Annotated in this window: 100 protein-coding genes and 2 tRNA genes; 59 read left to right on the top strand and 43 right to left on the bottom strand. The window is 73.0% G+C overall.

Going from position 1 to position 115,343, the window contains the following annotated elements:
• The first annotated feature begins 30 nt into the window (after positions 1–30).
• Positions 31–2,046: an FAD-dependent oxidoreductase gene (locus ACFVNO_RS11190; protein ID WP_378891601.1), complete on the top strand. Its 2,016-nt coding sequence runs from the start codon at positions 31–33 to the stop codon at positions 2,044–2,046.
• Between the two features lie 56 nt (positions 2,047–2,102).
• The gene (locus ACFVNO_RS11185) at positions 2,103–2,678 is read left to right on the top strand and encodes a PadR family transcriptional regulator (RefSeq protein ID WP_355260621.1); all 576 of its coding nucleotides are present in this window, start codon (positions 2,103–2,105) and stop codon (positions 2,676–2,678) included.
• Here ACFVNO_RS11185 and ACFVNO_RS11180 read toward each other — a convergent pair.
• The gene (locus ACFVNO_RS11180) at positions 2,655–3,851 is read right to left on the bottom strand and encodes an ROK family transcriptional regulator (protein ID WP_355260618.1); all 1,197 of its coding nucleotides are present in this window, start codon (positions 3,849–3,851) and stop codon (positions 2,655–2,657) included. The two genes, ACFVNO_RS11185 and ACFVNO_RS11180, sit on opposite strands and share 24 nt — an antisense overlap.
• Before the next feature lie 120 nt (positions 3,852–3,971).
• Between ACFVNO_RS11180 and ACFVNO_RS11175 the strand changes: the two genes are divergently transcribed.
• Entirely contained in the window at positions 3,972–6,437 is a 2,466-nt protein-coding gene (locus ACFVNO_RS11175; RefSeq protein ID WP_378891597.1) for a glycoside hydrolase family 2 protein, read from the top strand.
• Positions 6,434–7,285 (top strand): LacI family DNA-binding transcriptional regulator, encoded by an 852-nt coding sequence (locus ACFVNO_RS11170; protein ID WP_378891594.1) that lies wholly within the window; start codon positions 6,434–6,436, stop codon positions 7,283–7,285. Before ACFVNO_RS11175 ends, ACFVNO_RS11170 begins: the two co-directional genes overlap by 4 nt.
• Positions 7,286–7,479: 194 nt before the next feature.
• Here the strand turns inward: ACFVNO_RS11170 and ACFVNO_RS11165 are convergent.
• The 4 genes from ACFVNO_RS11165 to ACFVNO_RS11150 form a co-directional block, all read right to left on the bottom strand.
• Positions 7,480–7,567: transfer RNA gene (locus ACFVNO_RS11165), tRNA-Ser, on the bottom strand.
• Positions 7,568–7,608: 41 nt separating this feature from the next.
• Positions 7,609–8,082: a nucleoside deaminase gene (locus tag ACFVNO_RS11160; protein ID WP_355260609.1), complete on the bottom strand. Its 474-nt coding sequence runs from the start codon at positions 8,080–8,082 to the stop codon at positions 7,609–7,611.
• A complete protein-coding gene (locus ACFVNO_RS11155) occupies positions 8,079–8,555 on the bottom strand; it encodes a tRNA adenosine deaminase-associated protein (protein ID WP_355260606.1) in 477 nt (158 codons plus the stop codon). The genes ACFVNO_RS11160 and ACFVNO_RS11155 overlap by 4 nt, the downstream gene beginning before the upstream one ends.
• 43 nt (positions 8,556–8,598) lie before the next feature.
• A complete protein-coding gene (locus ACFVNO_RS11150) occupies positions 8,599–9,096 on the bottom strand; it encodes a tRNA adenosine deaminase-associated protein (RefSeq protein ID WP_220563965.1) in 498 nt (165 codons plus the stop codon).
• Between the two features lie 280 nt (positions 9,097–9,376).
• On the opposite strand from ACFVNO_RS11150, the gene upp reads away from it, so the two are divergent.
• The 8 genes from upp to ACFVNO_RS11110 all read left to right on the top strand — a co-directional run bounded on the left by upp (position 9,377) and on the right by ACFVNO_RS11110 (position 16,880).
• The gene (gene upp / locus ACFVNO_RS11145; protein WP_355260603.1) at positions 9,377–10,030 is read left to right on the top strand and encodes a uracil phosphoribosyltransferase; all 654 of its coding nucleotides are present in this window, start codon (positions 9,377–9,379) and stop codon (positions 10,028–10,030) included.
• 402 nt (positions 10,031–10,432) lie between these two features.
• A complete protein-coding gene (locus ACFVNO_RS11140) occupies positions 10,433–10,666 on the top strand; it encodes a hypothetical protein (protein WP_220563967.1) in 234 nt (77 codons plus the stop codon).
• 330 nt (positions 10,667–10,996) lie between these two features.
• Positions 10,997–11,161: a hypothetical protein gene (locus ACFVNO_RS11135; protein ID WP_211715575.1), complete on the top strand. Its 165-nt coding sequence runs from the start codon at positions 10,997–10,999 to the stop codon at positions 11,159–11,161.
• Positions 11,162–11,179: 18 nt separating this feature from the next.
• Positions 11,180–11,689, top strand: coding sequence for a PH domain-containing protein (locus ACFVNO_RS11130; protein WP_220563968.1), 510 nt, complete (start codon positions 11,180–11,182; stop codon positions 11,687–11,689).
• A gap of 324 nt (positions 11,690–12,013) precedes the next feature.
• Complete coding sequence (locus ACFVNO_RS11125; protein ID WP_220563969.1) at positions 12,014–12,244, top strand: hypothetical protein; 231 nt, start codon at positions 12,014–12,016, stop codon at positions 12,242–12,244.
• Between the two features lie 733 nt (positions 12,245–12,977).
• On the top strand, positions 12,978–14,627 hold the full coding sequence (gene abc-f, locus ACFVNO_RS11120; protein WP_378891586.1) for a ribosomal protection-like ABC-F family protein: 1,650 nt from the start codon (positions 12,978–12,980) through the stop codon (positions 14,625–14,627).
• A gap of 142 nt (positions 14,628–14,769) precedes the next feature.
• On the top strand, positions 14,770–15,828 hold the full coding sequence (locus tag ACFVNO_RS11115; protein WP_378891583.1) for an AraC family transcriptional regulator ligand-binding domain-containing protein: 1,059 nt from the start codon (positions 14,770–14,772) through the stop codon (positions 15,826–15,828).
• 50 nt (positions 15,829–15,878) lie between these two features.
• On the top strand, positions 15,879–16,880 hold the full coding sequence (locus ACFVNO_RS11110) for an NADP-dependent oxidoreductase (protein ID WP_355260593.1): 1,002 nt from the start codon (positions 15,879–15,881) through the stop codon (positions 16,878–16,880).
• 28 nt (positions 16,881–16,908) lie between these two features.
• On the opposite strand, the gene dnaB is transcribed toward ACFVNO_RS11110, so the two are convergent.
• A complete protein-coding gene (gene dnaB / locus ACFVNO_RS11105) occupies positions 16,909–19,494 on the bottom strand; it encodes a replicative DNA helicase (protein ID WP_378891580.1) in 2,586 nt (861 codons plus the stop codon).
• Positions 19,495–19,841: 347 nt separating this feature from the next.
• Between dnaB and ACFVNO_RS11100 the strand changes: the two genes are divergently transcribed.
• The gene (locus ACFVNO_RS11100; protein WP_378891577.1) at positions 19,842–21,191 is read left to right on the top strand and encodes an MATE family efflux transporter; all 1,350 of its coding nucleotides are present in this window, start codon (positions 19,842–19,844) and stop codon (positions 21,189–21,191) included.
• Between the two features lie 51 nt (positions 21,192–21,242).
• Here ACFVNO_RS11100 and ACFVNO_RS11095 read toward each other — a convergent pair whose 3' ends face one another.
• From ACFVNO_RS11095 to ACFVNO_RS11070, 6 genes are all read right to left on the bottom strand, one after another.
• Positions 21,243–22,058: a peptidoglycan recognition family protein gene (locus ACFVNO_RS11095; RefSeq protein WP_220563975.1), complete on the bottom strand. Its 816-nt coding sequence runs from the start codon at positions 22,056–22,058 to the stop codon at positions 21,243–21,245.
• Between the two features lie 180 nt (positions 22,059–22,238).
• On the bottom strand, positions 22,239–22,685 hold the full coding sequence (rplI, locus tag ACFVNO_RS11090; protein WP_355260577.1) for a 50S ribosomal protein L9: 447 nt from the start codon (positions 22,683–22,685) through the stop codon (positions 22,239–22,241).
• Positions 22,686–22,713: 28 nt separating this feature from the next.
• On the bottom strand, positions 22,714–22,950 hold the full coding sequence (gene rpsR / locus ACFVNO_RS11085; RefSeq protein ID WP_073381321.1) for a 30S ribosomal protein S18: 237 nt from the start codon (positions 22,948–22,950) through the stop codon (positions 22,714–22,716).
• A gap of 134 nt (positions 22,951–23,084) precedes the next feature.
• Positions 23,085–23,678, bottom strand: a complete 594-nt coding sequence (locus ACFVNO_RS11080; protein WP_220563977.1) for a single-stranded DNA-binding protein — start codon at positions 23,676–23,678, stop codon at positions 23,085–23,087.
• A 126-nt stretch (positions 23,679–23,804) separates the two neighbouring features.
• The gene (gene rpsF / locus ACFVNO_RS11075; protein ID WP_220563978.1) at positions 23,805–24,095 is read right to left on the bottom strand and encodes a 30S ribosomal protein S6; all 291 of its coding nucleotides are present in this window, start codon (positions 24,093–24,095) and stop codon (positions 23,805–23,807) included.
• Between the two features lie 241 nt (positions 24,096–24,336).
• Positions 24,337–26,577 (bottom strand): transglycosylase domain-containing protein, encoded by a 2,241-nt coding sequence (locus ACFVNO_RS11070; RefSeq protein WP_378892006.1) that lies wholly within the window; start codon positions 26,575–26,577, stop codon positions 24,337–24,339.
• Positions 26,578–28,100: 1,523 nt separating this feature from the next.
• On the opposite strand from ACFVNO_RS11070, the gene ACFVNO_RS11065 reads away from it, so the two are divergent.
• Both ACFVNO_RS11065 and ACFVNO_RS11060 read left to right on the top strand, forming a co-directional pair.
• Entirely contained in the window at positions 28,101–29,171 is a 1,071-nt protein-coding gene (locus tag ACFVNO_RS11065) for an inositol-3-phosphate synthase (RefSeq protein WP_355260570.1), read from the top strand.
• A gap of 58 nt (positions 29,172–29,229) precedes the next feature.
• Positions 29,230–30,516, top strand: coding sequence for an MFS transporter (locus ACFVNO_RS11060; protein WP_355260567.1), 1,287 nt, complete (start codon positions 29,230–29,232; stop codon positions 30,514–30,516).
• Here the strand turns inward: ACFVNO_RS11060 and ACFVNO_RS11055 are convergent.
• The gene (locus tag ACFVNO_RS11055; RefSeq protein ID WP_355260564.1) at positions 30,513–31,067 is read right to left on the bottom strand and encodes a GNAT family N-acetyltransferase; all 555 of its coding nucleotides are present in this window, start codon (positions 31,065–31,067) and stop codon (positions 30,513–30,515) included. The genes ACFVNO_RS11060 and ACFVNO_RS11055 overlap by 4 nt on opposite strands.
• A gap of 10 nt (positions 31,068–31,077) precedes the next feature.
• Positions 31,078–31,569: an Lrp/AsnC family transcriptional regulator gene (locus tag ACFVNO_RS11050; protein ID WP_355260561.1), complete on the bottom strand. Its 492-nt coding sequence runs from the start codon at positions 31,567–31,569 to the stop codon at positions 31,078–31,080.
• A gap of 93 nt (positions 31,570–31,662) precedes the next feature.
• Between ACFVNO_RS11050 and ACFVNO_RS11045 the strand changes: the two genes are divergently transcribed.
• The gene (locus tag ACFVNO_RS11045; RefSeq protein ID WP_378891568.1) at positions 31,663–32,112 is read left to right on the top strand and encodes a rhodanese-like domain-containing protein; all 450 of its coding nucleotides are present in this window, start codon (positions 31,663–31,665) and stop codon (positions 32,110–32,112) included.
• Between the two features lie 151 nt (positions 32,113–32,263).
• Positions 32,264–32,989, top strand: a complete 726-nt coding sequence (locus ACFVNO_RS11040; RefSeq protein ID WP_355260555.1) for a class I SAM-dependent methyltransferase — start codon at positions 32,264–32,266, stop codon at positions 32,987–32,989.
• A gap of 18 nt (positions 32,990–33,007) precedes the next feature.
• On the opposite strand, the gene ACFVNO_RS11035 is transcribed toward ACFVNO_RS11040, so the two are convergent.
• Positions 33,008–34,492, bottom strand: coding sequence for a CCA tRNA nucleotidyltransferase (locus tag ACFVNO_RS11035; protein WP_378891564.1), 1,485 nt, complete (start codon positions 34,490–34,492; stop codon positions 33,008–33,010).
• A gap of 367 nt (positions 34,493–34,859) precedes the next feature.
• Between ACFVNO_RS11035 and ACFVNO_RS11030 the strand changes: the two genes are divergently transcribed.
• The 8 genes from ACFVNO_RS11030 (at position 34,860) to trxA (ending at position 46,234) form a co-directional block, all read left to right on the top strand.
• Positions 34,860–37,382 (top strand): DUF6049 family protein, encoded by a 2,523-nt coding sequence (locus ACFVNO_RS11030; protein WP_378892003.1) that lies wholly within the window; start codon positions 34,860–34,862, stop codon positions 37,380–37,382.
• Positions 37,383–37,550: 168 nt separating this feature from the next.
• On the top strand, positions 37,551–39,389 hold the full coding sequence (gene murJ / locus ACFVNO_RS11025) for a murein biosynthesis integral membrane protein MurJ (protein WP_355260549.1): 1,839 nt from the start codon (positions 37,551–37,553) through the stop codon (positions 39,387–39,389).
• Between the two features lie 156 nt (positions 39,390–39,545).
• The gene (gene murJ / locus ACFVNO_RS11020) at positions 39,546–41,336 is read left to right on the top strand and encodes a murein biosynthesis integral membrane protein MurJ (protein WP_355261028.1); all 1,791 of its coding nucleotides are present in this window, start codon (positions 39,546–39,548) and stop codon (positions 41,334–41,336) included.
• A 275-nt stretch (positions 41,337–41,611) separates the two neighbouring features.
• Positions 41,612–43,216: a protein kinase family protein gene (locus ACFVNO_RS11015; protein ID WP_355260546.1), complete on the top strand. Its 1,605-nt coding sequence runs from the start codon at positions 41,612–41,614 to the stop codon at positions 43,214–43,216.
• 25 nt (positions 43,217–43,241) lie between these two features.
• Positions 43,242–43,868: an RNA polymerase sigma factor SigM gene (gene sigM, locus ACFVNO_RS11010; protein ID WP_220563988.1), complete on the top strand. Its 627-nt coding sequence runs from the start codon at positions 43,242–43,244 to the stop codon at positions 43,866–43,868.
• Positions 43,865–44,716 (top strand): anti-sigma factor family protein, encoded by an 852-nt coding sequence (locus ACFVNO_RS11005; RefSeq protein ID WP_378891559.1) that lies wholly within the window; start codon positions 43,865–43,867, stop codon positions 44,714–44,716. Before sigM ends, ACFVNO_RS11005 begins: the two co-directional genes overlap by 4 nt.
• Before the next feature lie 187 nt (positions 44,717–44,903).
• Positions 44,904–45,836, top strand: coding sequence for a thioredoxin-disulfide reductase (gene trxB / locus ACFVNO_RS11000; protein WP_355260539.1), 933 nt, complete (start codon positions 44,904–44,906; stop codon positions 45,834–45,836).
• A gap of 74 nt (positions 45,837–45,910) precedes the next feature.
• Positions 45,911–46,234 (top strand): thioredoxin, encoded by a 324-nt coding sequence (gene trxA / locus ACFVNO_RS10995; protein WP_220563990.1) that lies wholly within the window; start codon positions 45,911–45,913, stop codon positions 46,232–46,234.
• A 281-nt stretch (positions 46,235–46,515) separates the two neighbouring features.
• Here the strand turns inward: trxA and ACFVNO_RS10990 are convergent, their stop codons facing one another.
• The 8 genes from ACFVNO_RS10990 to rpmH all read right to left on the bottom strand — a co-directional run bounded on the left by ACFVNO_RS10990 (position 46,516) and on the right by rpmH (position 52,546).
• The gene (locus ACFVNO_RS10990) at positions 46,516–47,481 is read right to left on the bottom strand and encodes a ParB/RepB/Spo0J family partition protein (protein ID WP_378891554.1); all 966 of its coding nucleotides are present in this window, start codon (positions 47,479–47,481) and stop codon (positions 46,516–46,518) included.
• Positions 47,482–47,541: 60 nt separating this feature from the next.
• Positions 47,542–48,357 (bottom strand): AAA family ATPase, encoded by an 816-nt coding sequence (locus ACFVNO_RS10985; RefSeq protein ID WP_355260532.1) that lies wholly within the window; start codon positions 48,355–48,357, stop codon positions 47,542–47,544.
• Between the two features lie 128 nt (positions 48,358–48,485).
• Positions 48,486–49,202 carry a 16S rRNA (guanine(527)-N(7))-methyltransferase RsmG gene (gene rsmG, locus ACFVNO_RS10980; RefSeq protein WP_355260530.1) on the bottom strand — a complete coding sequence of 239 codons (717 nt, stop codon included), beginning with the start codon at positions 49,200–49,202 and terminating at the stop codon, positions 48,486–48,488.
• A 790-nt stretch (positions 49,203–49,992) separates the two neighbouring features.
• Positions 49,993–50,472 carry a R3H domain-containing nucleic acid-binding protein gene (locus ACFVNO_RS10975; RefSeq protein ID WP_220563994.1) on the bottom strand — a complete coding sequence of 160 codons (480 nt, stop codon included), beginning with the start codon at positions 50,470–50,472 and terminating at the stop codon, positions 49,993–49,995.
• Between the two features lie 77 nt (positions 50,473–50,549).
• Complete coding sequence (yidC, locus tag ACFVNO_RS10970) at positions 50,550–51,491, bottom strand: membrane protein insertase YidC (RefSeq protein WP_355260527.1); 942 nt, start codon at positions 51,489–51,491, stop codon at positions 50,550–50,552.
• Positions 51,492–51,519: 28 nt separating this feature from the next.
• Positions 51,520–51,831 carry a membrane protein insertion efficiency factor YidD gene (gene yidD, locus ACFVNO_RS10965; protein WP_220563996.1) on the bottom strand — a complete coding sequence of 104 codons (312 nt, stop codon included), beginning with the start codon at positions 51,829–51,831 and terminating at the stop codon, positions 51,520–51,522.
• Positions 51,828–52,328, bottom strand: a complete 501-nt coding sequence (gene rnpA, locus ACFVNO_RS10960) for a ribonuclease P protein component (protein ID WP_355260524.1) — start codon at positions 52,326–52,328, stop codon at positions 51,828–51,830. The genes yidD and rnpA overlap by 4 nt, the downstream gene beginning before the upstream one ends.
• A 74-nt stretch (positions 52,329–52,402) precedes the next feature.
• Positions 52,403–52,546 (bottom strand): 50S ribosomal protein L34, encoded by a 144-nt coding sequence (gene rpmH / locus ACFVNO_RS10955; RefSeq protein WP_014909187.1) that lies wholly within the window; start codon positions 52,544–52,546, stop codon positions 52,403–52,405.
• A 464-nt stretch (positions 52,547–53,010) separates the two neighbouring features.
• Here rpmH and dnaA point away from each other — a divergent pair, with 464 nt between their 5' ends.
• The 9 genes from dnaA (at position 53,011) to ACFVNO_RS10910 (ending at position 66,708) form a co-directional block, all read left to right on the top strand.
• Positions 53,011–55,323, top strand: coding sequence for a chromosomal replication initiator protein DnaA (dnaA, locus tag ACFVNO_RS10950; protein WP_378891547.1), 2,313 nt, complete (start codon positions 53,011–53,013; stop codon positions 55,321–55,323).
• 1,385 nt (positions 55,324–56,708) lie between these two features.
• Positions 56,709–57,848 carry a DNA polymerase III subunit beta gene (gene dnaN / locus ACFVNO_RS10945; RefSeq protein ID WP_220563999.1) on the top strand — a complete coding sequence of 380 codons (1,140 nt, stop codon included), beginning with the start codon at positions 56,709–56,711 and terminating at the stop codon, positions 57,846–57,848.
• A gap of 118 nt (positions 57,849–57,966) precedes the next feature.
• Positions 57,967–58,866 (top strand): phosphogluconate dehydrogenase (NAD(+)-dependent, decarboxylating), encoded by a 900-nt coding sequence (gene gnd / locus ACFVNO_RS10940; protein ID WP_355260518.1) that lies wholly within the window; start codon positions 57,967–57,969, stop codon positions 58,864–58,866.
• 123 nt (positions 58,867–58,989) lie between these two features.
• Positions 58,990–60,138, top strand: coding sequence for a DNA replication/repair protein RecF (gene recF, locus ACFVNO_RS10935; RefSeq protein ID WP_378891542.1), 1,149 nt, complete (start codon positions 58,990–58,992; stop codon positions 60,136–60,138).
• A 79-nt stretch (positions 60,139–60,217) separates the two neighbouring features.
• Entirely contained in the window at positions 60,218–60,709 is a 492-nt protein-coding gene (locus ACFVNO_RS10930) for a DUF721 domain-containing protein (RefSeq protein ID WP_378891999.1), read from the top strand.
• Positions 60,710–61,186: 477 nt separating this feature from the next.
• Complete coding sequence (gene gyrB / locus ACFVNO_RS10925) at positions 61,187–63,124, top strand: DNA topoisomerase (ATP-hydrolyzing) subunit B (RefSeq protein WP_378891539.1); 1,938 nt, start codon at positions 61,187–61,189, stop codon at positions 63,122–63,124.
• Positions 63,125–63,195: 71 nt separating this feature from the next.
• The gene (gene gyrA / locus ACFVNO_RS10920; protein WP_378891536.1) at positions 63,196–65,790 is read left to right on the top strand and encodes a DNA gyrase subunit A; all 2,595 of its coding nucleotides are present in this window, start codon (positions 63,196–63,198) and stop codon (positions 65,788–65,790) included.
• Positions 65,791–65,895: 105 nt separating this feature from the next.
• Positions 65,896–66,441 (top strand): DUF3566 domain-containing protein, encoded by a 546-nt coding sequence (locus ACFVNO_RS10915; RefSeq protein ID WP_220564004.1) that lies wholly within the window; start codon positions 65,896–65,898, stop codon positions 66,439–66,441.
• A 193-nt stretch (positions 66,442–66,634) separates the two neighbouring features.
• Positions 66,635–66,708 (top strand) — tRNA-Ile (locus ACFVNO_RS10910).
• A gap of 207 nt (positions 66,709–66,915) precedes the next feature.
• Here ACFVNO_RS10910 and ACFVNO_RS10905 read toward each other — a convergent pair.
• From ACFVNO_RS10905 to ACFVNO_RS10890, 4 genes are all read right to left on the bottom strand, one after another.
• Complete coding sequence (locus ACFVNO_RS10905; protein WP_355260453.1) at positions 66,916–67,248, bottom strand: hypothetical protein; 333 nt, start codon at positions 67,246–67,248, stop codon at positions 66,916–66,918.
• A gap of 126 nt (positions 67,249–67,374) precedes the next feature.
• Positions 67,375–67,842: a S26 family signal peptidase gene (locus ACFVNO_RS10900; RefSeq protein WP_378891531.1), complete on the bottom strand. Its 468-nt coding sequence runs from the start codon at positions 67,840–67,842 to the stop codon at positions 67,375–67,377.
• 72 nt (positions 67,843–67,914) lie between these two features.
• Positions 67,915–68,091 (bottom strand): hypothetical protein, encoded by a 177-nt coding sequence (locus ACFVNO_RS10895; protein ID WP_220564007.1) that lies wholly within the window; start codon positions 68,089–68,091, stop codon positions 67,915–67,917.
• Between the two features lie 31 nt (positions 68,092–68,122).
• Positions 68,123–68,305 carry a hypothetical protein gene (locus ACFVNO_RS10890; RefSeq protein WP_220564008.1) on the bottom strand — a complete coding sequence of 61 codons (183 nt, stop codon included), beginning with the start codon at positions 68,303–68,305 and terminating at the stop codon, positions 68,123–68,125.
• 172 nt (positions 68,306–68,477) lie between these two features.
• Here ACFVNO_RS10890 and ACFVNO_RS10885 point away from each other — a divergent pair, with 172 nt between their 5' ends.
• Together ACFVNO_RS10885 and ACFVNO_RS10880 are read left to right on the top strand one after the other, a co-directional pair.
• A complete protein-coding gene (locus ACFVNO_RS10885; RefSeq protein WP_378891526.1) occupies positions 68,478–70,205 on the top strand; it encodes a tetratricopeptide repeat protein in 1,728 nt (575 codons plus the stop codon).
• Positions 70,206–70,464: 259 nt separating this feature from the next.
• A complete protein-coding gene (locus ACFVNO_RS10880; protein WP_355260442.1) occupies positions 70,465–71,043 on the top strand; it encodes a hypothetical protein in 579 nt (192 codons plus the stop codon).
• Positions 71,044–71,145: 102 nt separating this feature from the next.
• On the opposite strand, the gene ACFVNO_RS10875 is transcribed toward ACFVNO_RS10880, so the two are convergent.
• Positions 71,146–71,802 carry an HD domain-containing protein gene (locus ACFVNO_RS10875; protein WP_378891523.1) on the bottom strand — a complete coding sequence of 219 codons (657 nt, stop codon included), beginning with the start codon at positions 71,800–71,802 and terminating at the stop codon, positions 71,146–71,148.
• Positions 71,803–71,966: 164 nt separating this feature from the next.
• Between ACFVNO_RS10875 and ACFVNO_RS10870 the strand changes: the two genes are divergently transcribed.
• The gene (locus ACFVNO_RS10870) at positions 71,967–73,940 is read left to right on the top strand and encodes a M3 family metallopeptidase (protein WP_355260437.1); all 1,974 of its coding nucleotides are present in this window, start codon (positions 71,967–71,969) and stop codon (positions 73,938–73,940) included.
• A gap of 158 nt (positions 73,941–74,098) precedes the next feature.
• Here the strand turns inward: ACFVNO_RS10870 and ACFVNO_RS10865 are convergent, their stop codons facing one another.
• Together ACFVNO_RS10865 and ACFVNO_RS10860 are read right to left on the bottom strand one after the other, a co-directional pair.
• Positions 74,099–76,192 carry an ATP-binding protein gene (locus ACFVNO_RS10865; RefSeq protein WP_378891996.1) on the bottom strand — a complete coding sequence of 698 codons (2,094 nt, stop codon included), beginning with the start codon at positions 76,190–76,192 and terminating at the stop codon, positions 74,099–74,101.
• 82 nt (positions 76,193–76,274) lie between these two features.
• The gene (locus ACFVNO_RS10860) at positions 76,275–76,973 is read right to left on the bottom strand and encodes a response regulator transcription factor (RefSeq protein ID WP_220564013.1); all 699 of its coding nucleotides are present in this window, start codon (positions 76,971–76,973) and stop codon (positions 76,275–76,277) included.
• Positions 76,974–77,179: 206 nt separating this feature from the next.
• Between ACFVNO_RS10860 and ACFVNO_RS10855 the strand changes: the two genes are divergently transcribed.
• The 6 genes from ACFVNO_RS10855 (at position 77,180) to ACFVNO_RS10830 (ending at position 85,024) form a co-directional block, all read left to right on the top strand.
• Positions 77,180–77,944 carry a L,D-transpeptidase family protein gene (locus tag ACFVNO_RS10855; protein WP_378891518.1) on the top strand — a complete coding sequence of 255 codons (765 nt, stop codon included), beginning with the start codon at positions 77,180–77,182 and terminating at the stop codon, positions 77,942–77,944.
• A gap of 56 nt (positions 77,945–78,000) precedes the next feature.
• On the top strand, positions 78,001–78,312 hold the full coding sequence (locus tag ACFVNO_RS10850; RefSeq protein ID WP_355260428.1) for a hypothetical protein: 312 nt from the start codon (positions 78,001–78,003) through the stop codon (positions 78,310–78,312).
• Positions 78,313–78,381: 69 nt separating this feature from the next.
• Complete coding sequence (locus ACFVNO_RS10845) at positions 78,382–80,715, top strand: ATP-binding cassette domain-containing protein (protein ID WP_378891515.1); 2,334 nt, start codon at positions 78,382–78,384, stop codon at positions 80,713–80,715.
• 253 nt (positions 80,716–80,968) lie between these two features.
• Positions 80,969–82,966 carry a serine hydrolase domain-containing protein gene (locus ACFVNO_RS10840; protein ID WP_378891512.1) on the top strand — a complete coding sequence of 666 codons (1,998 nt, stop codon included), beginning with the start codon at positions 80,969–80,971 and terminating at the stop codon, positions 82,964–82,966.
• A 52-nt stretch (positions 82,967–83,018) separates the two neighbouring features.
• Complete coding sequence (locus ACFVNO_RS10835) at positions 83,019–84,359, top strand: sensor histidine kinase (protein ID WP_378891509.1); 1,341 nt, start codon at positions 83,019–83,021, stop codon at positions 84,357–84,359.
• Entirely contained in the window at positions 84,356–85,024 is a 669-nt protein-coding gene (locus tag ACFVNO_RS10830; protein WP_355260416.1) for a response regulator transcription factor, read from the top strand. Before ACFVNO_RS10835 ends, ACFVNO_RS10830 begins: the two co-directional genes overlap by 4 nt.
• 41 nt (positions 85,025–85,065) lie before the next feature.
• Here the strand turns inward: ACFVNO_RS10830 and ACFVNO_RS10825 are convergent, their stop codons facing one another.
• Entirely contained in the window at positions 85,066–85,668 is a 603-nt protein-coding gene (locus tag ACFVNO_RS10825) for an NADPH-dependent FMN reductase (RefSeq protein ID WP_220564018.1), read from the bottom strand.
• 113 nt (positions 85,669–85,781) lie between these two features.
• Between ACFVNO_RS10825 and ACFVNO_RS10820 the strand changes: the two genes are divergently transcribed.
• On the top strand, positions 85,782–86,633 hold the full coding sequence (locus ACFVNO_RS10820) for a helix-turn-helix transcriptional regulator (protein WP_378891504.1): 852 nt from the start codon (positions 85,782–85,784) through the stop codon (positions 86,631–86,633).
• A 16-nt stretch (positions 86,634–86,649) separates the two neighbouring features.
• On the opposite strand, the gene ACFVNO_RS10815 is transcribed toward ACFVNO_RS10820, so the two are convergent.
• Together ACFVNO_RS10815 and ACFVNO_RS10810 are read right to left on the bottom strand one after the other, a co-directional pair.
• Positions 86,650–87,465: a hypothetical protein gene (locus tag ACFVNO_RS10815; RefSeq protein WP_378891501.1), complete on the bottom strand. Its 816-nt coding sequence runs from the start codon at positions 87,463–87,465 to the stop codon at positions 86,650–86,652.
• Positions 87,462–88,400 (bottom strand): ABC transporter ATP-binding protein, encoded by a 939-nt coding sequence (locus ACFVNO_RS10810; RefSeq protein WP_378891498.1) that lies wholly within the window; start codon positions 88,398–88,400, stop codon positions 87,462–87,464. Before ACFVNO_RS10810 ends, ACFVNO_RS10815 begins: the two co-directional genes overlap by 4 nt.
• 154 nt (positions 88,401–88,554) lie before the next feature.
• On the opposite strand from ACFVNO_RS10810, the gene ACFVNO_RS10805 reads away from it, so the two are divergent.
• Entirely contained in the window at positions 88,555–89,793 is a 1,239-nt protein-coding gene (locus tag ACFVNO_RS10805) for a histidine kinase (RefSeq protein WP_355260403.1), read from the top strand.
• On the top strand, positions 89,790–90,443 hold the full coding sequence (locus ACFVNO_RS10800; protein ID WP_355260400.1) for a response regulator transcription factor: 654 nt from the start codon (positions 89,790–89,792) through the stop codon (positions 90,441–90,443). The genes ACFVNO_RS10805 and ACFVNO_RS10800 overlap by 4 nt, the downstream gene beginning before the upstream one ends.
• A 4-nt stretch (positions 90,444–90,447) precedes the next feature.
• On the opposite strand, the gene ACFVNO_RS10795 is transcribed toward ACFVNO_RS10800, so the two are convergent.
• Both ACFVNO_RS10795 and ACFVNO_RS10790 read right to left on the bottom strand, forming a co-directional pair.
• Complete coding sequence (locus ACFVNO_RS10795; protein WP_355260397.1) at positions 90,448–91,299, bottom strand: MerR family transcriptional regulator; 852 nt, start codon at positions 91,297–91,299, stop codon at positions 90,448–90,450.
• A gap of 69 nt (positions 91,300–91,368) precedes the next feature.
• Positions 91,369–92,127, bottom strand: coding sequence for a helix-turn-helix domain-containing protein (locus ACFVNO_RS10790; RefSeq protein ID WP_378891493.1), 759 nt, complete (start codon positions 92,125–92,127; stop codon positions 91,369–91,371).
• A gap of 223 nt (positions 92,128–92,350) precedes the next feature.
• On the opposite strand from ACFVNO_RS10790, the gene ACFVNO_RS10785 reads away from it, so the two are divergent.
• Together ACFVNO_RS10785 and ACFVNO_RS10780 are read left to right on the top strand one after the other, a co-directional pair.
• A complete protein-coding gene (locus tag ACFVNO_RS10785) occupies positions 92,351–93,016 on the top strand; it encodes a DUF4097 family beta strand repeat-containing protein (RefSeq protein ID WP_355260391.1) in 666 nt (221 codons plus the stop codon).
• A 92-nt stretch (positions 93,017–93,108) separates the two neighbouring features.
• A complete protein-coding gene (locus tag ACFVNO_RS10780; protein WP_355260388.1) occupies positions 93,109–93,927 on the top strand; it encodes an alpha/beta fold hydrolase in 819 nt (272 codons plus the stop codon).
• 122 nt (positions 93,928–94,049) lie between these two features.
• Here ACFVNO_RS10780 and ACFVNO_RS10775 read toward each other — a convergent pair whose 3' ends face one another.
• The 3 genes from ACFVNO_RS10775 to ACFVNO_RS10765 are packed head-to-tail and all read right to left on the bottom strand — an operon-like array spanning position 94,050 to position 98,612.
• A complete protein-coding gene (locus ACFVNO_RS10775) occupies positions 94,050–95,870 on the bottom strand; it encodes an alkyl/aryl-sulfatase (protein WP_378891489.1) in 1,821 nt (606 codons plus the stop codon).
• A complete protein-coding gene (locus ACFVNO_RS10770; RefSeq protein ID WP_220564029.1) occupies positions 95,867–97,057 on the bottom strand; it encodes an acyl-CoA dehydrogenase family protein in 1,191 nt (396 codons plus the stop codon). The genes ACFVNO_RS10775 and ACFVNO_RS10770 overlap by 4 nt, the downstream gene beginning before the upstream one ends.
• Before the next feature lie 7 nt (positions 97,058–97,064).
• Positions 97,065–98,612 (bottom strand): AMP-binding protein, encoded by a 1,548-nt coding sequence (locus ACFVNO_RS10765; protein WP_378891485.1) that lies wholly within the window; start codon positions 98,610–98,612, stop codon positions 97,065–97,067.
• 91 nt (positions 98,613–98,703) lie between these two features.
• Between ACFVNO_RS10765 and ACFVNO_RS10760 the strand changes: the two genes are divergently transcribed.
• Positions 98,704–99,303 (top strand): TetR/AcrR family transcriptional regulator, encoded by a 600-nt coding sequence (locus ACFVNO_RS10760; RefSeq protein ID WP_220564031.1) that lies wholly within the window; start codon positions 98,704–98,706, stop codon positions 99,301–99,303.
• Between the two features lie 103 nt (positions 99,304–99,406).
• Entirely contained in the window at positions 99,407–100,741 is a 1,335-nt protein-coding gene (locus tag ACFVNO_RS10755; protein WP_378891481.1) for an MFS transporter, read from the top strand.
• Between the two features lie 100 nt (positions 100,742–100,841).
• On the opposite strand, the gene ACFVNO_RS10750 is transcribed toward ACFVNO_RS10755, so the two are convergent.
• From ACFVNO_RS10750 to ACFVNO_RS10740, 3 genes are all read right to left on the bottom strand, one after another.
• Positions 100,842–101,336: an FBP domain-containing protein gene (locus ACFVNO_RS10750; RefSeq protein ID WP_220564033.1), complete on the bottom strand. Its 495-nt coding sequence runs from the start codon at positions 101,334–101,336 to the stop codon at positions 100,842–100,844.
• A 240-nt stretch (positions 101,337–101,576) separates the two neighbouring features.
• Positions 101,577–102,044, bottom strand: coding sequence for a hypothetical protein (locus ACFVNO_RS10745; RefSeq protein ID WP_355260372.1), 468 nt, complete (start codon positions 102,042–102,044; stop codon positions 101,577–101,579).
• A gap of 81 nt (positions 102,045–102,125) precedes the next feature.
• Positions 102,126–102,572, bottom strand: coding sequence for a MarR family winged helix-turn-helix transcriptional regulator (locus ACFVNO_RS10740; RefSeq protein ID WP_378891476.1), 447 nt, complete (start codon positions 102,570–102,572; stop codon positions 102,126–102,128).
• 194 nt (positions 102,573–102,766) lie between these two features.
• On the opposite strand from ACFVNO_RS10740, the gene ACFVNO_RS10735 reads away from it, so the two are divergent.
• From ACFVNO_RS10735 to ACFVNO_RS10715, 5 genes are all read left to right on the top strand, one after another.
• Positions 102,767–102,907: a hypothetical protein gene (locus tag ACFVNO_RS10735; RefSeq protein ID WP_378891473.1), complete on the top strand. Its 141-nt coding sequence runs from the start codon at positions 102,767–102,769 to the stop codon at positions 102,905–102,907.
• 259 nt (positions 102,908–103,166) lie between these two features.
• The gene (locus ACFVNO_RS10730) at positions 103,167–104,525 is read left to right on the top strand and encodes an MFS transporter (RefSeq protein WP_355260363.1); all 1,359 of its coding nucleotides are present in this window, start codon (positions 103,167–103,169) and stop codon (positions 104,523–104,525) included.
• 143 nt (positions 104,526–104,668) lie between these two features.
• Positions 104,669–105,247 (top strand): DUF1349 domain-containing protein, encoded by a 579-nt coding sequence (locus tag ACFVNO_RS10725; RefSeq protein WP_220564038.1) that lies wholly within the window; start codon positions 104,669–104,671, stop codon positions 105,245–105,247.
• Between the two features lie 214 nt (positions 105,248–105,461).
• Positions 105,462–107,171, top strand: a complete 1,710-nt coding sequence (locus tag ACFVNO_RS10720) for a hypothetical protein (protein ID WP_378891468.1) — start codon at positions 105,462–105,464, stop codon at positions 107,169–107,171.
• A gap of 52 nt (positions 107,172–107,223) precedes the next feature.
• Positions 107,224–108,987 (top strand): hypothetical protein, encoded by a 1,764-nt coding sequence (locus ACFVNO_RS10715; protein WP_378891465.1) that lies wholly within the window; start codon positions 107,224–107,226, stop codon positions 108,985–108,987.
• Between the two features lie 273 nt (positions 108,988–109,260).
• Here the strand turns inward: ACFVNO_RS10715 and ACFVNO_RS10710 are convergent, their stop codons facing one another.
• Positions 109,261–109,758: a phosphoribosyltransferase gene (locus tag ACFVNO_RS10710; RefSeq protein ID WP_220564040.1), complete on the bottom strand. Its 498-nt coding sequence runs from the start codon at positions 109,756–109,758 to the stop codon at positions 109,261–109,263.
• Positions 109,759–110,068: 310 nt separating this feature from the next.
• Between ACFVNO_RS10710 and pdhA the strand changes: the two genes are divergently transcribed.
• From pdhA to ACFVNO_RS10695, 3 genes are read left to right on the top strand one after another with little or no spacing between them, the layout of a single operon-like run.
• On the top strand, positions 110,069–111,154 hold the full coding sequence (gene pdhA / locus ACFVNO_RS10705) for a pyruvate dehydrogenase (acetyl-transferring) E1 component subunit alpha (RefSeq protein ID WP_355260353.1): 1,086 nt from the start codon (positions 110,069–110,071) through the stop codon (positions 111,152–111,154).
• A gap of 3 nt (positions 111,155–111,157) precedes the next feature.
• A complete protein-coding gene (locus tag ACFVNO_RS10700; protein ID WP_220564042.1) occupies positions 111,158–112,156 on the top strand; it encodes an alpha-ketoacid dehydrogenase subunit beta in 999 nt (332 codons plus the stop codon).
• On the top strand, positions 112,153–113,553 hold the full coding sequence (locus ACFVNO_RS10695) for a dihydrolipoamide acetyltransferase family protein (RefSeq protein ID WP_355260351.1): 1,401 nt from the start codon (positions 112,153–112,155) through the stop codon (positions 113,551–113,553). The genes ACFVNO_RS10700 and ACFVNO_RS10695 overlap by 4 nt, the downstream gene beginning before the upstream one ends.
• Before the next feature lie 55 nt (positions 113,554–113,608).
• On the opposite strand, the gene ACFVNO_RS10690 is transcribed toward ACFVNO_RS10695, so the two are convergent.
• Positions 113,609–113,986, bottom strand: coding sequence for a MerR family transcriptional regulator (locus ACFVNO_RS10690; RefSeq protein WP_355260348.1), 378 nt, complete (start codon positions 113,984–113,986; stop codon positions 113,609–113,611).
• A 65-nt stretch (positions 113,987–114,051) separates the two neighbouring features.
• Here ACFVNO_RS10690 and ACFVNO_RS10685 point away from each other — a divergent pair, with 65 nt between their 5' ends.
• Positions 114,052–115,242: an MFS transporter gene (locus ACFVNO_RS10685; RefSeq protein WP_355260345.1), complete on the top strand. Its 1,191-nt coding sequence runs from the start codon at positions 114,052–114,054 to the stop codon at positions 115,240–115,242.
• Positions 115,243–115,343: the final 101 nt, after the last annotated feature.

The following is a 115,343-nucleotide window of genomic DNA, read 5'->3' as shown; positions in this document are numbered from 1 at the left end:
CCGCGAGGCACCCCGCGCGGAGGAGACACGATGACCGAGTACCCCCACCTGCTGGCCCCCCTGGACCTGGGCTTCACCACCCTGCCCAACCGGGTCATCATGGGCTCGATGCACCTGGGGCTGGAGGAGCACCCCGGCGGCTTCGAGCGGATGGCCGCCTTCTACGCCGAGCGCGCCCGCGGCGGGGTCGGCCTCATCATCACCGGCGGCATCGGTCCCAACGACCGCGGAGCCACCTTCAAGGGCGCCGCCAAGCTCACCGATGGCGACGAGGTCGAGCAGCACCGGATCATCACCGGGGCCGTGCACCGCGAGGGCGGCCGCATCGCCATGCAGATCCTGCACACCGGGCGCTACTCGTTCAACGCGGACCTCGTCGCCCCCAGCGCGATCCAGGCCCCCATCAACCCCTTCACCCCGCACGAGCTCACCGCAGACGAGGTCGAGCAGACCATCGAGGACTTCGCGAACGCCGCCGCCCTGGCCCGCGAGGCCGGGTACGACGGCGTCGAGATCATGGGCTCCGAGGGCTACCTCATCAACCAGTTCATCGTCGCGGCCACCAACAGGCGCGACGACGAGTGGGGCGGCTCCTACGAGAACCGCATGCGCTTCCCCGTCGAGATCGTGCGCCGGGTCCGCGAGCGCGTCGGCACCGACTTCATCATCGTCTACCGCCTGTCCATGCTGGACCTGGTGCCCGACGGCTCCACGTTCGACGAGGTCGTCCGGCTCGCCAAGGCCGTCGAGGCGGCCGGGGCCACCATCATCAACACCGGCATCGGCTGGCACGAGGCGCGCATCCCCACCATCGCCACCTCCGTGCCGCGCGGCGCCTACGGCTGGGTCACCGAGAAGCTCATGGGCGAGGTGTCCGTCCCCCTGGTGGCGGTCAACCGCATCAACACCCCCGAGGTGGCCGAGGAGATCATCGCGAGCGGCCGGGCCGACATGGTCGCCATGGCCCGCCCCTTCCTCGCCGACCCCGAGTTCGTGGCCAAGGCCGCCGCCGGGCGCTCCGAGGAGATCAACACCTGCATCGGCTGCAACCAGGCCTGCCTGGACCACACCTTCAGCCTCAAGATCACCTCCTGCCTGGTCAACCCGCGCGCCTGCAACGAGACCGAGCTGGTGCTCTCCCCCACCCGCCTGCGCAAGCGGGTCGCCGTCGTCGGCGCGGGCCCCGCCGGGCTGGCGTTCTCGGTGTCGGCCGCCGAACGCGGCCACGAGGTCACCCTGTTCGACGCCGCCGACGAGATCGGCGGGCAGCTGAACATGGCCCGCCGGGTGCCCGGCAAGGAGGAGTTCGACGAGACCCTGCGCTACTTCCGGGTCCAGCTCGACAAGCACGGTGTGGACGTGCGCCTCAAGACCGAGGTGGGCGCCGACGACCTGGCCGGGTACGACGAGGTCGTGCTGGCGACCGGCGTCAGCCCGCGCACCCCGGAGATCCCCGGGATCGACCACCCCAAGGTGGTCGGCTACGTCGACGTGCTGCGCGAGAACGCCCCGGTGGGCGAGCGCGTCGCCGTCATCGGCGCGGGCGGCATCGGGTTCGACGTCGCCGAGTTCCTCACGGACGGCGGCGGGCGTGCCTCCCTGGACCCGGACGAGTTCTTCCGCCAGTGGGGCGTGGACACCGGCCACACCACCCCCGGCGGCCTGCGCGCCCCCGAGCGCCCCGCCCCGCCGCGCCGCGTCCACCTGCTCCAGCGAAAGACCAGCAAGGTCGGCGCGGGGCTCGGCAAGACCACCGGGTGGATCCACCGCCTGGAGATGCGCCACCGTGGCGTGGAGATGCTCGCCGGGGTCGAGTACACCCGGATCGACGACGAGGGCCTGCACATCGTGGTCGGCGGCGAGCCCCGGCTGCTGGAGGTGGACACCGTCGTGGTGTGCGCCGGCCAGGACCCGCGCCGCGACCTGGCCGACGCGCTGGCCGGGCGCGGGGTGACCCCGCACCTCATCGGCGGCGCCGACGTGGCCGCCGAACTCGACGCCAAGCGCGCCATCGACCAGGGCACACGCCTGGCCGCGGCGCTCTGACCGCCCCGTACGGCGGGCGCGGAAGCGCGCCCGCCGGCCGAACCTAGAATGCGCACATGTCCCTGCCCCACGCCATCCTGACCGCCCTGCTGGAGAAGCCCTCCTCCGGGTCCGAGCTGACCCGGCGGTTCGACAGGTCGATCGGGTACTTCTGGTCGGCGACCCACCAGCAGATCTACCGGGAGCTGGGCAAACTCGAACAGGCCGGGCTGATCCGCGCGCTGCCCTCGCCGGTCCCCACGCGGGGGCAGAAGAAGGAGTACGAGGTCCTGCCCGAGGGCCGCGAGGAACTGCGCGCCTGGGTGGACCGCCGGGAGGACCCCAAGGTGTCCCGGGACCCGCTGCCGCTGCGCCTGCGCGCCGCCGGGGTGGTGGGCGTGGGCGACCTGCTCCCCGAGCTGGTCCGCCACCGCGACCTGCACCGCGCCCGGCTGGAGGAGTACCGGCGGTTCGAGCGCCGGGACTACCCGAACGGCCCGCGCACCGAACAGGAGCGCATCCAGCTGCTGGTGCTGCGCGGCGGTATCGACATGGAGACCGGCTGGGTCTCCTGGCTCAGCCGCGCCGTGGAGGAGCTCTCCGCGACCGCACCCGCGGCCGCCGCGGCCTCAGCCGACCGGAACGGGGCCTGACTCCGACAGGTCCTCGGGCAGCCGCAGCCCGGGTGTGCGCAGCGGGGTCAGCGCCGAGCCGAGCACCATCGCCGCCGCGCCGATCGCCGGGGCGGTGTCGGCGAACTCCGACAGCCGCACCCGCACCGGGTCCCCCGGCCGGCCCGCGAACGCGCCCTCCAGCTCCCGCCGCACCGCCGGGAGGTAGGTCGCGCCCGCGACCGCCTGCCCCGTTCCGGTGAGCACCACCAGGTCCGGGTCCAGCACGCCGACGAGGGTGCGCACCGCCACCGCCGTGTACCGGGCGGACCGCTCCAGCAGGGCCCGCGCCGCCGCGTCCCCGCCCCGGGAGGCCCGGACCACCGCCGCGAACCCCGCGGTCACCGAGGCCGCGGCGCCGTCCGCTCCGGGTACCCCGGCGACCCCCGCGTCACGGGCGGCCGCGACCACGGCGGCGGGGCCCGCCACCGCCTCCAGGCAGCCCCGGGCCCCGCAGGCGCAGGGCGGCCCCCCGATGTCCACGCACACGTGCCCCAGCCCGCCCGCGCGGCCGTGCGCGCCGCGGTAGGGGACGCCGTCGACCAGCACCCCCGCCCCCAGGGACGCACCGGTGTGCACCGCCACCAGGACCGAGGAGCGCCCGGCCGAGCCCGACCAGTACTCGCCCAGGGCGGCCGCGGTCGCGTCGTCGCCGGTGACCACCGGCAGGCCGGAGGCCCGCTCCAGCTCCCGGCCCCCGTCCGCGCCGCCGGAGGCGGACACCAGGCCGATGCCCAGCAGCCGCGCGCGGTCCACTCCGGCCCCCTCGACCAGGGCGTCCACCCGGCGGGCCGTGCTCTCGGGCTCTCCCCCGGGGTCGGCGTCCCGGGGCCCGGGGTGGGACATCCGGGAGACGACGGCGCCGGTCAGGTCGGTGAGCGCGTAGGTGGTGCCGCCCGCGTCCAGGTGCACGCCGACGGCGAACCGGGAGGCGGGGGCCAGGCGCAGCAGCACCCGGGGCTTGCCGCCGGTGGACTCGGCCCGGCCGACCTCGGTCACCAGGCCGTCGGCGAGCAGCCCGCGCACAACGGTGGAGACCGTGGCCGGGGTCAGCCCGGTGGCGCCCGCCAGCCCGGACCGGCTGATGGTCCCGGCCGCCCGGATGACGTCGAGGACCGTGGCCCGGCTCGACGTGTGGGGAATGGCCCGTCCCAAGGGAACCTCCGGCTGTACCGCGTGTTCGGTGCGCCCCAGGGTAGCCGCCACCCCTCCCTTGACTTACTTAGTTCATTGAAGAAAGAATCCTCGCACCACAGCCCGCATCCGAGGAGCACGATGCCCAGCCACACCCTCCACGACGGATGGCGCCTGACCGCCACCGCCGGCCCCGTCCCCGAGAACATCGCCGGCCGGGAGATCCCCGCGGCGGTGCCCGGGAGCACCCACCTCGACCTGCTGGCCGCCGGCCTCATCCCCGACCCCTACCTGGACGCGGCCGAGGCGGAGCTCGCCTGGGCGCACCGCACCGACTGGCGCTACACCCTCACCTTCGACGCCGACGCCCCCGCCGACGGTGAGCGCGTCGACCTCGTCTTCGACGGCCTGGACACCATCGCCACCGTCACCCTCAACGGGCACGTGCTCGGCACCTCCGCCAACATGCACCGCTCCCACCGCTTCGACGCCCGCGCCGCCCTGCGCGCCGGGTCCAACGAGCTGACCGTCGACCTGCGCTCCGCGCTGGCCTACGCCGAGGAGCAGCGCGAACGCCTGGGCGCCCGCCCCCACGTCAACGCGCACCCCTACAACATGGTCCGCAAGATGGCCTGCTCCTTCGGCTGGGACTGGGGGCCCGACCTCCAGACCGCGGGCATCTGGAAGCCGGTCCGCCTGGAGCGCTGGACCACCGCCCGCCTGGCCGGCGTCCGCCCCCTGGTGACCGTCGACCCCGACGGCACCGGCCGGGTCGAGGTCCACGCCGACATCGAACGCGCCGGGGAGGACACCCCCCTCGTCCTCACCGCCACGGTCGCGGGGCGCACCGCCACCGCCGCCCTGGCCGCCGACGCGGCGTCGGGGACCGTCACCGTCGAGGTGCCGGACGCCGACCTGTGGTGGCCCGTCGGCTACGGCGACCAGCCGCTGTACGACCTCGACGTCACGCTGGGCCGGGACGGGGCGGAGCCGGACACCGCGCACCGCCGCATCGGCTTCCGCACCGTCACCGTGGACACCGAGCCCGACGCCCACGGCACCCCCTTCACCGTGACCGTCAACGGCCGCCCGATCTTCGCCAAGGGCGCCAACTGGATCCCCGACGACCACTTCCTCACCCGGATCACCCGCGAGCGGCTCGAACAGCGCGTCGGCCAGGCCGTCGACGCGCACATGAACATGCTGCGCGTCTGGGGCGGCGGCATCTACGAGACCGAGGACTTCTACGACGTCTGCGACGAGCGCGGCGTCCTCGTCTGGCAGGACTTCCTGCTGGCCTGCGCGGCCTACCCCGAAGAGGAACCGCTGTGGGGCGAGTTCGAGGCCGAGGCCCGGGAGAACGTCGCCCGCCTGGCCTCCCACCCCTCCCTCGCCCTGTGGAACGGCGGCAACGAGAACCTGTGGGGCCACGAGGACTGGGGCTGGAAGGAGCAGTTGGGCGACCTCACCTGGGGCCACCGGTACTACACCGAGCTGTTCCCCCGCATCGTCGCCGAACTCGACCCCACCCGGTTCTACTCCGACGGCAGCCCCTACTCCCCCGGCCTCACCCCCGAGGAGTCCCACCCCAACGCCGAGGCGCACGGCACCCGCCACGAGTGGGACGTGTGGAACCGCACCGACCACCGCGCCTACCGGGACATCGTGCCCCGGTTCTGCTCCGAGTTCGGGTTCCAGGGGCCGCCCACCTGGTCCACCCTCACCGAGTGGATCCACGACGAGCCGCTCACGCCCGAGTCCCCCGTCTTCCTCCTCCACCAGAAGGCCGAGGACGGCAACGGCAAGCTCGCCCGCGGCCTGACCCTGCACCTGCCCACGCCCACCACCTTCGCCGACTGGCACTGGGCCACCCAGCTCAACCAGGCCCGCGCCGTGGCGCTCGGGGTGGAGCACTACCGGTCCTGGTGGCCGCGGACCGCCGGGTCCCTGGTCTGGCAGCTCAACGACTGCTGGCCGGTCACCTCGTGGGCGGCCGTGGACGGGCAGGGGAGGCGCAAGCCCCTCTGGTACGCGCTGCGCGCCGCCCACGCCCCGCGCCTGCTCACCCTCCAGCCCCGCGACGGGCGGCTCGTCCTCATCGCCGTCAACGACACCGACGAGCCGTGGGAGGCGCTGCTGCGGGTGGAGCGCCGGCACTTCGGGGGCGGGATACTGGACGGCACCGAGACCGCGCTGGCCGTGCCGCCGCGGTCCACGGCCGAGTACGAACCGCCCCGGTCGCTGCTGGCGACCGCCGACGACACCCGGGAGGTGCTGGTGGCCACCGCCGGCGACACCCGCCTGGTGCACCCCTTCCGCGAGGACGTCCACCTGGCCTACGACCCCGACGCCCTCACCGCCGAGGCCGAGCCCGCCCCCGGCGGGTACCGGGTCCGGGTGAGCGCCGCGTCGCTGGCCCGCGGCGTGTCCGTGCTCGCCGACCGGGTCGCCCCCGACGCCGAGGTGGACGACATGCTCGTCGACCTGCTGCCGGGCGAGTCGCATACCTTCCTGGTGCGCACCGCGGCCGAGGTCGACCCGGCGGAGTTCACCCGGGAGCCGGTGCTGCGCAGCGCGGCCTCCCTGCACCCCCGCGGGAAGCGATGAGCGCGCCGGAGCGCGCAGGCGCGGTCGGGCTGGTCCTGGCCCGGCCGCGCCGTCTGCTGAGCGCCGAGCCGTTCTTCATGGAGTTCATCGGCGGCATCGAGGAGCGGCTGGCCGCCCACGACATGTGGGTGATGCTGCACCTGGTGTCCACCGCCGAGGAGGAGGCCGCCGCCCACCGCCGCTGGGCCGAGCGGGGGGTGGTGGACGCCGTCGCGGTGGTCAACCCCACGGTCGACGACCCGCGCCCGGAACTGCTGCGCGGGCTGGGGCTGCCGTTCGTGGTGGCCGGCGCGCCCGAGGGCGCGGGCCTGCCCGGGGTCCTCTCCGACCACGCCTCCCCCGTACGGGAGGCGGTGGAGCGGCTGCACGGGCTCGGGCACCGCCGCATCGCCCGGGTCGGCGGCCCGGCACGGCTGCTGCACACCCGCGCCCGCACGGACGCCCTCACCGCGGTCTGCGCCGAAGCGGGCCTGCCCGCGCCGGTGACCGCCGAGGGCGACTACTCGCACGAGGCGGGCGCGCGGCTCACCGCGGAGCTGCTGTCGGCCGAGCGGCCGCCCACCGCGATCCTGTACGACAACGACGTGATGGCGGTCGGCGGCCTGGAAGCGGCCCGCTCTCTGGGCGTGGACGTCCCCTCCCGGCTGAGCCTGGTCGCCTGGGACGACTCCACCCGCTGCCGCCTGGTCTCCCCCGAGCTGAGCGCGATGACCGTCGACGTGCACCGGTACGGAACCCTGGTCGCCGAGGCCGCCCTGGAGGCGGCCCGGGGCCTGCCCGTCCCCGAACGCTGGTCGCCCGCCGCCCGCTTCACCGCCCGCGGCAGCACGGGCCCCGCCCCGGAGTAGGGGTGTCGACGTGTCGACGAGCGGTCCTGTCGACGGATCCCCCTGCGGACCCGTCGACACGTCGACATCCCGACATGCCCCTTCACCGCCATACCGCCCTGTCGACCCCCGGCCGCGCCCCCGGCCCGGCTCCCGCACCGGGCACGCGGTCCGGGCACAAAAGAACCGCCCCCGGCGGTGCCGGGGGCGGCTGGTGGCGGTGGAGGAGGGATTTGAACCCTCGAAGGGTTGCCCCTTACCCGCTTTCGAGGCGGGCGCCATCGGCCACTAGGCGACTCCACCGCAGGTAACTCTACCGGATCGGAGAGGGTGCGGAAAACCGGTTACCCCCGGCGCCGCGCGAAGAACCGGGTGAGCAGGTCGGAGCAGGCGGCGGCGACGTCCTCGCCCACCAGGTCGGACGGGATCACCTCGGGCCGGTGGTTCAGGCGCGGGTCGCGGACCAGGTCCCACAGCGATCCCGCGGCGCCCGCCTTGGGGTCGCGGGCGCCGTACACCAGCCGGTCCACCCGGGACAGCACCGTGGCGCCCGCGCACATGACGCAGGGTTCCAGGGTGACCGCCAGCGTGCAGCCGGACAGCCGCCACTCGCCGCGGTGCCGGGCGGCGGCGCGCAGGGCCAGGATCTCGGCGTGCCCGGTCGGGTCCCCGGTGGCCTCGCGCTCGTTGTGCCCGCGGCCGATCACCTCGCCGTCGGGGTCGAGCACCACCGCGCCCACCGGGACGTCCCCCGTGGCCAGGGCCAGTTCGGCCTCGGCCAGGGCCGCGCGCAGCGCGGCGTCCAGGGCCGTGTTCACAGGCGCATGCCGTCCAGGAGTTCGCCGAACCCGGCGCGGTCGGCCACGACCGCCAGGACGTCGCTGGGCAGGACGCCGCTGCCGACGGACAGCGAGCGCAGCTCGTCGGCCGGGACCCCGAAGTCCTCCAGCAGCCCGGCGTCGCCCCCCGGGGCCGCGCCCCGGGAGGTGTCGGGGGCGCCCGCGCCCACCAGCGTGCCGGCCTCGGCCAGCACCTCGGCCAGCGGGTACTCCTCCACGGCACGGGCGTCGGACAGGTACACCCGGGGCTCCCCGTCCTCGTACGCGCGCACGATGGCGAACCACTCGTCGTCGACCTCCACGAGGAGGACGGCGGACGGGGCACCCGTGTCCGCGGCGAAGTCGAGCGTCAGTTCGGTGACGTCGTCGACGACGTCCACCTCGCCGAGTTCGAGCTCGGTTCCCCGCCATGTCCCGCCGTCGGGTGCGAAGACGGCTGCGAAGGTCGACACCGCGTGCTCTCCTAGCTCTCCGGGCTGTACTTCGTGGGGTCCCTTACCCCATCGCGTCGAGGACACGCTGGAAGGCCTGCGCGAATCCGAGGCGTTCGGAGATGCTGGCCAGCACCTCGTCCGGGTACAGGTCGAGATCGCCGGCCAGCGCGCCCAGCTCCATCTCGTCCAGACCCAGGTCCGCGACGATCGACAGGTCCCCCGCGGGCAGGACCTGATCGAGATCATCGTCGTCGGGCTGGTCGATGTCCAGGTGGTCGAGGACGTCCCGCGCCACCTGCCAGTCGACGGACGCGGTCACGTCGGACAGGAACAGGGACACCTCCCCGCCGTACACGCGCACGAGGATGAAGAAGTCGTCGCCCACCGAGACCAGACCGATGGTCCCGCTGATACTGGGTTGCTGGCGCAGGGCGTGGATCAGTCCCTTGAGGTCGTGCACCAGGGCGACCGGCAGGAGGTCGACCTCCCAGTACTCCTCCTCCCGGAACGCCACGGCCGCGAAGTCGCCCGAGTCGTCATCATGATCGAGCACTGTCATCGTCACCCCAACCCGGCCGGTGCCATCAGTCCGGACGAAGGAACCCCGGATCGCCCGTGCGAGTGACATGGTAACGATCACTCCGCGCCCGCTGTGGCCCTTGTCCGCTTCAGTCCGACAACGCTCTCACGACTTCGGGGGGCGCGGTCCCATCGGGGGCTTCCGCGGGGGCCCGGCGGGCCTGTTCGCGCACCCTTCCGGGTGGGTGCGCACGGTTAGACTCTGCCTGGCTCAGCTCCCCGGCCACCGTCCCGTCATCCCAGCTCACCCGGAGACCACCTTGGAAACCCTGGTCGTCGACCACCCCTTGGTCGCGCACAAACTGACCACCCTGCGCGATGTGCGGACCGACTCCCCGACCTTCCGGCGCCTGACCGACGAGCTGGTGACCCTGCTCGCCTACGAGGCGACCCGGGACGTCCGCGTGACGGAGGTCACCATCGAGACGCCCCTGGTGGAGACCACGGGGGCGCAGCTGAGCCGGCCCACCCCGCTGGTGGTGCCGATCCTGCGCGCCGGGCTGGGCATGCTCGACGGGATGACGCGCCTGCTGCCCACCGCCGAGGTCGGGTTCCTGGGGATGGCCCGCGACGAGGAGACCCTGCAGCCCGCGACGTACGCCGACCGGCTGCCGCAGGACCTGTCGGGCCGCCAGTGCTATGTGCTCGACCCGATGCTGGCCACCGGCGGCACCCTGGCCGCCGCGCTCAAGCTGCTGGTGGACCGGGGCGCCGACCACATCACGGCGATCTGCCTGCTGGCCGCACCCGAGGGCCTGGTCGCGGTGGAGCGGAAGCTGACCGAAACCCTGGCGGCGGACCACGGCGCGACGCTGCGCGTGGTGACGGCGGCGGTGGACGAGCGGCTCAACGAGAACGGCTTCATCCTTCCGGGGCTGGGCGACGCGGGCGACCGGCTGTACGGCTGCGCCTGACTCCCCCGCCCCGAGCGCCCGTCCGGTCCTCCGGTCGGGCGCTTTTTCGGCTGTTTTCAGATCCGGATGAATGAATGGCCGAAAACGGGGCACAGTGCTGCTACGACCCGCCATCGCCCCAGGCCGTGAGGCCGCAGGGCGGGCCGCACCCAAGGGCGACACACCGAACCGCATTATCCGAATTCATTTTGAGACGGGAACGTAACCGACAGCAGTGATCATGGTTCTTGGTCGCCCGTAACCAGGAACCCCCACGGCCCGAAACCACCCCAGGACGTAGTCCACCCGAAACCGAACGCCTCGCCCCCTCGGGCGCGGCCTTCAGGTGACCCCCGGGCGACTACGCAACGCCCCCGTGCGCGCACGCTGAGCCATCCGTCTCCCGAGCCCTCAAGGAGAGAGATGCCCGAGACCACCTCCGCCCCCACGACCACCGACCAGCGCTTCGCCTCCGTGGTGGACCTCCTCTCGTCGGAGTTCTCCGGCGTGCACCACGAGTCCACCGTGACCCGGTGCGTGGACGCGGCCCGGCACGGGGCCGAAGAGGTCACCGGCAGCGCCACTCCGGACCTCGTCGAGCGGATCGCCCGGCAGCACCTCCAGGTGCTCGCCCTGGCGTTCGCGGAACAGCGCTGACGCCCCTCCCCTCCTTCGGAGAAATCCGCGCTGCACGGAGACCGGTTTTCGGGCCGGCCGACACTCACGCGGGGTTTCGGACCTGACCATCCCGTCCGGCTTCGCCAGAAATGCCAACCCAAACCTCCTGACCTGCACCGGTAGGCGGCCGATTTTCGGCCCCCGTGTCACCTGGTGCACAACCGCACCGGAACCGGACACAGCCCGCAAGCAAGGAAGGTCCGACATACCGCCACGCCGAGGGTGCGCCCCAGGCTTTACGGGCAGGACCCCCAATGCGACAATCGCTGCTGGGTCGGTGGGTCAGGTGGATTCCAAGGGGAGTCGGTCGTGGCGAAGTTGAAGAAATGGGGCGGCTACGCTCTCATCTTTTTCGTGGCGTTTTATCTGCTCACGCAGCCCGAAAGCGCGGCGGGCGTGATCCAGAGCGCACTCGGGGGACTGATGGGCGGCGCCGAGTCGATGTCGCGCTTCGTCAACGCACTGCTGCCGTAGTGGGGATGGTCGGGTGCCATGCGCCTCGTAGCGTCGAGTAACAGCGCCCCGGCGTCGGTCAACCGCTACCTGCTCCCGCACGAGCAGGACGTGGTCACCATCCGGAGGCATCCCGCGGTCCTGATCGGACCGGTGGGCGCGGTCCTGGGTGCTCTGATCGTGGCCGGGATCCTCAGCAACACGCAGATCGCGGACACCCCGGCCGCCCTGGCCATCATCTGGTGGCTGTGGCTGCTGGTGTTGGTGTGGTTCGTGTGGCAGGTCGCGGAGTGGTCGGTCGACTACTTCGTCATCACCTCCGCGCGCCTGCTGCTGACGACGGGGCTGATCACCCGGCAGGTCAACATGATGCCGCTGGGCAAGGTCACCGACATGAGGTTCGAGCGCAGCCTGCTGGGCCGGTTCCTCGGATACGGGACCTTCGTGATGGAGTCCGCCGGTCAGGACCAGGCCCTGAGCAGGATCGACTTCATCCCGTACCCGGAGCAGCTGTACCTGGAGGTCGTGGGGCTCATCTTCAAGGAGTAGCCCGGCGCGCAGTCCGACAGGGCACCCGTCCACAGGACGGGTGCTTCTTGCTTTTCCCCCGCGTCCCCGGCCGCTCCGGCCCCGCCCCGCGGGACCCCCGCGGGGTTGCCCGGTTCCCCTCTCGTTCACCTTTCGTTCACCTTGGCGCGCAGCCCTCCCGCGCCCCCTCGGGCCCCTTCGCGAAGAACGCCCGCCACCAGGCGTTTCGATACACGATGACGGCGGGAGAATCCCCTGTGACGGAGCCCCTACGGAAAATGAATTGACCCAAAGGTGAACATAGGGTTAACTAGGGTCATCTGATACGGAAACGAGGAGGGCACCATGGCGCGCAGGACAGACCGTGCACCGCACCCGACTCGCTCCGTCGACGCCCGTCGACGCACGCGTTCCGCCGAAGAGACCCTCCGCATGTCCGGCCTCGCGCCGGACGCCGTGAGCGTTCCCCGGCCGCGCGAGGACGCCGACGCCATCAGCTCCGGGCACCCGATCATGCACTGGGTGCTGGTCGCCGACGAGACCGGCCGCACCCGTCCCGAGGCCCGCTGGCTGTAGCAGGGCATCAACGACGCCCGCCCCCTTCCGGCAGCGCCGGACAGGGGGCGACCGGTGTTCGCACCGGACGCGAGAGAGCGAGTCCGAAGGGCCGTCCCGCACAGCGGGGCGGCCCTTCGCCGTTCCCGGGGCCGGGCCGGCCCCGGCGGCCCCTCGCCTTGTCGACTTATCGGCTTGAAGCAATATCGCTGTTTCAGACATCCCCAAAGACGCCCACTGAGAGTGATTCGCGTCTCACAAGGTTCCGCCTTGACTCTCAACGAAACGAGACGTACCGTCTTGTACATGAGGCTGTAATCCTTCCTGTGATCCCGCGTCCGACGCCCGTGTCAGAGCACGACGCGCACCCGCCGCACCCCGGCGGGCCCGCGCGGCTCCACCGGCGCCACCGCCCCGCGGTCGATCCGGTACGGCCTCCTCGTCGTTCCCGCACCCCGAGCCCGCGCCCCGCGCGCGTCCGCCCTCCGGGTGCCCGCACGGCGGAACGCCCTCCGACGGCCCGCGGCCCGCTCCACCGGCCCCACCGCAGCAGAGAGGCACACCCCTGCGCACCCCACGAGTCCGACCCGCAGCCCCCGCCGCCGAGACCGCACGAGGAGGCGCGCACATGCGCACCGCACCGTCCCGCCCCGCACTCCCCGACACCGAGACCACCCGAGGAGACGCATCCTTGCGCACCGCCCCGCCACACCCCGCCCTGTCCGCCGCCGAGACCACCCGAGGAGGAACGCACATGCGCGCCGCGACACGCATCCGCTCCCAGATCACCCTCACCGGGGTCGCCAAGCACTACGGCGACCACACCGTCCTGGACGGAGTGGACCTGACCATCGCCCCCGGCGAACGGGTCGGCGTCATCGGTGACAACGGATCCGGCAAGAGCACCCTGCTCCGGCTGCTGGCCGGGGAGGAGGCGCCCGACAACGGCGAGGTCCTCGTCGCCGCCCCCGGAGGCGTCGGATACCTGCCCCAGACCCTGGAACGGGTCGGCGTCATGACCGGCACCGTCGGCGACGCGGTCGACCACGCCCTGGCCGACCTGCGGGAGATGGAGGCCCGCCTGCACCGGTCCGAGGCGTCGCTCGGCACCGCCGGGCCCGCGGAGCTGGCCGCCTACGGCGACCTGCTGTCCGAGTTCGAGGCGCGGGGCGGCTACGAGGCCGACGCCCGGGTCGACGCCGGGCTGCACGGCCTGGGCCTGCCCGGCCTGGACCGCGACCGCCCGCTGCGCACGCTCTCCGGCGGGGAGCGCTCGCGGCTGGCCCTGGCCGCGGTGCTGGCCGCCGACCCCGAACTGCTGCTGCTCGACGAGCCCACCAACGACCTCGACGACAGCGCGGCCGCCTGGCTGGAGCAGCGGCTGCGCACCCACCGGGGCACCGTCGTCGCCGTCACCCACGACCGGGCCTTCCTGGCCCGGATCACCGACACCGTCCTGGAGGTGGACCACGAGCTGCACCGGGTCTACCGGTACGGCAACGGATACGACGGGTTCCTGCGCGCCCGTGCCGCGGCCCGGGCCCGGTGGATCCGCGAGTACGAGGAGTGGAAGGAGGAGCTGGCCCGGCAGCGTCGGCTGGCCGAGAACAACGTCGCCGCGCTCCAGGCCATCCCGCGCATGGTGGACAAGGCGGCCTTCGGGCACGGGAACTTCCGGATGCGCTCGCGCGCCCACGGCGCGATGAGCCGGATCCGGCAGGCCAAGGAGCGGGCGGAGCGGCTGGTCGATAACCCTGTCGCGCCGCCGCCGGTCCCCCTGGAGATGACCGCGTCGTTCACCGCCGCCGACGGCGGCCCCGTGCCGCCGGTGGAGCTGGCGGGGGTGCGCGTGGGGCACCGGCTCGACGTTCCGGCGCTGACCGTCGCCCCGGGCGAGCGGATCATGGTCACCGGTCCCAACGGGGCGGGCAAGAGCACGCTGCTGCGGGTCATCGCCGGGGAGCTGGCGCCCGACGCCGGCGAGGTGCTGCGGCACGGGCGGGTCGGCCACCTCCGCCAGGAGGACGGGGCGGTCGTCCCGGGCCGGACCGTGCTCCAGGCCTACGCGGCCGGGCGGCCGGGGCCGGCCGAGGAGTACCGGGACGAGCTGGCCTCGCTGGGGCTGTTCCGGGCGCGGGAGATGGACCAGCCCGTGGAGTCACTTTCGGTCGGCCAGCGCCGCCGGATCGAAGTGGCCGGATTGACCTCGGGGGTCTACGACCTGCTGCTCCTGGACGAGCCGACCAACCACCTCTCCCCCGGTCTCGTGGAGGAACTGGAGGCGGCGCTGGAGCGCTACACCGGTGCCCTGGTGATCGTCACCCACGACCGCACCATGCGCGCGGGGTTCCGGGGGCGGAGACTGGAGATGCGGGAGGGGATGATCACCGCTGACACCCCGTGATCGGCGAAGTCGCTTTGTCGACAAATTGGCTTGACCATAAATGGCTAAATCCACTGACCGAAACAGGGGGGTGTGTCGGACACCGGCACACCCCCGACACGGTGTCCGAAAAGCCCGGACACCCCAAGCATAAGCTGGCCCCATGCTCGACGGGACCGTTTCCATCCCCCTGCTCCTCCTGCTCGGCGAGGCCGCGCGCACCGCGGGCGTCCCCGAGCACCTCGTCCGCGCCGAGACCGGGCCCGCCGCCACCGCCGACGAGGCCGCCCGCGCCCCCCTGCCCTCCCTGATCCGCCTGTGGGAGCACCTCGCCCACGCCCTCCCGCCCGGCCGGGCCGGAACCCACGTCGCCGACACCGCGGCCCTGGGCGCCCTCCCCGCCTGGGACTACCTGATCGTCAACGGCACCACCCTCACCGACGCCCTCACCCACAGCGCCCCCTACCACCAGGTCGTCACCGCCTCCGAGAAGGAGCTCGCCGTGCACACCCGGGGCGACGACCTCTCGGTGCGCTACCACACCGGCGAGGGGGACCCCCGCACCACCGCCGCCGTCCACGAGTACGTCCTCGCCTACTACCTGCGCCGGGCCTGCGAGGCCACCCGCACCGACCTCACCCCCCGGCGGGTGGCCTTCTCCCACCCGGCCCCCGCCGACCGCTCCGCCCTCGCCCGCGCCTTCGGCACCGCCGCCCTGGAGTTCGACGCCGGGGTGAACGAGCTCGTGTTCCGGGCCGAGGACGCCCACGCGCCCCTGCCCTCCGGCGACCCGCGCCTGGCCGAGCTCCTGCGCGGCCACGCCGGGATGCTGCTGTCCGCCGCCCACCCCCTCCCGGGCTGGCTGGACCTCTTCCGCACCGCCCTGGACGCCGAACTCGACCACGGGGCGCCCGCCCTGGGCGCCGTCGCCGGCCGACTGGCATCGAGCCCGCGCACCCTCCAGCGCCGGCTCGGCGAACACGGGACCACCTGGCGCGCGGAGGTCGACCGCGCCCGCCACGCGCGGGCCCGGCGGCTGCTGTCCTCGGGACTGACCGCCGAGGCCGTCGCCGCCCGCCTGGGCTTCTCCGACGACCGCGCCCTGCGCAAGGCGTTCCACCGCTGGTCGGGGCACACCCCGGCACAGGAGCGCCGCGCGCTGGCGCGCCAGGACCGGTACGCGGCGCGTGTGGACCTGGGGACCGGGGCCGCCCGTCCCTAGGTTCGGAGGTGTCGCCGGGACAGGCCCGGCCCACCGGAACGAGGCACCCCATGACCGTCCGCACCCGCGAGATCCACCTGGCCGCCCGCCCGACCGCCGAGCCGGGCCCCGAGCACTTCGCCCTGGTGGAGACCGACCTCCCCGAGCCCGCCCCGGGCCAGGTCCTGGTCCGCAACACCTGGATGTCCGTCGACCCCTACATGCGCGGCCGGATGAACGACGCGCCCTCCTACATCCCGCCCTTCGAGATCGGCCGCCCCCTGGAGGGGAGCGCGGTCGGCGAGGTCGTCGCCTCCCGGGCCGAGGGGGTCCCGGTGGGCTCGACCGTCTCCCACTTCCTGGGCTGGCGGGAGCACTCGCTGCTCGACGCCGCCGGGGTCACGGTCCTGGACGCCACCCGGATCCCGGCCTCCGCCTACCTCGGCCCCCTGGGGACCACCGGCCTCACCGCCCACCTCGCGCTCACCGACACCGCCCCGGTCCGCCCGGGGGACACCGTGTACGTCTCGGCGGCCGCGGGGGCCGTGGGGAGCGTGGCCGCGCGGATCGCCCGCGACCTGGGCGCGGCCCGGATCGTCGGCTCCGCGGGCGGCCCGGACAAGACCCGGCTGCTGCTGGAGGAGTTCGGCTACGACGCCGCCTTCGACCGCCGGGGCGGCGACCTGGCCGCACGCCTGGCCGAGGCCGCACCCGACGGGGTCGACGTCTACCTGGACTCGGTCGGCGGCGACCACCTGGAGGCCGCCCTGTCGGTGATGAACCAGGGGGGCCGGGTGGCGCTGATCGGCGCGGTCGGCGACTACAACGACGCCGAACCCGCCCCGGGGCCGAACCTGTACCGGGCCGCCACCCGGGAGGTCACCCTGCGCGGCATGCTGGTGAGCAACCACCTGCACCGGTTCCCCGAGTTCCACGCCAAGGCGGTGCCGTGGCTGCTCGACGGCACCCTGCGCACCCGCGAGACCGTCCTGGACGGCCTGGAGAAGGCCCCGGAGGCCCTGCGCGGGGTCCTGGAGGGCGCCAACACCGGCAAGATGCTGGTCCGCCTGTGAACGCGGCCCCGCCGCGGGCGTCCCGGGCCTATCCGGGCGCCATGTCGACGAAGCGGCTGTAGTGGCCCTGGAAGGCCACGGTGACGTCCGCGGTGGGGCCGTTGCGGTGCTTGGCGACGATGATGTCCGCCTCGCCCGCGCGCGGAGACTCCTTGTCGTGCACGTCCTCGCGGTACAGCAGGATCACCATGTCCGCGTCCTGCTCGATGCTGCCCGATTCGCGAAGGTCCGATACTTGTGGGCGTTTGTCGGTGCGCTGTTCGGGGCCTCGGTTGAGCTGGGAGAGCGCCACCACGGGCACCTCCAGCTCCTTGGCCAGCAGCTTGAGCGACCGGGACATCTCCGAGACCTCCTGCTGGCGGCTCTCCACCCGGCCGGGCGAGCTCATCAGCTGGAGGTAGTCGACGATGACCAGCTTGAGGTCGTGCTGCTGCTTGAGCCGCCGGCACTTGGCCCGGATCTCCATCATCGACATGTTGGGCGAGTCGTCGATGAACAGGGGCGCGTTGGCCACCTCGCCCATCCGCCGGGCCAGGCGCGCCCAGTCGTCGTCGGTCATCAGGCCCGACCGCATGGTGTGCAGCGGCACCCGCGCCTCCGCCGAGAGCAGGCGCATGACGATCTCGTTGCGCCCCATCTCCAGGCTGAAGAAGACCGCGGTCATGTCGTGCTTGATCGACGCCGCCCGCGCGAAATCCAGAGCCAGGGTGGAGTTGTGCGTGGGCACCATGGCCTTCGTGGCCAGGAACAGGTGGTCGGGATGGTCCACCTGGACGCAACGGACCGGAACGCTGTCGATGGGACGTACCTGCGTGACGAACCTGGAGCCGATCCGCGCGTAGCCGCGCCCGGCCCCGCGGGTGCGGTGCGCCTCCTGCTTGCGCGAGAGGCGGAAGACCTCGCGTTCGGACCCGAAGGTGACCGTGTAGCAGGTGGAGGAGGCCTCGGTGCGCCCCTTGACCCGTCGTGTCGACATACCGGTGCGGTACCCGAGCCCGTGCGCCAGCTCGCGGAAGTCGTTCGCCAGCCGTTCGTCGGTCACCGCGAACTGGATCGACCCGCTGGCGTTGACCGTGCCGTCGGAGTCCAGCAGCCCGGCCAAGAGCGCCCGCCGCTGCTCCACCGAGGCCCGCAGGTACTCCATGGGGATGTGCTTGTTCCCGAGCACCCCCAGGGTCCTCAAAAGCGCCTGGACGCTCCCGCGGTGCCGGGTGCACTCGCGGCAGCGCAGGCGCCCGCTCATGGGGCTCCCGCAGTCCGGGCAGGGGGACTCCGGGACCGGGTCGGAGACGAACCTCGCCCTTCCGCCACAGGACCGCCCGCAACTGCGCACGTGCGGAAGGGCGGGGACGAATTCCTGTCCGCACACCACGCAGGCCCGCGCCTCGGGGTCCTCCTGGGGGAGGCGGACGCTGTAGGCGAGACGGCCCGCCGGCTTGGTCACCAGCCCCTCGGCCTCGATGTTGATGAGGACCTCCGGATCGGCGGTCGTGATCCGGGCGGCGTCGGTGGCCCCGTCACCCAGCCAGACGCCGAGGAAGTAGGGCGGGAGCGGCAGTTCCCGCTCGGGCAGCTCCAGTGGTCCGGCGTTGGCGACCGAGTGGTTGAGGCGGGCGTCGGCGGTGGACAGCCGCAGGGTGCGGGCGATCTCCCGGGTGGTCCGCACCTCGGGAAGGGCCCGCGGGGCGCCCCCCGAGCGGGCGGCCTCTCGGGCGGCGCGGCGCGATGCCCGGGTGTGGGTGAGCCACTGGTGCTCGGCGTCGGCGACAACGGTGGTCCCGTCGTCGAACACCACCTCGTAGCAGGGGCGCCCGGTCATCACCTCGGTCGCCGCCACCACACGGGTGGGTGTCCCGTCCGCGGCCAGCAGTTCGTCTCCCACCCGGACCGCGCCCATGGTCGTCCACCCCTGGGGGGTGGGCAGCGGGGTGTCCAGGGCCAGGGCCTTCCCGACGGCGGGGCGGGCGGCGATGATGATCATCTGGCCGGGATGGAGGCCGTTGGTGAGGGCGTCGAAGTCGGCGAACCCGGTGGGGACGCCGGTGAGGGTGCCGTCGTGGGAGGAGATGGCCTCGATCTCGTCCAGGGCGCCGGGCATGATGTCGGCGAGGGGGACGTAGTCCTCGCCGGTGCGCTTCTCGGCGACCTTGTAGATCTCGGCCTGGGCGTGGTCGACGAGGTCGTCGACCTCGCCGTCGCCCGCGTAGCCGATCTGCGCGATGCGGGTGCCGACCTCGACCAGGCGGCGCAGCACGGCGCGGTCGGAGACGATCTTGGCGTAGTAGCCGGCGTTCGCCGCGGTGGGGATGGCGTTGGTGAGGGTGGTCAGGTAGAGCGCGCCGCCGACGCGGGCGGACTCGCCGCGCTTGGTCAGCTCGGCGTTGACGGAGACGATGTCGACCGGCTCGCCGCGGGAGAACAGGTCGACGATGGCGTCGTAGATGATCTGGTGCGCCGGCCGGTAGAAGTCCGCGGAGCGGATGATCTCCACGACCTGGGTGATGGCGTCCTTGGAGATGAGCATGCCGCCCAGGACGCCCTGCTCGGCCTGGATGTCGTGGGGTGGCGTGCGCTCGTATCCGCCTTCTTCGGGTGGCTGCTCAGCGACGCTCACGAACAATCTCCCCTGGGCCGTGCTCCACCGGCCCCGGGTCGGGACCGACCCTTCCAGGATGCCTCATGGAACGCGCCGGGGAGGCCGCGGGCGGAGCCGTCCACAGGCTCGATAGCACCCGTTCGCCCGAGTCCGCAGGGGTTTCACCGACCCGTTGTACACATAACCTGTGGATAACTTTGCGCACGACCCCTGTCACCAGTGTTGACCTGCGAAAACACGCTTCGATACGGGGTGTGCAAGATGTCTCACAGAGCCGATTTCCACAAGTTATCCACAGGCATCCCGAGACCTGTGGACAACTTCACCCTCCCAGGGGAACGCCTGTCCGATAGCGTGGACCGGTCATGCCCAGACCGCTCTCCGCCGCCCCGTTCCGGCACCGCCACGACCGCGAGATCTTCGCCCTGGCGATCCCCACGTTCTTCGCCCTCGTCAGCGAACCCCTGTTCCTGCTGACCGACTCCGCGATCGTCGGCACCCTGGGCACCTCGGCCCTGGCCGGGCTGGGCATCGCCGGCCAGGTGCTGCTCACCCTGGTGGCCGTCTGCATCTTCCTCGCCTACGGCACCACCGCGGCCGTCGCCCGCAAGTTCGGCGCGGGGGACGTGCCCGGGGGCATCCGGGACGGGATCGACGGCCTGTGGCTCGCCGTGCTGCTCGGCGCCGCGGCGATCGCGATCGGCTGGCCGCTCGGGCCCGCCATGGTGGACCTGCTGGGGGCCTCTCCCGAGGTCGCCCCCTACGCCCTGGTCTACCTGCGCGTCAGCCTGCTGAGCACGCCGTTCCTGCTCATCGTCATGGCGGGCACCGGTGTGCTGCGCGGCCTCCAGGACGCCCGCACCCCGCTGGCCGTCGCGGTCGCGTCCTTCCTGGGCAACGCGCTGCTGTGCGCGGTGTTCGTGCTGGTCCTGGACTGGGGCATCGCCGGTTCGGCGTGGGCGACGGTGATCGCCCAGGGCGGCGGGGCGTTCTGGTACGTGGCGGTGATGGTGCGCCGCGCCCGGAGCGAGGGGGTGTCGCTCGCGCCGTCGGCGGCGGGCCTGCGCGCCTCGGCCTCGGCCGGGTTCGCGCTGTTCCTGCGCAGCGTCTCGATGCGCGTGGTGGCGCTGGTGACCGTGGCGGTGGCGGCCCGGCTCGGCGACGCGTCGGTGGCCGCCCACCAGGTCTCGCACAACATCTGGGCGCTGCTGGTGTTCGCCATGGACGCGATCGCGATCGCCGGGCAGGCGATCGTCGGCCGCTACCTGGGGGCGGGCGACGTCCGCGGGACCCGGGACGCCACCCGCCGCATGGTCGAGTGGGGCGTGATGCTGGGCACGGCCTTCACCCTGCTGGTGCTGCTGGTCCTGCCGTGGGCGTGGATCCCGTTCACCTCGGACCCGCAGGTGCGCGTGCTCATCACCGCGTCCCTGGTCGTGGTGGCCCTGCTGCAGCCGCTGAGCGGGGTGACCATGGTGCTCGACGGAGTGCTGATGGGCGCCGGGGACCAGCGCTACCTGGCCTGGGCCTCCCTGTGGACGATGCTGGCCTTCCTGCCGTTCGCCCTGGTGGTGCCGCCGCTCGGGCTGTCTTCCACCGGGGGGATCGTGGCCCTGTGGGTCGCCTACGGGATCTGGATCCTGGCCCGTGCGGTCGCCCTGGGGCACCGGGCCCGGGGCACGGCCTGGCTGGTCACCGGCGCGTCCAGGCCCTGACCCGGCCCTGCCCGGGAGTTCCGGCGGGGCGGAAGTCCCGGGGCGCCGGGGTCAGAGGGAGACGTCGAGCTCGCCGACCGCCGGACCGTGGTAGAAGGTGGCCACCCGCTCCGAGGACGGGGTGTCCGGGAAGGTCGGCAGCTGTTCCAAGGAGATCTCGACCCCGGTGACCCGGCCCAGGTGGGAGAGCTGTTCCCGGAGCCGGGAGGCGACGTCCCTGCGCAGGTCCGGGAGCATGGAGTAGAGCTTGTCCCCCGGGCAGTTGGTGGAGTTGTAGTCGCGGTGGCCGACGATGGCCTCCTGCGGGTCCAGCCGGTAGACCAGGCACAGCCAGGCGCAGGTGTCCACCAGGGAGCGCATGAGCGCGGCCGGCGGGGTCGCCGTGCTGTAGGTGCCCTCGTTCTCGATGCCGATGGTGTGCGAGTTGTGGTCGGCCGTGTGCGCGCCGATCACGTGGTGGCCGTCGCCGATGGCCTGGAGGGTGCGGTCGCGGCCCTCCATGATGTGCCCGCCGCGGCTGATGGTGAGCTGCTGCCCGGTGTCGCTCCACCCGTTGTGGTCCATGTGGTATCGCTGGATGGAGCGGGACAGCGAGGCCGCGTGGGCGGTGGAGGTGTCGGAGACGTTCCCGGTGGCGGTGTGGTGCACGACGATGTGGGTCGGCCCCTTCCCCAGGACCTCGATGCGGTTCTTGGGGGCCCTGGCCTTCCAGTCCGTGCGGGTGTACACCTTGGGCCTGGCCGCGGCCAGCGCGCCCGTGGCGGGGGTGAGCCCGGCCAGCCCGCCGAGCAGCACGCCCCCGGCGGCCAGTGCGGTGCCCCTCAGGACCGTCCTGCGGTCGGGTAGGTGCTCCGGTCGTCCGTTCATCGGCCCGTCGTCCTCTCTGTCCTGGGCGTCACGCGACACCGACACAGAGAACACGATAGATTACAAAGAGTAGCCAAAGGGTGGCTTTCGGTGACCACCGGCGTGTTGCCCCCGAACGGGACCGGCCCCGCACCTCGAAGGAGGTGCGGGGCCGGTTCGCACGAGCGCGAACGCCTCGGCTCAGACGCCGACGACGTCCAGCTTGATCGTGGCGACGACCTCGGGGTGCAGGCGGACCTGGACCTTGTGGGCGCCGGCCGACTTGATCGGGGTCTTGACCTCGATGCGGCGCTTGTCCAGCTGCGGGCCGCCGGAGGCCTGGACGGCCTCGGCGATGTCCGCCGGGGTGACCGAGCCGAAGAGGCGGCCACCCTCGCCGGCGCGCTGCTTGAGGCGCACGGTGAGCGCGTTGACCTGGCCGGCGACCTGCTTGGCCTCGTCCAGGGTCCGGATGTCGCGCGCGGCGCGGGCGCGCTGGATCAGGTCGATCTGCTTCTGGCCGCCGCGCGTCCACCGGATGGCGAACCCGCGGGGAAGCAGGTAGTTGCGGCCGTAGCCGTTCTTCACCTCGACGACATCGCCGGGGGCTCCGAGACCGTTGACCTCGTGGGTCAGGATCAGCTTCACGACAAAAACCTCCCTCGGAGAATCCCCGCTAGCGAGCGGTGCTGGTGTAGGGCAGCAGGGCGACCTCGCGCGCGTTCTTGATCGCGGTGGCGACGTCGCGCTGGTGCTGGGTGCAGTTACCCGTCACGCGGCGGGCGCGGATCTTGCCGCGCTCGGAGATGAACTTGCGGAGAAGCGTGGTGTCCTTGTAGTCGATGTAGGACTGCTTCTCCTGGCAGAAAAAGCAAACCTTCTTCTTGGGCTTGCGCGCTGCCGGCTTCGCCATCGTGGTGCTCCTTCGCAAGAGCCCCGGGTTCCTCCCGGGGATGGTCTGAGGACATGTGAACAGTGACTCGGCGCCCTGGGGCGCCGGGTCGGGGTGTCGCGCCTACGGCACGGGGCCGCGGCGCGGACGCTCGGCTAGAACGGCGGGTCGTCGGAGAAACCGCCGCCGAAGCCGCCGCCTCCGCCACCGCCGCCGTTGTTGGCCCACGGGTCGTCGTTGGCGGGGCCGCCGCCGCGGTTGCCCTGCTGGCCGCCGCCGAAGCCGCCGCCCTGGTTCCCGTAGCCGCCGCCACCCTGCTGGGGCTGGCCGCCACCGAAACCACCGCCGCCGCCCCCGCCGAAGCCGCCGCCCCCGCCGCCCTGGCGCTGCGTCTTGGTCACCTTGGCGGTGGCGCTGCGCAGGGCCGGGCCGACCTCGTCGACGTCGACCTCGAAGACGGTGCGCTTCTCACCCTGCTGGGTGTCGTAGGAGCGCTGCTTGAGGCGCCCCTGGACGATCACGCGCATACCGCGCTGGAGGCTCTCCGCGACGTTCTCCGCGTACTGCCGCCACACGGTGCAGGTGAGGAACATGGACTCGCCGTCCTTCCACTCCCCCGACGCGCGGTCGAAGGTGCGCGGCGTCGAGGCCACGCGGAAGTTGGCGACAGCGGCTCCACTCGCCGTGAAGCGCATCTCAGGATCGTCGACCAGGTTGCCGACGAGCGTGATCTGGGTTTCGCCTGCCATGAGGGCTCCGGTTCGGGGTAGATCGGGTCAGGCGGTTTCGCCTGCTCCCCTGATCATCCGTCCTTCCACCGACAGAAATCAGCGGAATCGGGCGATCCGGGGAAGGGGGCCGCGGCCGGGGGGCCGCTAGTGGACCTCGGGCCGGATGACCTTGGTGCGGAGCACGGCCTCGGCGATGCCGAGCTGGCGGTCGAGCTCCTTGACCGTGGCGGGCGTGGCCGTCAGGTCGATCACGGCGTAGATGCCCTCGGGGTTCTTCTCGATGTCGTAGGCGAGCCGACGCTTGCCCCAGATGTCGACCTTCTCGACCGAGCCGCCGTCGTTGCGCACGACGGACAGGAAGTTCTCCAGCGACGGGGCGACGGTGCGCTCGTCGAGGTTGGGGTCGAGGATGACCATGATTTCGTAACGACGCATCGGCGTACGTTCCTCCTCTGGACTGTCGCGGCCATGGAATCTCCATGGCAGGAGGGCAGGAGCCCGCGGTGTCCCGCTCGTGGCGGCGGGGGCGCGGGCTCAGAGCCATACGGGAACCAAGGCTACCAGCAGCACGGGACCGGAATCGGCGGCCGCTCCCCCGGCCGCGGACCCCGCCGGACGCGCGGAGGGGCCGGTGCGCGATGCGCACCGGCCCCCCACCTCCGGGTCCCCGGAAGGGTCAGTCGTCGCGGGTGCCCAGGATGGTCACCCGGCCGTTGTTGTCCTGGCCCTGTCCGGGACGCCAGCCGCCGTTGTCCTCTTCCCCCTCCGTGTGGCAGGGGTCGGTGATCGGACGGCTCGCGCAGTCGTCCGGCGGAGTCGGTTCGCCCGTCTCGTCGTCACAGTCCCAGGGGAAGGTGCAGTCGGGAGGCGTCTCGAAGCCCTCGCAGTTGGGGTTGTTCGGATCGATGTTGTTCGGGTCGCACGGGACGTCGCTGGGCTCCTCGCTCGGCTCCTCGCTGGGCTCCTCGCTGGGCTCCTCCGAGGGCGAGGGGTCCGGGCTGGGCGTGGGCGCGAAGTTCTGGTCCGTGCCCACGTTCGCGGCCGGCGGGAAGTTCTGCGGCTCCAGCTCCATGATGTCCACGGCCTGGACCATGAACTCGCGCCACACGGTGGCCGAGGTGCTGCCACCGAAGACCTCGCTGTTGGAGATGCCCTCGAACTCCAGTCCCGTATTGGCGTCCGCCCGGCTGAGACCGACCGCCACCGACAGCTGGGGCACGTAGCCGACGAACCAGGCCGAGATGGCGCCCGAGGAGGTACCGGTCTTGCCCGCGACCGGGCGGCCGTCGGGCAGCGCGGCGTTGGTGCCACCGCCGTTGGTGACGACCTCGGTCAGGGCGAAGGTGACGTCGGCCGCGACCTCGGCGGACATGGCCCGGGTCCCGGTCTCGATCAGGTCCGCATCGTTGGGCGGGATCTCGGTACCGTCGCTGGTGGTCACCTTGGTGACCATGTGCGCCGGCCGGTGCACCCCGTCCGCGGCGAAGGTCGCGTAACCGCTGGCCTGGTCCAGGGCGCTGACCTGGTGGGTGCCCAGCGCGATCAGCGGCCCCTGGGTGGAGGTCGTGGTCTGCTCCTCGTCCACACCGGCGGCGACGGCCATCTGGTCCACGGCGGCCGGCGTCACCTCGACGGCGAGCTGCACGTACGGGGTGTTGTAGGAGTGCGCGGTGGACTCGACGAGGTCGACCGCACCGTGGTCCTGCAGGTCGGCGTTCTGGACCGGGCTGGCCAGCCCTTCGAACTCCTGCGGCGAGTCGCCGTTCATCAGCGTGCGGAGGCTGATGTTCTGGCTGAGCGCCGTGGCGAGCACGTAGGGCTTGTACGACGAACCCGCCTGGGTGCGCTCCACCAGGGACTGGTTGAGCTGGACGCCCACGTCCTCGCCGCCGCGGAAGGCGACGATCTCGCCGGTGGCGGGGTTGATCGCGGTCAGGCCCTTGCGGGTGTCCTCCGGGTGTCCGGGCAGGGTGTCGAACGCGGTGTAGGCCGCCTCCATGAGCTCGGGGTTGAGGGAGGTCTCGACCTTGTAGCCCTTGGTGGCGACCTCGTCGGCGGTGAGGTTGTAGCGCTCGACGAGCTCGGTGACGACGGCGTCGCGGACGTAGCCGGGCTTGGGGTCGAACTCCTCCTCGACCTCTTCCTCCTCGGCCTCTTCCTCCTCGCCTTCGGCGGTGGGGCCCCACTGGGTCGTCGTGGGGATCTCCAGGGCGTCGGCCTGACTCCTGGTCAGGCCGCGGTCGGGGTTCTCCTCATGGATGGCCACCAGTTGGTCCTGAATGTAGGGCCAGCGCTCCTCGTTGAGGTACGTCTCGGTCCAGGGCCCCAGCTCGGAGTTCTCGAAGTTGGACGGCATCTGGATGATGATCCCCAGGTAGGCGCCCTCGGCCGGGTCGAGCTCCGTCACACTCTTGTCGAAGTACTGGCGGGCCGCCATCTCGATCCCCATGGCCTGGCGGCCGAAGTAGATCGTGTTGACGTAGCGCTCGAGGATGTCCTCCTTGGACATCTGCTGGCCCAGCTTGATGGAGATGAAGATCTCGCGGATCTTGCGCTCGATCGTGCCGAGACCTTCGAGGTCGCTGTAGTAGTTGCGGGCCATCTGCTGGGTGATGGTGGAACCGCCGCCGGCCTCGCCCCGGTAGAACAGGGCGCGGCCGATACCCGTGATGCTGATGCCGGGGTCCTCGAAGAACGTGTGCTGCTCGGCGGCGATGATGCCGTCGATGACGTGCGGCGGGATGTCCTCGTACTGGACCTCGATGCGGCGGACCTCGCCCGTGGTGACCGCGACCTCGCCGGTCGACCAGAAGATCTGGGTGGCCGAGTAGCCGGCGTCCTCCTTGGCGTCGAGGTCGTCCTTGTCGGGGGCCTGCGCGTACAGGAACGCGAAGACCGCCACGCCGCTGATGACCATCAGGCCGAACGCGGCCAGCGCGGGCTTCCACGCCTTGGCGAAGAACCGCTTCCACCAGGGGCGGTCGTCCGGCTCGTCCTCGCCGCCGCGGCGCCGGCGTCCTCCGCCGGATCCGCCGCGTCCGCCACCGCCGGCGGCCGCACGGCGGCGGCCGCCCTCGGAGCGGGCGCCGTGCTCGCGCTCGCGCGGGTCGCGCGGGCCGTCGGGACGGCGCCGGCCGCCGGGGCGGGACGCGTCCTCGGGCGGACGGCGCCGCCGCTGGCCCTCGGCCCGGGCGCCGTGCTCGGCGTCCTCGGGACGGCGGCGGGGGCGCTCGCCGTCGGCGGGCGGGCGCCGTCGCTGCCCCTCCGGAGCGCCGCGCCGGCCGCCCTCGCGGCCGCGCGGGTCGTCCTCCGGGGGCCTGCGGCGCTGTCCGCCCTCGGGGCGCCGCGGGCGCTCGCCCTCGGCCCTCCGGCGGCCGCCGCGGCCTTCGGATCCCATGTCATCGGCCGGGGGGCGGCGCCGGGGGCGCTCCTCCTCCCCCCAGAAACCGTTGTCCGCTTCCGGGGATCGGCGCCCTCCGGCACGTTGTTCCCTGGGCGGCGGGCCGTCGGCCCTCCGCCTCCCGCCGTTGCCCCCGGCGCCGCTCGCCGGGCCCTCGGCCCGGCGACGGCCGCCGCCGGCATCCCGTCGTCGTTCGGTACTCACGTGGTCCTCGATTGCCTTTCACGGCCGGTCGGCCTGACGATTCCTTGGTGGAACGGGGGGCGGTCCCCCTGGGGGATCGGTGGTCCGCGACCTGTTCCGCGGTGACCGGCGCGGGGTCGGGCCGGTGGTCCGGCCCCGCCACTGTCGCCTGTGCTTCAAGGCTTGATAAAGGGACGCCCCGCCGGGGGCGAAGGTTTTCAACAGGTCGCGAAGACGTTGGCCGCTGCATCCTCCTGGTCGTTGGCCCGTAGGGACTCCGGTCCCTTCGGAGGCGACCGGCGTGGACGCCCGTCCCTGGCCGGGTCGGGGGCTCTACCGGCTTTCACGCGCAAATCACAGGTCACGTTAAAGCGATGGGACGGTATAGCACAACCCACGCGCGAGGGTACCCCGTGCGACAGAACACTCCGTCACCGGCGGTGGATCGCCCTCCGTCGTGACTGCTCAACGCGCGGAAACCGAACACCGGTGGCCTTTCTGCGCGCAGGGGCGGGGGGCGACGGCGCAGGCAGGGCGGATGTGTGACATTTCGCGCGCGGTGCGCGGGTGCGGCCGACGGCACGGAGGGTCACGGGCGAATCCGGAACGACCGTGTCACCTTGGGTGACATGCGGTTCTCCAGATGACCGAAGATAGAGTCATACACGAACAAAACAGTCGGAGCCACACGTTCCATCGCCCGTCCGGCGTCCGGGCGGGAACAGAAACACCGTGCGAGCCGCTGAGCACTTACGGAGAACGAACGCGGAACGCCGCCACCCCCGCCGGCCACGGAAACGGGGGTGCCGTCGTGCGCCGTGGCATCCATGTTCGCGAGCAAGAAGGAGCAAGGACCAATGGGTTCGGTACGTGTAGCCGTCGTGGGCGTCGGCAATTGCGCGGCGTCGCTCGTCCAGGGCGTGCACTACTACAAGGACGCCGACCCCGGCTCTCGGGTACCTGGCCTGATGCACGTCCAGTTCGGCCCGTACCACGTGCGCGACATCGAGTTCGTCGCCGCCTTCGACGTGGACGCCAAGAAGGTCGGCCACGACCTGGCCGACGCCATCGTCGCCAGCGAGAACAACACGGTCAAGATCTGCGACGTGCCGCCCACCGGCGTCACCGTCATGCGCGGACCCACCTACGACGGGCTGGGCAAGTACTACCGCGAGATGATCCAGGAGTCCCCCGAGGACGCCGTGGACGTCGTCGCCGCCCTCAAGCACAGCAAGGCCGACGTCCTCGTCTCCTACCTCCCCGTGGGGTCGGAGGAGGCCGACAAGTTCTACGCCCAGTGCGCGATCGACGCCGGCGTGGCCTTCGTCAACGCCCTGCCCGTGTTCATCGCCTCCGACCCCGAGTGGGCGGCCAAGTTCACCGAGGCCGGGGTGCCGATCATCGGCGACGACATCAAGTCGCAGGTGGGTGCCACCATCACCCACCGGGTGCTGTCCAAGCTGTTCGAGGACCGCGGCGTCATCGTCGACCGCACCTACCAGCTGAACTTCGGCGGCAACATGGACTTCAAGAACATGCTCGAGCGCGAGCGCCTGGAGTCCAAGAAGATCTCCAAGACCCAGTCGGTCACCTCCCAGATCCCGCACGAGCTCAACGCGGGCGCCGTGCACATCGGCCCCTCGGACCACGTGCCGTGGCTGGACGACCGCAAGTGGGCGTACGTGCGCCTGGAGGGCCGCGCCTTCGGCGACGTGCCGCTGAACCTGGAGTACAAGCTGGAGGTCTGGGACTCCCCCAACTCCGCCGGGATCATCATCGACGCGGTGCGCGCGGCCAAGATCGCCAAGGACCGCGGCATCGGCGGCCCGATCGACGCCCCCTCCTCCTACTTCATGAAGTCGCCTCCCGTGCAGTACAGCGACTCCGAGGCGCACGACGCGGTCGAGCGCTTCATCGCGGGCGAGTAGCCCCGGCCGGGGTCCGCCCGGGGCCGGCCCGGCCCCGGGCACGCCCTACCCTGGTGGCGTGTCCTTCTTCGGCGATCTGCGCACCGTGCTGCGGGGCTCCCGGTTCCGACGGCTCTTCGGCACGCGACTGGTCTCGCAGTTCTCCGACGGGGTCTACCAGGCGGGCCTGGCCGGCTTCGTCTTCTTCAACCCCGAGCAGCACACGGGGGCGGCCGCCGTGGCGGCGGCCTTCGCGGTGCTGCTCCTGCCGTTCTCGGTGGTGGCGCCGTTCGCCGGGGTGCTCATCGACCGGTGGCCCAGGCGCCAGGTCCTGCTGCTGTCCGCCCTGGCCAAGGCCGCGCTGGCGGTGGTCAGCGCGGTGGTCGTGGCCGGGGGCGAGAGCCCGGCCTTCTTCGTCGCGGCGCTGCTGGTGCTGAGCGTCAACCGCTTCTTCCTGTCCGGGCTGTCCGCGGGCCTGCCGTACGTGGTGCCGCGCGAGCAGCTCATGATGGCCAACGCCGTCACCCCCACCTGCGGGACCGTGGCCAGTTCGCTGGGCACCGGGGTCGGGCTGGGCCTGGGGGTGCTGGGCGGCACCGGCTCGGCCGGGGCCGCCGCGATCCTGGTGGCGGCCGCGGCGGGGTTCGCCGCCGCCGGGCTGGTCTCCCTCTCCCTGGGCCGCCGGGAGCTGGGACCGCATTTGGAGCGCGAGCCCGAGGAGGTGCGCGCCGCGGTGGGGAGCGTGGTGCGCGGGATGGTCGCCGGGGTGCGGCACATCTGGTCGCGGCCGCCCGCCCGGGACGCGCTGGGCACCATCGGCCTGCACCGGGTGCTGTTCGGGATCTCCTCGCTGATGACGCTGCTGCTGTACAACAACACGTTCACCGGCGGCGGGGTGGCGGGCCTGGCCGGGTTCTCGGTGTCCGCCGGGGTGCTGGCGGTCGGGTTCTTCCTGGGCGCGGTGGCCACGCCGTGGGCGACGGAGCGGATGTCGCCGGGGGCGTGGATCGGGCTCCAGCTGCTGGTGGCGGCGGTGGTGCTGGCGGTGTTCGCGCTGCCGTTCTCGTCCGCGCTGTTCCCGGTGGCGGCGTTCGTGCTGGGGTTCGTGTCCCAGGGCGTGAAGGTCACCGTCGACACGCAGGTACAGCGATATGTCGACGACGCCTTCCGCGGGCGCGTGTTCTCCGTGTACGACGTGCTTTTCAACGCGACGTTCGTGCTGGGCGCGGGGCTGGCCGCCGCACTGGTGCCGCCCTCGGGCCTGGGGACCGCGGTGGTTGTCGGCATGGTCGCCGTCTACCTGGCCGCCGGTCTGGCCTGGGTGCTCCGGGAGCGCCGAGCCGCCTCCCCCGCCCCCGCCTCCTAAGGGGTCACGGGGTGGCGTCCCTTGGTCGACGTGTCGACCTGTTCCCGTGTCGTCCTGTAGACGGACAGGCCTCGGGAGCGGTAGTTGGCGAGCGCGTGCTCGCCGTCCAGGGAGCAGGTGTGCAGCCACACCCGGCGGGTGGGCTCGCGGCCGGGCAGCCGGTCGGCCAGGTCCCAGGCGCGGCGCAGGGTGAGCGTGAGCATGTGGCCGCCCAGGCCGCGGCCGAGGAACCCGGGCAGCAGGCCGAAGTACACGACCTCGACCGCGCCGTCGGGCTGGGCCTCCAGCTCCGTGTACCCGGCGGGGGCGCCGTCGAGGTAGAGCACCCAGGTCTCCAGGCCGGGGCGGTCCACCCAGTCCCGCCACTGCCGGTCGGTCCAGGGCAGGCGGTCGGTCCACTGCCAGTCGCCGCCGACCCGCTCGTACAGGAAGCGGTTGAACGCGGGGCTGGGGATCCCGACCCGGTCGAACCGTACGTCGCCGCCGGGGTCCCGCGCGGGGCGCAGCCCGCCGGGGTCGGTCGTCTCCAGGTACCAGGTGGTCAGGCTCATCGGGCCAGTGTCAGGCCCGGTCCTCCGCCCCCGCAATGACGGGCGTCACCCCCAGGGCGTCCGTGGCCGGCCGGCCCCTGAGCGGGCTGGAGTAGACGACGTTGGTGGTGACGGACCCCATCACCGCGACGCGGGCGACGACCTCCTCCAGGTGGCGCATCGACCGGGCCACGGTCTTGAGCAGGAAGCAGTCCTCCCCGGTGATGTGGTGGGCCTCCAGGATCTCGGGGGTGGTGGCCAGCAGGTCGTGGAAGGGCCGGTAGTTGCCGTTGGGGTAGGCCAGCCGGATGAAGGCGGTCACGGCGAACCCCAGCCGCTCGGGGTCGACGACCGCGGAGTAGCCGGAGACCACCCCGGCGGCCTCCAGCCGGCGCACCCGCTCGGCGACGGCGCTGGCGGACATGGACACCGCCCGGGCCAGCTCGGCGTACCCGGCCCGGCCGTCGGCCTGGAGGGCGGCGAGCAGGCGCAGGTCGGTCTCGTCCAGTGATACGTCGGTCATGGGAGGGATATACCGTGCGATCCACGGTGAGGACAAGGAGGGGCCGTGGATCGCGCCTGTCCGGGCGGGGCGCCCGGATCTAGCCTTGTCGACATGACGACTTCACGCTTCGCCGACCCCGAGTCGGCCGTGGCCCACTTCTCCGCCCGCCTGGGCCTGTACACCGACGTGTCCGACGTGCGGGCGGCACTGGCCTCGGGCGAGCCCGGCTTCACCCTCGTCGACACCCGCGCCCGCGTCGCCTGGGACCAGGGGCACGTCCCGGGGGCGGTGCACCTGCCCCGCACGGAGATCGCCGAGCGGGCCGCGGCGCTGGTCGACCCGGACCTGCCGGTGGTCGTGTACTGCTGGGGGCCGGGCTGCGACGGCGCCGCCAAGGGCGCGCTGGAGTTCGCCCGCCTGGGCCGCCGGGTCAAGGAGATGGTGGGCGGCATCGAGTACTGGATCCGCGAGGGGTTCGAGGTCGAGACCGCGTCCGGTGTCGAGCGCTCCCCGGTCGACCCGCTCACCGCCCCGGTCCACTCCCCCGTCTGCGCCTGCTGACCCGCGACCCGCCGCCGGTACGCGGCACCGCGGGGCTCCGAGCGGGAGGCGTGTCGACATGTCCCCACAGAGACTGATCGATCAGTGACCATCTCACTACTTGCTGTAGTGTCCGGGCCAAGGATGTCTAGTCACGGAGAGATGGTGTGCCATGAACGGTGCTCTGGGGATCGGAGCCCCCTCCAGCGCCTTCGGCCGGCGCGGAGTGGCCAAGCGGATCGGGGCCGTCTCGCGGCACCTGCCCGTCCGCGGGGACCGGCTGCTCGACGTCGGCTGCGGTGACGGGACCTACACCGTCGAGCTGGCCGAGGGGTACGTCCGGGTCGACGCGATCGACCTGGAGCCGCAGCGGCTGGACATGTTCGCCGAGCGGATCGCCGGGAGCCCGCTGGAGGACCGGATCGGCGTCCACAAGATGTCGGCGGACTCGCTGGCGTTCGACCCCAACACCTTCGACCGCGTCACCGCGTTCGAGGTGGTCGAGCACGTCGAGGACCTGGAGGGGGCGCTGGCGGAGATCCACCGGGTCCTCAAGCCGGGCGGGGCGTTCTCGCTCACCACCCCCAACCGGTGGTTCCCCTTCGAGACCCACGGGGTGCTGTGGGGCGGGCACCGCCGGTCGGCGCTGACCGCGCCGTTCCTGCCCTGGGTGCGCCCGCTGCACGAGCGGATGTCCGACGCGCGCGCGTTCACCACCCAGGAGATGGGGCGGCTGCTGCGCGGCGCCGGCCTGCGGGTGCGGGCGATCGACTACCTGATGCCGCCCTTCGACCGCCGCCCGCGCCCCCTCCAGTCCGTCTCGGACGGCCTGGAGGGAACGCCGCTGCGCGTGTTCGGGATGGCCATGGCCGTCACCGCGGTCAAACCCGGCCGCTGACCCCGGCGCCGGGCGCCCTCAGGACGACAGGTGCTCGGCGGCCCAGGCGCGCAGCGCCTCGGTCGCGGCCTCCTTCTCCATCGGGCCGTTCTCCAGGCGCAGTTCCAGGAGGTAGCGGTAGGCCTTGCCGATCTCCGGCCCCGGCTTGAGGCCGAGGATCTCCTGGATCTCGTTGCCGTCCAGGTCGGGCCGGATGCGGTCCAGCTCCTCCTGTTCGGCGAGGGCGGCGATGCGCCGCTCGATGTCGTCGTAGGAGCGGGCCAGCGCCGCCGCCTTGCGCCGGTTGCGGGTGGTGCAGTCGGCCCGGGTGAGGATGTGCAGCCGCTCCAGCAGCGGCCCGGCGTCGCGGGCGTAGCGGCGCACCGCGGAGTCGGTCCACTCGCCCTTGCCGTACCCGTGGAAGCGCAGGTGCAGGGCGACCAGGGACGACACGTCGGACACGACGTCCTTGGGGAAGCGCAGCGCGGTGAGGCGCTTGCGGCTCATGGACGCCCCCACCACCTCGTGGTGGTGGAAGGTCACCCGGCCGGCCCCCTCGAAGGCCCGTGTCTTGGGCTTGCCGATGTCGTGCAGCAGCGCCGCCAGGCGCAGCACCAGGTCGGGCTCGTGCCCGCGGGCGTGCTCCAGCTCGATGGCCTGGTCCAGCACGGTGAGCGAGTGCTCGTAGACGTCCTTGTGCCGGTGGTGCTCGTCGATCTCCAGCCGCAGCTTGGGCAGCTCGGGCAGCACGTGGGGCGCGATGCCCAGGTCGACCATCAGCCCCAGGCCCCGGCGCGGGTCCGGGCTGAGCATCAGCTTGGTCAGCTCGTCGCGGACGCGCTCGGCGGAGACGATGGTCAGCCGCTCGGCCATGTCCCGGGCCGCGTCGGCGACCTCCGGGGCGAGGTCGAAGCCGAGCTGGGCGGCGAACCGCACCGCGCGCATGATGCGCAGCGGGTCGTCGCTGAAGGAGTCCTCCGGCTTGCCCGGGGTGCGCAGCACCCCGGCCCGCAGGTCGGCGAGGCCGCCGAAGGGGTCGACGAACTCCCCGGCGGGCAGGCGCACCGCCATGGCGTTGACCGTGAAGTCGCGGCGCAGCAGGTCGCCCTCGATGTCCGTGCCGTAGGCCACGTCGGGCTTGCGGGACTTGGGGGAGTACGACTCGCTGCGGTAGGTGGTGATCTCCAGCTGGAGGTTCTTCTTGCGCACGCCGACGGTGCCGAAGTCGATGCCGACGGTCCACACGGAGTCGGCCCAGCCGTCGACCAGCTCCAGCACCCGCTGGGGCACCGCGTCGGTGGTGAGGTCGATGTCGTGGGAGGGTCTGCCGAGGAGCGCGTCCCGGACCGGGCCGCCGACCAGGGCCAGCTCCCGCCCGTGCTCGGCGAACCGCCCGCCGAGTTCGTCGGAGACGGGTCGGGCCGACTCGACCAGCGCGGCTATGGCGGACAGCTGCGCAGGGGTCGGCGCACCCGCCGCGGTCGGCATGGCGTCGTTCTCACTCGAAGACTCTGTGTTCGGCACACAACGCAGGTTAGGCGGCCCCGCGGGCAAACCGCGAATCGTTTGCGGGCGTACCGGGGGAGGCCGCGCGGGGTGCGGAACGGCCGCCGAACGCGGTGTACGCGCCCGTTCGGCGGGTGTCGTCCCCGCCGCGACACGTCGCGCGGAGGTCCTCGCCAGAGCCGGGGTGTGAGGGAGACGGTATCTTCAGGTGCAGTGGTGGGACGCCCTTGCCTTCTCCGCGCCCGCCCGACCCGCGAACGCCGTGCGCGCCGTGCGGGCACCCCGACCGTTCCCGCCCCTTGTCGATCCCCGGCGGAACGGCCACCTGGACCCGAATCAGGAAACCGGTCAAGCGTTGCGTCGAATCACCTCCGTGCCGGTGGTCATGGCCCTGGCCACCGCGCTGCTTCCGTTCCCGGCCATGTCCGCGCAGGCCTCGGCCCCGGCCGAACCGGCCGATGACACCGAGCCGCTCGTCGTCGAGCGGATCACGCCGGACGCCCTCGACGAGGACGCCACCCTCCGCGTCTCGGGCGAGGTGGTCAACACCACGTCGGACAGCCTGCACGACGTCACCGTCCGCATGCGCTACTCGAGCCACCCGTTCGCGGACCGCGCGGCCATGGACGCGTTCGGCCCCGACGGCGACTGGCGGCCCGACGCGCCCGGGCCCGACGACGAGATCACCGCGGAGCTGCCGCCCGGCACCAGCCAGACCTACACGCTGAGCGTGCCGGCGGAGGACCTGAACCTGGGCTCGTACGGCGTCTACCCGCTGGTGATCGAGGCGGTCGACGGCGACGGCACCGTGATCGGCACCCAGTACACCTTCCTCCCCTACGTCGGCGACGGGGAGGACGTCCCCTCCGTCGACATCGCCTGGGTGTGGCCGCTGATGGCCCCGCCCCAGCGGGCGGACGACGACACCTTCCTCGGCGACGGGCTGGCGGCGACCGTCACCGAGAACGGCCGGCTGGGCCGGCTGCTGGCGGCCGGAGCCCAGGCCCCCCTGTCCTTCGAGCCGGGCGACGAGGACCTCGTCGAGCTGCTCGGCCTGGACCCCGACACCCCGACCCCGGAGACCCCGCCGGAGGCGACCGCCGAGGAGACCGCCGAGACCGTGCCCGAGGCCTCCGCCTCGGAGGAGGACGACGCCGGGACGGGCGAGAACGAGGAGGAGCCGGAGGAGGCCGAGGCCGAGGAGCCGGCCCCGACCCGCACCGAGGGGGTCCCCGTCACCTGGGCCGTCGACCCCGGCACCCTCGACGACATCCTGCGCCTGGCCGCCGAGGAGCACGAGGTCGTCACCGACCCGCTGGCGGTGCCCGCCGAGTCCGGGCCCGCGCGGGAGACCGCCCAGGCGAACGTGGCCGCGCAGGTGTGGCTGCGCGAGGCCCGCGCGGCGCTGGCCCTGGACACCGTGGTGGCCACCCCCTACGCCTCCCCCGACCTGGCCGCGCTGCTCCGCAACGAGATGGACGGCGACGCCGAGGCGTCGGTCGGGATCGGCCGCGAGGCGGTGGAGACGGCGCTGGGGCTGTCCGCGGACGAGCGCTTCGCCCTGCCCGCCGGAGGCCTGATGGACGGCCCCGTGCGCGAGCTGCTCGCCGAGCAGGGCGCCACCCGCTTCCTCCTGTCGGAGGACGCGATGCCCCCTCAGAGCTGGCTCCAGACGACCCCCACCGCCCAGGCTCCGCTGTCCGGGGGCGGGGACTCCGACGAGGAGCCCTTCGCCCTGGTGGCCGACGAGGGCATCACCGACGTGCTGTCCATGCCCACCGACACCCCGGGCGGCACCGCCCTGGCGCTCCAGCGGTTCGCCGCCGAGACCGCGATGATCGCGGGCGAGAACGCCGGGGGCGACCGCGTCGTGGTCGCCTCCCCCGAGCCCGGCTGGGACCCGTCCCGCGAGTTCGCCGACGGCGTGCTGGCCGCCAGCGACGACCTGCCCTGGCTGTCCCCGGAGCGCCTGGAGGACGTCGAGCTGCCCGCCTCCGGCGAGCGGGAGGACACCCGCGCCCCGCTCGACTACCCGGACTCCGCGGCCGAGGCCGAGCTCGGCTCCACCTACCTCGGCCTGGTCGAGGACGTCAGCCGGGACGTGCGGATGTTCAACAGCGTCCTGGTGGAGGACTCCGACCCGTTCCGCCCGGCCCTGATCCGCCTGGAGTCCGTGTACTGGCGCGAGGAGGAGGCCCTGGCGGGCGCCACCCGCGGGCTGGTCATGGACGAGGTCGACGACGGCCTGTCAGCGGTGCGCATCATCCCCGGCGAGGACGTCACGCTGGCCAGCCGGACCGGGATCACCGGCATCCTCGTCGCCAACGACCTGGAGGACGAGGCCGTCTACGTGCACCTCTCGGTGTACTCCGAGAACGCCGAGCGGTTGAGCATCGGCGAGTACAACACCCACTTCGAGATCGACCCCGGCGCCAAGACGACGGTGTACGTACCGCTGTCGGCCCGGATCAACGGGCGCACGGTGGTGCACGCGAGCCTGCACAACTCCGCCGGCGAGCCGATCAACAGCCAGGACGTCCAGCTGCCGGTGAACGCCACCGGCCTGGGGACCCAAGCGCTGCTGATCAGCGGTGTGGGCGCCCTGATCCTCGTCGCCGCGCTGGCCCCGCGCGCCCTGCGCAAGTGGGTGGCCCGCCGGAGCCGGGCCGCCGCGGCGGAGGAGGCCGCGGGCGGCCCCGCGGAGGCCGAGGACACGGAGGACACCGGGCGGTCCGAGGGGACCGGCGCGTCCGAAGGGCCCGAGAAGCCCGCGGGACCCGGGACGCCCGCCGGGCCGGGGGACGCCGGAACCGACGGTCCCGGAGCGCCCTCTCAGAACGACGGGGAGCCCGACGACACCACGACGGCCGCCGGGGACGCACCGTCCGCGCGCGGCGAAGGGGCGTGAGCCCCGCTCCCCCGTCGACACGGCGCCCTGCCGACAAGGCGCCGTGTCGACACATCCGCACATCGCCGTGTCGGCGCGCCCCGGGCGCACGGACACGGCCCGACCCGGCCGCGGGCTCCCACCCGCGCCGGGTCCCTCCCGGTCGGACGAAAGGAAGCCTGATCCACGGTGGTCACCGACTCCCCGAACGAAGGCGGAAAGCACCGCCGTCGTTCCTCTCAGCCCGAAGGCCCCCTCCCGGGTGAGAGCCCGCTGCGCCCTTCCGGCGGCCCCGTCCCCTCCTTCGAGGAGGGCGAACTGCCCGAGCCCGCCGTCCCCGGGACCCGCCGGGCGGCCGAGGGGGCCGAGGAGCCCGCGGCCCCCGGCGGTTCCGGCGACGCCCCGGCGGGCGGCGGCATGATGCGCTCCAGCGCCATCATGGCGGTCGGCACCATGGCCTCCCGGATCACCGGCTTCGTCCGCACCATCGTGCTGGGCGCCGCCATCGGCACCCACCTGCTCGGTGACGCCTACCACACGGCCCACACGATCCCGTTCATCCTCAACGACCTGCTCATCGGCGGCCTGATGGCCAGTGTCGTCGTGCCGTTCCTGGTCAAGCGGCGCAAGCGCGACGCCGACGGCGGCAAGGCCACCGAGGACCGGCTGTTCACCACGACGTTCGTGGCGCTGTTCCTGCTCACCGCCGTGGCGATCGCGGCCGCCGAGTTCCTGATCTGGCTGTACGGGTCCCGGTTCACCGACGCGCAGTTCGAGGCCTCGGTGCACCTGGCCCGCTACCTGCTGTCCCAGATCTTCTTCGTGGGGCTGAGCGGCCTGCTCACCGCCATGCTCAACACCCGCGGGTACTTCGGCGCCGGGGTATGGGCGCCGGTGCTCAACAACCTGGTGATCATGACCGTGGCGGGCCTGTTCCTGTGGGTCGCGGGCCCCGGTCGGACGCCGGACACCGTCACCGAGGGCCAGCTGACCCTGCTGGGCGCGGGCACCGCCGCCGGCATGGCGCTGCAGGCCCTGGTGCTGTTCGTCGCGCTGGCCCGGACCGGCTACCGCTGGCGCCCGCGCCTGGACCTGCGCGGTTCCGGGCTGGGCGAGGCCGTCAAGACGGCCGGCTGGATGATGATGTACACCCTGCTCACCCAGGCGGGCCTGTGGATCACCACCAACATCGCCAACGCCGCCAACGTCGCCGCCATCGAGGAGGGCCGCTCCGTCGGCGCGGGCATCACCGCCTACAACCTCGCCTACCAGCTGTTCCAGCTGCCGTACGCGATCATCGCGGTCTCCCTCATCACGGTGCTGCTCCCCCGGATGAGCGCGCACGCCGACGACCACGACTGGGACGCGGTCCGGTCGGACTTCTCCCGCACCCTGCGGATCTCCGCGTTCGTGCTCGTCCCCATGGCGTTCGCGATCGCCCTGTTCGCCGAGCCGCTGTCGATCCTGGCGTTCGCCCGCGGGTCGATCTCCCCGGCCGACGCGGCCAACATCGGCCAGATCCTGGCCGTGATGTCGCTCGGGCTGGTGCCGTTCACCGTGTTCCAGCTCATGCTGCGCGTGTTCTTCGCCATGGGCGACACCCGCACCCCGGCGCTGATCGCCATCGCCAACCTGGCTGTTCACAGCGCTCTGGCGCTGGTGTCCTACCTGCTCCTGCCGCCGGAGACGGTCGTCGTGGGCGTGGCCGCGGGCTTCATGTTCTCGTTCCTCAGCGGACTCGTCATCGCAGGTCTGGTGCTCAGCCGGCGGATCGGGGGGCTTGACGGAAAGCACATCATTGGCACATTGTTGCGCCTGCACCTGGCCGTCGTCCCGAGCGTCGCGGCCGGTTTCGGTGTGCTCTGGGCCTTCGAGACCTTCGTCGGCCCGGGTCTGCTCACCTACATCGGCGCACCCGTGGCCGGGTGCCTTCTCGGCGCGTTGTTCTTCCTCGCGGCCGCACGGCTGCTGCGGGTCCCCGAATTGAGCGCCGCGGTGGAACTGATCCGCGGCCGCCTGCGTCGTTGATGCCGCACCGACGCTTCCGGCCCTGGCCCCGGCCGGAGGAACGACCGCTCGACGAGTACAAGGACTGAGGACACGGTGTCCAGCGAAGACCCCCGCGAGCAGGATTCCGGAGCAGGAACGCACGGGCCCGCCACGGCAGGCCGGCAGCGCCGCGCCATGGTGATGCCCGAGGACGTCCTGGACGCCTACGAGCGCGAGGAGCCGGCGACCGAGCCCGAGACCGGGCTCACCACCCGCCGCGACCCGAGCGACATCGGCGACCTGGGCACCGCCGACCGCGCCGGCATGGAGGACGGCGACGAGATCGGCGGCTCCTCCCACACCGCCCCGGGCAACCTCGCCAAGTCCAGCGCGATCATGGCGCTGGGCACCGTGTTCTCCCGCGTCACCGGCTTCGTCCGCACGATCGTGCTGGCGGCGGCGATCGGCACCCAGATGCTGGGCGACGCCTACCAGGTGGCGGGCATGGTCCCGTACATGGTCTACGACCTGCTCATCGGCGGTCTGCTGGCCAGTGTGTTCGTGCCGTTCCTGGTCAAGCGGCGCAGGCTGGACTCCGACGGCGGCGACAGGACCGAGCAGCGGCTCGTCACGCTGATGCTGTCGGCGCTGCTGGTGATCACCGCACTCTCGATGCTGCTGTCGGAGTGGTTCATCCGCATCTACGCGGGCGAGTTCACCGGCGCGCAGTTCGAGGTGTCGGTGGTCCTGGCGCGCTACCTGACCACCCAGATCTTCTTCATCGGGGCCAGCGGCCTGGCCAGCGCGATGCTGAACGCGCGCGGGAGGTTCGGGGCGCCGATGTGGGCGCCGGTGCTGAACAACCTGGTGATCATCGGCATCGGCCTGTGGTTCCTGAACATCGCCGGGACCGGGCGCACCCCCGACACGGTGACCTCCGGCGAGCTGATGCTGCTGGGACTGGGCACCGCCGCCGGGCAGATCGTCCAGGCCCTGGTGCTGGTGTGGGCGCTGGCCGCGGCGGGCTTCCGCTGGCGGCCCCGGCTGGACCTGCGGGGCGCCGGGCTGGGCGAGGCGGCCCAGGCGGCCTCGTGGATGATGCTCTACATCGTGGTGGCCCAGCTGGGCGCCCTCGTCTCCACCAACGTCGCCTCCCGCGCCGGCACGCGCGCGGCCGAGCTGGGCTTCGAGTCGGGCTCGGGCATCGCGGCCTACAAGTTCGCGTCGATGCTCTTCCAGCTCCCGTACGCGATCATCGCGGTCTCGGTGATCACCGCGCTGCTGCCGCGCATGAGCGAGCACGTGGCGGCCGGGCGCAAGGACCAGGTGCGCAGCGACTTCTCGCGGGGCTTCCGGCTCTCGTCGGTGCTGATCGTGCCGATCTCGGTGGCGATGATCGTGTTCGCGATCCCGTTCTGCGTGATGATCTACGCGCAGGGCAGCACGAGCCCCGAGGACGCCGCCGCCATCGGCCGCATCCTCATGGTGTTCTGCGTGATGCTGATCCCGTTCACGCTGTTCCAGCTCCAGATGCGCGTGTTCTACGCGCTCGGCGACACCCGCACCCCGGCGCTGGTCGCCATCCCGTCGGAGGCCGCGCACGCCGTCACGGCGATCGCGCTGCTGTTCGTGGTGCCGCCCCAGCACGTCGTGGTGTGGCTCCCGGTCCCCTACGGGCTGTACTACGTCGTGGGTTCGGTCATCATGTGGTACATGCTGCACAAGCGGCTGAACGGCCTGGACGGGCGGCACACCGCGGCCACCCTGTTCAAGCTGCACCTGGCGACGCTGCCGGCGGCCGTGTTCGGCCTCGCGATGATCCACGTGTTCCGCGGACTGCCGGGCGAGTTCTGGCCCGGATTCGCGGCGATGGTCGTCGGAGGGGTCGTGGGTGGCGTACTGTTCGTGATCAGCGCCAAGTTCCTCAATGTGACCGAAGTCACATCCTTCCTCGAATTGCTCAGAACCCGACTGCGACGTCGCTGATCACCATGAATGGACGAGTTGGGCGGTCCCGAACCGCTACGTCCCGGAAGGTGAACGGATACCCGATGTCCTCCGAAGATGCTGTTCAGGCGTCCTAGCATGGACAGGCACCGCTTGACCGCCACCACATTGTTCATCCGAGCTGCCCGAAGGGAGGCTGGGGACAGCAGCAGAGCCCGAACCCCCTGCGCACACCCCGCGACGCACCGGTCCGCCCAGGACCGCGCCGCCGCGGCCCGTGCGGGGCGACGGCACTGGCACCCGTCACTCCCATCATGAGCACCTTCCTGATCGAGCCCGGGGCGAAGCTGGCCAACCGGTACCGCCTTGACCAGGTGGTGAGCGAGACCGGCGGGGCGACCCGCTGGAAGGCCACCGACGAGACCCTCGCACGGCCCGTCGCCGTGTGGACCTTCGCCGAGGGGTTCCCCCGCACATCCGATGTGGTCCGCGCGGCCCGCGCCACCAGCCGTATCCCCGACGCGCGCGTCACCCAGGTCTTCGACGCCGACGACACCACCCCCGTGCCCTACGTGGTCGAGGAGTGGGTGGTCGGCCACTCGCTGGCCGACCTGCTGGCCCAGGGCCCCCTGGAGCCCGAGCGCGCCGCGGGCCTGGTCGCCGAGGCGGCCGAGGCCATCGCCGCCGCGCACAACGGCGGCCTGTACCACCTGTGCCTCACCCCGAGCAAGCTCATGTGGAGCAGCGGCGGAGCGGTCAAGGTCACCGGTATCGGCGTGGACGCCGCCCTGCTGGGCGTCAACGTCGCCGACCCGGGCGCCGCCGACGCCCAGGGCCTGGGCAACCTGCTGTACGCGGCCCTCACCGGCACCTGGCCGAGCGGCCCGCAGAGCGGCCTGCCCCCGGCCCCGCAGGGCCCCGCCGGGCCCTACCCCGCCGACCAGATCCGCCAGGGCGTCGGCGAGCCCCTGGCCTCCATCACCACCCGCGCCGCCCTGCCCCACCTGGTGGGCCAGGTCGTGCCCGGCCCGGTGATCGGCTCGCCGGGCGAGTTCTGCGCCGCCATGGCCGACGTGCCGCGGCTCATCCCGCTGCCCGTCGCCCCGGCCGAGACCACCCCGCCGCCCGAGCCCGGGACCTCCCGGCGCACCGGCGAGTTCGGGTCCACCGGCCCGCGCCGCTCCTCCCGCAACACGAACGGCGGCAGCGGCGGCGGGACCGGCCCGCGCACCTCCGCCCGCGGCGAGCGGCCGCCCTCGCGGATGGACCGCCGGGCCGCCGAGCGCAGGACCTCACCGCAGCGCATCCTCGTCGGCGTGCTGGCCGTGGTGCTCTTCGCCGCGGTGGTCACCGGGGCCTGGATCTTCGGTGCGTCGATGCGCGCCGACGAGGCGGACCCCGGCACCGCCGGCGGCGGTGGGGAGCCGGACGGCGGCGCGGAGGTCGTCGAGACCGAGGTCCTGCCGATCCAGTCCGCCCAGGGGTACGACCCCCTGCCCGACGGCGACGGCGACGAGCACTCCGACCACGCCTCACGGGCCCACAACGGCGACACCGGCGGGGACCCGTGGAACACCGAGGGCTACAACGACCCCATGGGCACGACCAAGGAGGGCGTGGGGCTCCTGGTCGACCTGGGCTCCGCCCGCGAGGTCCACTCCCTGGAGCTGTACGTGCCCGAGGCCCAGTACGGCATCGAGGTGCGGATCGGCGACAGCCCGGCCTCGCACCCCAGCGAGATGTCCGCCGTGGACGCCGCCCTGCCCGTCGCCTGGCAGGGCTCCGCGAGCGGCCACCAGACCATCGAACTGGACGAGCCCACCACCGGCAGGTACGTCCTCGTCTGGTTCACCGATCTGCCCACCGACGGCGGCAAGTACCGTGGGAGCATCTACGAGGTAGAGGTACACGGTGTCTAGTTGCGGGGATATGTGATCGGCACTGATGGACGCGGTCCAAGAGCTTCCTGACCGGGAACTGCTCACCAGGCACACCCAGGGGGACGATCAGGCGTTCGCGGTGCTCGTGCGCCGCCACCGCGATCGCCTCTGGGCCGTCGCCGTGCGCATGATGGGCGACCCCGAGGAGGCCTCCGACGCCCTCCAGGACGCGTTCCTGTCCGCGTTCCGCTCCGCCGACCGCTTCCGCGGCGAGTCCCAGGTCACCACCTGGCTGCACCGCATCGTCGTCAACGCCTGCCACGACCGGCTGCGCCGGCGCAAGGTCCGCCCGGCCACCCCCACCGAGGTCGACACCCTCGACGTGCTCTCCAACGAGCGGCTGGGCCGCACCGGCGGCGCCCCCGACCACGCCTCCCAGACCGAGTCGCGGCTGGACGTCCACGCGGCCCTGGACACCCTCCCCCTGGACCAGCGCATGGCCCTCACCCTGGTCGACATGCTCGGCTACCGGGTGGAGGAGGCCGCGCAGATCCTCGACGTCGCCACCGGGACGGTCAAGAGCCGGTGTGCGCGAGGTCGCGCCAAACTTCTTCCGTCTCTCGCCCACCTGAGGAACCCTCGTCCCCCCCGAGACGTCACAACTGGGAGAGGAGGTGCCGACCCATCGTGACGTCCCACCCTGACGTGGAGGCACTCGCCTTCTTCGCCGAGGAGCTGTTGGAGCCCGACGAGGAGCGCACCGTTGCCCACCACCTAGAGACCTGCGCGACCTGCGCGGCGACCCTGGACGAGCTCACCGCCGTCGGCGGCGCGCTCGCCGACGTGCCGCCGGTCCCGCCCATGCCGCAGGACGTCGCCGCCCTCCTCGACCGGCGCATCGACGAGGCGGTGCGCGAGCGCGCCGCCCGGCCCGCGGCGCTCTCCGGCACCTCCGGCGACGCCGGCACCGGCCCCGCGGACGCGGCGGCCCCCGTGGTCCCCATCACGCGTGCGCGCGGCGGCTCCCGGCGCGGGTTCAACGGCATGAACCTGCCCCGGCTCATGATGGTGGCCGCCGCTGGCGCCGTCGTCCTGGGCGGCGGCGGGGCCGTGCTCAACACGGTGCTCTCCTCACAGCAGGACGCGAGCGGCGGTGCCGCCGCCCAGCAGCCGATGATGCAGGACGAGGGCGCCGAGTTCGAGCCTGAGGCCGTGCAGCCGTACAAGCCCGGGATCGTGGCCACCGGGACCGAGTACACCGCCGACGGGCTGGCCGGGCAGGCCGCCGAGGTGCTCTCGGGGTCCCAGGCCCCGCCGGCCACCGCCGAGGAGGGCTCCACGGTCGCCGCGGAGGAGTGCGCGACGGTGTTCTCCGAGCGGACGGGCGTCCGGATCACCCTGGTGGACGAGGCCGTGTTCGACGGCGACCCCGCCATGGTGCTGTTCGCCCCCTCCGAGGACGACACCACCGAGGTGTACGTGGTCGACCCGGCGGACTGCGGCGGGGTCCTCGCCCAGGAGACCGTCGACACCCCCTGAGGATGTCGCCGAAGCGCCGTGCCGACATGTCGGCGAAGGCCCTTTCGCGGCATACCCCACCCCGGTAACCGGGGCGGATGTCCCCTTGGGAATCAGGTGCGCCTACCATCGGTTGTGCTATACCGACTCTCCCCCGAGGTCACCATCCCGTGGCGGGGGCATCTGATCGTGTGAAGGGCCTACGAGCGTGAGTGACGTCCGCAATGTCATCATCATCGGTTCCGGACCGGCGGGGTACACCGCCGCCGTCTACGCGGCCCGCGCCGAGCTGAAGCCCCTGGTGTTCGAGGGCTCCATCACCGCCGGCGGCGCCCTCATGAACACCACCGACGTCGAGAACTTCCCCGGTTTCCCCGACGGCATCATGGGCCCGGACCTGATGGACAACCTGCGCAAGCAGGCCGAGCGGTTCGGCGCCGAGCTGGTGCCCGAGGACGTCACCTCCGTGGACCTGACCAAGCCCGTCAAGGAGGTCACCGCCGGCGGCGAGACCTTCCTTGCGCACACGGTCATCCTCGCCACCGGCTCCGGCTACCGCGAGCTCGGCGTCCCGGGCGAGAAGGAGCTGTCCGGCCGCGGCACCTCCTGGTGCGCCACCTGCGACGGCTTCTTCTTCCGCGACCAGGACATCGCGGTCATCGGCGGCGGCGACACCGCCATGGAGGAGGCCCTCTTCCTCACCCGCTTCGCCAAGTCCGTCACCGTGGTCCACCGCAGGGACGAGCTGCGCGCCAGCCGCATCATGGCCGAGCGCGCCTTCGCCAACGAGAAGATCTCGTTCGTGTGGGACACCGAGGTGGTCGAGGTCCTGGGCGAGGACCGGGTGAGCGGCCTCAAGGTCCGCAACAACAAGACCGGCGAGGAGAGCACCCTCGACGTCACCGGCGTGTTCGTCGCCATCGGCCACGACCCGCGGGTCGACCTGATCCGCGGCCAGGTCGACCTCGACGAGGAGGGCTACGTCCAGGTGGACTCCCCCTCGACCCGGACCAACCTGGAGGGCGTGTTCGCCGCGGGCGACGTCGTCGACCACAGCTACCGCCAGGCCATCACCGCAGCCGGAACCGGCTGCGCCGCCGCCCTGGACGCCGAGCGCTTCCTCGCCGAGCGCGGCAACTAACGGCGGCCAGCGGCCACCCGGGGCCGACCGCCCGAGACGGTCGGCCCGCAGTACCCGTCCGAACAAGGAGAACCATGTCCGCCGTCAAGAACGTCACCGACGACACCTTCGAGGCCGAGGTCCTCAAGAGCGAGCAGCCCGTCCTGGTGGACTTCTGGGCCGACTGGTGCGGCCCCTGCAAGCAGATGGCCCCGGTCCTGGACAAGTTCGCCGCGGAGCACGGCGAGAAGATCACGGTCGCCAAGATCAACACCGACCAGAACCCCGAGACCCCGCGGGCCTACGACGTGCTGGCCCTGCCGACCTTCAAGGTGTTCAAGGGCGGCGAGGTCGTCAAGGAGATCCGCGGCGCGCTCCCCAAGCGCAAGCTGGAGGAGCAGCTGGCCGAGTTCCTGTAACCCGGACGCACGGCCGCCGACGGCAGCGAGCACGGAAGGCCCCCAGATCACCTCTGGGGGCCTTCCGCCGTCTCAGGGGAGTCCGCTGTGGCCCCTCCCCCGCCGGGCCGCCCAGGAGCACCTGGGCGGCCCGCGATGTTCCACGTGAAACATCCGGTCCGCGGGAGCACCGGAGCACGGCGTCCCGCACGGAGCACCCCGGAGCGTGTCCGGTGGGTGCCTTCGCGCGGCCCGGCGCTCGCGCCGGGTACCGCGGCCCGGGAGGACCCGCCGGACACTCCCTAGGCGCGGGTCGCGCCCATCTGCGCGATGATGCGCTCCAGGTCCTCGACCGATGCGAACTCCACCACGATCTTGCCCTTGCGCTTGCCCACGTCCACCTTGACCGTCGTGTCCAGCCGGTCGGCCAGCGCGGTCGCCCACTCCTCGACGTGCGGCGGGGTGACCGCCTTGAGCGAGGCGCGGCGGGCCTTCGCCGCCTTCTCGACGTCGTGGCCGTTCTTCCGCAGCGCGACGATCTCCTCCAGGGAGCGGACCGAAAGGCCCTCCTGGACGACGCGCTCGGCGAAGCGCTCCATCTCCTCCGGCCCCTCCAGGCCCAGCAGCGCGCGGGCGTGCCCGGCGCTGATCACCCCGGAGGCCACCTTGGCGTGGAGCGTCGCGGGCAGCTGGAGCAGACGCAGCGTGTTGGTGACGTGCGCCCGCGACTTGCCCACCCGCTGGGCCAGCTCCTCCTGGGTGGTGTCGAAGTCCTCCAGCATCTGCCGGTAGGCCGCCGCCTCCTCCAGGGGGTTCAGCTGCTGCCGCTGGAGGTTCTCCAGCAGTGCCTCGCGCAGCAGCTCCTCGTCCTTGGTCTTGCGGACCAGGGCCGGGATGACCTTCCGCTCCGCCAGCCCGCTGGCCCGGAAGCGGCGCTCCCCCATGATCAGCTCGTAGGGGTGGGACTCCCCCGGCGGCAGCTCGCGCACCACCACCGGCTGCAGCACGCCCACCTCGACGATGGAGTCGCGCAGCTCCTCCAGCGCCTCGTCGTCGAAGTGCTTGCGCGGCTGCTTGGGGTTGGGCCGGATGTCGGTGAGCGCGATCTCCTTCAGGTACGTGCCGTCCGGAATGGCCACCGGCACCACGGGGGCGGACCCACCGTTCACCGATTCGGGAACGCTCTCGGACACCGTGGGAGCCGCCGGCGGCCCCGACGGGATGAGCGCCCCCAATCCCTTGCCCAGTCCGCGCGGTCGCTGACTCACCGGTACTTCCCTCCACACTTCTCGGTTCACGCCCGGCGGGGGCCGGGTCCAGGTTCGCGGTTAGCGCTTCGCCCGGTGGGCGATCTCCCGGGCCGCGTCCAGGTAGGCGACGGCACCGCTCGACGACGGGTCGTACGTCATCACCGACTGGCCGTAGCTCGGCGCCTCGGAGACGCGGACGCTCCGCGGGATGACGGTGTCCAGGACGGTGTCCTGGAAGTGCGAGCGCACCTCGTCGGCCACCTGCTGGGAGAGGCGGGTGCGGCCGTCGTACATCGTCAGCAGGATGGTGCTGACCGCCAGGCCGGGGTTGAGGTGCGACTTCACCAGGTCCACGTTCCGGAGCAGCTGGCCCAGGCCCTCCAGGGCGTAGTACTCGCACTGGATGGGGATCATGACCTCGTCGCAGGCCACCATCGCGTTGACCGTGAGCAGGCCGAGCGAGGGCGGGCAGTCGATGAGGATGTAGTCGAGGTCCGAGGTGTCGTACGCCGCGAACGCGCGCTTGAGGCGCGCCTCGCGGGCCACAAGGGAGACGAGCTCGATCTCCGCGCCCGCCAGGTCGATGGTGGCCGGGGCGCACAGCAGGCCGGGGATGTCCGGGACCGGCTGGGCCAGCTTGCGGATCTCCTCGTCCTCGACCAGGCAGTGGTAGATCGAGCGGGTCTGGTTGTCGCGCTCCATGCTCAGGGCGGTGGAGGCGTTGCCCTGCGGGTCGAGGTCGACGACCAGGACGCGCTGTCCGTGCATCGCCAGGGCCGCGGCGATGTTGACCGTCGTGGTGGTCTTGCCGACGCCGCCCTTCTGGTTGGCGACGCTGATCACCCGGCAGGATGCCGGGCGGGGCCAGATCTCATCCTGCCCCCGCGAGGCCATGGCGGCCTGGGCGGCACGGGCGAGGGGGGTCGTGTGGGTCTCCGACGTTTCACGTGAAACATCGAGCAGGTCGCCGTAGAGGGATGTTTCACGTGAAACATCGGGGTCATTGTGGGGCACGAATGAGTTCACCTCTTCCGTCCGCGCTTCTTCTTGCCGCCCCGCGTCTTCGACGGGGGCGAACCACCGTCGGATGTCACCGTGACGCGAACGACCGTGGTAGCGGGATCGACTTTACCCCGGCCCACCCGGATCACATCGCTAACACTGGGCCGCAGTTTTGAAACGTCTTGTTCGGCGGCGGCCAGCTCGGCCTCCGCCTGCTCGCCCTTGAGCGCCAGCAGGCTGCCGCCCTTGCGCAGCAGCGGCAGCGACCAGCCGGCCAGCCGCGGCAGCGGGGCGACCGCCCGCGCGGTGACGAAGTCGGTGAGGAGCTCGCCGTGCGCCTCCTCCGCCCTCCCCCGCCGCACCTCGACGTTGGGCAGGTCCAGGATCTCCACGGCCTCGTTCAGGAAGACCGTCCGGCGCAGCAGCGGCTCCAGCAGGGTCATGCGGATGTCCGGCCGGACCAGGGCCAGCACCAGGCCGGGCAGGCCCGCGCCGGAACCGATGTCCACGACCTCCGCCCCCTCGGGGAGGAGCTCCTCGACCACCGCGCAGTTGATGACGTGCCGCTCCCACAGGCGGGGCACCTCGCGCGGGCCGATCAGTCCGCGCCGCACACCGTCGTCGGCGAGCAGCTCGGCATAACGGCGGGCCTTCGGCAGGGCGTCGCCGAAGATCTCCGCCGCCCCGGCCGGGGGTTCCGGCAACACGGCACCGGACTCCTCAGCGCCCGCGGTCATCGGTCACCACCGCCCATCTTTCATCGTCCATCGTCATCGCCACTTCCAAGAGACCGCAAGAGACCGCAAGAGGTCGTAGCCGCACCCGACGGATGCAGACAGCGGAGGGAAAGACCCCCACCGATCCTACGCGTCCACCGCCCCGGAGTTTCACGTGAAACATGGCGGCGCCGCCGTTTCACGTGAAACCTCGCGTCCCGCCGGAGGCGTGGACGTCGGGCGCCTCGCCGAGGGATCGACCGTTTCACGTGAAACACCGAATCCCCAAGGGGACTTGTCGACACCTCGACCCATGGATGACCCCCGCCCTCGGTCTCTGCTTCTTCCTCCGGAGCACCCGCCCCGGGGGTCCGGGACGCGGGGGCCGCCCGCTTTCTCCCCTGGCGCCGGAGGACACGGCTCTCCCGTCGGCGGTGACGGGACCCCGTGCGCGCACACCCCCGCCGCCCACCGCGTTGGAGTCGAGGGGGACGCTTGGACACGCGCCCTCATGGGAGCACCCCTCCCCCGAATCGCGGACACTCTGCGGCGGGCGGCCGCGGCCGGGCAGGGACCGCGGGGAGCCCCCTGTCTCACAGCAGGCTCCCCCGCCGCGGGTGTGCGCGGCAGGAAGCACAAGCCCGCGGGTGCCGAGCGCCGGTGCCGTAGGGGCTCTCCTCCGGGCCGGGGGTCCGGGGGCGGGGACTTGTCGACATGCGGGTTAGGGGATTCGTGGTTTCACGTGAAACACGGGCATGCGAAAGGGGCGGTGTTTCACGTGAAACACCGCCCCTGCTTCGGCTCGCGCGGTCTACGGGACCGGGTGGACCACCACGTAGCGGTTGGGCTCCTCGCCCTCGGACTCGCTGCGCAGGCCCGCGGCCGCGACCGCGTCGTGGACGACCTTGCGCTCGAACGGGGTCATCGGCTCCAGCTCGTACGCGTCGCCGGTCTCCTTGACCTTCTGCGCGGCGTCGGCGCCGACCTGGAAGAGCTCCTTGCGGCGCCCCTCCCGGTACCCGCCGATGTCCAGCATCAGGCGACTGCGCTCACCGGTCGCCCGGTGCACCGCCAGCCGGGTCAGCTCCTGGAGGGCCTCCAGGACCTCGCCGTCCTCGCCGATCAGCTCGTCGAGGGTGGCCCCGACCACGGAGACCATCGCACGGTCGCCCTCGACGTCCATGTCGATGTCGCCGTCGAAGTCCGCGATGTCGAGAAGTCCCTCGATGTAGTCCGCGGCGATGTCGCCCTCGTTCTCCAGGGCCTCGATGTCGATAGGCGCCTCAGCCACCGCTACTCCACCGCTTCCTTCCTGGCTCGCTGTCACGGCGTTCCCGTCTCCTGTTCCCGCGTTCGGTACGCAGCTCGCTAGCGGGGCCCGCCACCGGTGCGCTTGGAGCGAGACTGCTTCTTGGGCTGCTTGCGTTCGATCTTAGGCTGTTCCACGGGCTGCGGCGCGGATTCGGGCTGCTTCTTCTTGCGCCCCAGCATCCCCTTGGCCGAACCGTTCGTGTTGCCGGCCTTGGCGTCCACGACCTCCCCCGGCGCGGGCTGGTTGCGGTACAGGAAGTGCTGCTGCACCATCGTCCACACGTTGGAGGTGACCCAGTAGATCAGCACGCCCACGGGCATCATGAGGCCGAAGAGCCCGAAGAGGGGCGCCATGTACATCATGATCTTCTGGGTCTGCATCATCGGGTTGTCGGGCATCTGCGCGACGCTGCGCTTCATGCTCTGGCGCATGGTGAGGAACGTCGTGGTGCCCATGACGACACAGGAGATCGCGATGACGACCTTCGCCATGATGGCGTTGGTGGCCCCCAGGGCCAGCAGCTCCTCCGAGGAGCTGTTGAAGTGGGCGGCGATGGGGGTCCCGAAGACCAGGGCCTGGCGGGCGCTCTCCACCAGCTCTTCGGTGAAGTTGTAGCGGACGTTGCCCTCGGCCACGCTGCGGAGCACGTTGAACAGGGCGAAGAAGACCGGCATCTGCAGCAGCAGGGGCAGACAGCCCATGAGCGGGTTGGTGCCGCTCTCCCGGTACAGCTCCATCGACTCCCGCTGGAGCCGCTCCTTGTCGTGCTTGTAGCGCTCCTGGAGCTTGCGCAGCTTGGGCTGGATCTCCTGCATCTTGCGCTGCGTGTTCATCTGCTTGACGAACAGCGGCACCATCAGCAGGCGCATCAGCATGGTGAGCAGCACGATGGACAGGCCCCACGCCCACCCGCTGTCGGGGTTCAGGCCGATCAGGCCCAGACCCGCGTGGATCTGGACCAGAATCCAGCCGACGATGTTGTAAAGCCAGTCCAGCACCGGCCAACTCCTATGTGCTTCGGTTCAGCTACTGGTCCCCGGGAGCGTGGCCGGTGGACCCGGCGCCGCCCGCAGACTCCTCGGACTCCTGGACCCGTCCCCGCGGTGGGGGGACCGGGTCGTAGCCACCCCTGGTGAAGGGGTGGCAGCGGGCGATGCGCCGGATGCCCAGCCACAGCCCGTACAAGGCACCGTGCGTGCGCAGGGCCTCGACGGCGTACGCGCTGCACGAAGGGTAGAAGCGGCAGACGGGCGGCAGGAGCGGACTGATGAAGCGCTGGTATCCCCGGATGGGGAGGATCAGCGCACGCGCGAACACCGTCGGTTCGTGCTGGGTCATCGGTCCGTCCACCGTTCTCCGCCCTCTGTGGCCGGGCGGCCGCCTTCCGTGTCGCTCTTCGCCGGTTCCGGCGCCGAGGGGCCACCGCGTCCTCGTCGACGGCGCGCCGACCCCTTGGGCCGGGGCCGCATCGCCGAGGCGATGGCGCCGTCCAGCTGCGCGCCCAGGTCCTCGTACCGCGCGGTGGCGGCGGAGGGTTTGGCACGCACTACCAGCAGGCTACCGTTTGGCAGTTCGGACAGCCGTGGCCGCATCAGGTGCCGCAGCCGTCGCTGGACGCGCTTGCGCACCACGGCCCCGCCGACCGCCTTGCTCACGATGAATCCCACGCGCGGGGGTTCCCCTACCGGCAACGCCTCCGGTCCGGCGGTGGTTCCCCCGGCCCTCGGCGGTGGGAGGTAGACCACGGCGAGGTCGTCGCGGGACGAACGGCGTCCGGAGCGCATGGCGGAGCCGAACTCGGTGCTGTGGCGCATCCGGTTCTCCGGCGACAACATCGGTGCCTCCCATGACAAAGGGACCGGCCGGCGCAAGGCCGGACGGTCCCGAAGAACGTGGGGCTGTGCGTGGCCTAGTGGCTCACGGTCAGCGCGGCGCGTCCCTTGCGGCGACGCGAGGCGATGATGGCGCGACCGGCGCGCGTACGCATGCGCAGCCGGAAGCCGTGGACCTTCGCGCGACGCCGGTTGTTCGGCTGAAACGTACGCTTGCTCACTACTGGCTCCAGGGGCGTGTCAGGAAAGTACTACGACAGGACCCCCAGGATATGCGGGGCCGCAGAGTGCCATGGCCGCGTGCACGCCGTCACCTGGACAGGCGTGGGCAGAATCGTCGGCATAAGCATAAAGAAGATACGACCCGGTCCGGGCGCGGTCAAATCAGGCGGGGTCGCGGGGGGTGTGTCCTCGCTCTCGCCCCCTCGCGGAGGGCCCGGGGGGCGGGGGGACAAGTCGACAGGGAGACCTGTGGACAGATCGTCGTCCACAGGCGTGTGAGACTTCCACAACCCCCCACCCCTGTGGATAACCTCAGCCTGTGGATAACTCTCCCCACGACCGGCGCCACCACCCCGGCGCCCTGGACGGCATCGCCTTGCACACGGCCTGACCTGCATATTGTGGATAACTCTGCGAGGAGCCCACAGATCTGCCATCCTGTGGATAACCCTGTGGACAACCTGTGGACAACCGGCGCGGGCTGTGGATACCGGGAGGCGGCCGACACCCCGCCGACCGGCGGGCCCCGAAGTTTTCCACAGGCCCGTGCCGACCTTCACACCGGACATTCCGCCCACCCTGCCCCGGCAGTACCACGGGGGGAGGACAATGGAGAGCCGCCCTGCGCCGCCTCCGAGCCGGCGCGGGCACCCGCGTACGCCCCCGTCCCCTCCTCCACCCGCACGAACAGACCCGTACCGAAGGGACAGCAACATGGCAGGTCGCCTTGGCTGACGCACAGGTCAACCTCGCAGCTGTCTGGTCCAGCGTGCTGGACGGGATCGACAACGACTCCCTGCCCGCGCACCAGCGCGCCTGGCTGCCCCAGACCCGGCCCCTGGGTCTGATCGAGGACACGGCGCTGATCGCGGCGCCCAACGAGTTCACCAAGAAGGTGCTGGAGAGCCGCCTCTACCCGGCCATCAGCAAGGCGCTCTCCGCCCATCTGGGACGGGACATCCGGGTCGCGGTGACGGTCGACCCCACCGCGGTGCCCACCCCGCCGCCCCCGCCCGCGGCTGCGCACCCCTATCCCCCTTCCCCGCGCGACACCGACGGGGCGCCCGAGACCCGCTCCGAGCCCCCGGCGCAGCACGGCGGCGCCCCCGCCCTGTTCGACCAGGGCTCCGTGCCCGAGCCCCCGCGGGAGCCGCGGGGCGGACACCACCGTCCCACCGCGCCCGAGCGCGCCTACGGCCGGCACGCCGCCCTGCCCCCCGAGGCCGACCTGCTCGGTTCGGGCCCCGACGCCTACTCGCACCCGGGCGCGCCCGGGCACCCCGCCGACACTGCTCCCCCGCGGAACGACTCCTTCACCCAGGAGGAGCTCCAGTACGGCGAGCCGGCCCCCTGGGCCGCCGCGGCCGCTCCGCCCCGGCGGCAGCCGCGGCAGCAGCCCCGGCAGTCCACCACTCCCCCGCTGTGGGAGCAGCCCGTCCACTCCGCCCCCTCCCCGGAGGACTCCTCCTGGGGGCGCTCGGCCTGGCCCGCCGAGGACCAGGGCTGGGAGCGCCCCAACCGCTGGGAGACGCCCGAGCCGCAGGCGCCCGCCGCCCCGGCCGCGGAGGAACCCGAGCCCGGCCCGGACCCCGACCTGCCGCCGCCCCCCGAGGACGACGGCGCCGCCGGCGCGCCCGAGCCGCAGGCCCCCCCGGCACCGGCACCGGCTCCGAAACCGGAGGCCGCGAAACCCGCCCCGGCCGCCCCGCCCGGGCGCTCCCCCGAGGTGCCGCCGGGCGAGCACGCGCGCCTCAACCCCAAGTACACCTTCGACACCTTCGTCATCGGCTCCAGCAACCGGTTCGCCCACGCGGCCTCGGTGGCCGCCGCCGAGGCGCCGGCCAAGGCGTACAACCCGCTGTTCATCCACGGCGGCTCCGGCCTGGGCAAGACCCACCTGCTGCACGCCATCGGGCACTACACGCACCGGCTCTACGAGGGCTCCCGGGTGCGGTACGTCAGCTCGGAGGAGTTCACCAACGAGTTCATCAACTCGATCCGCGACGGCAAGGCCGACGGCTTCCGGCGCCGGTACCGGGACATCGACGTGCTCCTGGTGGACGACATCCAGTTCCTGGAGAACAAGGAGCAGACGCAGGAGGAGTTCTTCCACACCTTCAACACGCTCCACAACTCCGACAAGCAGATCGTCATCTCCAGCGACCGGCCGCCCAAGCAGCTGACCACGCTGGAGGACCGGATGCGCAGCCGGTTCGAGTGGGGCCTGCTCACCGACGTCCAGCCGCCCGAGCTGGAGACCCGCATCGCGATCCTGCGCAAGAAGGCGGTGCAGGAGGGCCTGGCCGCCCCGCCGGAGGTGCTGGAGTTCATAGCCAGCAAGATCTCCACCAACATCCGGGAGCTGGAGGGCGCGCTGATCCGTGTGACCGCGTTCGCCAGCCTGAACCGGCAGTCGGTGGACCTGGACCTCACCAGCCAGGTCCTGCGCGACCTGGTGCCCGGCGCCGACGTCCCCGAGGTGACGGCGGGCGCCATCATGTCCCAGACGGCGGCGTACTTCGGGCTGACGGTGGAGGACCTGTGCGGGACCTCCCGCTCCCGGGTGCTGGTGACGGCCCGGCAGATCGCCATGTACCTGTGCCGGGAGCTGACGGACCTGTCGCTGCCCAAGATCGGCCAGCAGTTCGGCCGCGACCACACCACGGTCATGCACGCCGACCGCAAGGTCCGGGCGCTGATGGCCGAGCGCCGCTCCATCTACAACCAGGTCCACGAGCTGACGAGCCGGATCAAGGACCAGTCCTCGCTGACCTGATCCCGGCCGCGCGCCCCGGGGCGGCATGTCGACACGTCCACAGGGACACGTCGACATGTCGCCCCTCCGCCGTTCTCCCCTCGCCGTGCCCCGCCCCCGGGTCCTCCGCTCCCACAGCCGTGGAGGAAGGAGGAGGAGGAGGTGCGGTCGGGGGCCCGGGGGCCGCCGCCCCGGGTGGGCCGCCCGGTCGACGTGTCGACGTGTCGCTCCGTCCACCCGTCCCCTTCTCGACCCGCCCCCGTGGTGCCCGCCCGCCGGCCGCTCCCCGGGGGTCCGCTCCTCCCCCGCGCCCCTCGGGGGCCGGGACGCGCCCCTTCCTCCACAGACCCGCCCCGTCTGTGCACAACCCGCCCGGATCAGGGCCGAGAACGTTGTCCACAGGAAGTTATCCACAGGCCGCGGCTCTCCACAGACGGTTATCCACAGGCTTATGCCCACCCTCGCCCGGGTTCGGGAGCCTGGCGAGGTGTGCGGCCGAACGTCCCCGTCCCTGCCCGGAGCTGCGGTGTCGTCCCGGTTTCCCGGCCCGGGGAAGGGCTGTTGCCCTGCCCACACCTGCGGGGACGGCCGATCTCGCCAACGAACGATGGCCTCTTTCCTGTGGACAACCCTGTGCACAGCCTTTTTGCCGGGCTTCGCCGGGAATGCGCAGGGGGTCGAAAAAAAATTTTCGCCGAGCCGGGGCGAGTTATCCACAGGGGAGGGCTCAAATCTGTGGACAACCCTGTGGATAACCTGTGGACAACTACGCCGGGGCTGTGGGTAACCCGGGGTCGCCCTGTGGACAGGGATGGGGGTCATCGGGTCACCGGACCACCGGCTGCTGTGGACAACCTGAGGAAAACCTGTGGACGGGCCTGTGGACGGACTGTGGAAAACTTGGGGACGACCCGATTCATCCACAGGACCCCGAAGTTGTGCACAGGGTTCTCCACAAGCCCTGTGGATAAAAATTCCGGTGCTGACCTGGTAAAACGAGGGTTATCCACAGTATCCACAGGCCCTACTACTACTGCGCACCTTCATTAGCCCAAGGGTGGCTTCGAAACGGCAACGCGGAAAATCTGTGGACAACTCGCCGTGACCGCCGAGACGGCCGAGGCGTCAGCGGCAGCGGGTGAATCCGGGTAACGTGGGATCTCGCCCCTGTCCTCCGCCGCCCGGCTCCGAGCGGTGACCCCTAGCAGGAGACCGCGGCCCGGCCAGCCTCGACGGATCCGGCGACGCAGCAGGTCGGAGCGCCCACCCGGCGCCCGCCCCGCTCCCGTCGTCCACAGCCTGTCGATGAGTGTTGAGCCGGCCCGATCCCCACAGACATCCGTCAGCTGCAACGTTGAGGCCTTCGGCCGGGTTCGACCCGTCCGGGGCGGAAAGTGAGTCGGCAAGTGAAGTTCCGGGTCGAACGCGACGTACTGGCCGAAGCGGTCGCCTGGACCGCGCGCACACTCCCGACGCGCCCCTCGGTCCCCGTCCTCGTCGGCGTCCTGCTGGAGGCCGGCGAGTTCGACGGCCGTCAGCAGCTGCGCCTGTCCGGCTTCGACTACGAGGTCTCCACGCAGGCCGTCGTCGACGTCGACGTCGAGGAGCCGGGCACGGTCCTGGTCACCGGCAAGCTCCTGGCCGAGATCACCCGCAACCTTCCCGCACAGCCTGTGGAGATCTCCACCGACGGCTCGAAGGTCGTGGTGACCGGCGGCAGCGCCAAGTTCACGCTCACCACCATGCCGGTGGAGGACTACCCCACGCTCCCGGAGATGCCCGGTGTGAGCGGGACCGTCGGCAGCGACGCCTTCGCCGCCGCGGTCAGCCAGGTGGCGGTCGCCGCCGGGCGCGACGACACCCTGCCGATGCTCACCGGCGTGCGCGTCGAGATCGAGGGCGAGACCATCACCCTGGCCTCCACCGACCGCTACCGCCTCGCGGTGCGCGAGCTCACCTGGAAGCCGGAGGACCCGGGCCTGTCCGCGGTCGCCCTGGTCCCGGCCAAGACCCTGCACGACACCGCCAAGTCGCTCACCTCCGGGGCCGAGGTCTCCATCGCGCTCTCGGGCAGCGACGCCGGCGAGGGCATGATCGGTTTCGAGGGCGGCGGCCGCCGCACCACCACCCGCCTGCTCGACGGCGAGTTCCCCAAGTACCGCGCCCTGCTGCCGGACACCTTCAACTCCGTCGCCGAGGTCTCCCGCTCCGAGTTCGTCGAGGCCGTCAAGCGCGTCTCCCTGGTCGCCGAGCGCAACACGCCGCTGCGCCTGTCCTTCACCCCGGGCCGGCTGGTCCTGGAGGCCGGGACCGGCGAGGAGGCCCAGGCGGTCGAGGTCCTGGAGGCCGAGCTCGAGGGCGACGACATCCAGATCGCCTTCAACTCCGGCTACCTGCTCGACGGCCTCGGCGCCATCGGCACCGACGTGGCCCGCCTGAACTTCACGACCTCCACCCGGCCGTCGATCCTCACCGGGAAGCCGGCCGCCGAGGGGGCCGAGCCCGAGTACCGCTACCTGATCATGCCGGTACGACAGCCGAACTGATCCGGGCGTTGCGGCCCGGCCGGCGGCGTCCCCGACACGCCCGGCCGGGCCGTCCCGCGGTCACCATCCACGGTCACAAGAACCCGCCCGCAGACGGCGTACAAGGGGGAGCGAGAGCATGCAGCTCGGAATGGTCGGCCTGGGGAAGATGGGCGGCAACATGGCCGCCCGGCTCCGCGAGAAGGGGCACGAGGTGGTCGGCTTCGACGTCGCCTCCCCCGAGCGCGACGTCGACGACCTGAAGACCCTGGTGGCCCGGCTGGCCGCCCCCCGGGTCGTCTGGGTGATGGTCCCGGCCGGGGAGCCCACCGAGTCCACCGTCTCCGCGCTGGCCGACCTCCTGGAGGAGGGCGACCTCGTCATCGAGGGCGGCAACACCCACTACGTGGACGACCGCCCCCGCGCCGACCGCCTCGCCGCGAAGGGCATCGGCTACATCGACGCCGGGGTCAGCGGCGGCGTCTGGGGCCGCCGGAACGGCTACGGGATCATGGTCGGCGGCGAGGCCGCCGACGTCGAGCGGGCCCGGCCGGTCTTCGACTCCCTCACCCCCGACGAGGGCGGCGGCTTCGTGCACGCCGGCGCGGTCGGGGCGGGCCACTTCGTCAAGATGGTCCACAACGGCATCGAGTACGGCATGATGCAGGCCTTCGGCGAGGGCTTCGAGCTCATGGCCGCCTCCGGCATCGTGGACGACGTCCCGGGCACCTTCGAGAGCTGGCGCGAGGGCACCGTGGTGCGCTCCTGGCTGCTCGACCTGCTGTCGCGGGCGCTGGAGGAGGACCCGGACCTGTCGGGCCTGCGCGGCTACGCCCAGGACTCCGGCGAGGGCCGCTGGACGGTCCAGGCCGCCGTGGACCTGGCGGTCCCGGCCCCGGCCATCACCGCCTCGCTCTTCGCCCGCTTCGCCTCCCGCCAGGACGACAGCCCGGCGATGAAGGTCGTCGCCGCGCTGCGCAACCAGTTCGGCGGCCACGCGGTCACCAAGGCCGACGGCGCCACCGCGGCCCGGGACTGACCCCGGCCCGTCCGTCCCGGACCCGCCCGGGTCCGGGACGCGCCCCGCGGCGCACTGCGCTCCCCCGCCGCGCCCTCCTTTCCCCTTCCCACCGTCCGTTCCCCTGACCAGGAGGAAGGCCGGATGTACGTTTCCCATCTGCAACTGGCCGACTTCCGTTCCTACCCGGAGGCCCTCGTCGAACTGGGCCCGGGCGTGAGCGTGTTCGTCGGGTCCAACGGCCAGGGCAAGACCAACCTGGTCGAGGCGATCGGCTACGTCGCCACCCTCGGCAGCCACCGCGTCTCCTCCGACACCCCGCTGGTCCGCCAGGGGGCGGCCCGCGCCATCGTGCGCGCCCGGGTGGTGCGCGACGAACGGGACATGCTGGTCGACCTGGAGATCAACCCGGGCCGCGCCAACCGCGCCCGGATCAACCGCGCCGCCGCCGGGCGTCCGCGCGACGTGCTGGGGATCCTGCGCACGGTGCTCTTCGCCCCCGAGGACCTGGCCCTGGTCAAGGGCGATCCCGGGGAGCGCCGCCGCTTCCTCGACGACCTGCTGGTGGCCCGCTCCCCGCGGATGGCGGGGGTCCGCGCGGACTACGACCGGGTCCTCAAACAGCGCAACGCCCTGCTCAAGACGGCGTCGGGGAGGATGTTCCGGCAGCGCTCGGCCCCCGACCTGAGCACGCTGGAGGTCTGGGACGCCCACCTGGCGGAGGCCGGCGCGGAGCTGCTGGCCGCCCGGCTGGACCTGGTGGAGGCGCTGCGCCCGCTGGTCGGCGACTCCTACGCGGGGCTCACCGACTCCGGCGGTCCTGCGGTGCCCGCCTACCGCAGCTCCCTGGCCGAGGACGGCGGGGAGCCGCCGCGCGGGCGCGCGGACCTGGCCCGGGCCCTGCGCGAGGCGATGGCCGGGCAGCGCGACCGCGAGCTGCAGCGCGGGGTGAGCCTGGTGGGCCCGCACCGCGACGACCTGTTCCTGGAGCTGGGCGGGATGCCCGCCAAGGGCTACGCCAGCCAGGGGGAGTCGTGGTCGTACGCCCTCTCCCTGAAGCTGGCCGCGTTCGACCTTCTGCGGGCCGACGGCGACGACCCGGTGCTCATCCTCGACGACGTCTTCGCGGAGCTGGACACCGAGCGGCGGCGCCGGCTGGCCGAGCGGGTCCGCGACGCAGAGCAGGTGCTGGTGACGGCGGCCGTCCCCGACGACATCCCGGCGGAGCTGGACGGGGCCCGGTTCGGCGTGCGCGAGGGAGAGGTCCGCGGCGAGGAGGTCGCCGGTGGCTGAGCACTATCCACAGCCTGTGGATCCGCGCCGCGGTCCGGCCCCGGCGGACCCGGGCGCCGCGGCCCGCCGTCCACAGCCTGTGGACGGCCGCGCCGACCTCCCCGCCGGGCCCCGCTCCCCCGCCGCCCCGGAGGGGCGGCCCGCCCCTGCCGCGTCCGGGGCCGACCTCGCCCGCCAGGCGCTGGCGCGCGCCCGGGCCGAGGCCCGCGACCGCGGCGCCGTCCCCCGCGGCACCGGGACGCGCCGCCGTGGCCGGTTGCGGTCACGCAACGAGCCGCAGATGTTCGGTGACGCGGTGAGGACCTGGCTGATCGAGCACGGCTGGCAGGAACAGGTCGCCATCGGCGGCGTCTTCGGCCGCTGGTCGGAGATCGTCGGCGAGTTCAACGCCCGCAGGCTGCGGCCGGAGAGCTATTCCGAGGGCGAACTCGTCCTGGTCGCCGACTCGCCGACGATGGCGGCGCACGCGCGTTCGATGGTCCGGGACCTGATGCGCCGGCTCAACGAGGAACTGGGCGACGGCACCGTCGTCTCCATCAAGATCAAGGGCCCCGGTTCCCGTCGGCGTTGAGTCCCCCGGCGGTCCGCGCGGCGGGCCCGGCCGTCCACAGGCTGTGGATATCCGCAGGTGGAGATGGTTGTGCGGGGGCGCACGGGGTAGGTGCCCGGTGGTGTCCACCGGTGTGACGGGGCGGGCGCGGGGGAATCGGAACCGAACCCTCCCCCAAGGCATCTGAAGCGCCCACGGAACTCCGAAGAGCCCCTCCCGTGTGTGGGGAGTCGTCTCCCTCCCCGAACGTTCGTTGTGATGCGGCACAGGGCCGCCAATGCCACTTTGTCGTACCGCGCGGGGTATCATGGAGACGGTTCTTCAGACGCCTGTAGCCGGTATCACGCCCCCAAGAGAGGGTGGGCGGACGGACCGTGCGGCGAACGGTGATCCCCCAGGTGTCGCGGTATCCCCGACCCTGCGGTCCCCGTGCCGTCGGCCCGTCGTCATCCGCTCGGCCGCGGTCGGCAGGCGTCCCCAGCAGGAGGGTGTACCCACTTGGCCTACGACGCTCGATCAATCACGGTTCTGGAGGGGCTTGAAGCGGTTCGCAAGCGCCCCGGGATGTACATCGGTTCCACCGGGGAGCGCGGCCTTCACCACCTCGTCTACGAGGTGGTCGACAACTCCGTCGACGAGGCGATGGCGGGCCACGCCGACGCGATCGAGGTGACCCTGCTGGCCGACGGCGGCGTGCGGGTGGCCGACAACGGCCGCGGCATCCCCGTCGACCTCCACCCGGTGGAGAAGCGCCCGGCGGTCGAGGTCGTCCTCACCACGCTGCACGCGGGCGGCAAGTTCGACGGCAAGTCCTACGCGGTCTCCGGCGGCCTGCACGGCGTCGGCGTGTCCGTTGTCAACGCGCTGTCCACCGCCCTGGACGTCGAGATCCGCCGCGAGGGCCACGTCTGGCGCCAGCACTACGAGATGACCGCCCCGACGGGCGAGCTCGTCAAGGGCGAGGCCACCGACGAGACCGGCACCCAGATCACCTTCTGGCCCGACGGCTCGATCTTCGAGACCACCACGTTCTCGTACGAGACCCTGTCCCGTCGCCTGCAGGAGACGGCGTTCCTCAACAAGGGGCTCGCCATCACCATCCGCGACGAGCGGCCCGACCACACCGACGGCGGGCCCACGGTCAACACGTTCCACTACGAGAACGGCCTCTCCGACTTCGTCAGCTACATCAACGCCAAGAAGGAGCCGGCGCACGCGTCGATCATCTCCTTCGAGGAAGAGGGCGAGGGGATGTCGGCGGAGATCGCCATGCAGTGGAACCACTCCTACACCTCGTCGGTGCACACCTTCGCGAACGTGATCAACACGACCGAGGGCGGCACCCACGAGGAGGGCTTCCGCTCGGCGCTCACCACCATCGTCAACCGGTACGCCCGCGACCAGAAGCTGCTGCGGGAGAAGGACGACAACCTCACCGGCGACGACATCCGCGAGGGCCTCACCGCCATCATCTCGGTCAAGCTCGCCGAACCGCAGTTCGAGGGCCAGACCAAGACCAAGCTCGGCAACACCGAGGCCAAGTCCTTCGTCCAGAAGGTCACCAACGAGCACCTGCGCGACTGGTTCGAGCGCAACCCCGGCGAGGCCAAGGACATCGTGTCCAAGGCCAGCCAGGCGGCCCGCGCCCGCATCGCCGCCCGCCAGGCCCGCGACCTCACCCGCCGCAAGACCCTCCTGGAGTCCACCTCCCTCCCCGGCAAGCTGTCCGACTGCCAGTCGACCAACCCGGAGGAGTGCGAGCTCTACATCGTGGAGGGCGACTCCGCGGGCGGCTCCGCCAAGGGCGGCCGCAACCCGAACAACCAGGCCATCCTGCCCATCCGCGGCAAGATCCTGAACGTCGAGAAGTCCCGCATCGACCGCATCCTCAAGAACAACGAGGTCCAGGCGATCATCACCGCCCTGGGCACCGGGATCCACGAGGAGTTCGACGCCGAGAAGCTGCGGTACCACAAGATCATCCTGATGGCCGACGCCGACGTCGACGGCCAGCACATCCGGACCCTGCTGCTCACCCTGCTGTTCCGCTTCATGAAGCCGCTGGTGGAGCTCGGCCACGTCTACCTGGCCAACCCGCCGCTGTACAAGATCAAGTGGGACCAGCGAGGCTCCGACGCCGACTACGCCTTCTCCGACGCCGAGCGCGACCGGGTGATCGAGGCGGGCATCGCGGCGGGCAAGAGGGACCCGCGCCCGCGCGACATGGTGCAGCGCTTCAAGGGCCTGGGCGAGATGAACGCCAACGAGCTGTGGGACACCACCATGGACCCCGACCGCCGCGTCCTGCTCCAGGTCAGCCTGGAGGACGCCGCCCAGGCCGACGAGATGTTCAGCGTGCTCATGGGAGAGGACGTCGAGTCCCGGCGCTCCTTCATCCAGCGCAACGCCAAGGACGTCCGCTTCCTGGACATCTAGGGACCGGGCCCGGGCCGTGTCCCGGGCAGTGAACCGAGCTCAACGAAGCTTCGTAGAAGGGATCGACATCCGTGACGGATGCGAACAACCCGGACGCCCCTGAGGGAGCGGAATCCTCCGTGGAGGAGCTGGAACGCGTCACCGACCGCATCGAGCCGGTCGACATCCAGGTCGAGATGCAGCGCAGCTACCTCGACTACGCGATGTCGGTCATCGTCGGCCGCGCCCTGCCCGACGTCCGTGACGGACTCAAGCCCGTCCACCAGCGCGTGCTGTACGCGATGTACGACGGCGGCTACCGCCCCGACCGCGGGTTCTTCAAGTGCGCCCGCGTCGTCGGCGACGTGATGGGCAACTACCACCCGCACGGCGACAGCGCCATCTACGACACCCTGGTCCGGCTGGCCCAGTGGTGGTCCATGCGCATGCCGCTGGTCGACCCCAACGGCAACTTCGGCTCCCCGGGCAACGACCCGGCGGCCGCCATGCGGTACACCGAGTGCAAGCTCGCCCCGCTGGCCATGGAGATGCTCCGGGACATCGACAAGGAGACCGTCGACTTCCGGCCCAACTACGACGGCCGCTCCTCCGAGCCCGTCGTGCTGCCGGCCCGCTTCCCGAACCTGCTGGTCAACGGCTCCTCGGGCATCGCGGTCGGCATGGCCACCAACATCCCGCCGCACAACCTGCGCGAGGTCGCCGAGGGCGTCAACTGGTACCTCGACAACCCCGAGGCCTCGGACGAGGACCTGCTCGACGCGCTCATCGCGCGGATCAAGGGCCCCGACTTCCCGACCCGCGGCCTCATCGTGGGCAAGCGCGGCATCGAGGAGGCGTACCGGACCGGGCGCGGCTCCATCACCATGCGCGCCGTGGTCGAGGTCGAGGAGGACAAGCGGGGCCGCCAGACCCTGGTCGTCACCGAGCTGCCCTACCAGGTCAACCCGGACAACCTCGCGCTGAAGATCGCCGACCTGGTCAAGGACGGCAAGATCAACGGCATCGCCGACGTGCGCGACGAGAGCAGCGGCCGCACCGGCCAGCGCCTGGTCATCGTGCTCAAGCGCGACGCCGTCGCCAAGGTCGTGCTCAACAACCTGTACAAGCACACCCAGCTCCAGGAGACCTTCGGCGCCAACATGCTGGCGCTGGTCGACGGGGTGCCGCGCACCCTGCGCCTGGACCAGATGATCCGGCACTGGGTCAAGCACCAGGTCGAGGTCATCGTCCGGCGCACCCGGTACCTGCTCCGCAAGGCCGAGGAGCGCGCCCACATCCTGCGCGCGCTGCTCAAGGCCATGGACCGGATCGACGAGGTCATCGCCCTCATCCGCTCCAGCGCCTCCGCCGACGACGCCCGCACCGGCCTCATGGGCCTGCTGGACATCGACGACGTCCAGGCCCGCGCCATCCTCGACATGCAGCTGCGCAAGCTGGCCGCCCTGGAGCGCAACCAGCTCACCGCCGAGTACGACGAGCTCATGGCGCAGATCGCCGACTACAACGACATCCTGGACTCGGACACCCGCCAGCGGACCATCATCCGCGAGGAGCTGGGCGAGATCGTCGACAAGTACGGCGACGAGCGGCGCACGCACATCATCCCGTTCGAGGGCGACATGCGGATGGAGGACTTCATCGCGGAGGAGGACGTGGTCGTCACGATCACCCGCGGTGGGTACGCCAAGCGCACGCGCATCGACAACTACCGGGCGCAGAAGCGCGGCGGCAAGGGCGTGCGCGGCGCGCAGCTCAAGCAGGACGACATCGTCCAGCACTTCTTCGTCACCACCACCCACCACTGGATCCTGTGCTTCACGAACCAGGGCCGGGTGTACCGGACGAAGGCGTACGAGCTGCCCGAGGCCGCCCGCGACGCGCGCGGCCAGCACGTCGCCAACCTGCTGCCGTTCCAGCCGGGCGAGGAGATCGCCCAGATCATGGCGCTGCGCGACTACGAGGCCGCGCCGTACATGGTCCTGGCCACCCGCGAGGGCCTGGTCAAGAAGTCCCGCCTGGAGGACTTCGACTCGGCGCGTTCGGCGGGCATCATCGCGATCAACCTGCGCGAGGGCGACGAGCTGATCGCCGCCCGCCTGGTCTTCGGCGACGACGACCTGCTGCTGATCTCCAGCGACGCCCAGGCGATCCGCTTCCCCGCCTCCGACGAGTCGCTGCGCCCGATGGGCCGGGCGACCAGCGGTGTGATCGGCATGCGGTTCCTGGAGGGCGACTACCTGCTGAGCATGGACGTCATCCGGCCCGGGGACGGGTCCACCGACGTCCTGGTCGCCACCGAGAACGGCTACGCCAAGCGGACCCCCTCCGACCAGTACCCGGTGCAGAACCGGGGCGGCAAGGGCGTGCTGACCGCCAAGGTGGTCGAGGCCCGCGGCAAGCTGGTGGGCGCGCTCATGGTGGACCCGGAGATCGACGAGGTCTTCGCGATCACCTCCGCCGGCGGCGTCATCCGCACCGGCGCCGCCGAGGTCAAGCAGTCCGGCCGCACCACCATGGGCGTCCGGCTGATGAACCTCGACAAGGGCAACAAGATCGTCGCCATCGCCCGCAACGCCGAGGCCGGTGACGCCGAGGAGGAGCTGGAGGCCGCCGAGGGCGACACGGTCGAGGAGACGGTCGCGGCCGAAGGCGAACCCGAGGCCTAGACTGCGCGTTAAGTCCCGATAGGACCCGTGGGGGTACGGACCATCCCCGCGGGTCCAGGTCGCTTCAACCACCCGCTCTCAAGGAAAGTCCAGCGGAACGTTTCTATGTCTGACAACCAGCGGAACACCACCACGAACGACACCGCTCCCGCAGGGGACGTGGAGACGACCGACACGGCCCTGGAGGGCGGCGGAGAGGCGGCCACCATGACGGAGACCCCGGGCGGTTCCGAGCCCCAGGAGGCGGCGGCGGGCAAGGCGACGCTCAGCAGCCGCAAGGCGCACCTGACCGTGTCCCGCGTGGAGCCGTGGTCGGTGATGAAGTTCAGCTTCGTCGTGTCGTTGGTGTGCTTCATCATCCTGTTCGTCGCGATCGCCGTGATCTACGTGACCCTGTCCATGCTGGGCGTGTTCGACGAGCTGACGAACATGATCACCGCCCTGCTGGAGGGCGACGGCGGCGGCGAGGACGAGCTGGGCCTCAACCCCGCCGCGTGGTTCTCCCCCGGCAGGGTGCTCGGCTACACGGGTGTGGTCGGGGCGCTGAACATCGTGCTCATCACCGCCCTGTCGACGGTGGGCGCCATGGTCTACAACCTGGTCGCGGACCTGGTGGGCGGGCTGGACATCACCCTCTCCGAGGCCGAGTAGCGATCCTGCCCCGGCGGGCCCGGTCCCTTGGGGGCCGGGCCCGCCGGCGTTCCGGCGGGTGTTCGGAGCACTCTTCGCAGCCGGTAAAATCGAAGGTGAAGAGGGCCGCGCGTGCCGCGTCCCGGCTTCACCCCGCCCCCGGATACCGGTTCGCCCCGGTCCACCGGATGCGGTAGAGTTCCACACGGAACAAGGGCGTATAGCTCAGTCGGTTAGAGCGCATCCCTGATAAGGATGAGGCCCCAGGTTCAAGTCCTGGTACGCCCACACTGTCTGCACAGTCGAGAGCCTTGCTCCTCCACCCGGAGGGCAGGGCTCTTTCCCTTTTTCCGGGCCGCCCGGCGCGGGGTCCTTCGCGGCGCCCGGGCCGGAACCCCTGCTCCCGGCGGGTGGGGCGCCGGGTCGACAACGCGTCGAATCGCCATGTCGACCCGGCTCCGGCGGCCGGCTCCGGTCCGGGCGGCCGCCGCCCGGTCACTCCTCGCCGGAGCGCAGGTCCACCACGGCCCAGTCGCCGCCGTTGTTGATGACGAGGCACGTGTAGTCGGTGGGCACCTCCGAGTCGTAGAAGTCGCCCGATTCGACGCTGCCGGCGACCTCGTACTGCCACAGGTCCTCGTCGTCATCGTCGACCACGGTGACCTCGGAGGACGCGCCGAACTCGACGGAGCCCGGCGGCTCCGCGTCCCGGCTGATGTGGTTCTCGCACTCGGCCCGGGCGTTCTCGGCGGTGGGCTCGGAGCCGCCGCAGCCGGTGAGGGCCAGGACTGCGAGGAGGGCTGCGGGGGCGAAGCGGGTGGGGCGCATGGTGTTCCGATCGGGCGAAGTGCGTTCTGGGAGGGGAGACGCCCGCCGTCGCGCCGTGGTTCACCTGTTCGAAGGCGCAGTCCCTGGTCGGAGGGCGTCGTGCCGCCGCTTCCGCTGCCGCTCCGCCTATGCCGCCGGGGTGCGCGGAGAGGTCATCCGCCGCAGGACGACCCCGAGAACTCGGCCGTCCGGGATGGGGCCCCACACCCGCGAGTCCGTGCTGTGGCCGGTGTTGTCGCCCAGGACCACCAGGTGCCCCGGGGGCACCGTGCCGCCCCTCGCGGGAACGGAGGCGGGGACGCGGTCGCCGGGCAGTGCCGCGACCCGCTTGACCACCCAGGGCGGTACGGAGCCCATGATCAGGGCGAGGTCCCGGAGGTCGCCCGTGTCGGGCCGGCCCAGGACTGCCACGTCCCCCACACGCAGCCGCTTCGCGGGGACCCTGCGCACGAGCACCCGATCGCCGTGGTGGAAGGCGGGCTCCATGCTGTGCCCGACCACGTCCACGGCGACCAGCGTGCGGTTGGCCCATAGGAGCAGGGCGAGCGGGGCCGCCGCCGCGATCCCGGCGGCGGCGAGGAGCACCGCCGTCACGGCCGTGCCGCCTTCCGGAGCGGTTCGGGCGCGGTCACGGTCATGGGCGGTGCTCCTCGGCGGCCGAGCGGGTCAGCAGGGCCTGTAGTAGGTGCAGGTGACGGGGGTGCTGCCGGGCGGGTCGCAGCAGTAGCGGCGGATGCAGGGGGAGGTCACCGGCGCGTACTGGTACCAGCAGTAGGGATTGGCCGCCGCCTTGGTCTTGGGGACGATGCGGGCGAGCAGCCGGTCGCCCAGGGAACCGATCATGGGGTCCTCTCCGGTCGTTGCGGTCGGGGGGTCAGCAGGGGCGGTAGGAGGTGCACTGGACCCCGACGTGCCCGCCGATGTTGCAGCAGGTGCGCCGGATACAGGGGGAGCTGATGGGGGCGTACTCGTACCAGCAGGAGGCGGCGCCGGCCGCGGTCCTGGGGACGACGCGGGCGAGCAGCCGGTCGCCCAGCCTTCCGATCTTCCCGAACATGACACTCCGTTTCCGGGCCACGGCTCCGCGGCCCCGTACCGGGCCTCCGGTGTGCCCCGGAGGCCGACGACCACGGTAGGGAGGCCGGATACATCCGGGATACACGTGCGATACACGCGGGGGCGGGCACCGGCCCGCCCGGCCGTCCCACCGGGCTGCGAGCATCCCGTGTATGCGAAACGACGACACCCCCGCGGGCGGCGAGGGCGCGGCCGCCCTCCCGGCCGCCCCGGAAGAACTGCTGGAACGGCTCGCGGAGCGGTTCGAGGCGCTCGGCGACGAGCGCGGCGCGGAACTGGCCGAGGACCTGTACGAGCGCTCCCCCGCGGTGATGCGGGAGCTGGCCGGGCACGTCTCCGGCGCGGGGGACCCGGAGGCCGCGGCCCTGGTCGAGGCCCTGTGGACCGCGCTGGCCGACGACGGGGTCCTGGAGGCGGCCCGCTACGAGGACGGGGGGATCGCCGGGGCGGAGGCCTGGCTGCGCCGGGCCGCCGAGGCGGGGCACCCGCCCGCCATGTCCGCCCTGGCCGGCCTGCTCTTCGACCTGGGGCGGCACCCCGGCGCCGAACGCTGGTGGCGCAGGGCCGCCGCGCACGGGGACACCGGGGCCGCCGGCGGCCTGGGCGCCCTCCTGGAACGGGAGCGGCCCGCGGAGGCCGAGGAGTGGTACCGGGTGGCGGCCGACGCCGGGTCCGGGTTCCACATGTTCGTCCTGGGGAACCTCTGCCGCGGCCGGGGCCGCCTCGACGAGGCCGAGGACTGGTACGCCGCGGCCGCGGCCGCGGGCCCGCCGCGCGCCGAGGACGCCGCCTACAACCTGGGGGTGCTGCTGGCGGTGCGCGGCCGCGCGGACGAGGCACGGGAGTGGCTGTGCCGGGCCGTGCGGGAAGGCGTCCCCGACGCCCGGATCCACCTGGCACTGCTGGAACGCGGGAGGGGGCGGGCGGAGGAGGCCGCGGAGTGGCTGCGGCGCGAGGCGGAGGAGGGCTCCTCGCGCTTTGCCGCGGCGCACCTGCTGGCCGAGTGGTCCGCCGGCGCGGGCGACACCGGCCGGGCCGACGCCTGGCGGCGGCGCGCCGACCGGGGAGGCCCCGGGGAGATGGTCCGGCTGGGGGTGGTGCTGGACGAGCACGGCCTCGCGGACGAGGCCCGGGAGTGGTGGCGGCGCGCGGGCGGGCAGGGCGACGCCCGGGTCCGGATGGACCTCGGCTCGCTCTTCCACGGCAGGGGGCTGCCGGACGAGGCGGAGCACTGGTACCGCGCCGCGGCCGAGGTGGACGACTGCGGGGCGGCGGCGATGTACCTGGGCGAGCTGCTCCGGGAGAGGGGCCGGACCGGGGAGGCGGCCGACTGGGCGCGGCGCAGCGCGGCGGAGGGGCAGCCCGGTGGGGTCCTGCTGCTCGGCCGCCTGCTGGCGGAGCTGGACCGCGCGGACGAGGCCGCGGAGCGGCTGCTCCCCGCCGCGGAGGAGGGGGTGCCTGCCGCCGGCCACCTGCTCGCCGGGCTCCTGGCCGCCCGGGGGGAGGACGCCGGGGCCGAGGAGTGGTTCCGCCGCGCGGCCGAGACGGGGGCGCCGGAGTACCTGGGCGACCTCGGCGTGTTCCTGCTGGAACGGGGGCGCTCGGCGGAGGCCGAGCCATGGCTGCTCCGCGCGGTCGACGCGGCGCAGGACCCGGACCGCCTCGGTATCGGGGAACCGGGGGACCTCACCGCCCTGTACGGGCTCGGCCTGCTGTGCGCGGGGCAGGGGCGCGCCGACGAGGCGTTCGCCTGGTTCGAGAGGGCCGCCGAGGCGGGCGTCCCCGGGGCGGCGGACCGGTTCGCCGCCCTGCTCGACGATCGCGGGCGCACCGCGGAGGCCGCCGGGTGGCGCGCCCGGGGCACGGCGGCGGGGGCCTGAGGGGCGGGTCGGCCGGGTTCCGCGCGCCGTGTCGACAAAGCGCCGTGTCACCGTGTCGGCCTGTCCCCGTATCGGCCCGGCGACCTGTCGATCCGGCGGCGGCCGTGTCCGCGGCCGAGAGAGAACCGCGGGGGGAGTGCGCACGTCGAAAGGGCGTCGGTCTCCCGCCCCGAGCCCCTGACCTGAAAGCGAGATCCCCTTGTCGTACCCGCACCTCCGACAGCCCACGGCCGCGCCCCGTTACCGCTCACGGGTCACGGTGGCCCCGCTCGTGCGCGCCCTCGGCTTCCTCATCCCCCTCCCCCTCATGGCGATCGCGTCGCTCGGCTACATCAATTTCGAGTTCTGGCAGGCGACCTTCTACGTGTTCCTGGCACTGGGGATCGGGCTGCTGCTGAGTGCCCTGGTCTCGCGGGTGGCCTCGGTCCGCGTGGAGGTGCGCGACGGTGTCCTGACCCTGTCCAAGGTGCCGCTCGCGGAGGTGCTGCTGCTGGGGATGGGCGAGATCCCCGAGAGCGAGCGCCTGCGGCTGCCCGTCGCGGAGATCTCCTACGCGGGCTCGGCCCGCTTCCGGCTGCGCGACATCACGCTGCGCACCGACGGGAACTTCACCAAGCGCCGCGCCGGAGGGGGCATGGAGTTCGTGACCCGGGACGGCCGGTACCTGGTCGCCCGGGTCAAGGACGCGGACGGTCTCAAGCACGCCCTGCTGGCGCACGGCATGCACCCCGCCGCCCTCCAGGTGCCCTTCCCGCCGGGGATCGGGAGCCCGGAGACGGTCCGCGAGCAGCGCGCGTACCACCCCGGCCCCCCGGTCCCCCCGCCGTACGGCCGCTGAACCCGTCCGGAGCCGGGGCCCGGCACCCGCCGGGACCGCGTGTCGACAGGGGGACATGCGGTCCCGGCGACTCGTCGACGGGGCCGCCCCGAAGGACCGCTCTCAGATCCCCGCGTAGTCGCCCCAGCCCGTTTCGCCGGACATCAGCTCCCGCCAGGTGGGCCACCGCTCCCCCGTGTGCTGCCGCAGGAGCTCCCCCGGGGTGCTGAACGGCGGCGCCTTGCCCGGGTCGGCGAGGGCCTGGCCGACGATCGCCTCGTGGAGCGCGGCGGCCGCGCGCAGGCGGGGCAGCACCGCGTGGACCCGGTCGGCGTACCCCTCGGGCAGGGCGGGGCCCTCCGGTCCCAGGTCGTACCCGGCGCCCGCGGTCACCAGGGCGATCTCGGGCCGCTTGCGGATCGCCACGTCGAAGCACAGGTGCAGGGCGACGGCGTCCCAGACCACCTCGACCCGGTCGGCGGCCACGCCCCGGTCGTGGAGGAAGGCGGCGGCCGTGTCGGCGCCGTCGATGTCGAACCGCCCGCCCCGGTCCCCGTGCGGGGTGAGGCCGATGTCGTGCAGTACGCAGCCGAGGAACAGCAGCTCGTCGTCGTAGTCGTGGTCGGGGCGCAGCCCCTGCCGCTCCCCCAGGAACCGGCCGTAGAGATAGCTGCGCATGCTGTGGTTGAAGATCGCCGGGGACTCCGTGTCGCGGGCCAGGCGCAGGGCGTCGAGCGCGAGATCGGTGCGGGGGAACGGCAGGTCGCCGTAGGTGTCCATCAGGCCTCCATCCTTCAGGTTGCCTGAAGCATACGCTTACCTTCAGGCTGTCTGAAGGCGGGGCGGGGTCGGGGGTAAGCCCTGAACGAAAGTGGGGTGACGGGACGACTCGGGCGCGGTAGAACGGCACGGAGACCGACGCACGACCCCGAGGAGTCCTGACCTTGACCGAGACCGAGAACCCGTTCTTCGAACCCAGCGGTCTGCCCTACGGGCTCCCCGACTTCGCGAACATCCGCGAGGAGCACTTCGTCCCCGCCTTCGAGCGCGGCATGGCCGAGCAGCTCGCCGAGATCGAGGCGATCAAGAACGACCCGGCACCCGCCACCTTCGAGAACACCCTGGTCGCTCTGGAGCGCTCCGGCGCGATCCTGCGCCGTGTCTCGAACGTCTTCTTCACCTTCACCTCCTCCGACGCCTCCGACCGCGTCCAGGAGATCGAGACGGAGATGATGCCCCGGCTGAGCGCGCACGCCGACGCCATCACCCTCGACCGCGCCCTGTGGGAGCGGATCGAGCAGGTGACCGCCGAAGGCCCCGAGGACGAGGCGCTCCTGGAGCGCTACCGCACCGACTTCGTCAAGGCCGGCGCCCGGCTCGACGGCGACGCCCAGGAGCGGCTGCGGGAGATCAACGGCGAGCTGGCCCGGCTGTCCACCGAGTTCGGCCAGAACGGCGTGACCGCCGCCACCGAGTCCGCGCTGGTCGTGACCGACGCCGCCGCGCTGGACGGCCTGGACGGCGACCGCGTCGCCGCGGCCGCCCGCGAGGACGGCACCTACGCGCTGCCGCTGCACAACACCACCCTGCACCCCCTGATGGCCCGCCTCACCGACCGGTCCGTGCGCGAGCGCCTCTTCCGGCTCAGCGTCGACCGGGCCCCGGAGAACACGGAGATCGCCGCCCGCATGGCGGTGCTGCGCGCCGAGCGCGCCGCCCTGCTCGGCTACGCCGACCACGCCTCGCACAAGGTCGCCGACCAGACCTCCAAGACCCCCGAGGCGGTCGAGGAGCGGCTGGGCGCCATGGTCGAGCCCGCTGTGCGCAACGTCCTGCGCCAGACCGAGGAGCTGGCGGAGCTGGCCGGGCACCCGATCGAGCCGTGGGACTGGCCGTTCTACGCCGAGCAGGTGCGCCGCGACCGCTACGAGGTGGACGAGGCGGCACTGCGCCCGTATTTCGAGCTCGACCGGGTCTACACCGACGGCGTCTTCCACGCCGCCACCGCCCTGTACGGCATCACCTTCGCCGAGCGCGCCGACCTGTCCGGCTACCACCCGGACGTGCGCGTGTGGGAGGTGTTCGACACCGACGGCTCGGGGATGGGCCTGTTCCTGCTCGACCCCTACGCCCGCCCCACCAAGCAGGGCGGCGCGTGGATGCACAACCTGGTGGAGCAGTCCGAGCTGCTGGGGCAGAAGCCGGTGGTGGTCAACAACCTCAACATCACCAAGCCGGGCTCGGGGCCGACCCTGCTCACCCCGGACGAGGTCAACACCGCCTTCCACGAGTTCGGGCACGCCCTGCACGGGCTGCTGTCGGCGGTGCGGTACCCGCGCCTGGAGGGCACCGAGGTGCCGCGCGACTTCGTCGAGTTCCCCTCCCAGGTGAACGAGATGTGGGCCAACCACCCGCAGATCCTGGCGAACTACGCCCGCCACCACGAGACCGGGGAGCCGGTGCCCGCCGAGCTCATCGAGAAGCTGGCCGCGGCCGAGCGCTACGACCAGGGCTTCGCGACGGTCGAGTACCTGGCGGCGGCGCTGCTGGACTGGTCCTGGCACCGGATCGCCCCCGGGCAGGAGGTGGACCCGGGGACCTTCGAGGCGCAGGCGCTGGAGAGGTGGGGCCTGGCCCTGGACCTGGTCCGCCCCCGCTACCGGACCGCGTACCTCCAGCACTGCTTCGCGGGCGACTACCACGCGGGCTACTACTCCTACGTGTGGAGCGAGGTCCTGGACGCCGACAGCGTGGAGTGGTTCAACGAGAACGGCGGCCTCACCCGGGAGAACGGCGACCGCTTCCGCCGGTACGTGCTCTCGGTGGGCGGCAGCGTCGACCCGATGCGCGCCACCGCGGAGTTCCTGGGCCGCGAACCGCGCCTGGAGCCGCTGCTCCGCCGCCGCGGCCTGGCCTAGGCCGCGCTCTTTCGAACCTCCGCTCCGCTGCGGCCCGCCCGTCGAGCGGCGGAAGGCCCTCAACGGACGGCCCACGGCCACAGGCTTTCCCCGAGGGCCGCTTCTCCGGGACCTCCGGAAACCCCCGGCGGCGCGGGAGAGCGTTCGAGGAACAGGCACTAGGAGCTTCCGCGGGCCGGTCCCCTCCCGGGGGGACCGGCCAGGGGCAGCCGGAGGGTGAAGGCCGTGCCCTCCCCGACCGTGCTGCTCACCGCCACCGTCCCGCCGTGCAGCTCCACCAGCCCGCGCACGATGGCCAGCCCCAGGCCGCTGCCGCCGGTGCGCCGGTTGCGGGACTTGTCCGCCCGCCAGAACCGGTCGAAGACGTGCGGCAGGTCCTCCCGGGCGATGCCGACCCCGGTGTCGCTCACCCGGAGCACCGCCTCGGAGCCCGCTCGGTGCGCCTGCACGGTCACGGTCCCGCCCTCCGGGGTGTGCCGCAGCGCGTTGCCGACCAGGTTCCCCAGCACCTGGAGCAGCCGGGTGCGGTCGGCCACCAGGGTCACGTCGCGGACCTCGGAGACCAGCCGCACCCCGGCCTCCTCCGCGCGCAGCCCGTGGCCCGCGACCACCTGCTCGACCAGCGGGCCGGCCTCCACGGGCTCCGGGTCCAGGCGCAGCCGCCCGGCGTCGGCCAGGGCGAGGTCCTGGAGGTCGTCGATGACCGCCTGGAGCAGCAGGGTCTCCCCCAGCAGCATCCCCATGCGGTCCGGCTCGGGGTCGACCACCCCGTCCTGGACGGCCTCCAGCCAGCCGCGCAGGTTGCTCAGCGGGGTGCGCAGCTCGTGCGACACGTCGCTCACCATGGCCTTGCGCTGTTCCTCGGCCCGCTCCAGGTGCTCGGACATCTCGTTGAACGCCTCCGCCAGGCGGCCGATCTCCCCGGAGTCGCGGACCTCCACCCGGGCCGGGCCGCCGCCCTCACGCATCCGGTTGACGGCGTCGGTGAGCGCGTGGACGGGGCGGAGCAGCCGGGTCGCCAGGGTCGTGCTCACCACCACGGTCAGCACCAGCACCAGCACCACCACCCCGCCCACGCGCAGCACGCCCTCGCGGGACAGGGAGGGCCCCGCCGCGGCGTCCTCCGCGGGGTCGTCGATGAAGAGCAGCGCGGCCGGGGCCACGTAGGGGTCGAGCTGGGCGCGGCGGGCGGCGTCCAGGCAGGGCGCCGCCTCCGGCGGCACCTCGACCCGGGACCCGGTCAGGCTCCCGGTGCCGGAGGGGTCGGGGGCGTGGGACGGTGCGGGCTCCCAGGGGCTCTGCGGGTCCTGGGGGACCTCCCACGGGACCTCCTCGCCCGGTGCCGGGGCGTCCGGGACGATGGAGGGCTCCCCGCCGGGGAGCGGCTCCTCCGCCCCGGAGTCCTCCCCCGCCCCCTCCTCGGGCGGGGCGGCGCCCGGGTCCTCCGACGGCGACACGTTGCCGGGGTCCTCCGGAGCGGCCGGGGCCCGGGCATCGTCCGCCGCCTCAGGAGGATCGGCCGGCGGGGGGCCCGTGATCACGAGGCCCCCGGTGCGGCCGTCCATGGCGTACACGAGGTCCGTCCCGGAGTCGGGCGCGCAGTCGGCGGCCAGGGCGTTCAGGTCGGCCAGGGCCTCCTCCTCGCCCCCCACCGGCCGGTCCAGGGCGTCGAGGCCGCAGTCGTCCCACATGTACGCGTCGGCCTGCTCCGTCTCGACCACGGGGCGCCCCGTCGGCCCGGTCACCGCCTCCGCCGCCACTCCGTACAGCGTCCGAAGGCAGTCCGCGCCCTGCTCCGCGTCGGCGCGCAGCAGGGCGCGCTCGTGGTCGGTCAGGGCGAAGGGGCCCACCGCCCGCGGGTCGATGCGGTCTCCGCTCTCGGCGGCCAGGGTCACGTCCACCGCCAGCGCGTCCACCACCGACGACGTCCGGGGCGGCAGCGGCGGGGCGTCCCCGGCGGCCCCCTGCGGGGGTTCCGCGGCGAGGAGGGCGGAGTCGGCGATCACGGCCCGGCCCTCGGTGGTCAGGACGATCCGGCGGCCGGTCTCGCCGGCCAGGACCCGGACGGTCTCCTCGACCCCCTCCCACCCACGGTGGGTCGCCGCGTAGCCGACGAGGGTGTCGTGGATGTGGGTGTCCACCGCCAGGGTCTCCCCCTGCTGGACGTTGATGGACTCCGAGGTCCGCTGCACCGAAAGCCAGGCCGTCGCGGTGATCGAGCAGACCGCCACCAGGACCGAGCCCGTCAACAGGCGGAACAGTAGGCCGTGCCGGAGCGAGACCCGCCGTCCGGACCGGTTCCGCCCGGAGCGGTCCCGCCCGGGCCGCCGGCGCTCAGCGGCCACGTTCGGGCCCCACCAGCTTGTAGCCGACCCCGTAGACGGTGACCAGCCGGACCGGTCGCCGCGGGTTCGGCTCGATCTTGCGGCGCAGGTTCTTCACGTGGACGTCGATGGTGCGCTCGGTGATGTACCCGCTGATCCCGTGGATCAGCTCCAGCAGCTGGGCCCGGCTCAGCACCCGGCCCGGCCGGGCGGCCAGGGCCCGCAGCAGCTGGAACTCCACGGGGGTGCACTCCACCGGCTCCCCGTCCACCAGGACCGCGTGCCGGGCCGGGTCCACGGTGATCGGCCCCGCGTTCAGCACCCGCTCCTCGTCCCGGACCGGGGTGCGCGAACGCCGCAGCAGCGTGCGCACCCGCGCCATCAGCTCGCGCGGGCTGTAGGGCTTGGTGACGTAGTCGTCGGCGCCCAGGTCGAGCCCGGCCAGCAGGTCCTCCTCCGTGGAGCGCGCGGTGAGCAGCAGCACCGCCACGTCGGACTCCGCGCGCAGCACCCGGCACGCCTCCAGACCGCTCATCACCGGCATCATCACGTCCATCACGATCAGGTCGGGGCGGTCGCGGTGGTGCTCCTCCAGCACGGCGCGACCGTTGTGGACCACGCGGACCGCGTGGCCCTCGTGCTCCAGATAGCGCCGGATCAGCTCGGCCTGGTTCACGTCGTCCTCGGCCACCAGGACATGCGCGCACACGTGGAGGACCTCCGTTCGCCGATGGGGGGAGAGGGCCCCCGACACGGACGATCGTACGGGCGCCGCCCGCCGGCCCGGCGGGGCCGGAAGAGGTCTCCCCAGGTCGGAACACAGGACGCACACGGCGGCCACACGGGTTCTTCACATTCCTCGTCCACTCTTCATGGCGTCCGGCACGGAGAGCCCGGCCGGACCACCCCGACCGGATGGACCCCATGCGCCGATCCCTGATGCCCCGCGGAGCCTCCGTGGCCCTGCCCGCCCTGGCCGCCGCCGCGGTCCTGGCCGCGGCCACCGCCTGCTCGTCCGCTTCGGACTCCCCGGAGGAACCCTCCGGCACGTCCGGGCGGGCGGAGGAGTCCGCGGCACCCGAGGGCTCCTACATCGCCACGGCCGTCGGCGACGAGGTCGAGGTCCGCTCCGAGCCGGACGGCGGCGAGGTGGTGCACACCCTCGCCAGCCCGAACGACTTCGGCGCGGACCGCACCTTCCTCGTCCGACAGGTCCGGGGCGACTGGCTGGAGGTGCTGCTGCCGGTGCGGCCCAACGGCTCCACCGGCTGGATCGAGGCCGACGACGTCGAACTCACCGCCACCGCGTTCCGCGTGGAGATCGACATGTCGGAGTTCTCCTTCACCGTCGTCGAGGGCGGGGAGGAGCTCCGGACCGGCCCGATCGGCATCGGGACGAGCGAGACCCCGACACCGCCCGGTGAGTACTACTTCACCGAGCTGCTCCGGCCCTCGGACCCCGCGGGCGCCTACGGCGCCTACGCCTTCGGGCTCAGCGGGCACTCCGACACCCTGGAGACCTTCGCGGGCGGGCCCGGACAGCTCGCGGTGCACGGCACCGACGACGAGTCGGGCCTGGGCGGCGAGGTCAGCCACGGCTGCATCCGGGTCTCCAACGAGGACATCACCTGGATGGCCGAGCGCCTGCCGCTGGGAACCCCGGTCGAGATCACCGAATGACCGCTCACCGAGCGGACCCCCGAACACCCGACAGCGAGAACGACAAGAGGTCGACCATGCGAGTGAAGTCCCGGATGCTCATCGTCGCCGCCATGGCGGCGGCCTTCTTCGGCGCCGCCCCGGCGCTCGCGTCGGACGACGCCCCGGCCGAGCCGGCCGCCGTCGCCACCCCGGCCCCGACCCCCGGCGACGGAGGCCACCCCGGCGTTCCGACCGACCCGCCCACGGAGGAGGGGAACGCGCCCGTGGACCCGGGCGACCCGGCCCCCGTGCCCTCCGAGATGCCGCAGGACGACCCGTGGGACCCCGACACCCCCAGCGCGGTCCCGGCCCCGCCCATCGCGGAGGACCCCAACTACACCGGCTGACCCCCGGGTCCGCGGCCCCGGGGCGGGCCGCGGACCGGGAACGGCGCCGCGTCGGGTAATCCTCTGAGCATGGAGAACACCGACGCCCACATCCGGGTCCGCGGCGCGCGGGTGCACAACCTGCGCGCCGTGGACGTTTCCCTGCCCCGCGACGCGCTCGTCGCGTTCACCGGGGTGTCCGGGTCCGGCAAGTCCTCGATCGCGTTCGGCACCCTGTACGCCGAGGCCCAGCACCGCTACCTGGAGTCGGTCGCGCCGTACGCGCGCCGCCTCCTCCAGCAGCTGCCCGCGCCGGACGTCGACGGCATCACCGGGCTGCCGCCCGCGGTGGCCCTGGCCCAGGCCCGTTCGGTCCCCTCGGGGCGGTCCACGGTGGGCACCCTGACCGCGGTCTCCAATTCGCTGCGCATGCTCTTCTCCCGGGCGGGGACCTATCCGCCCGGGGCCGAACACCTGGATTCCGACTCCTTCTCCCCCAACACCGCGGTCGGCGCCTGTCCCGTCTGCCACGGGGAGGGCGTGGAGTACGAGGTCACCGAGGGGTCGCTGGTCCCCGACCCGTCCCTGAGCATCGCCGACGGCGCCATCGCGTCCTGGCCCGGCGCCTGGCAGGGCAAGAACCTGCGCGACATCCTCGACACCCTCGGGTACGACGTCCACCGCCCCTGGCGCGAGCTCCCGAGCGAGGAGCGCGAATGGATCCTGTTCACCGACGAACAGCCGGTGGTCACCGTGCACCCCGTCCGGGAGGCGGGCCGGGTGCAGCGCCCCTACCAGGGCACCTACAGCAGTGCCCGGCGGCTGGTCCTCAAGGCGTACGCGTCCTCGGCCAGCGAGGCCCGCAGGGAGCGCGCCCGTTCCTTCATGGACGAGCGGGCCTGCCGCGGGTGCGACGGGCGGCGGCTCAACGCCGCGGCGCTGCGTGTGACCTTCGCGGGCCGGAGCATCGACGAGCTGGCCCGGATGCCGCTCTCCGCGCTGGCCGACCTGCTCGCCCCCTGGCACGACGACCCCGGCCCCGCGGGCGCCCTCGTCCAGGACATCACCGCCCGCGTCGGGGTCCTGGTGGAGCTGGGCCTGGGCTACCTGGGCACCGCCCGCCCCGCCCCCACCCTCTCCACCGGGGAACTCCAGCGCATCCGGCTGGCCACACAGGTGCGCACCGCCCTGTTCGGGGTGGTGTACGTGCTGGACGAGCCGTCGGCCGGGCTGCACCCGGCGGACTGCGAGGCCCTGTCGGGCATCCTGCGGCGGCTGCGCGACGGCGGAAACACCGTGTGCTTCGTGGAGCACGACATGGACATCGTGCGGGGAGCCGACTGGGTCGTGGACGTGGGGCCCGGGGCGGGGGCCGACGGCGGCCGGGTGCTCTACAGCGGTCCGGTGCCCGGGCTGGCGGAGGTCGGGGAGTCGGTGACCCGCCGCTACCTCTTCGATCCCCCCGTCCCCGAGCGGGTCGGCCGCACCCCCTCCGGGACCCTGGAGCTGCGCGGGATCGACCGCAACAACCTGCGCAGGCTCGACGTCGACGTACCGCTGGGAGTGTTCACCGCCGTCACCGGTGTGTCCGGCTCGGGCAAGTCCACCCTGCTCGGCGCGATCGGGGAGCACGCCGCCGCACGCGGACGGGCGGTGTGGGTGGACCAGAAGCCCATCGGCCGCACCCCGCGCTCCAACCCGGCCACCTACACGGGGCTGTTCGACACGGTGCGCAGGCTGTTCGCCGACACCGACGAGGCGAAGGCGCTCGGGTACGGGCCCGGGCGGTTCTCCTTCAACGTGCCCGAGGGGCGGTGCCCCACCTGCGAGGGCGAGGGGTTCGTGTCCGTGGAGCTGCTGTTCCTGCCCAGCACCTACGCCCCCTGCCCCGACTGCGGGGGCGCCCGCTACAACCCCGACACCCTGCGGGTGGCCTACCGGGGGCTCACCGTCGCCCAGGTCCTGGACCTGTCGGTGGACGAGGCGCTGGAGTTCTTCGCCCGGGTGCCCTCCGTGGCGCGCTCGCTGGACACCCTGAGCGCGGTCGGCCTGGGCTACCTGCGGCTGGGCCAGCCCGCCACCGAGCTGTCCGGCGGGGAGGCGCAGCGGATCAAGCTCGCCGCCGAACTCCAGCGCCGCACCGTCGCCGACACCGTCTACCTGCTGGACGAGCCCACCACCGGGCTGCACCCCCACGACGCCGACGTGCTCATGGAGCGGTTGCGCGACCTCATCGACGCGGGCGCGACCGTGGTGGCCGCCGAGCACGAGATGCGGATCGTCGCCACCGCCGACCACGTCGTCGACCTGGGGCCCGGCGGCGGTGACGAGGGCGGCCGGGTGGTCGCCGCGGGCACCCCCGCCGAGGTGGCCGCCGTGCCCGGGAGCCGTACCGCCGCCTACCTCAAGGACCTCGTCCGGTGAGGTGAGGCCGCTCCGCCGGCGGAGCGCCGTGTCGCCGTGTCGCCGGGTCGAGGAGGCGACACGGCGACGAGTCGACAAGGGGACGCGTCGACAGGGCGGTGGGTGGACGGGGCGGCGGGTCGACGGAGCGATGGGCCGACCCGAGGAGGCGGCGCCTCCGACGAAGGTCGCAACCACGGTGCCGATCCGCGTCCGATGTGGCCGGGGCACCGTTTTCGCGACGCTGGGACCACACCACCGGAAGGAGGGGTCCGTGATCCCCGCGAAGACCACCGCACCGCCGCGCGCACGCCGCGCCCCGGCCCCCCTGGCGGCCGCGGCCGCCGCCCTCGCCGTCCTCGCCTCGGCCTGCGCCGCGCCCGCGGGCGGGGACGGCGCCCCGAACGACGGCGCCCCCGCGCCCGCGGCGGCGCCGCCCACCGCCGAGCTCACCGAGCAGGACGTCAACGCCTGGCTCGACGGGGTCGTCCCCGGGGCCCTCGACGTCTCGGGCATCCCCGGCGCCGTCGTCTCCGTCGTCCACGACGGGGAGATCCTCACCGTCCGCGGCTACGGGTACGCCGACACCGGCGCGGACGGGGGCGGACCCGTCCCGGTCGACCCGGAGGAGACCCTGTTCCGGGTCGCCTCGGTGTCCAAGCTGGTCACCGCGACCGCGGTGATGGGGCTGGTCCAGGAGGGCGCCCTCGACCTCGACACCGACGTGAACGAGTACCTCGACTTCACCCTCCCCACCCGGTTCGACGAGCCGGTCACCCTGCGGCACCTGCTGACGCACACCCCGGGGTTCGAGGAGCGGATCAAGGGCATGTTCCTCAGCGGCCAGGACGCCCCCGACCTGCGCTCCTACCTGGTCGAGGACCCGCCCGAGCAGGTGTACCCGCCGGGCACCGTGCCCGCCTACTCCAACTACGGCAACGCGCTGGCCGGGTACATCGTCGAGCGCACGGCCGGCGCGCCGTTCGAGGAGTACGTCGCGGAGACCGTGTTCGAGCCGCTCGGCATGGACTCCTCCACCTTCGCCCAGCCGCTCCCCGAGGGGTTCCGGGACCGGCCGGCCTCCGGGTACACCGACGACACCGGGCCCGCCGGCGAGTTCGAGACCGTCCCCGACGCCCCCGCGGGGGCGCTGACCACCTCCGCCCCCGACATGGCCCGGTTCATGCTCGCCCACCTGGGCGACCTCGAGGGGCTGGGGCTGGACGGGGACACCCTCGACCTCATGCACTCCCCGGCCCTGGACGAGGACTCCCTGGGCACGCTCGCCGCGGGGCCGCGCATGGCCCTGGGGTTCTACCGGGAGGACCGCAACGGGCGGCCCGCGCTGGGGCACGGAGGGGACAGCATGTACTTCCACTCCCACCTGCAGATCCACCCCGAAGACGGCACCGGCGTCTTCGTGTCCTTCAACGGCGGCGGGTACCCGGACGGGCAGGGGTACTACCTGCGGGAGGAGATCACCGGCGGTTTCATGGACCGCTACCTGCCCCGGGAGGAGGGGCCCGCGGCCGGGACCGACACCGCCGCCGAGCACGCCGCGATGGCGGACGGGAGCTACATCGGCACCCGCGCCGTCCAGAGCAACTTCCTGTCGGTGCTCGACCTCGTCGGCGGGCTGGAGGTCCGGGACCGCGGGGACGGCACCATCCTGGTCACCCCCGGCACCGCGAGCGGCCACCCCCAGGTGTACGAGGAGGTCGAGCCGTGGCTGTGGAGGGAGGTCGGCGGGCACCGGACGCTGTCCATGCGCGCCGAGGACGGCCGGGTGGAGGCGCTCGGGACCGACCCGGCGTCCGCGTTCCTGCGCGCCGGCCCCGGGCACGTCGCGGCACCGGCGGTCCTGGCCTTCTCGCCGGCGGTCCTGCTCGTGGCCGTGCTCTCCTGGCCGGTCGGCGCGGTGGCGCGCCGGAGCCTGTCCCTGCCCGCGCGCGACCGGGCGGGGCGCACCGCCCGGGTCCTCACCCGGGTCGGCACGGCCGCGGCCCTGGCCGCCGCGGTCGGGTGGGTGCTGGTCCTGTCGTTCCTGATGGGGATGAACGAGGTGCCCGCGGCCGTGCTGCTGGGCCTCCACGGTCTGCAGCTGCTCGGCGCGCTGGGCGTCGTCCCCGCCGCGTGGTCGCTGGCCGGTGACGTCCGGCGCCGTGCCGGGTGGAAGCGGTACGCGGCCGGGGCGCTGGTACTGGCGGCACTGGCGGGCACGGCGTGGTTCGCGCTGTCCTTCGGGCTGCTCTCCTTCGACCCGACGTACTGAGGTCCCGGGTGTCGGCGGGGATCATGTCCACGGACGAGTGAAGGGGGACCCGATGGGCGGGCAGGACCACGGCCCCGCCGCGCGAACGGCGGTGCCGGTGCCGGCGACGCCGTTCTCCGGGGCGGGCGAACTGGCGGACGCGCTGCTGGACCGGGTGGGGCTGCGCGGGCGGGCCCGCAGGGACGCGGCCCTGGCGGCGGCCGTCGCGGCGGCCTCGGTCGGGATGCTCTGGCTGCTGCTGTTCTCGTTGGTCCACGTGGACGCGGTGGCGCTCTCCGCGGCCGCGGGGGCCGTCCTCACCGCCGCCATGGCCGCGCAGTCGCTGCTGCTGGCCGTGCGCCGCCGGTACCCGGTCGTGTGCCTGGTCGGCGGGACGGCGCTCCAACTGCCGGTCATGGCGCTGCTGCCGCCGGAGGTCGGGGTCCAGGGGCTCGCGCTGTTCATCGCCGCGTACACCTGCGGGACCCTGCTGCCCGTGCCCCGGCTCCTCGGGGCGGTCACGGGCGCCGTCGTCCTCTACTGGCTGGTCGGCGGTCCGGCCCAGGGGCTGCTGGCGCCGCCCGCGGACCTGCCGCCGGCCTCCGGGGACTCGGCGGTGCCATGGCTGGAGCTGCTGGCCTCGGGCGTTCCCACGTTCGTGCTCCCCGCCCTGGTCGGCGCCTACGTGGGCACCCGGCGCCGCTACCTCGGCCTGCTGCGGACGCGTGCCGCGGAGGAGGCCCGCGCCGAGCGGGAACGCGCCGAGTCGGCCATCCGGGCCGAGCGCACCCGGATGGCCCGCGAACTGCACGACATCGCCGCCCACCACCTGTCCGGCATGGTCGTGCAGGCCGGGGCGGCGGAGAGGCTGATCGGCCGGGACGACGAGGCCGCCCGGGAGGCGATGGCCTGGGTCCGGTCCCAGGGCAGGGAGACCCTGGCCGGCCTGCGCTCGGTGGTCGGCGCGCTGCGCGACCCCGCCGAGGACGGCGGCGCCGGGGCCGAACAGGGCGCGCCCGTGCCCGGGCTGGCCGACCTGGACCGGCTGGTCGGCGCCGAGCGCGAACTCGGCACGGAGATCGAGGTGGTGCGCGAGGGCGAGCCGTACGGGCTGGCGCCGATCGCCGACGTCACCGCCTACCGGGTGGTGCAGGAGTCGCTGACCAACGCCCGCGACCACGCCGCGGGGGCACGGGTGCGGGTGCTGCTCCGGCACGGGGCGGAGGGGTTCGTCCTGGAGGTGGAGAACGGGCCGGGCGGGGCCCGTGCGACCGGGCGGGAGCACCGCGGGCTGGGCGTGCTGGGCATGCGCGAACGCGCCCAGGTGGTGGGTGCGGCGCTGGAGGCCGGGCCCACCGGTGATGGAGGATGGCGGGTGCGGTGGGAGTTGCCGGCGGACGGGGGCGAGCGGTGATCAGGGTTCTGCTGGTGGACGACCAGGCCATCGTCCGGGCCGGGTTCCGGGTGATCCTCGACATGGCCGACGGCATCGAGGTGGTCGGCGAGGCGGGGGACGGCCCGTCGGCGGTGGAGCTGGCGTCCCGGCTCAGGCCCGACGTGGTCTGCATGGACGTGCGCATGCCGGGCGGCGACGGGCTGGCGGCGACCCGGGAGATCCTGGAGCGGTCGGCCCGGCGGCCCGGCGAGCGGCCGCCGGAGATCCTCGTGATCACCACCTTCGACCTCGACGAGTACGTGTTCGGGGCGCTGGAGTCGGGGGCCGCCGGGTTCGTCCTCAAGGACACCGACCCCGACGACCTGGTGGACGCGGTCCGGCGGCTCGCGAGCGGGCAGGGGCTGGTGGACCGGGCGGTGACCCGCCGGGTCATGGCCGAGTTCGCCCGGCGCAGGCCCCCGGGCGGAGCCGACCCGGACGCGCGGGGCCTGCTCACCGCCCGGGAGGCGGACATCGTGCGGCTGCTGGCACAGGGGATGTCGAACGCGGAGATCGCCGGGGCGCTGTTCATCGAGACCAGCACGGTGAAGTCGCACCTGACCCGGGCGATGGCCAAGATCGGCACCCGGGACCGGCTGCAGACGGTGGTCTGGGCCTACCGGACGGGGGTCGCCCGGCCCTGACCCGGGAAGGGGGGCGGGGCCGCGGCCCCGCCCGGCGCCCCTCACCCCGGGTAGGGGGCCGCCGCACGGGCGGCCCGCAGCGCCCCGGCCCACCAGGCCAGCTGCTCCAGCATCGCCTTGGCGTACCCCTCGGCCTCGGGGTCCCGCGGGAGGCCGTCCTCCCAGGTGAAGAAGTAGTTGGGGAAGCTCAGGCCGTCGCGGACGGTCACCGCGTGCAGCTCCGTCAGCACGTTCTCCAGGTGCAGCACCGCGTGGCGGCCGCCCGCCGCTCCCCCGTAGCTGACGAAGCCGACCGGCTTGGCCGCCCACTGGGTGAAGTGCCAGTCGATGGCGGCCTTCAGCGAGGCCGGGTAGCTGTGGTTGTACTCGGGGGTGACCAGGATGAACGCGTCCGCCCCCGACAGCGCCTCTGTCAACGGGGCCAGGGAGTCCGGGAAGGGGTAGGCGTCGCCCGCCATCTTCGGCGGGACCGCGGGCAGGGCCAGGGGGAGGTCGAAGTCCGCGAGGTCGACGACCTCCACCTCGAAGGCCCCGTGGGCGTCCGCCCTGTCGGCGACCCAGGAGGCGACCGTGGGGCCGAACCGGCCCTCCCGGACGCTGCCGACGACGATCACGAGCTTGAAAGCGTGTGCTGTGTTGTCCATGCCGACCACGATCCGCCCCGGCGGCGGACGTGAACAGGCCGTGGTCAGGCTGGCCCCCACAGGGCCACGCTGAGGCCGTGACCCGCCGGGCGGGCCCGCCCTAGGATCGCGGCATGGGTACTCCTCTGGGCGATTTCATCCGGGCCAGGCGCGACGCCATCCAGCCGGAGGCGCTGGGCCTGCCGGCCCGCCACCGCCGCCGCTCCCCCGGGCTGCGCCGGGTGGACCTCGCCTCGCTGGCGGGGATCAGCGTCGAATACCTCACCCGGATCGAGCAGGGGCGCGACGGCAACCCGTCGCCCGCCGTCGTGAACGCGCTGGGCGACGCGCTCGGACTCGACGGCTCGGAGCGCGGGCACCTGCTCTACCTGGCCAAGATCACCGGCGGCGGGTGCCCCTCCCACAACCGCCCCGCGCCGCCGGACCGGGAGGTCGCGCCGACCGTCCTGCGGACGCTGGGGCTGCTGGAGCCGGGGGCGGCGGCCGTGACCAACCGGCTGGGCGACCTGCTGGCCCGCACGCGCGGGTTCGACGCGGTGTTCGCGGGGACCGGCCTGTTGGAGGGGTCGGGGGCGGACGGCGGGTTCCCCAACCTGACCCGGTACGTGTTCACCGACCCCCGGGCGCGGGAGCTGTTCCCCGACTGGGGCGCCGTCGCCGACGAGCAGGCGTTCGACCTGTGGACGGCGCCGTCCCGGGAGTCCGCGGAATGGATGGGCGCCGAGCTCGCCCCGGTGGCGGGCCCGGAGTTCACCGACCGCCTCCAGAGCCACAGGCTCCCCGAGCGCGGGGTGCTGACCCTGGCGCACCCCTCGGCCGGGGTCCTCCACCTGCACCGGGAGGTCCTGGAGGCGTCCCCGCGGGACCAGCAGGTGCTGGTCATGCTGCCCGCCGACGAGGCGACGGAGGCCGCCGTCGCGCGCCTGCGCGACCGGGCGGCCGCGGGCGCCCCCGCGGCCGGCTGACCCCCGCCCTCCCCGGTCACACGTCCCGGCGTTCGAACACCGCCACCGCGACCGCCACGAAGACCGCCACCCACGCCACGAGCACGAGCACGGCGGCCGCGGTGGGCAGGTACCCCTCGCTTCCCGGGACCGCGATGCCCGCGACGCTCTCCGTCGCCGCGCCGTAGGTGAACCGGGGCACGCTCTCCATCCACCACTCCCCCAGGAAGGGGGCCGTGACCACCGGCAGCAGGTTGACCAGGAACACCGCCGTGAACGCCCCGGCCGCGCTGCGCAGCACCGCGGCCGCGCACGCCGTGAGCACCGCCTGTACCGCCATCCCCAGCGGGATGTAGACCAGCGTCGCCCGGAGCATCCCCGGCGCGCCCAGGCTCAGCGTCGGCTCCCCCGCCGCGCGCAGGGCGGCCTGGCTGACGTGGAAGTTCACCTGGGCCACGGCCAGTCCCACCACCAGCGCCAGCGCCGCCACGATGACCAGCTTGGCCAGCAGCGGGCGCCACCGGCGGGGGGACGCGGCCAGCGTCCACACCGCGGGACCGCGGAACTCCGACGCCACCATGCCGCCCGCGAGGCCGGCGAAGGCCAGCGTGCCGAACCCTCCCGCGAAGAAGATGACGGCGTACTCGCCCTCCGCCTGCTCGCGGGCGATCGCGGCGCTGTCGCCGAACACCACCATGAGCACGGTGACGCCCACCGTCAGCACGAACGCCAGCACCAGCACGAGCCGGTTGGCGGGCGTCGCCAGGAACTTGCGCCACTCCGACCGCAGCACCGGCCCGAACCCCGGGCCCGGGCGCGTCCCCCGTCCGTTCTCCCGTACCCCGGCGGTCATCGCCTCCCTCCCGTCCGGGCCACCGGCGCGGACACGTGACCCGCGTCGGCGCCCGTGAGCTCCATGAACACGTCCTCCAGGCTGGGCCGCTCCGTCGTCAGCCCGTGCAGCACCAGCCCGTACCTCGCGGCCAGCTCACCCACGTCGGCGGCCTCGGCCCCGGTGACCAGCAGGTCGGCGGTCCCGTCCCCGGCATCGGTCTCGACGGTGCAGCCGTGGTCGCGCAGGACGGCGGCGAGCGGCCCGGGCCGCGGCCCGCCGAGCCGGACCCGGCCGCCCGCACCCTTGCGGACCAGGTCCGCCACGGTGGTGTCGGCGATCAGCCGCCCCAGGCCGATGACGACCACACGGTCCGCGGTCTCGGCCATCTCCCCCATGAGGTGGCTGGAGACCAGCACGGTGCGACCCTCCGCGGCCAGCGACCGCATCAGCGTGCGCACCCACCGGACCCCCTCCGGGTCGAGCCCGTTGACCGGCTCGTCGAGCACCAGGGTCCCGGGGTCGCCCAGCAGGGCGGTGGCGATGCCCAGCCGCTGGCGCATGCCGAGCGAGAAGCCGCCCACCCGTTTCCCGGCGACCCCGGACAGCCCGACCGCGCCCAGCACCTCGTCCACCCGCCGGTCGGGCAGGCGCGCGGCCGCCGCCACCCAGCGCAGGTGCCCCGCGGCGGTCATGCCGGGCGGTATCCCGTCGGTGTCGAGCACGGCGCCCACCGCCCGGAGCGGGTCGGGCAGGTCCCGGTAGCGGAGCCCGTCGATCGCGGCCCGGCCGCCGGTGGGCCGGTCCAGCCCGAGGATCATCCGCATGGTCGTGCTCTTGCCCGCGCCGTTGGGACCCAGGAACCCGGTGACGCAGCCGGAGGGCGCGGTGAACGTCAGGCCGTCCACCGCCCGGGTCCGGCCGTAGTGCTTGCTCAGGTCCTCGACTTCGATCACGCCGTCCGCCCTCCGTCGTCCTTCGTCCGTCACCACCAGGCAACCGCCCGGGGGTGTGGCGGCGGGAGCGCCGAATGCGGTGAGGGAGACGACGAATGTCGTCGATCCCCGCCCGGACGGGTCCGGGAGGGGGCCCGCCGCCTACGGTGGGGGCATGGACGACCACGCGGTTCCCCCGGCCCCGCCGCCCGGAAGGGGGCGGCCCGCGCGTCGCGGGGCGATCCTGCTCGCCTGCGCCTTCGGGCTCCTCGCCGTCGCCAACGGCGTGTTCTGCCTGGTGGTCATCGACGGGGCCGGGCCGCTCCCGGTCCTCGCCGGCGCCGCGGGCATGGCCGGCGCGTCGGCGGTGCTGGTGCCCCTGGGCCCCCGGTTCCCGGGCACCGTCGCCGCGGCGGCGGTGGTCCTGGCGGTGCTCCCGTACCTGGCCGGCGGGGCCTGGCGGGAGCTGGCCCTGGTGGGCGGCCTGGTGTGGCCGGTCCTCGTCCTGGCGTGGGCCGCCGCGAACCTGGTGAGGTGGGCGCGCGGTCCGCGCGGGGCGGCGGTGGGGGCGGCCGCCTTCGTCGGCTACGCGGTGTTCATCGCCGTCGTGCGCGGGACGGAGGGGTTCGCGTTCCTGGAGGCGCTCAACGCCTCCTCGCCGGTGCTGGGCGGCGCGGCCCTGGCCCTGTACGGGCGCCTGGCGCAGGCGCGGAGGGAACGGGCCCGGCAGGAGGAGCGCGAACGGGCGCTGCTGGCCGAGCGGGCCCGCGTCGACGAGCGCCGGCGGCTGGCCCGGGAGATGCACGACGTGGTGTCGCACCAGGTCAGCCTGATCGTTCTCCAGGCGGGAGCGCTGGCCGCCGCGTCCGCCGACCCCGGGGTGCGCGAGGTCGCCGACCGCATCCGGGCCGCGGGCGGGCGGGCCGTCGACGAGCTGCGCGAGATCGTCGGTGTGCTGAACGACCCGGCCTCGGTGCGGCCGGACCCGCCGGTGTCCTTCGGGCCGGCGGTCGGCGTCCCCGATCCGCTGGCGCCGGTGCGCGAGGCGCGGGAGGCGGGGCAGGCGGTGGAGCCGGACGTTCCGGACGACCTCGCCGGCCTGCCGCCCCATGTGGCGCGGGCCCTGCACCGGGTGGTCCAGGAGTGCCTGACCAACGCGCGCAAGCACGCCCCCGGCGCGGCGGTCCGGCTCAGGGTGGTCCGCGAGCGCGGCGCGGTGCTGGTGGAGGCGGCCAACCCGGTGGAGGACGATCGGACCGGTCCCCTCATCGAGGGGACCGGGACCGGCCTGGAGGGGCTGCGGCACCGGGTGGAGATGCTGGGCGGGTCCCTGCGCGCCGGACGGGACGGCGACGGATTCCTGGTGGCGGCCGTGGTGCCCCTGCCCGGGGAGGGAACGGAGGAGGAACGGTGATCGACGTGGTGCTCGTGGACGACGAGCCGATGGTCCGCGAGCACCTGCGGGTCATCCTCGGCGCGGCCGAGGACCTGCGTGTGGTGGGCGAGGCGGCCGACGGGGCGGAGGCGGTGGAGGCGGTGCTCCGGCACCGGCCGCGCGTCGTACTGATGGACCTGCGGATGCCGGGGGTGGACGGGATCGCCGCCACCGAGCGCATCGCCGCCCTGCCCGATCCCCCGGCGGTGGTCGCGCTGACCACGTTCGCCGACGACTCCCACGTGGCGCGCGCCCTGGAGGCCGGTGCGGCCGGGTTCCTGGTGAAGTCCACCCCCATGGAGGACCTGGTGGGGCTGGTGCGGGTGGCGGCGGGCGGGCACGCGGTGCTGTCCCGGGAGGTCGCGGGCGGGTTCACGGGGCGGTCCGGGGTGTCGGCGCGCGCCCGCGAGCTGGTCGCGGGGCTGAGCCCGCGGGACCGCGACCTCCTGGGGTGCCTGGCGGAGGGGATGACCAACGCGGAGATCGGGGCGCGGCTGTTCCTGGCGGAGTCGACGGTACGGGGGTACGTGTCGCGCCTGCTCATCCGCCTCGGCCTCACCAACCGGACCCGGGCCGGACTCCTGGGGAGGGAGGCGGGGCTGCGGGCTCCGGAGCGGCCGTCCGGATGACGGCCTAGGCGGGGACCTCGTCCTCCATGAAGTCGGCCAGGGGGATCAGCCGGATGGCGGTCTCGACGCCGTCGTCGTGGAGGACCAGGCGGATGGCCGACATGTCGATGATCATGTCCTCGACGCGGTGCGAGGCCAGCATCGACAGGGCGGTGCCGTACTTGGCCATGGACTGCGCGCCCGGGATGAACACGGACAGCTCCTCGCGGGACTCGAAGGCCCGGACCTCGGCGTGCTCCGCGAGCGCTGCGGTGTCCCCGGCGACGGGGACGTCGACCCGCCATACGGGGCCTTCGGCCGAGTGGTACCGGTGCAGCTGCTCCTCGGTCTCCAGGGTCATGGACGCCCACGCCGGGCCGGCGACCCGGCCGCCGTGCTCCTCCACCAGCGCGGCCAGCCCGCGCGCGGTGGCGGCGACGGAGGTCATGGTCGGCCCCCAGACGTCGTCCTCCAGTTCGGTGGGCGGGGACTCGGGGTCGGGCGCCACCGCGGTCACCACGGCGCGGCCGGGCGCGGTGCCCCGGCGCACCGTCGGCCGGGCGGTCAGCAGCTCACGCGCGGTGGCGATGGCGTCGTCCTCGGCCGCGCGCTTCAGCCGCAGCTCCTCGGTGTGCTCCCGCAGCAGGTCGGCGGCGGACGCGGGCTCGTCGAGGGCCCGCCGTACGAGCTTGACGCTCATCCCGGCCCCGCGCAGGGCCATGACCGTCATCGCGGTCTCGATCTGCGCGAATTCGTACCCGCGGTACCCGGTCCGCTCGTCGACCTCGGCGGGGACCAGGAGGCCTTCGGCGTGGTAGAAGCGGAGCGTCTGCGGCGAGAGGCGGCACATCTCGCTGAAGTCCTTGATGGAGAGCATGCGACGAGTGTGCGCCCTCCAGTAACCGCAAGGTCAACCCCGCCGCCGTCGCCCCGCCCCCCCGGGCGGTCAGTCCCGGTCCCGCTTCCCCCGCTCCTCCCGGGGCGGCTCGTCCGGGACCGCCGGGGGTTTCGTGTGGAGGACGTCGCGGACCTGTTCGGCGGCGCGCAGGATGCTCTCGCTGATGAAGTCGCTGAAGCGCGCGACGTTCTCCAGCCGGGTGGCGGCCACGCTGCCGCGTCCGACCAGGTCGACGCCCTGCCGCGCGGTCTCGGCGAGCTCGGCGGTGCCCCGGGCGCTGGCGATCACCGACTGGTACCACACGTCGTCGTCGACGAAGTAGCGGTCGCGGCGGCCCTCGTCCCGCTCCCGGCGGAGGAGGCCCTGGCCCTCCAGGAACGTGACCGCCTTGGAGACCGACGCCGGGCTGACCCGGAGCCGGTCGACGAGCTCGGCCGCGGTGAGGCTCCCGGCCTCGGCGGTGAAGAGGCAGGTCAGCACCCGGGCCGTCATCGTGGGCAGGCCCTGCTGCACGAAGATGGCCGTGAACTTCTCCTCGTACTCGGCCAGCGCGGCGTCGTCGCGGGCGCCCGGGCCGGAGGAGCGGCCCCCTGGTTCGGCCTTCCTACGCCGGCGCCCGCGGCGCTCGGTGGCCCGCTGGGCCAGGTCGGCGTGGTAGGCGGTGGGGCCGCCGTTGCGCATCACCTCGCGCGTGACCGTCGAGGTGGGACGGTCCAGGTCGCGGGCGATCTCGGCGTAGGCGAGGCCGTCGGCCAGCCCCTGCGCGATCCGCCGGCGCTCCTGTTGGGTGAGCCTGCCTCCCGGCACCGTGGGCCCCTTTCTGTCCGCTGATGGGCCCAGCGTAGCGTTCGGCTTCAATCAATGCAACACGAGGCGATCATCCTGTTGCGTTAATCGACATCCCATTGCAAAGAATATGACGTATCTACCTGCTAATACTCAATCTCTTGGCAACGAGTGTGTTGCCAGATCCGCGAATGCAACGTAGCGTTTCCATCATCGGAAACAGCGAGTGCAAGGAGAGAGCACCATGGAGAAGTTCGACACCACCACCCCGGTCTCCGTCGTCCTGGACATCCCCGCCGGGCGCGTCCAGATCATCGCCGCCGACCGGTCCGACAGCACCGTCGAGGTCCGGCCCGCCAAGGCCGGCCGCGGCCGCGACGCCAAGGCCGCCGAGCAGACCTCCGTCACCTACGACGACGGCGTGCTGCGGATCCTCACCCCGGAAACCGGGAACCGCCTGCTGGGCCCGACCGGGGCCCTGGAGGTCACCGTCCAGGTCCCCTCCGGCTCCCGGGTCGAGGGCCGCACCGGCGGCGCCGAACTGCGCGGGGTCGGCCGACTGGGCGAGGTCGTCTTCGAGGGCGCCTACCGGCAGACCAAGATCGACGAGGCCGCGGCCCTGCGCCTGGCCGTGCTCGACGGCGACGTCGAGGTCGGCCGCCTCACCGGCCCGGCCGAGATCCGGACCGACCGGGGCGACATCCGCATCGACGAGGCCGCCGCGGGCGAGGTCGTGCTGCGCACCGGCTCCGGAGACATCTCGGTGACCGCCGCCGCCGGGGTGTCCGCCTCGCTGGACGCCGGTACCGGCCTCGGCCGCATCGACAACGGGCTCCGCAACGACGGCACCGCCGCGCTCGACATCCGGGCCACCACCGACATGGGCGACATCACCGCCCGCAGCCTCTGAAACGCCGACCCGGTGCGGGCGGCCCACCCGCCCGCACCCCGACCGGCACGCCCCCGCACCGCACACCGCACGAAGACACAAGGAGAAGGAACATGACCGGCGGCAACGGAACCCGCACCGAGACCCCCTGGACCGGCATGGTGCCGGTGGACGACACGGCCCTGGCCGTGACCGACACCGGCGGGACCGGCACCCCCGTGGTCTACCTCAACGGCCAGTTCGCCACCCAGGGCTACTGGCGGCGGACCATCGCCGAGCTCGGCCCGCAGTGGCGGCACATCACCTACGACGAGCGCGCCCGCGGCAGAAGGTCCAAGACCTCCTCGGACTACTCCTTCGAGGCCGCCGTCCGCGACGTGACCGCGGTCCTGGACGCCCGGGGCGTGGAGCGGGCGCTGGTGGTGGGCTGGTCCTACGGCGCCTACGTCGCGTCGCACTGGACCGCCCGGAACCCGGAACGCGCGATCGGGGCGGTCATGGTCGACGGCGCCCAGCCCTACGACTGGATGGACGAGGCCATGGCGCAGCGGATCCGCGTGATGTTCCGGCGGGTCGCCCTGCTCGGGCCGCTGCTGCGCCCCACCGGGCTGCTCCCCCGGATGAACGCCGAGCAGATGGCGCAGAGCAACATCGAGCTCGGCCTGCTCGGCGGGGAGAAGGAGCTGGGCGCCGTCCTGGACTCCATCACCGTGCCGACGAGGTACGTCCTCGCCTCGGGGACGTCCTTCGGGAGCAAGGGCGACGAGCAGGAGGTCATCCGGGCCGGCATGGACGCGGTGTACGAGCGCAACGAGAACATCCGGCTCTTCGCGAAGGTGCCGAGCAACCACGGCGCGATCCTCCGGAAGGACTTCCGGGCCGTCGCCGGCGCGGTGCGCGAGGTCGCCGCCCTGGACGGCCGCGGCCGCTGACCGCCCCGGCGGCGCCGACTCCCCGACATGCGGGCATGACGACCTGTCGACATGCCCGCATGTCCGCGTCCGCCCGCGGCACCCGCCGCGGGCGGACGCCGCCGTTCGCGCCGGAGCGCGCCTCAGGGCACCACCACGCCGAACTCCGGGTCCGGTGCCTCCAGAACGCCCAACAGCGTGCGGAGCACCCCGGGGTCGCCCTCGTACCCGGCGTCCCCCCGCCCCCGGCCCGCCAGGAGGCCGACCAGCCCCCGCCTCGTCGTGGTGACCACCAGGTCGGCCCGCGGGTCGGGGGCGTCGCCGGGGTGGTGCACCAGCACGCCGTTGGCCAGGCGCACGTGCCAGACGCGGTCCTGGTCCGTCAGCCGCAGGTCCACGCGCAGGTCGAGGTCCCAGGCGGCGGGCCCGTCGACCCGAACGGCCAGGGAGTCGAGCAGCGATCCGACGTCGAGCGCGGCCAGCATGCCGCGGCCGCCGCCGCGGCGGCGGGGGGCCGGGCCGCCGAGGAGTTCGCGGGCCCCGGTGAGGTAGGCGTTGCGCCAGGTGGCGTTCTCGCAGCCGTGGCCGAGCGCGGTGTAGACGTCGGCCAGGCGGCGCCGCGCCCCCTCGTGGCCGGGGTCGGCGAAGACCGCGTGGTCGAGCAGGGTGGCGGCGAAGCGGAGGTCGCCCTCCCCGACCAGGGAGTCCGCGTGCGCGAGGGCCGCGTCGACTCCGCCGAGCAGGCGCATCCAGCGTTTCGCCTCCTCGACCGGCGGGTGCTCCCACAGGTGGGCGGGGTTGCCGTCGTACCAGCCGAGGTAGCGCTGGTAGATGCCCTTGACGTTGTGGCTCAGCGATCCGTAGTACCCGCGGTTGGCCCACCGCCGTTCCAGCGCGGGCGGCAGGGTGAGCTGCTCGGCGATCTCCCGCGGGGTCAGGCCCCGGTTGATCAGGCGCACGGTCTGGTCGTGCATGTAGGCGTACAGGTCGCGCTGCCCGGTCAGGAACTCCTCGATCCGGTCGGCGCCCCAGGTGGGCCAGTGGTGGGTGGCGAAGGCGACCTCGGTGCGGTGGCCGAAGAGGTGCAGGGCCTCCGTGAGGTAGCGCGCCCACTGGCGGGCGTCGCGGACCCGGGCCCCCCGCAGGGTGAGGATGTTGTGCATCGTGTGCACGGCGTTCTCGGCCAGGCACAGCGCCCGCCGGGCGGGGAGGTACATGTTCATCTCCGCCGGGGCCTCGGTCCCCGGCGTGAGCTGGAACTCGATCTCGACGCCGTCGATCACGCGCACCTCGCCGGTGCGGGTGACCGAGTCCGTGGGCTCGACCAGGCCGATGGTGCCGGTGGACAGCCGCTGTCCCAGGCCGCAGCCCAGGTGGCCGTCGGGTGCCGCCTCCAGTGCGGTGCCGTACATGAAGCCGGACCGCCGGGCCATCGCGGGGCCGGCCTGGACGTTCTCGGAGACCGCGTGCTCCATGAACCCCTCGGGCGCCAGCACGGGGACGCCGGGTGCGGCCCCGGCGAGGACTCCGGCCGCGCCCCCGAAGTGGTCCGCGTGCGGGTGGGTGAGGATCACGCCGGTGACCGGGCGGTCGCCGCGGTGCGAACGGTAGAGCGCCAGGGCCGCGGCGGCGGTCTCCGCCGAGGTCAGGGTGTCGATCACGACGACCCCGGTCGCGCCCTCCACCAGGGTCATGTTGGCCAGGTCGAACCCGCGGACCTGGTAGACGCCCTCGGTGACCTCGAACAGGCCGTGCCGCGCGGTGAGCCCGCTCTGCCGCCACAGGCCGGGGTGGGCCGTGTCGGGCGCGGGCCCGTCCAAGAACGCGTACGCGTCGGCGTCGTAGACCGTGCCGCCGGCGGCGTCGGTCACCACGGCGGGTTCGAGCGTCCCCAGGAAGCCGCGTCCGGCGTCGCGCAGGTCCTGCCCGTCCTCGGCGGGGAGGGGGTCTCCGGGGCGCGTCATGCCGCACCCCCCACGGACTTCACCAGGTCGCGGACGATGCCGTTGCGCTGGATCTCCGACGCCCCGGTCAGCACCCGGAACATGCGCAGCTGCCGCCAGATCACCTCCACCGGCGCCCCGCGCACCATCCCGGCCTTGCCGTGCATCTGCACCGCGCGGTCGGCGATCTCGAAGGCGCGCTCGGCCACGAACAGCTTGCACATGAAGGACTCGATCCGGGGGCGCTCGCCCGCGTCGAGCGCGGCGAGGGCGTCGTAGGTCATCGAACGGGCCGCGTAGTAGTCGGTGGCCATGTCGGCGAGCGTGTGCTGGATCGCCTGCTTCTCCAACAGGAGGCCGCCCGAGACCCGGCGCGTCGCGGCGAAGTCGAGGGCCAGGCCGAGCGCGCGCCGCGCCGCGCCCAGGGCGGTGGGGCAGTGCAGCAGCCGGTTGGCGGTGACCCGGCCCAGGCTGATCCGCAGCCCCTGGCCCTCCTCGCCGAGCAGGTTCTCCGCGGGGACGAAGCAGTCCTCCAGGACGACGTCGCTCTCGATGTTCTGCCCGGACAGGGGCACCCGGCCGGGGGTGACGCGGCAGCCGGGCGAGTTGAGGTCCACGAGGAACGCGGAGTAGACCTCCTCGGCGCCGTCCATCCGGGCGACCAGGATCGAGAAGTCCGCGAAGGTGCCGCCGGTGCTGAACACCTTGTGGCCGGTGATCCGGTAGCCGCCCGGGACCGGGGTGGCGGTGGTCCGCATGCGCCGCACGTCGGAGCCGGCGTCGTCCTCGGTCATGGAGAAGCAGCAGGCCCGTTCGGCGCGCACGACCGGCAGCAGGTACTTCTCGATCTGGTACTCGGTGGCGTGCTCGAAGATCGCGCCGATGCGCAGCGGGCCGCCCATGTCGCCCAGCACGCTGGTGGCCAGGACGCGGCCGGAGGCGCCCACCTCCTCCTTGAGGGCGGCCAGCTCGGTGAAGGACAGCCCCTGCCCGCCCAGGTGCTCGGGCAGGTGGACGCCGTAGAAGCCGAGCTCGCGGCTGCGCCGCCACACCGGCTCCAGTACGGACCGCTCCAGCGGCGTCTCGTGCTCCAGGCCGAGGCCGGCCTCGTATTCGGCGAGTTCGCCGTCCAGGTAGTCCCGGAGCCGGGTGACCAGCCCGTCCAGGTGCGGACGGTCCCCGTAGGTCGGTCGCAGTGAGAAGGCCATGGTTCCCTCACCCCACCTTTCGTTCGGCGCCGGCCCACTCGCGCTGCCGGAGCGCGCGCCGGTCGATCTTCCCGTTGCGGTTGCGCGGCAGCTGTCGGACGAACTCGACGACCCGCGGCAGCTTGACCCTGGACAGCCGGGTGGCGCAGAACTCGCGCAGCTCGTCGCCGGAGGCCTCCCGGCCCGGGTGGAGCGCCACGAACGCCTTGACCGTCTCGCCCCACCGCTCGTCCGGCGTGCCCACCACGCAGACCTCGAAGACGGCGGGGTGCTCGTAGAGGGCGGCCTCCACCTCGGTGCAGTAGACGTTGTAGCCGCCGGAGATGATCATGTCCTTCTGGCGGTCCACGATGAACAGGTAGCCGTCGTGCCGCAGGTAGCCGAGGTCCCCGGTGTGCACCCAGCCGTCGCGGAACGTCTCCGCGGTGGCCTCGGGGGCGTGGAAGTACTCCCGCACGCAGTCGGGGCCGCGCGCCACGATCTGCCCGACCTCTCCGGCCGGGAGCGGTGAGCCCGCGTCGTCCACGACGCGGACCTCGGTGTCGAAGACGGGGCGCCCGCAGGAGAGCAGGAGTTCGGGGTCTGACTCGATCCCCCGCACCACGTCCTCGGAGGTGAGGAAGGTGATGGCGCTCGTGGTCTCGCCCTGTCCGTAGCCCTGGTTGACCACGGGGCCGAAGAGGCCGACGGCGTCGCGCAGGCGGGCCGGGCTCACCGGTGCGCCGCCGATCGTGACGCTGCGCAGGCGGGAGAGGTCGCGGTCGCGCGCCGTCGGCGAGGCCAGCACCAGGTTGAGCATGACCGGCACCAGGAAGGTGTGGGTGACGCCCTCCCGTTCGAGGACGTCGAGGTAGGACTCGACCTCGAAGCTCGGCAGGACGACGACGGCGGCGCCGCGGAAGAGGCAGCCCAGGATGCCCATGCCGCTGGCGTGGGTGATCGGGCCGGGGGCGAGGTAGACCGAGTCCCGGCCCACCGACCCCTGCGGGTTCATGGCCAGCTTGCGCATGTTGGACAGCCGGTTGCCGACCGTCTGGACGGCCGCCTTGAGCGTGCCCGTGGAGCCGGAGGTGAAGTTGAGCACCGCCGGGTCGTCGAGGTCGAGGTCGACGGCCACAGGGGCCGGGTCCCCCTCCGCCAGGAGGGAGGCGTAGGCGGGGTCGCCGTCGTCGAAGGAGACGACGAGGCAGTCGGGGGCGCGGGCGGCGACGATGGCGCGCACGGTGTCGAGGTTGGCCGCGTCCACGAACACCAGGCGCACCCGCGCGTCCAGCAGGACGTGTTCGATCTCGGCCGCCGCCAGCCGTGCGCTGATCGGCACGCGCAGGCACCCCGCCTTGCAGATCGCCATCTCGGCGACGACCAGTTCCCCGCGGTTGTTCGCCAGCGTGGCGACCGCGGTGCCGGGGACGCAGCCGCGCGCCAGGAGCGCGGAGGCCAGCCGGTTGGCGTCCTCCTCCAGGACGCGGTAGCTCCAGCGCCGGTCCCCCGACACCAGGGCCTCCGCCTCGGGCCAGTGGGTCGCGCTTCGGGTGAGGTAGGTACCGAGGTTCACGGGCCCTCCAGAGGTCGATGAGCGAGCATCGAGATACTAGACACAATGTCCAGGATGTGTCCAGCGGTCGAGGGGTTGCTAGAAAGGCCCCATGACACATGAGGATCGCCGGATACTCCGGACACGCGCCGCGCTGCGGGCGGCGTTCGTCTCCCAGGTGCTCGAACGCGGGTACGCCGGCGTCAAGGTGGAGCACATCGCCGCCGCCGCGGACGTCGGGCGGGCGACGTTCTACACGCACTTCCGGGACAAGGAGGCGCTGTACGACCACGTGGTCGAGGTCGTCCTGGACGAGCTGCGCGAACGGATGGCGCCGCTGGACCGCGAGGGGGTCGGGTTCACCGGGCGGCCGGTGGCCGAGCTCTTCCGCCACGCGGCGGAGGAGCCGGACGTGTACCGCCTGATCCTGCGGGGGGAGGGCGACGGGCGGGGGCTGCGGGCGCTGACCGACGCGTGGACCGCGACGGCCTACGGCATCTTCGCCGAGCGGGTCCGGGCCCAGGGTGCCCGCCCCCGTGTCGACCTGCGCGTCATCGCCCGCGCCTGGGTCGGCGAGCAGGTCGCGGTGCTGCTGTGGTGGCTGGAGTCGCCCGCCCCCCGGCCGGACACCGAACAGGTCGTGGAGACGCTGGTCGAGCTGTCCCGGCGCGGGCGCTACTGGGCCTCGGGTTTCGACTCCTTCTCGGACTAGGGGCGGCGCAGGGGGTTGTGTGGCGCCGGTCACTGTGCTTATCTTCTGGACACCTCGACCATTCCTGGACGTGGTGTCCAGGATTTAGAGAAGGGTCGGTCCCGTGTCCTCGCACCGAAGACTCCTGCACGAGTACCCCACCGGAGCCCGCCGCCGCCTCCTGCTGGCCGTCGTCGTCCTGGCGCTGTTCATCTCCGCCTACGAGGGGCAGCTCGCCCCGGTCCTGCCCCTGCTGCTGGACGACATCGGCATGTCCCTCCAGACCTACGGGCAGATCACCGCGGCGTCGCTGCTCTTCGGGGCGGTGTCCGGGTACCTGGGCGGAGAGCTGGTGGACCGGTTCGGCCGGGTGCGGATCCTGGTGCCGTTCATGTTCCTGTCCGCGGCGGCGTGCCTGTTCATGGCGATGTCGCAGACGGTCGTGCACTTCACCGCCGCGCGCATCCTGCTCGCCTTCGTCGAGGGCGTGGCGATGGCGGGGACGCAGCCGCTGATCCGCGACTTCACGCCGCGGATGGGGCGGGCGCAGGCGTTCGCGTTCTGGAGCTGGGGGCCGGTCGGGGCGAACTTCTTCGCCGCGGCCGTCGCGGTGCTGACGCTCGACCTGTTCGGCCACTCCTGGCGTTCGCAGATCTTCCTGATGGCGGGCCTGGCCTGCGTCGGAGCCACGATCGTCGCCCTGACCCTGCGCGACCTGTCCCCCGAGCTGCGGCGCACCATCAGGCTCAGCGAGCGGTCCACCCGGGAGGGCGCCCCGGCGCCGTCCGGGAACCGGCTGCGGATGCTGCTGGGGCACCGGGTCGTCTGGGCGCACGTGGCCGCGATGTCGCTGCTCTACGTGCTGCTCGCCACCATGAACGCCTACGGGCAGGCGATGGTGGCCGAGCACTTCGGGATCTCGGTGCGCATGGCGTCCGCGGTCGTGATGTGCTTCTGGGCGAGCAACCTGCTGGCCTCGCTGGCCTTCGCCCGGTTCTCCGACAGGCTCCAGATGCGCAAGCCGTTCCTGGTCTACGGGGCGGTGGCGGCCACGCTGCTGCTGGGGGCGCTGGTGCTGACGATGAGCGCGGGCGCGGGCGCTCCGGCATGGCTCGTCGTCGTGCTGCTGACCGGCCTGGGGGTGGCCCTCGGGACCGTCTTCGGGCCGTGGATGGCGAGTTTCTCGGAGTACGCGGAGGAGTCGGTGCACCCGGACGTGCAGGGGGTCGCCTTCGGCCTCAACCACTTCGTGAGCCGCATCTTCATCCTCGGCGCGGTCCTGCTGGCGCCGGTCGTGTCGGCGGCGGGCGGCTGGCAGGTGTGGGCGACCGTCACGCTGGTGACGACCGCGGCCTTCGCGGTCGCCGCCACCCGGGTCCAGGGCGGTATGCGCCGGCCGCGCGGCGGCGGGGAGCCGGTCCCCGCACCGGACGCGGCCGACCGCACCGGGGGTGCGTGAGCCGCCGCCCCGGGACCGGGGCGGCGGAGGGGCGCCCCACGGCCCTTCCCGAAGGCGGACGGGCGTGTCGGTGAGTCGACATGCCCGTTCGCCGACACGTCTACCCCCGGGTCAGCCGGTCCAGGAACCCGTGCAGGTTCTCCTCCAGCCGCTTCACCTTCTCCTCCACGGTCAGCGTCTCCGCGAAGCGCCCGCCCGGCTCGGGCTGCTTGAGCCCGCGCACGTACAGCGAACAGGCGAAGTCGGTGCACATGTGCAGCCCCACCGTGTTCCCCTCGCGTCCCGCCTTGCCCACACGCGGCGCCACCATGAGCGCCACGCCGGGACCCTGGCGGCTGGTCACGCACACCGAGCACAGGGCCCGCCGGGCCCCGGTCTCCGAGCCGGTGAGCCGGAAGGCCACGCCCACCGGACCGTCACCGCGCTCGACGACCAGGTACGCGCGCTCGTGCGCCATCGGGTCGCGCCAGCCGAGGAAGTCCAGGTCCTCCCACGGCCGGGAGTCCAGGTCCCGCGGGAGGGAGAGGCGCTTGGCCTCGCCCTTGGAGCAGTTGATGAACGAGCCGCGGATCTCGTTCTCCGTCACGGGGATCATTCCTGCGACGCTAACAGCGACCCTCGCGACCGGGCAACGGTATTGTTCCCGCTGGTCCCGGGGCCGCACGGCGAGCGCACCGCCTCCTCCCCTCCCGCGGCGCGCGGCCGCGCGCACCCGCCCCGGGCCCCTGCGGGTCGAACACCCGCGGGGTGCGCTCTGGAGGGTTCCGTCGGCCGAACCGTGCCCGCCGGGGGCCGTCTCCGCGGTGCCCGGCGGTGTCCGCCGCCGGACACCGGGTCAGGCGGCGGAGCCCGGCCGGACGATCATGAGCACGACCACCACCGCCCACAGCAGGTTGTAGATCCCGCTCCACATGGACAGCCGCCCCAGCGCCGACTTCTCCCCCGGCTCGCGCAGCGCCTCGCGCTGGCGGGGGTGGATCTGCCAGGCCAGCAGCACACCCGCGGCCGCGGTGAGGACCATCGCGACGTTGACCCAGAGCTCGGCCATCCGCCCCTGGAGCAGGGCCAGGGCGATGCCGACCACCGGCACGACGATGCCGATGAGCGCGTAGACGCGGGTGATGCGGTGCAGGGCGAGGGCCGTATCGCGGCTGCGCCCGCCGCCGTCCCCCGGGGCCTCGACGGGGGCGCCCGCCGGGACGGCGACCGGGACGTAACGGGGGAACAGGCTGGTGGCGACCGCCGATCCGCCGACGAACACGATGCCCGCCAGGACGTGGATCGAGAGCAGGAGGTCTTCCATGGGTGGGCTCCTCGGTGACAAAACCTTCAGATTGCCTGAAGCTTAGGGCATGCTTCAGCCACCCTGAAGGCGGGGTGAGGTTCAGTCCCGAGGCAGGGAGGAGAACGCCTCGCGGAACGCCGCGCCGACCTGCTGCTGGATCGGGTCCGCGTCCGGACCGAACAGCTCCTCGTCCACCCGTGTGATCTCCCGGCCCGCGCGCTCCAGCAGCTCGCGCCCCTGCCGGGTCACCTCGATACTGGACGCCGCCCCCGGCCGGGCGGTGAGGTCGTGCACCAGGCCCGCCGCGACCAGGGCCTTCACGCCCGAGTGCGCGCTCTGCACGGTGATCCCCGACATCCGGGCCAGGTCGCTGAACGAGACGCCGGGCACCCCGGCGATGTGGCCGAGCAGGCCCAGGCGGGCGACGGTGAGGTCGAGCGGGGCCAGCGCGGCGCCGAGTTCGCCCTCCACCCGGCGGGCCAGAGTCAACACGAGGACGGAGACGCTCAGCGCGGGCGGTCCGGGGCGGGTGTTCTCGGTGCTCACCGTTCCAGTGTCCCCCATCGGAGGGCCGGGCCGTCCCCTGTGTCTCCTCGTCCACGTGTCCCCTCGTCCCCTTGTCGGCGTGTCGACAAGGGGACGTGCCGCCGTGCGGCCGGGCCCGGGGACGGGGGTGTCGAGTCCCTCTTCCGTGCGTTCCCTCGCGTTCCCTTCATACCCCCAGGGGGTACAGTCCGACCATGAGCGATTCCCCGTGCAGTGCCCACTGCCCCCTTCCGTCCGGCCTCGGCCCGCTGGAGCTCTCCCTGCCGCTCCGCCTGCTCGGCCTCTGCCTGCGTTTGCGCGTCGTGCTCTCCGGGTCCTGTCCCGGGGGGCGGTGACGCGGGCCCGCGGCCTGCGGCGATGGTCGGACGGTGTTCGTACACTCACCGACCGTTCGGTCAGTACACATGCCCTGATCAGGGAAGATTCCGCCCTGCTGTTCATAATGCCGTGGGTCACATGGCATAGTGTCCTAGGGCTCGTGACCTATGTCTCGGCACAACCGTCCTGTGCCGATTCGGTACCCCCCGTCCCCGGGTGCCGGGCACGGGCCCCGGCAGTGACCGACCCCCGGTCGGCAGACATTACGGAGCAGCAATGGCAACATCCGACGCCACGGCCTCGGCACCCGCCCCGCTGGATGGCAGGGAACGGCGCAAGGTCCTCGCCGGGACCATGGTCGGCACCACCATCGAGTGGTACGACTTCTTCATCTACGCCCAGGCCGCCGGCCTCGTCCTGGCGCCCCTGTTCCTCGGACCGCTGGAGCAGTCCAACCCCGGCCTCGCCCAGATCCTGTCGTTCGCGACCATCGGCATCTCCTTCCTGTTCCGCCCCCTGGGCGCCATCGTGGCGGGCCACCTGGGCGACAGGTTCGGCCGCAAGAAGGTCCTCGTCGCGACGCTGGTCATGATGGGCATCGCCACCTGCCTCATCGGCCTGCTGCCGACCTACGCCCAGATCGGTATCGCCGCCCCGATCCTGCTCATCACCCTGCGCATCCTCCAGGGCTTCTCCGCCGGCGGCGAATGGGGCGGCGCGGCCCTGATGTCCGTGGAGCACGCGCCGGTGAACAAGCGCGGCTTCTTCGGCGCCTACCCGCAGATCGGCGTCCCCTGCGGCATGATCCTGGCGACCTTCGTCGTCTGGCTCATCACCGTGATCATCGGCCAGGACGCCTTCCTCGCCTGGGGCTGGCGCATCCCGTTCCTGCTGTCCTTCCTGCTGATCATCATCGGCCACCTCATCCGCAAGTCCGTGGAGGAGTCCCCGGTCTTCGAGCTGATGCAGAAGCGCCGCGCCAAGTCCTCCGCCCCGCTGGGCACCCTGTTCCGCAAGAACACCCGCGAGGTCGTGCTCTCCGCGCTGATCTTCCTCGCCAACAACGCCGCCGGCTACCTGGTCATCGCCTTCCTGGCCACCTACGCCTCCACCGCCCTGGGCATGGAGCGCGGGCCGGTCCTGCTGGCCACCACCCTGGCCTCCTTCGGCTGGCTCATCTCCACCCTGTACGGCGGCTGGGTCAGCGACCGCTGGGGCCGGGTGCGCACCTTCCAGATCGGCTACGTCCTGCTCGCCGCCTGGGCGGTGCCGATGTGGTTCCTGGTCGACACCGGCGACGTCCTCATGTACTTCGTGGGCGTCTTCGTCTTCTGCCTCACCCTGGGCCTGAGCTACGGGCCCCAGTCCGCGCTGTACGCCGAGATGTTCCCGGCCGAGATCCGCTACTCCGGCGTCTCCATCGGCTACGCCCTGGGCGCGATCCTGGGCGGCGCCTTCGCCCCGATGATCGCCCAGATGCTGCTGGAGAACACCGGTGTCTCCTGGAGCATCGGCGTCTACATGATCGTCGCCGCCGCGGTCTCCTTCCTGGGGGTCTCGCTGGTCAAGGAGAAGATGGGCGTCGACCTGCACGTCGACGACGACGGGGCCGACACGGCCGAGAAGGCCGCCTGACCCGTTCGCCCGGGGGAGGCGCGGCGACCTGTCGCCGTGCCTCCCCCTCGCCTTGTCCCCCTCTCGCCACGGCGCCTTGTCGACATAGGGTCGTACCGACGTTCACAGGAGCGCTCCCACACCCCTGAACGAAAGGCGCCACCGTGTTCACCGACATGGCCTGGATGAACGAGCCCCCGTCCTGGACGGTCGAGGACGGCGTCCTCACCGTGACCACCGGGGACCGCAAGGACTTCTGGCGGCACACCCACTACGGGTTCGTGCACGACGACGGCCACTTCCTGTCCGCCGAGGCCACCGGGGACTTCACCGTCCAGGTCACGTTCGACGGCGACTACCTGGAGCAGTACGACCAGGCCGGCCTGATGCTCCGCGCCGACGAGGAGAACTGGATCAAGACCGGCACCGAGTTCGTCGGCGGCGGGCTCAACGTCAGCGCCGTGGTCACCCGCGGCCACTCCGACTGGTCGGTGGTCTCCCTGCCCCGGACCGGGGGCTCCTTTCCTCCGGTGACCATCCGTGCGATCCGCACCGGCGAGACCGTCAACGTCCAGTACCTCGACGGCTGGGGCGCGTGGCGGCTGCTGCGGTTGGCCCACCTGCCGCTGGGCGGGACCTGCCGGGTGGGGGTCATGTGCTGCTCGCCGCAGCGGGAGGGGTTCCGCGCGGTGTTCCGGGACTACTCGATCACCCCGGAGATCCCCGAGGACACCCACGCCTGACCCGGGGACGGGGGCGGGCCGGTGCGGTAGGGGCGCCGGTCCGTCCCATCCGGCGCCCGCGGAACGGGCCGGGGCCGCGTCCGTCCCGGCATACCGCTCGGGCGGACGGTGTTTCACGTGAAACACCGGCCGTGACACGGCGGCACAATACGGGGTCGCCCCGTACCCGGTGGGGAACAATGTGCGGGACGGCTCCCCCAGGAAAGGCGCCACGGTGTTCCACCAGCCAGGACTGCCCTCCGACCTGCCCCATCCCGAGGTCCTGTGGGCCCGGGTCGGGGCCTACGCGTCCGTCTGCGCCGGGCTCGGGCTGACCGAGTGCGTCCCCGGACCCGCCGCCGTCCACTTCCGGTTGGTCCTGGGATCCCGCTTCTGCCTGGCCCGGGTGGCCGGCGGCGGGTTCCTGCTCGTCGGGCAGGACCCCGAGAGCGCAGGGGAACGGGCCCGGACCCGGCCCATCGACCCCTTCCAGGGCGCCCCCGAGACGCTGCCCTGGGACTGGCTGGCCGAGCGGCCCCGCCCCGACTTCGCCTACTGGTGGGACGGGGAGTGGGCGCGCGCCGCCTACCCCGACGACTGGGCGGACGACGGCCTGGCCGCCACCGTCGGCTGGTGCGCCGACCTGGACGACTTCACCGAGTGGGTGGTCCGCGCCGCCCTGGCCACCGCCGACCCCGCGGACACCGTGTCCGCCCGCAAGGCCGTGGCCGACCTGGCGGCCCGGGCCCGGGAGCGCACCCTGGACGCCGACGCGCTCACCGGGGTCCTGGACCACGCCGCCCGCGACGACGCCGACCCGGCCGCGGGGCTCGCGCTGGCCCGCCGACTCGGGCTCACCGGCGAGCGGGAGCCCGAGGAGATGGAGCCGGGCGGCTCCCGGCCCGCCGCCGCGCACCCCGCCATCGGCGGGCGCTCCCTGATGCTGCTGCTCGGGGACGCCATGCGCGCGGCCCGCGAACTGCCCGGCCGCGGCGACCCCGTCACCGCCCTGGCGGCGGACGCCGAACCGGACGGCCGCGCCGAGGAGGCCCTGGCCCGGGCCGCGGCCCTGGTCCGCGACCACCTGCTCGGCGACGCCGACCGCAGGGTCCTCCTCTACCGCGCCCCCCACCCGCACGGCCTCCTCCACGACGACCTGGTCCCCGTCGCCGCCGGCCCCGGGCTGCACGCGGTCCTGGAGCGCCTGCGCCTGGACGAGGGCGGCGCGGACGGGCGGTGGCTCTTCGCCCGCCTGACCGTCACCCGCGAGGGCGCCACCCTGGAACGCGCCTACGACCACTGGCCGGAGTGGATGCCCGGGCCGGTGGACGAGGACGTCCGCGAGCTGGGATTCGCGCACCCCACCGGCGAGCCCGCCGACGTGGACGGACTGCGCGCCGAGATGGCCCGCCGGGCCCCCTCCCGCCGCCCCTCCTGGGCGGACCTGCTGTCCGACCGCGCCGCCGACGACCCGCCCTGGCCGGGCCCGCCCGACCGCCCCAGCGTTCCGCCGCTGCGGCTCCCCCTCGCGCGCCGGGTCGCCCTGCTCGACGACATCGCCGACCGGATGCGCTGCCTGGCCCGGGGCCTGGAGTGGTCCCGGCTGCGCCTGACCTACCGCGCCCTGGCCGGGTACGCGGGCGGCACCCTGACCGCTGCCCGGCCCGACGGCGACCGCGACCTGCCCGTGGACCGGGACCTGCGCGCCGCACTGGAGGTGCTGCGCTCGGCCACCTACGTCGAGGAGCGGGGCGCCTGGTTCACGGTCGACATCGTCGTGGGGCCGTCCTCCGGGTGGCGGGTCTCCTACGACCGGGACGGCGAGCCCGCCTTCTCCCTGCCGCCGACCGCCTTCGACCACGCCCTCGACCTGCGGTACTTCCCCCGGTCCTCGGTGAACGTCCCGCTGTGGCTGGCCGAGCGGCTGCGCATCGCCGCGTCCTGACCGGCCGGGGCGGGGCTGGCAGGCCGACGCGTGCGTTTGCTTCACTTGCCGGGTGCAGACCATCGACCTGACCGCCGCCTCCCGGAGGTCCCTCCCCCGCGCCCTCGCCGCCGTCCTGATCCTGCTCACGGTGAGCGCTGCGGGATGCGCGGGCCTGATGGTGTACGTCCGCCCGCTGATCGACCGGCACCTCGACCCGGCGTTCGCCGGAGTCCTCGGCGTCGTCACCGGTATCGCCGCGCTCCTGCTCGGGGTCTTCGCGTTCGGCGCCGCCGGGGTGCTGGTCTTCCTGCTCGTCCGTGCCCCGGCCTTCCTGGCCCGGCAGGGCATCCGCCTCGACCCCGGCGGGCTGACGCTGTACCAGGAACGGTCCGGCTGGTCACGGGAGCGGAGCCTGCACATCCCCTGGGGCGGACTGGCCGGAGTGGGCGAGCCCGCGAACCCGGAGGCGAGGCGCGGGTTCGCCGGTTCGGTGCTGCACCTGGACGGCGCGGCCGACGCCGCGCCGCCGCAGTGGGCGCACGTCGTCGCGCCCGGCGCGGAGCCCCCCGAGGGCGAACCCGTATCGGACGCCTACCGCGTCTTCCTCCAACTGCCCGAGGACGTCGCCCGGGACCTGCCGCGGACCGTCGCCGGGTACCGGGCCGCGGTGGCCCCCGCGGCAGCCCCGCCTCCCGCCGCCGACGGCCGGTGGTTCTCCTTCCGCGGGATGCGGGTCCTGGGGTGGGCGGTCGCAGGGTTCCTGCCCGCCCTGTTCCTCACCGGTGTGCTGGGGTGGTCCTGGTACGACTCCGGGGACCCCTTCCTCGCCGTGCCGGCCGGGGCGGCCGGGGCCGCCGTGCTCGGCGCCCTCGCGGTGGGGCCCCGGTTCTGGGCCCCGCAGGGGGTCCGCCTGGACGCCCGGGGCCTGTCGGTGCGCCGCGGCCCGGGACCGTTCCTCCGGGGCACCCGCCACTTCGTGCCCTGGGAGGAGGTGCACGCCCTGACACGGCACGAGCGTCCGCGCGGGACCGGCACGGGCAGCGCGCGGCTTCCGGTGCTGGAAGTGCACGCCACCGGGCCCGCTCCCGAGAGCCCCCTCCCCCGCTGGGCGCGGTACGTCCCCGCCGGGACGCCGGGATGGGGGACCGTCACCGACACGCCCCGGCTGGTGCTCGCCCCGGCGGACGCCCGCGCGGCCTCCGAGATCCTCCACCTCGCCGAACGCCTGCGCCCCGTCCCGGCCTCCGCACCGGTGCCCGGACCCGGGGCCGTTCCGCCCCGTACGGACGTCTGGGTGGAACTCCCCCGGCGCGGACTCCAGCGGGCCGTCGGCGCCCTCGGGTTCTTCCTGATCACGGTGCTCATGGCCGTGACCCTGGGGTTCGACCTCTTCGCCGAGCCTCGGATGCTCCTCTTCGTCGTCCTGCCCTCCGTGCTCCTGGCCGCCTGGGCGCTGTGGCGGCTGCCGGAGGCCGCCGCCGGTTCCGGCATCCTCATCACGGACGACGCCGTCGAGCTCGTCCGGAACCGGTGCCTGTGGCGGTCCGGGGTGCGCACCGTCGTGCCCCTGTCGTCGGTCACCGCCGTGCGCAGGGTCCGGGCCCCGTCGCTGACCGGCCTCGCCGGCGGATGGCCGGTGGAGGACGCCGTCGATCTCTTCGTCACCGGGAACCCCGGGCGGACCCCGCACTGGGTGCGCCGCGGCCGGGGCGGGGAGCCCGGGACCCTCCGGCTGCGGGTGATGGGCGGTCCCGCCGTGCTGCCGCTGACGGGCGGGGTCGGGGGACGCCTCCGGCCGGAGGCCGGTGCCGCCCCGGTGAGGTCACCGGAGTGAGCACCGGTGGCCGCCGTCCGGGCCCCGGATCCCGGACCTCCCGAGCGCGGGGGCATGACGGACCTGCCGCCCACCCGCGCAGCCCCGGTCCCGGGGCGTGTCCGGCGGAACATTCCGCCTCGCGACCCCTGGGCCGCCTCTCGCGGCGCCGCTTCCGCTCGGACGGCCCCGGACCGGCCTGCGCCCGCCGTCTTGCGAGGGATCGCCCGTAGGCCGCCCGTGCTCCTTCGGCGCAAGCGCCGAAGGAGCACGGGAACATCCGCTGAAAACGTCTCAGGAGTCGAGGACCTGGCCCTCGCGGGAGACCACCGGGGGCAGCACCGACCAAGGGAAGTCGATCCACTGGTCGGTGCGCTTCCACACGTACTCGCAGTCGATCAGCGAATGGGACTTCTGGTAGATGACCGCGCTGCGCACCTCGGCGACGTGCTCGGCGCAGAAGTCGTGGACGAGCTTGAGGGTCTTGCCGGTGTCGGCGACGTCGTCGGCGACCAGGACCCTCTTGTCGCTCAGGTCCACCACGTTGGGGACGGGCGGCAGCATGACCGGCATGTCCAGGGTCGTGCCCACGCCCGTGTAGAACTCCACGTTCATGACGTGGAGGTTCTTGACGCCGAGGGCGTAGCCGAGGCCGCCCGCCACGAACAGTCCGCCGCGCGCGATGGACAGGATGATGTCGGGCTCGAAGCCGTCGTCGGCGATCTCCTGCGCCAGCTCCCGCATCGCGGTGCCGAACAGCTCGTACGTGAGTGTCTCGCGGTCGTCGCTCACCGGTACCTCGTTCCTCTCGTGTCACACCCTGCCACGCATGCTAGGACCCCGTCCCGGCCCGGGGCTCCGGGGGCGCGGCGTTCCGGCAGGTGGGCGGGCGCGCGGGGGTGACCGGGAGTGTCGGCCACATGTCCATCCGGGGACGTGCCCCGGGTCACATATCTGGACGAACGGTCACGAAAGCCGATGTCATCTACGACGTTTTCTCGACTTCGGCACGCCTATGGCGAACAGATGGCAAGAAACCTCACCATATGTCTGTACACGTCACCTTCGACACATCCGACTCTCGACATATGGAGGCAGAGGCATGGCCGACGACCGGGACCTGCTCCCCTCCGAGCAGCCGGTGCAGCTGCTCGATGAGTCGGGGAGGCCGGTCGAGAACCCGACCCTCCCCTTCCCCGACAACGGGCGTCTCCTCGCCGCGTACACCGCCCTGGTGGTCGGCCGTCGCGTCAACGACCAGGCCGGCGCACTGGTCCGCCAGGGCCGCCTGGCGGTCTACCCCTCCTCGCACGGCCAGGAGGCCTGCCAGGTCGGCGCCTCCCTCGTGCTGGGCGAGAACGACTGGCTCTTCCCCACCTACCGGGACACCGTCGCCGTCGTCACCCGCGGCGTCGACCCCGTCGAGGTGCTCACCCTCCTCAAGGGCGACTGGCACGCCGGGTACGACCCCTACGAGCACCGGGTCGCCCCGCAGGCCACCCCGCTCGCCACCCAGCTGCTGCACGCCGTCGGCGTCGCCCACGCCGCCCGCCTGCGCGGTGAGGACACCGTCGTGATGGCCCTGTGCGGCGACGGCGCCACCAGCGAGGGCGACTTCCACGAGGCACTGAACTTCGCCGCCGTGCTCAAGGCCCCCGTCGTGTTCTTCGTCCAGAACAACGAGTACGCCATCTCCGTCCCCCTCGCCCGGCAGACCGCCGCGCCCTCCCTCGCCCACAAGGGCATCGGCTACGGGGTCAACGGCGAACGCGTCGACGGCAACGACACCGCCGCCGTGCTGGCCGTGCTGGACGCCGCCGTCGCGGCCGCCCGCTCCGGCGCGGGCCCGCAGCTGGTCGAGGCGCACACCTACCGCATGCAGGCGCACACCAACGCCGACGACGACACCCGCTACCGCGACAGCGACGAGGTCGGTCCGTGGGTCGCCCGCGACCCGCTGACGCGGCTGGAGGCGCTGCTCAAGCGCAAGCGCGTGCTCACCAAGGCGCGCCGGGACGAGATCACCGAGCGGGCCGAGGCCGTCGCCGCCGCCATGCGCGAGGGCATCTCCCGGGACGACGACCCCCACCCCTCCGAACTGTTCGCCCACGTGTACGCCGAGCCCACCCCGCAGCTGAGGGAGCAGGCCGCCGTCCTGGCCGACGAACTGAGCAGAGAGAGCGACTGACCCATGGCGACCGACCCCACCAAGCTCACCATGGCCCAGGCCCTCAACCGGGCGCTGCGCGACGCCATGGCCGAGGACGAGACCGTGTACGTCTTCGGCGAGGACGTCGGCCCCCTCGGCGGCGTCTTCCGCATCACCGACGGCCTCACCGCCGAGTTCGGCGAGGACCGCTGCTTCGACACCCCGCTCGCCGAGTCCGGCATCGCGGGCCTGGCCGTGGGCATGGCGATGAACGGGATGCGCCCCGTCATCGAGATGCAGTTCGACGCGTTCGCCTACCCGGCGTTCGAGCAGATCGTCAGCCACATCGCCAAGCTGCGCAACCGCACCCGCGGCCGGGTCTCCCTGCCCATCGTCATCCGGGTGCCCTACGCGGGCGGCATCGGCGGCGTGGAGCACCACTGCGACTCCTCCGAGGCGTACTACGCCCACACCCCCGGCCTGAAGGTGGTCACCCCGGCCACCCCCGCGGACGCCTACCACCTGCTGCGCGAGGCCATCGCCTCCGACGACCCCGTCGTGTTCATGGAGCCCAAGAAGCTCTACTGGGCCAAGGAGGAGTTCGACCCGGGCGACGGCTCGCGTCCGGGCATCGGCACCGCGGTGGTGTGCCGCCCCGGCACCGACGCCACCCTCATCGCCTACGGGCCCTCGGTGCCCACCGCGCTGGAGGCCGCCGAGGCCGCGGCCCAGGAGGGCCGCAGCCTCCAGGTGGTGGACCTGCGCTCCATCGTCCCCTTCGACGACGAGACCGTGTGCGCCGCGGTGCGCTCCACGGGCCGGGCCGTCGTGATCGCCGAGGCCAGCGGGTTCGCCAGCGTCGCCTCGGAGATCGTCGCCCGGGTGACCGAGCGCTGCTTCCACTCCCTGGCCGCCCCGGTGCGCCGGGTCACCGGGTTCGACATCCCGTTCCCGCCGCCCAAGCTGGAGCGCCACCAGCTGCCGAGCGTCGACCGCATCCTCGACGCGGTGGACGACCTTCAGTGGGAGGACGACCAGTGACGATCCGCACCTTCGAACTGCCCGACCTGGGCGAGGGCCTCACCGAGGCCGAGGTGGTCAAGTGGCTGGTCGCGGTGGGCGACACCGTCGCCATCGACCAGCCGATCGCCGAGGTGGAGACCGCGAAGTCGATCGTGGAGGTGCCCACCCCCTACGGCGGGGTGGTGCACGCGCTGCACGGCGCCGAGGGCGAGGTGCTGGCGGTGGGCTCCGCGCTGATCAGCGTCGCCGACGAGGCGGCGGCCCCGGCGGCCCCCTCCGCGCCCGCCGCCCCCGCGCCCTCCGTGCCGGAGCCGGCCGCGGTGTCCGCGGCCGGTGAGCGGTACCGAGAGGAGGAGCGCGCCGGGAGCGGCTCGGGCAACGTCCTCATCGGCTACGGCACCCCGGAGGCGGGGGCCCGGGGGCGCCGCCGCCGGCCCCGCGGGGCCGTTGCGGCGCCCACCGCCGCGCCCGCGGCCCCGGTCGCGCCCGAGTCCCCGCCCGCGCGCCGCGTCCCGCTGGTGACCTCGCCGCTGGTGAGACGGCTCGCCCGCGAGGCCGGGCTGCGCGTCGCCGACATCGAGGGCAGCGGCCAGGACGGGCTCATCACCCGCCGCGACGTGCTCGCCGCCATCGAGGCCGCCCGGTCCCCGATCGCCGCGCCCGCCGCCGAGGCGGCCCCGGCACCGGCTCCGGCACCGGTCCCTGCGGGCGCCGTGGACCCGCGCACCGGGCTGGCCGAGTCCGCCAGGGTGCCCATGAGCGGGTTCCGCAAGAGCGTCGCCGCCGCCCTCTCGCGCAGCAGGAGCGAGATCCCCGAGGCCACCGTGTGGGTGGACGTCGACGCCACCGAGCTGGTCCGCCTGCGCGCCGCCCACCCGGACGGCCCGGGGCTGCTGTCCTACGTCGCCCGGTTCACCGTGGCCGGACTGCGCGCCCACCCCGAGCTCAACGGGCTGGTGGACACCGAGCGCGGCGAGCTGGTCCAGTACGACGGGATCAACCTGGGCCTGGCCGTGCAGACCGACCGCGGCCTGGTCGCGCCGGCCGTGCTCGGCGCGCACCGGCTCACCACCGCCGAGCTGGACACCGAGATCAAGCGGCTCACCGCCGCCGCCCGCGCGGGCCGGGCGACCCCGGCCGAGATGACCGGCGGCACCTTCACCCTCAACAACTACGGTTCGCTGCGGGTCGACGGAAGCGCCGCCATCATCAACCACCCGCAGGTGGCCATCCTCGGCATCGGCCGGATCATCGACCGCCCGTGGGTGGTGGACGGCGAGCTGACCGTCCGCAAGGTCACCCAGCTGTCGTTCGCGTTCGACCACCGGGTGTGCGACGGCGGCGCGGCGGCCGGGTTCATGCGGGTCGTCGCCGACGCCATCGAGGACCCCGCCGCGGCCATCGCCCGCCTGTAGCGGGTCCCACGACAGCGCCCCGGGGGGAGTCGGCACCCCCGGGGCGCTCCCGTCGTCAGGCGGCGGGCTCCGGGTCCCCGGGGAGCACCGCCTTCAGGTACTCGGCGATGGCCCTGCGGTTCTGCTCCAGGCAGCGGATGCGCCGGTCCATGCGCGAGAGTTCACCGCGCAGGGTGGCGATCATCTGCGGGGAGACGTCGGAGATCAGGATCGAGCGGGGCCGGTCCAGACAGGGCAACATCTGCCTGATGATCTTGGTGGGCAGGCCGGCGTCGAGCAGCCCCCGGATCTGGAGCACCCGGTCCACGGTGTCCTCGTCGTAGTCCCGGTAGCCGTTCTCCAGGCGCCGGGACACGATCAGCCCCTGCTCCTCGTAGTAGCGCAGCAGCCGGCGCGAGGTCTCGGTCCGCTCCGCCAGCTCCCCGATCCGCATGTGGCCCACCTCACCGGTCGCCCCGTTGACCTTCACATAGATGTGAGGGTTTGAGCATGGCGGTCATGACCACCACCGCACAAGGGGTTATCCCCGAACGGGCGGCCCGGCTTCCGTGGGCCGCCCTGCTCGCCCTCGCCGCCGTCGCCCTCCTGGTCGTCCTCACCGAGCTGGTGCCCGCCGGGCTGCTGCCCGCCATGAGCGCCGACCTCGGAGTGGGCGAGTCCACCATGGGGCAGGCCGTGACGGCCTACGCCGCCGGTACCGCGCTCACCGTGATCCCGCTCGCCGCGGTCACCGCCGGAGTGCGACGCCGCCCCCTGCTGCTGGGGACCGTGGCACTGTTCGCCGTGGCCAACACCGTCACCGCCCTCTCCTCCGACCACCTGCTCACCCTGGCAGCCCGGTTCGCCGCCGGGATCGCCGCGGGGCTCGCCTGGGCGATGCTCGTCGGCTACGCCCGTTCCCTGGTGCCGGAACACCACCAGGGCCGGGCGATCGCCATCGTCCTGATCGGCATCCCGCTCGCCCTGTCCCTGGGGGTGCCCGCCGGCGCCTTCCTCGGGGACATGGTCGGCTGGCGCTCGGTGTTCCTGGTCATCACCGGGATCGCCCTCGTCCTGGCCGGGTGGATCCTGGCGGCCGTACCGGACCGCCCGGGGCAGCCCCGGGCGGAACGGGTGCCGTTCGCCAGGGTGTTCGCCCTGCCCGGCCTGCTGCCGCTGCTGGCCGTCACCCTCCTGCTGGTGACCGCCCACACCGTCCTCTACACCTACATCGCCCCGGTCCTCGCGAACGCGGGGCGCGGCGGCGGCGTGGACCTGGTCCTCCTGGTGTTCGGGGCGGCCTCCGTGGCCGGCGTCTGGATCGTGGGCGCCCTTATCGACCGGAGGCTGCGGGCCCTGGCCGTCGGCGCGGTCCTGCTCATCGGCGCGGCGGCCGTCCTCCTGGCGCTGGCCGCCGGCCTACCGGGCATGGCCCTGGTCGCGGCCGCCCTGTGGGGGCTCGGGTGGGGCGGGGTGCCGACCCTGCTTCAGACCGCGGTCGCCGACGTCGGCGGGGCGGCGGCCGTCACCGCCCAGTCCGTGTACGTCACCCTGTGGAACGTCGCCATGGCCGGGGGCGGCGCGGCGGGCGGGGCGCTGCTCGCGGGGGTGGGCGCCGGAGCGCTGCCCTGGGGCGTGCTCGCCCTGCTCGTCCCGGTGCTGCTGCTGGTCCCGCTGTCCCGCAGGGCCTTCCCCGCCTCCCGGGTCTGAACGCGGCGGTGGCCCCCCCCCCCCCCCCCCCGGGCCCCCCCCCCCCCCCCCCCCCCAACCCCCCCCCCCCCCCCACCCCCACCCCCCCACCCAACCCCAGG

This window comes from Nocardiopsis sp. NPDC057823 (genome assembly GCF_042797335.1).
Lineage (GTDB): Bacteria > Actinomycetota > Actinomycetes > Streptosporangiales > Streptosporangiaceae > Nocardiopsis > Nocardiopsis changdeensis.
Note: the sequence above shows the minus strand (reverse complement) of the source record. Positions and strands in the feature narration are given on the sequence as shown.

Bases quoted from the DNA above. Each gene is read 5' to 3' on its own strand.
- recF (WP_378891542.1), top strand. From the start codon at position 58,990: ATGTACGTTTCCCATCTGCAACTGGCCGACTTCCGTTCCTACCCGGAG.
- ACFVNO_RS10875 (WP_378891523.1), bottom strand. From the start codon at position 71,802: ATGGACACCTACGGCGACCTGCCGTTCCCCCGCACCGATCTCGCGCTC.
- ACFVNO_RS10730 (WP_355260363.1), top strand. From the start codon at position 103,167: ATGGCAACATCCGACGCCACGGCCTCGGCACCCGCCCCGCTGGATGGC.
- ACFVNO_RS11190 (WP_378891601.1), top strand. From the start codon at position 31: ATGACCGAGTACCCCCACCTGCTGGCCCCCCTGGACCTGGGCTTCACC.
- pdhA (WP_355260353.1), top strand. From the start codon at position 110,069: ATGGCCGACGACCGGGACCTGCTCCCCTCCGAGCAGCCGGTGCAGCTG.
- ACFVNO_RS10805 (WP_355260403.1), top strand. From the start codon at position 88,555: ATGGACGACCACGCGGTTCCCCCGGCCCCGCCGCCCGGAAGGGGGCGG.
- abc-f (WP_378891586.1), top strand. From the start codon at position 12,978: ATGCGCGCCGCGACACGCATCCGCTCCCAGATCACCCTCACCGGGGTC.
- ACFVNO_RS10845 (WP_378891515.1), top strand. From the start codon at position 78,382: ATGGAGAACACCGACGCCCACATCCGGGTCCGCGGCGCGCGGGTGCAC.
- ACFVNO_RS10690 (WP_355260348.1), bottom strand. From the start codon at position 113,986: ATGCGGATCGGGGAGCTGGCGGAGCGGACCGAGACCTCGCGCCGGCTG.
- ACFVNO_RS11175 (WP_378891597.1), top strand. From the start codon at position 3,972: ATGCCCAGCCACACCCTCCACGACGGATGGCGCCTGACCGCCACCGCC.
- ACFVNO_RS11065 (WP_355260570.1), top strand. From the start codon at position 28,101: ATGGGTTCGGTACGTGTAGCCGTCGTGGGCGTCGGCAATTGCGCGGCG.
- sigM (WP_220563988.1), top strand. From the start codon at position 43,242: ATGGACGCGGTCCAAGAGCTTCCTGACCGGGAACTGCTCACCAGGCAC.
- ACFVNO_RS10745 (WP_355260372.1), bottom strand. From the start codon at position 102,044: ATGGAAGACCTCCTGCTCTCGATCCACGTCCTGGCGGGCATCGTGTTC.
- ACFVNO_RS10700 (WP_220564042.1), top strand. From the start codon at position 111,158: ATGGCGACCGACCCCACCAAGCTCACCATGGCCCAGGCCCTCAACCGG.
- rpsR (WP_073381321.1), bottom strand. From the start codon at position 22,950: ATGGCGAAGCCGGCAGCGCGCAAGCCCAAGAAGAAGGTTTGCTTTTTC.
- ACFVNO_RS10750 (WP_220564033.1), bottom strand. From the start codon at position 101,336: ATGATCCCCGTGACGGAGAACGAGATCCGCGGCTCGTTCATCAACTGC.
- ACFVNO_RS11100 (WP_378891577.1), top strand. From the start codon at position 19,842: ATGCCCAGACCGCTCTCCGCCGCCCCGTTCCGGCACCGCCACGACCGC.
- ACFVNO_RS11030 (WP_378892003.1), top strand. From the start codon at position 34,860: ATGGCCCTGGCCACCGCGCTGCTTCCGTTCCCGGCCATGTCCGCGCAG.
- ACFVNO_RS10855 (WP_378891518.1), top strand. From the start codon at position 77,180: ATGGACCCCATGCGCCGATCCCTGATGCCCCGCGGAGCCTCCGTGGCC.
- ACFVNO_RS10785 (WP_355260391.1), top strand. From the start codon at position 92,351: ATGGAGAAGTTCGACACCACCACCCCGGTCTCCGTCGTCCTGGACATC.
- gnd (WP_355260518.1), top strand. From the start codon at position 57,967: ATGCAGCTCGGAATGGTCGGCCTGGGGAAGATGGGCGGCAACATGGCC.
- ACFVNO_RS11185 (WP_355260621.1), top strand. From the start codon at position 2,103: ATGTCCCTGCCCCACGCCATCCTGACCGCCCTGCTGGAGAAGCCCTCC.
- ACFVNO_RS10770 (WP_220564029.1), bottom strand. From the start codon at position 97,057: ATGGCCTTCTCACTGCGACCGACCTACGGGGACCGTCCGCACCTGGAC.
- trxA (WP_220563990.1), top strand. From the start codon at position 45,911: ATGTCCGCCGTCAAGAACGTCACCGACGACACCTTCGAGGCCGAGGTC.
- ACFVNO_RS10780 (WP_355260388.1), top strand. From the start codon at position 93,109: ATGACCGGCGGCAACGGAACCCGCACCGAGACCCCCTGGACCGGCATG.
- ACFVNO_RS10890 (WP_220564008.1), bottom strand. From the start codon at position 68,305: ATGTTCGGGAAGATCGGAAGGCTGGGCGACCGGCTGCTCGCCCGCGTC.
- ACFVNO_RS11050 (WP_355260561.1), bottom strand. From the start codon at position 31,569: ATGACCGACGTATCACTGGACGAGACCGACCTGCGCCTGCTCGCCGCC.
- ACFVNO_RS10815 (WP_378891501.1), bottom strand. From the start codon at position 87,465: ATGACCGCCGGGGTACGGGAGAACGGACGGGGGACGCGCCCGGGCCCG.
- rnpA (WP_355260524.1), bottom strand. From the start codon at position 52,328: ATGTTGTCGCCGGAGAACCGGATGCGCCACAGCACCGAGTTCGGCTCC.
- ACFVNO_RS11125 (WP_220563969.1), top strand. From the start codon at position 12,014: ATGGCGCGCAGGACAGACCGTGCACCGCACCCGACTCGCTCCGTCGAC.
- ACFVNO_RS11045 (WP_378891568.1), top strand. From the start codon at position 31,663: ATGACGACTTCACGCTTCGCCGACCCCGAGTCGGCCGTGGCCCACTTC.
- murJ (WP_355261028.1), top strand. From the start codon at position 39,546: ATGGTGATGCCCGAGGACGTCCTGGACGCCTACGAGCGCGAGGAGCCG.
- ACFVNO_RS10895 (WP_220564007.1), bottom strand. From the start codon at position 68,091: ATGATCGGTTCCCTGGGCGACCGGCTGCTCGCCCGCATCGTCCCCAAG.
- ACFVNO_RS10795 (WP_355260397.1), bottom strand. From the start codon at position 91,299: ATGCTCTCCATCAAGGACTTCAGCGAGATGTGCCGCCTCTCGCCGCAG.
- ACFVNO_RS11095 (WP_220563975.1), bottom strand. From the start codon at position 22,058: ATGAACGGACGACCGGAGCACCTACCCGACCGCAGGACGGTCCTGAGG.
- rpsF (WP_220563978.1), bottom strand. From the start codon at position 24,095: ATGCGTCGTTACGAAATCATGGTCATCCTCGACCCCAACCTCGACGAG.
- ACFVNO_RS11130 (WP_220563968.1), top strand. From the start codon at position 11,180: ATGCGCCTCGTAGCGTCGAGTAACAGCGCCCCGGCGTCGGTCAACCGC.
- ACFVNO_RS11170 (WP_378891594.1), top strand. From the start codon at position 6,434: ATGAGCGCGCCGGAGCGCGCAGGCGCGGTCGGGCTGGTCCTGGCCCGG.
- ACFVNO_RS10985 (WP_355260532.1), bottom strand. From the start codon at position 48,357: ATGGCCTCGCGGGGGCAGGATGAGATCTGGCCCCGCCCGGCATCCTGC.
- ACFVNO_RS10820 (WP_378891504.1), top strand. From the start codon at position 85,782: ATGGGTACTCCTCTGGGCGATTTCATCCGGGCCAGGCGCGACGCCATC.
- ACFVNO_RS11040 (WP_355260555.1), top strand. From the start codon at position 32,264: ATGAACGGTGCTCTGGGGATCGGAGCCCCCTCCAGCGCCTTCGGCCGG.
- ACFVNO_RS10825 (WP_220564018.1), bottom strand. From the start codon at position 85,668: ATGGACAACACAGCACACGCTTTCAAGCTCGTGATCGTCGTCGGCAGC.
- ACFVNO_RS10685 (WP_355260345.1), top strand. From the start codon at position 114,052: ATGACCACCACCGCACAAGGGGTTATCCCCGAACGGGCGGCCCGGCTT.
- ACFVNO_RS11150 (WP_220563965.1), bottom strand. From the start codon at position 9,096: ATGACAGTGCTCGATCATGATGACGACTCGGGCGACTTCGCGGCCGTG.
- ACFVNO_RS10835 (WP_378891509.1), top strand. From the start codon at position 83,019: ATGGGCGGGCAGGACCACGGCCCCGCCGCGCGAACGGCGGTGCCGGTG.
- ACFVNO_RS10905 (WP_355260453.1), bottom strand. From the start codon at position 67,248: ATGCGCCCCACCCGCTTCGCCCCCGCAGCCCTCCTCGCAGTCCTGGCC.
- rsmG (WP_355260530.1), bottom strand. From the start codon at position 49,202: ATGACCGCGGGCGCTGAGGAGTCCGGTGCCGTGTTGCCGGAACCCCCG.
- ACFVNO_RS11015 (WP_355260546.1), top strand. From the start codon at position 41,612: ATGAGCACCTTCCTGATCGAGCCCGGGGCGAAGCTGGCCAACCGGTAC.
- ACFVNO_RS11115 (WP_378891583.1), top strand. From the start codon at position 14,770: ATGCTCGACGGGACCGTTTCCATCCCCCTGCTCCTCCTGCTCGGCGAG.
- ACFVNO_RS10885 (WP_378891526.1), top strand. From the start codon at position 68,478: ATGCGAAACGACGACACCCCCGCGGGCGGCGAGGGCGCGGCCGCCCTC.
- ACFVNO_RS10850 (WP_355260428.1), top strand. From the start codon at position 78,001: ATGCGAGTGAAGTCCCGGATGCTCATCGTCGCCGCCATGGCGGCGGCC.
- ACFVNO_RS11080 (WP_220563977.1), bottom strand. From the start codon at position 23,678: ATGGCAGGCGAAACCCAGATCACGCTCGTCGGCAACCTGGTCGACGAT.
- ACFVNO_RS11140 (WP_220563967.1), top strand. From the start codon at position 10,433: ATGCCCGAGACCACCTCCGCCCCCACGACCACCGACCAGCGCTTCGCC.
- ACFVNO_RS11055 (WP_355260564.1), bottom strand. From the start codon at position 31,067: ATGAGCCTGACCACCTGGTACCTGGAGACGACCGACCCCGGCGGGCTG.
- ACFVNO_RS10915 (WP_220564004.1), top strand. From the start codon at position 65,896: ATGTCTGACAACCAGCGGAACACCACCACGAACGACACCGCTCCCGCA.
- yidD (WP_220563996.1), bottom strand. From the start codon at position 51,831: ATGACCCAGCACGAACCGACGGTGTTCGCGCGTGCGCTGATCCTCCCC.
- ACFVNO_RS10760 (WP_220564031.1), top strand. From the start codon at position 98,704: ATGACACATGAGGATCGCCGGATACTCCGGACACGCGCCGCGCTGCGG.
- ACFVNO_RS10735 (WP_378891473.1), top strand. From the start codon at position 102,767: ATGAGCGATTCCCCGTGCAGTGCCCACTGCCCCCTTCCGTCCGGCCTC.
- ACFVNO_RS10775 (WP_378891489.1), bottom strand. From the start codon at position 95,870: ATGACGCGCCCCGGAGACCCCCTCCCCGCCGAGGACGGGCAGGACCTG.
- ACFVNO_RS11110 (WP_355260593.1), top strand. From the start codon at position 15,879: ATGACCGTCCGCACCCGCGAGATCCACCTGGCCGCCCGCCCGACCGCC.
- ACFVNO_RS11070 (WP_378892006.1), bottom strand. From the start codon at position 26,577: ATGGTCATCAGCGGCGTGGCGGTCTTCGCGTTCCTGTACGCGCAGGCC.